113 protein-coding genes and 1 pseudogene (1 of these 114 running past the window's edge) are annotated in these 115,343 nt (G+C 35.9%); 46 read left to right on the forward strand and 68 right to left on the reverse strand.

The window, feature by feature from the left end:
• Positions 1 to 141: 141 nt before the first annotated feature.
• The 3 genes from AC4BHP_RS15315 to tsaA all read left to right on the forward strand — a co-directional run bounded on the left by AC4BHP_RS15315 (position 142) and on the right by tsaA (position 2,332).
• Positions 142 to 630 carry a tetratricopeptide repeat protein gene (locus AC4BHP_RS15315; protein WP_490553209.1) on the forward strand — a complete coding sequence of 163 codons (489 nt, stop codon included), beginning with the start codon at positions 142 to 144 and terminating at the stop codon, positions 628 to 630.
• 553 nt (positions 631 to 1,183) lie between these two features.
• A complete protein-coding gene (locus AC4BHP_RS15320; protein ID WP_490553211.1) occupies positions 1,184 to 1,693 on the forward strand; it encodes a DUF6609 family protein in 510 nt (169 codons plus the stop codon).
• 174 nt (positions 1,694 to 1,867) lie between these two features.
• Positions 1,868 to 2,332: a tRNA (N6-threonylcarbamoyladenosine(37)-N6)-methyltransferase TrmO gene (gene tsaA, locus AC4BHP_RS15325; RefSeq protein WP_139892841.1), complete on the forward strand. Its 465-nt coding sequence runs from the start codon at positions 1,868 to 1,870 to the stop codon at positions 2,330 to 2,332.
• A gap of 280 nt (positions 2,333 to 2,612) precedes the next feature.
• On the opposite strand, the gene AC4BHP_RS15330 is transcribed toward tsaA, so the two are convergent.
• Positions 2,613 to 2,897 (reverse strand): hypothetical protein, encoded by a 285-nt coding sequence (locus AC4BHP_RS15330; RefSeq protein WP_490553213.1) that lies wholly within the window; start codon positions 2,895 to 2,897, stop codon positions 2,613 to 2,615.
• Entirely contained in the window at positions 2,890 to 3,192 is a 303-nt protein-coding gene (locus AC4BHP_RS15335) for a DUF2089 family protein (RefSeq protein WP_151675531.1), read from the reverse strand. The genes AC4BHP_RS15330 and AC4BHP_RS15335 overlap by 8 nt, the downstream gene beginning before the upstream one ends.
• Positions 3,193 to 3,913: 721 nt before the next feature.
• Between AC4BHP_RS15335 and AC4BHP_RS15340 the strand changes: the two genes are divergently transcribed.
• The 7 genes from AC4BHP_RS15340 to AC4BHP_RS15370 all read left to right on the forward strand — a co-directional run bounded on the left by AC4BHP_RS15340 (position 3,914) and on the right by AC4BHP_RS15370 (position 10,135).
• Positions 3,914 to 4,135, forward strand: a complete 222-nt coding sequence (locus AC4BHP_RS15340) for a hypothetical protein (RefSeq protein ID WP_490553215.1) — start codon at positions 3,914 to 3,916, stop codon at positions 4,133 to 4,135.
• Between the two features lie 89 nt (positions 4,136 to 4,224).
• Positions 4,225 to 4,668: an NUDIX hydrolase gene (locus AC4BHP_RS15345; RefSeq protein ID WP_490553217.1), complete on the forward strand. Its 444-nt coding sequence runs from the start codon at positions 4,225 to 4,227 to the stop codon at positions 4,666 to 4,668.
• A gap of 227 nt (positions 4,669 to 4,895) precedes the next feature.
• Entirely contained in the window at positions 4,896 to 5,432 is a 537-nt protein-coding gene (locus AC4BHP_RS15350) for a GNAT family N-acetyltransferase (RefSeq protein WP_139892843.1), read from the forward strand.
• A gap of 354 nt (positions 5,433 to 5,786) precedes the next feature.
• A complete protein-coding gene (locus AC4BHP_RS15355) occupies positions 5,787 to 6,488 on the forward strand; it encodes a hypothetical protein (RefSeq protein ID WP_490553219.1) in 702 nt (233 codons plus the stop codon).
• 16 nt (positions 6,489 to 6,504) lie between these two features.
• Positions 6,505 to 6,984, forward strand: a complete 480-nt coding sequence (locus AC4BHP_RS15360) for a hypothetical protein (RefSeq protein WP_490553221.1) — start codon at positions 6,505 to 6,507, stop codon at positions 6,982 to 6,984.
• A gap of 29 nt (positions 6,985 to 7,013) precedes the next feature.
• Complete coding sequence (locus AC4BHP_RS15365) at positions 7,014 to 7,517, forward strand: hypothetical protein (protein WP_490553223.1); 504 nt, start codon at positions 7,014 to 7,016, stop codon at positions 7,515 to 7,517.
• Positions 7,518 to 8,155: 638 nt separating this feature from the next.
• Positions 8,156 to 10,135, forward strand: a complete 1,980-nt coding sequence (locus tag AC4BHP_RS15370; protein ID WP_490553225.1) for an AAA family ATPase — start codon at positions 8,156 to 8,158, stop codon at positions 10,133 to 10,135.
• A gap of 109 nt (positions 10,136 to 10,244) precedes the next feature.
• Here AC4BHP_RS15370 and AC4BHP_RS15375 read toward each other — a convergent pair whose 3' ends face one another.
• The 3 genes from AC4BHP_RS15375 to AC4BHP_RS15385 all read right to left on the reverse strand — a co-directional run bounded on the left by AC4BHP_RS15375 (position 10,245) and on the right by AC4BHP_RS15385 (position 11,555).
• A complete protein-coding gene (locus AC4BHP_RS15375) occupies positions 10,245 to 10,559 on the reverse strand; it encodes a hypothetical protein (RefSeq protein ID WP_490553227.1) in 315 nt (104 codons plus the stop codon).
• A 67-nt stretch (positions 10,560 to 10,626) separates the two neighbouring features.
• Positions 10,627 to 10,827, reverse strand: a complete 201-nt coding sequence (locus AC4BHP_RS15380; RefSeq protein WP_490553229.1) for a hypothetical protein — start codon at positions 10,825 to 10,827, stop codon at positions 10,627 to 10,629.
• The gene (locus AC4BHP_RS15385; protein WP_490553232.1) at positions 10,824 to 11,555 is read right to left on the reverse strand and encodes a hypothetical protein; all 732 of its coding nucleotides are present in this window, start codon (positions 11,553 to 11,555) and stop codon (positions 10,824 to 10,826) included. The genes AC4BHP_RS15380 and AC4BHP_RS15385 overlap by 4 nt, the downstream gene beginning before the upstream one ends.
• Positions 11,556 to 11,752: 197 nt before the next feature.
• Here AC4BHP_RS15385 and AC4BHP_RS15390 point away from each other — a divergent pair, with 197 nt between their 5' ends.
• The 11 genes from AC4BHP_RS15390 to AC4BHP_RS15440 all read left to right on the forward strand — a co-directional run bounded on the left by AC4BHP_RS15390 (position 11,753) and on the right by AC4BHP_RS15440 (position 24,675).
• Positions 11,753 to 12,049, forward strand: a complete 297-nt coding sequence (locus tag AC4BHP_RS15390) for a hypothetical protein (RefSeq protein WP_490553233.1) — start codon at positions 11,753 to 11,755, stop codon at positions 12,047 to 12,049.
• A gap of 299 nt (positions 12,050 to 12,348) precedes the next feature.
• Entirely contained in the window at positions 12,349 to 12,543 is a 195-nt protein-coding gene (locus AC4BHP_RS15395; protein ID WP_490553236.1) for a hypothetical protein, read from the forward strand.
• A 181-nt stretch (positions 12,544 to 12,724) separates the two neighbouring features.
• Positions 12,725 to 13,312, forward strand: coding sequence for a hypothetical protein (locus AC4BHP_RS15400; RefSeq protein ID WP_490553238.1), 588 nt, complete (start codon positions 12,725 to 12,727; stop codon positions 13,310 to 13,312).
• 121 nt (positions 13,313 to 13,433) lie between these two features.
• Entirely contained in the window at positions 13,434 to 14,609 is a 1,176-nt protein-coding gene (locus tag AC4BHP_RS15405) for a DUF3800 domain-containing protein (protein ID WP_490553240.1), read from the forward strand.
• Between the two features lie 253 nt (positions 14,610 to 14,862).
• Positions 14,863 to 15,528 carry a Tn7 transposase TnsA N-terminal domain-containing protein gene (locus AC4BHP_RS15410; RefSeq protein WP_490553242.1) on the forward strand — a complete coding sequence of 222 codons (666 nt, stop codon included), beginning with the start codon at positions 14,863 to 14,865 and terminating at the stop codon, positions 15,526 to 15,528.
• On the forward strand, positions 15,518 to 17,530 hold the full coding sequence (locus tag AC4BHP_RS15415) for a TnsB C-terminal domain-containing protein (protein ID WP_490553244.1): 2,013 nt from the start codon (positions 15,518 to 15,520) through the stop codon (positions 17,528 to 17,530). Before AC4BHP_RS15410 ends, AC4BHP_RS15415 begins: the two co-directional genes overlap by 11 nt.
• A 17-nt stretch (positions 17,531 to 17,547) precedes the next feature.
• Positions 17,548 to 18,555 (forward strand): ATP-binding protein, encoded by a 1,008-nt coding sequence (locus AC4BHP_RS15420; RefSeq protein WP_490553245.1) that lies wholly within the window; start codon positions 17,548 to 17,550, stop codon positions 18,553 to 18,555.
• A complete protein-coding gene (locus AC4BHP_RS15425; RefSeq protein WP_490553247.1) occupies positions 18,548 to 20,077 on the forward strand; it encodes a hypothetical protein in 1,530 nt (509 codons plus the stop codon). Before AC4BHP_RS15420 ends, AC4BHP_RS15425 begins: the two co-directional genes overlap by 8 nt.
• Before the next feature lie 59 nt (positions 20,078 to 20,136).
• A complete protein-coding gene (locus AC4BHP_RS15430) occupies positions 20,137 to 21,435 on the forward strand; it encodes a TniQ family protein (protein ID WP_490553249.1) in 1,299 nt (432 codons plus the stop codon).
• Positions 21,436 to 21,817: 382 nt separating this feature from the next.
• The gene (locus AC4BHP_RS15435; RefSeq protein ID WP_490553251.1) at positions 21,818 to 23,959 is read left to right on the forward strand and encodes a DEAD/DEAH box helicase; all 2,142 of its coding nucleotides are present in this window, start codon (positions 21,818 to 21,820) and stop codon (positions 23,957 to 23,959) included.
• The gene (locus AC4BHP_RS15440) at positions 23,956 to 24,675 is read left to right on the forward strand and encodes a DUF2290 domain-containing protein (protein WP_490553253.1); all 720 of its coding nucleotides are present in this window, start codon (positions 23,956 to 23,958) and stop codon (positions 24,673 to 24,675) included. The genes AC4BHP_RS15435 and AC4BHP_RS15440 overlap by 4 nt, the downstream gene beginning before the upstream one ends.
• 826 nt (positions 24,676 to 25,501) lie before the next feature.
• On the opposite strand, the gene AC4BHP_RS15445 is transcribed toward AC4BHP_RS15440, so the two are convergent.
• Positions 25,502 to 26,032, reverse strand: a complete 531-nt coding sequence (locus AC4BHP_RS15445) for a hypothetical protein (protein WP_139891934.1) — start codon at positions 26,030 to 26,032, stop codon at positions 25,502 to 25,504.
• Positions 26,033 to 26,383: 351 nt separating this feature from the next.
• A complete protein-coding gene (locus AC4BHP_RS15450; RefSeq protein WP_175354257.1) occupies positions 26,384 to 26,548 on the reverse strand; it encodes a hypothetical protein in 165 nt (54 codons plus the stop codon).
• A 250-nt stretch (positions 26,549 to 26,798) separates the two neighbouring features.
• Here AC4BHP_RS15450 and AC4BHP_RS15455 point away from each other — a divergent pair, with 250 nt between their 5' ends.
• Positions 26,799 to 27,185, forward strand: coding sequence for a hypothetical protein (locus tag AC4BHP_RS15455; protein ID WP_490553256.1), 387 nt, complete (start codon positions 26,799 to 26,801; stop codon positions 27,183 to 27,185).
• A gap of 117 nt (positions 27,186 to 27,302) precedes the next feature.
• Positions 27,303 to 27,551: a hypothetical protein gene (locus tag AC4BHP_RS15460; RefSeq protein WP_148629711.1), complete on the forward strand. Its 249-nt coding sequence runs from the start codon at positions 27,303 to 27,305 to the stop codon at positions 27,549 to 27,551.
• A gap of 763 nt (positions 27,552 to 28,314) precedes the next feature.
• Here AC4BHP_RS15460 and AC4BHP_RS15465 read toward each other — a convergent pair.
• The 5 genes from AC4BHP_RS15465 to AC4BHP_RS15485 all read right to left on the reverse strand — a co-directional run bounded on the left by AC4BHP_RS15465 (position 28,315) and on the right by AC4BHP_RS15485 (position 34,249).
• Positions 28,315 to 30,123, reverse strand: coding sequence for a nuclease domain-containing protein (locus AC4BHP_RS15465; protein WP_066103820.1), 1,809 nt, complete (start codon positions 30,121 to 30,123; stop codon positions 28,315 to 28,317).
• The gene (locus AC4BHP_RS15470; RefSeq protein WP_490553258.1) at positions 30,107 to 32,065 is read right to left on the reverse strand and encodes an McrB family protein; all 1,959 of its coding nucleotides are present in this window, start codon (positions 32,063 to 32,065) and stop codon (positions 30,107 to 30,109) included. The genes AC4BHP_RS15465 and AC4BHP_RS15470 overlap by 17 nt, the downstream gene beginning before the upstream one ends.
• Positions 32,043 to 33,008, reverse strand: coding sequence for a hypothetical protein (locus tag AC4BHP_RS15475; protein WP_139891938.1), 966 nt, complete (start codon positions 33,006 to 33,008; stop codon positions 32,043 to 32,045). Before AC4BHP_RS15475 ends, AC4BHP_RS15470 begins: the two co-directional genes overlap by 23 nt.
• Positions 33,009 to 33,594: 586 nt before the next feature.
• A complete protein-coding gene (locus AC4BHP_RS15480; RefSeq protein ID WP_257469042.1) occupies positions 33,595 to 33,723 on the reverse strand; it encodes a hypothetical protein in 129 nt (42 codons plus the stop codon).
• A gap of 223 nt (positions 33,724 to 33,946) precedes the next feature.
• On the reverse strand, positions 33,947 to 34,249 hold the full coding sequence (locus AC4BHP_RS15485) for a MerR family transcriptional regulator (protein WP_490553261.1): 303 nt from the start codon (positions 34,247 to 34,249) through the stop codon (positions 33,947 to 33,949).
• Between the two features lie 226 nt (positions 34,250 to 34,475).
• Here AC4BHP_RS15485 and AC4BHP_RS15490 point away from each other — a divergent pair, with 226 nt between their 5' ends.
• From AC4BHP_RS15490 to AC4BHP_RS15505, 4 genes are all read left to right on the forward strand, one after another.
• The gene (locus tag AC4BHP_RS15490) at positions 34,476 to 34,805 is read left to right on the forward strand and encodes a MerR family transcriptional regulator (RefSeq protein ID WP_066103828.1); all 330 of its coding nucleotides are present in this window, start codon (positions 34,476 to 34,478) and stop codon (positions 34,803 to 34,805) included.
• 146 nt (positions 34,806 to 34,951) lie between these two features.
• On the forward strand, positions 34,952 to 36,226 hold the full coding sequence (locus tag AC4BHP_RS15495; RefSeq protein WP_490553263.1) for an ammonium transporter: 1,275 nt from the start codon (positions 34,952 to 34,954) through the stop codon (positions 36,224 to 36,226).
• A gap of 58 nt (positions 36,227 to 36,284) precedes the next feature.
• On the forward strand, positions 36,285 to 37,277 hold the full coding sequence (locus AC4BHP_RS15500) for a DUF294 nucleotidyltransferase-like domain-containing protein (RefSeq protein WP_490553265.1): 993 nt from the start codon (positions 36,285 to 36,287) through the stop codon (positions 37,275 to 37,277).
• The gene (locus tag AC4BHP_RS15505) at positions 37,264 to 37,998 is read left to right on the forward strand and encodes an exonuclease domain-containing protein (protein WP_066103835.1); all 735 of its coding nucleotides are present in this window, start codon (positions 37,264 to 37,266) and stop codon (positions 37,996 to 37,998) included. The genes AC4BHP_RS15500 and AC4BHP_RS15505 overlap by 14 nt, the downstream gene beginning before the upstream one ends.
• 99 nt (positions 37,999 to 38,097) lie before the next feature.
• Here the strand turns inward: AC4BHP_RS15505 and AC4BHP_RS15510 are convergent, their stop codons facing one another.
• From AC4BHP_RS15510 to AC4BHP_RS15520, 3 genes are all read right to left on the reverse strand, one after another.
• A complete protein-coding gene (locus AC4BHP_RS15510; protein ID WP_490553267.1) occupies positions 38,098 to 38,322 on the reverse strand; it encodes an NINE protein in 225 nt (74 codons plus the stop codon).
• Between the two features lie 239 nt (positions 38,323 to 38,561).
• A complete protein-coding gene (locus AC4BHP_RS15515) occupies positions 38,562 to 38,753 on the reverse strand; it encodes a YkvA family protein (protein ID WP_066103840.1) in 192 nt (63 codons plus the stop codon).
• Between the two features lie 21 nt (positions 38,754 to 38,774).
• The gene (locus AC4BHP_RS15520; RefSeq protein ID WP_148629703.1) at positions 38,775 to 39,431 is read right to left on the reverse strand and encodes a hypothetical protein; all 657 of its coding nucleotides are present in this window, start codon (positions 39,429 to 39,431) and stop codon (positions 38,775 to 38,777) included.
• Between the two features lie 154 nt (positions 39,432 to 39,585).
• On the opposite strand from AC4BHP_RS15520, the gene AC4BHP_RS15525 reads away from it, so the two are divergent.
• Positions 39,586 to 40,068, forward strand: coding sequence for a glutathione peroxidase (locus AC4BHP_RS15525; protein ID WP_490553270.1), 483 nt, complete (start codon positions 39,586 to 39,588; stop codon positions 40,066 to 40,068).
• A gap of 6 nt (positions 40,069 to 40,074) precedes the next feature.
• Positions 40,075 to 40,506, forward strand: coding sequence for a MarR family winged helix-turn-helix transcriptional regulator (locus AC4BHP_RS15530; protein WP_139891943.1), 432 nt, complete (start codon positions 40,075 to 40,077; stop codon positions 40,504 to 40,506).
• 46 nt (positions 40,507 to 40,552) lie between these two features.
• Here AC4BHP_RS15530 and AC4BHP_RS15535 read toward each other — a convergent pair whose 3' ends face one another.
• On the reverse strand, positions 40,553 to 41,512 hold the full coding sequence (locus AC4BHP_RS15535; RefSeq protein WP_490553272.1) for a YsnF/AvaK domain-containing protein: 960 nt from the start codon (positions 41,510 to 41,512) through the stop codon (positions 40,553 to 40,555).
• Positions 41,513 to 41,814: 302 nt separating this feature from the next.
• On the opposite strand from AC4BHP_RS15535, the gene AC4BHP_RS15540 reads away from it, so the two are divergent.
• Complete coding sequence (locus AC4BHP_RS15540; protein ID WP_066103850.1) at positions 41,815 to 42,018, forward strand: hypothetical protein; 204 nt, start codon at positions 41,815 to 41,817, stop codon at positions 42,016 to 42,018.
• Positions 42,019 to 42,087: 69 nt separating this feature from the next.
• Here the strand turns inward: AC4BHP_RS15540 and AC4BHP_RS15545 are convergent, their stop codons facing one another.
• The 13 genes from AC4BHP_RS15545 to AC4BHP_RS15605 form a co-directional block, all read right to left on the reverse strand.
• Positions 42,088 to 43,062: a Gfo/Idh/MocA family protein gene (locus tag AC4BHP_RS15545; protein WP_066103852.1), complete on the reverse strand. Its 975-nt coding sequence runs from the start codon at positions 43,060 to 43,062 to the stop codon at positions 42,088 to 42,090.
• Between the two features lie 176 nt (positions 43,063 to 43,238).
• Positions 43,239 to 45,305: a thioredoxin domain-containing protein gene (locus tag AC4BHP_RS15550; protein ID WP_490553275.1), complete on the reverse strand. Its 2,067-nt coding sequence runs from the start codon at positions 45,303 to 45,305 to the stop codon at positions 43,239 to 43,241.
• Between the two features lie 273 nt (positions 45,306 to 45,578).
• Positions 45,579 to 46,838, reverse strand: a complete 1,260-nt coding sequence (locus AC4BHP_RS15555; RefSeq protein WP_066103855.1) for an exo-beta-N-acetylmuramidase NamZ family protein — start codon at positions 46,836 to 46,838, stop codon at positions 45,579 to 45,581.
• A gap of 22 nt (positions 46,839 to 46,860) precedes the next feature.
• Complete coding sequence (locus AC4BHP_RS15560) at positions 46,861 to 48,945, reverse strand: glycoside hydrolase family 3 protein (protein WP_262365990.1); 2,085 nt, start codon at positions 48,943 to 48,945, stop codon at positions 46,861 to 46,863.
• Positions 48,946 to 48,959: 14 nt separating this feature from the next.
• Complete coding sequence (locus AC4BHP_RS15565) at positions 48,960 to 50,612, reverse strand: serine hydrolase domain-containing protein (RefSeq protein WP_490553276.1); 1,653 nt, start codon at positions 50,610 to 50,612, stop codon at positions 48,960 to 48,962.
• A 448-nt stretch (positions 50,613 to 51,060) separates the two neighbouring features.
• Complete coding sequence (locus AC4BHP_RS15570; RefSeq protein WP_066103859.1) at positions 51,061 to 51,822, reverse strand: sporulation protein; 762 nt, start codon at positions 51,820 to 51,822, stop codon at positions 51,061 to 51,063.
• Positions 51,823 to 52,107: 285 nt separating this feature from the next.
• Positions 52,108 to 53,082, reverse strand: coding sequence for an ABC transporter ATP-binding protein (locus AC4BHP_RS15575; RefSeq protein ID WP_140461448.1), 975 nt, complete (start codon positions 53,080 to 53,082; stop codon positions 52,108 to 52,110).
• Entirely contained in the window at positions 53,069 to 54,067 is a 999-nt protein-coding gene (locus AC4BHP_RS15580) for an ABC transporter ATP-binding protein (protein WP_490553279.1), read from the reverse strand. The genes AC4BHP_RS15575 and AC4BHP_RS15580 overlap by 14 nt, the downstream gene beginning before the upstream one ends.
• A 20-nt stretch (positions 54,068 to 54,087) precedes the next feature.
• Positions 54,088 to 54,975 (reverse strand): ABC transporter permease, encoded by an 888-nt coding sequence (locus AC4BHP_RS15585; RefSeq protein WP_140461446.1) that lies wholly within the window; start codon positions 54,973 to 54,975, stop codon positions 54,088 to 54,090.
• An 18-nt stretch (positions 54,976 to 54,993) separates the two neighbouring features.
• Positions 54,994 to 55,950: an ABC transporter permease gene (locus AC4BHP_RS15590; protein ID WP_140461445.1), complete on the reverse strand. Its 957-nt coding sequence runs from the start codon at positions 55,948 to 55,950 to the stop codon at positions 54,994 to 54,996.
• 55 nt (positions 55,951 to 56,005) lie between these two features.
• Complete coding sequence (locus AC4BHP_RS15595) at positions 56,006 to 57,562, reverse strand: ABC transporter substrate-binding protein (RefSeq protein WP_490553282.1); 1,557 nt, start codon at positions 57,560 to 57,562, stop codon at positions 56,006 to 56,008.
• Between the two features lie 312 nt (positions 57,563 to 57,874).
• Positions 57,875 to 58,999, reverse strand: a complete 1,125-nt coding sequence (locus tag AC4BHP_RS15600; protein ID WP_490553284.1) for an alcohol dehydrogenase catalytic domain-containing protein — start codon at positions 58,997 to 58,999, stop codon at positions 57,875 to 57,877.
• Positions 59,000 to 59,348: 349 nt separating this feature from the next.
• Complete coding sequence (locus AC4BHP_RS15605; RefSeq protein ID WP_490553286.1) at positions 59,349 to 60,743, reverse strand: sensor histidine kinase; 1,395 nt, start codon at positions 60,741 to 60,743, stop codon at positions 59,349 to 59,351.
• A 969-nt stretch (positions 60,744 to 61,712) separates the two neighbouring features.
• Here AC4BHP_RS15605 and AC4BHP_RS15610 point away from each other — a divergent pair.
• Positions 61,713 to 62,537 (forward strand): STAS domain-containing protein, encoded by an 825-nt coding sequence (locus tag AC4BHP_RS15610; protein WP_066103872.1) that lies wholly within the window; start codon positions 61,713 to 61,715, stop codon positions 62,535 to 62,537.
• Positions 62,538 to 62,611: 74 nt separating this feature from the next.
• On the opposite strand, the gene yutH is transcribed toward AC4BHP_RS15610, so the two are convergent.
• Complete coding sequence (gene yutH / locus AC4BHP_RS15615) at positions 62,612 to 63,640, reverse strand: spore coat putative kinase YutH (protein ID WP_490553289.1); 1,029 nt, start codon at positions 63,638 to 63,640, stop codon at positions 62,612 to 62,614.
• 109 nt (positions 63,641 to 63,749) lie between these two features.
• Between yutH and AC4BHP_RS15620 the strand changes: the two genes are divergently transcribed.
• On the forward strand, positions 63,750 to 64,247 hold the full coding sequence (locus tag AC4BHP_RS15620; protein ID WP_181161997.1) for a phosphatidylglycerophosphatase A family protein: 498 nt from the start codon (positions 63,750 to 63,752) through the stop codon (positions 64,245 to 64,247).
• Positions 64,248 to 64,435: 188 nt separating this feature from the next.
• On the opposite strand, the gene AC4BHP_RS15625 is transcribed toward AC4BHP_RS15620, so the two are convergent.
• Complete coding sequence (locus AC4BHP_RS15625) at positions 64,436 to 64,609, reverse strand: hypothetical protein (protein ID WP_180349962.1); 174 nt, start codon at positions 64,607 to 64,609, stop codon at positions 64,436 to 64,438.
• Positions 64,610 to 64,959: 350 nt separating this feature from the next.
• Between AC4BHP_RS15625 and AC4BHP_RS15630 the strand changes: the two genes are divergently transcribed.
• Positions 64,960 to 66,726 (forward strand): glycoside hydrolase family 3 protein, encoded by a 1,767-nt coding sequence (locus AC4BHP_RS15630; RefSeq protein ID WP_066103876.1) that lies wholly within the window; start codon positions 64,960 to 64,962, stop codon positions 66,724 to 66,726.
• A gap of 38 nt (positions 66,727 to 66,764) precedes the next feature.
• On the opposite strand, the gene AC4BHP_RS15635 is transcribed toward AC4BHP_RS15630, so the two are convergent.
• From AC4BHP_RS15635 to AC4BHP_RS15695, 13 genes are all read right to left on the reverse strand, one after another.
• A complete protein-coding gene (locus AC4BHP_RS15635) occupies positions 66,765 to 68,429 on the reverse strand; it encodes an FAD-binding dehydrogenase (RefSeq protein ID WP_490553290.1) in 1,665 nt (554 codons plus the stop codon).
• Positions 68,430 to 68,608: 179 nt separating this feature from the next.
• Positions 68,609 to 69,016 (reverse strand): hypothetical protein, encoded by a 408-nt coding sequence (locus AC4BHP_RS15640; protein WP_066103880.1) that lies wholly within the window; start codon positions 69,014 to 69,016, stop codon positions 68,609 to 68,611.
• A 612-nt stretch (positions 69,017 to 69,628) separates the two neighbouring features.
• The gene (locus AC4BHP_RS15645; protein ID WP_066103882.1) at positions 69,629 to 70,243 is read right to left on the reverse strand and encodes a PH domain-containing protein; all 615 of its coding nucleotides are present in this window, start codon (positions 70,241 to 70,243) and stop codon (positions 69,629 to 69,631) included.
• Between the two features lie 109 nt (positions 70,244 to 70,352).
• Complete coding sequence (locus tag AC4BHP_RS15650; protein ID WP_219847586.1) at positions 70,353 to 70,487, reverse strand: DUF6254 family protein; 135 nt, start codon at positions 70,485 to 70,487, stop codon at positions 70,353 to 70,355.
• Between the two features lie 70 nt (positions 70,488 to 70,557).
• On the reverse strand, positions 70,558 to 70,704 hold the full coding sequence (locus AC4BHP_RS15655) for a hypothetical protein (RefSeq protein WP_175354260.1): 147 nt from the start codon (positions 70,702 to 70,704) through the stop codon (positions 70,558 to 70,560).
• Positions 70,705 to 70,941: 237 nt separating this feature from the next.
• The gene (gene panF / locus AC4BHP_RS15660; RefSeq protein WP_139891960.1) at positions 70,942 to 72,381 is read right to left on the reverse strand and encodes a sodium/pantothenate symporter; all 1,440 of its coding nucleotides are present in this window, start codon (positions 72,379 to 72,381) and stop codon (positions 70,942 to 70,944) included.
• The gene (locus AC4BHP_RS15665) at positions 72,378 to 72,650 is read right to left on the reverse strand and encodes a YhdT family protein (protein ID WP_139891961.1); all 273 of its coding nucleotides are present in this window, start codon (positions 72,648 to 72,650) and stop codon (positions 72,378 to 72,380) included. The genes panF and AC4BHP_RS15665 overlap by 4 nt, the downstream gene beginning before the upstream one ends.
• A gap of 209 nt (positions 72,651 to 72,859) precedes the next feature.
• Positions 72,860 to 73,111 carry a GlsB/YeaQ/YmgE family stress response membrane protein gene (locus AC4BHP_RS15670; protein ID WP_490553295.1) on the reverse strand — a complete coding sequence of 84 codons (252 nt, stop codon included), beginning with the start codon at positions 73,109 to 73,111 and terminating at the stop codon, positions 72,860 to 72,862.
• A gap of 181 nt (positions 73,112 to 73,292) precedes the next feature.
• Positions 73,293 to 74,294 carry a MupG family TIM beta-alpha barrel fold protein gene (locus AC4BHP_RS15675; RefSeq protein WP_490553297.1) on the reverse strand — a complete coding sequence of 334 codons (1,002 nt, stop codon included), beginning with the start codon at positions 74,292 to 74,294 and terminating at the stop codon, positions 73,293 to 73,295.
• On the reverse strand, positions 74,291 to 75,655 hold the full coding sequence (locus tag AC4BHP_RS15680; RefSeq protein ID WP_066103894.1) for a PTS transporter subunit EIIC: 1,365 nt from the start codon (positions 75,653 to 75,655) through the stop codon (positions 74,291 to 74,293). Before AC4BHP_RS15680 ends, AC4BHP_RS15675 begins: the two co-directional genes overlap by 4 nt.
• Positions 75,656 to 75,677: 22 nt before the next feature.
• A complete protein-coding gene (locus AC4BHP_RS15685) occupies positions 75,678 to 76,538 on the reverse strand; it encodes a MurR/RpiR family transcriptional regulator (RefSeq protein WP_148629697.1) in 861 nt (286 codons plus the stop codon).
• A 25-nt stretch (positions 76,539 to 76,563) separates the two neighbouring features.
• Positions 76,564 to 77,475, reverse strand: coding sequence for an N-acetylmuramic acid 6-phosphate etherase (gene murQ / locus AC4BHP_RS15690; protein ID WP_066103898.1), 912 nt, complete (start codon positions 77,473 to 77,475; stop codon positions 76,564 to 76,566).
• A 188-nt stretch (positions 77,476 to 77,663) separates the two neighbouring features.
• Entirely contained in the window at positions 77,664 to 78,524 is an 861-nt protein-coding gene (locus tag AC4BHP_RS15695; RefSeq protein ID WP_066103900.1) for a Cof-type HAD-IIB family hydrolase, read from the reverse strand.
• A 617-nt stretch (positions 78,525 to 79,141) separates the two neighbouring features.
• Between AC4BHP_RS15695 and AC4BHP_RS15700 the strand changes: the two genes are divergently transcribed.
• Positions 79,142 to 80,134 carry an aldo/keto reductase gene (locus AC4BHP_RS15700; RefSeq protein ID WP_139891967.1) on the forward strand — a complete coding sequence of 331 codons (993 nt, stop codon included), beginning with the start codon at positions 79,142 to 79,144 and terminating at the stop codon, positions 80,132 to 80,134.
• 158 nt (positions 80,135 to 80,292) lie between these two features.
• Here AC4BHP_RS15700 and AC4BHP_RS15705 read toward each other — a convergent pair whose 3' ends face one another.
• From AC4BHP_RS15705 to AC4BHP_RS15735, 7 genes and pseudogenes are all read right to left on the reverse strand, one after another.
• A complete protein-coding gene (locus tag AC4BHP_RS15705) occupies positions 80,293 to 81,201 on the reverse strand; it encodes a sugar ABC transporter permease (RefSeq protein ID WP_066103904.1) in 909 nt (302 codons plus the stop codon).
• Positions 81,198 to 82,319: a carbohydrate ABC transporter permease gene (locus AC4BHP_RS15710; protein ID WP_490553302.1), complete on the reverse strand. Its 1,122-nt coding sequence runs from the start codon at positions 82,317 to 82,319 to the stop codon at positions 81,198 to 81,200. The genes AC4BHP_RS15705 and AC4BHP_RS15710 overlap by 4 nt, the downstream gene beginning before the upstream one ends.
• 265 nt (positions 82,320 to 82,584) lie before the next feature.
• Entirely contained in the window at positions 82,585 to 83,898 is a 1,314-nt protein-coding gene (locus AC4BHP_RS15715) for a sugar ABC transporter substrate-binding protein (protein ID WP_490553303.1), read from the reverse strand.
• A 442-nt stretch (positions 83,899 to 84,340) separates the two neighbouring features.
• Positions 84,341 to 84,583: pseudogene (locus AC4BHP_RS15720) on the reverse strand (alpha-amylase family glycosyl hydrolase); the annotation flags it as partial.
• 75 nt (positions 84,584 to 84,658) lie between these two features.
• Positions 84,659 to 84,916: a hypothetical protein gene (locus AC4BHP_RS15725; protein ID WP_490553305.1), complete on the reverse strand. Its 258-nt coding sequence runs from the start codon at positions 84,914 to 84,916 to the stop codon at positions 84,659 to 84,661.
• A 323-nt stretch (positions 84,917 to 85,239) separates the two neighbouring features.
• The gene (locus AC4BHP_RS15730; protein ID WP_066103913.1) at positions 85,240 to 85,740 is read right to left on the reverse strand and encodes a hypothetical protein; all 501 of its coding nucleotides are present in this window, start codon (positions 85,738 to 85,740) and stop codon (positions 85,240 to 85,242) included.
• Between the two features lie 131 nt (positions 85,741 to 85,871).
• On the reverse strand, positions 85,872 to 86,423 hold the full coding sequence (locus AC4BHP_RS15735; RefSeq protein ID WP_066104338.1) for a site-specific integrase: 552 nt from the start codon (positions 86,421 to 86,423) through the stop codon (positions 85,872 to 85,874).
• A 406-nt stretch (positions 86,424 to 86,829) separates the two neighbouring features.
• On the opposite strand from AC4BHP_RS15735, the gene AC4BHP_RS15740 reads away from it, so the two are divergent.
• Together AC4BHP_RS15740 and AC4BHP_RS15745 are read left to right on the forward strand one after the other, a co-directional pair.
• Entirely contained in the window at positions 86,830 to 87,177 is a 348-nt protein-coding gene (locus AC4BHP_RS15740; RefSeq protein ID WP_066103914.1) for a PadR family transcriptional regulator, read from the forward strand.
• Positions 87,164 to 88,186, forward strand: coding sequence for an HAAS signaling domain-containing protein (locus tag AC4BHP_RS15745; RefSeq protein ID WP_490553308.1), 1,023 nt, complete (start codon positions 87,164 to 87,166; stop codon positions 88,184 to 88,186). Before AC4BHP_RS15740 ends, AC4BHP_RS15745 begins: the two co-directional genes overlap by 14 nt.
• A 48-nt stretch (positions 88,187 to 88,234) precedes the next feature.
• On the opposite strand, the gene AC4BHP_RS15750 is transcribed toward AC4BHP_RS15745, so the two are convergent.
• From AC4BHP_RS15750 to AC4BHP_RS15765, 4 genes are all read right to left on the reverse strand, one after another.
• Positions 88,235 to 88,732, reverse strand: a complete 498-nt coding sequence (locus AC4BHP_RS15750) for a metallophosphoesterase family protein (protein WP_066103917.1) — start codon at positions 88,730 to 88,732, stop codon at positions 88,235 to 88,237.
• The gene (locus tag AC4BHP_RS15755; protein ID WP_490553313.1) at positions 88,729 to 89,289 is read right to left on the reverse strand and encodes a YcxB family protein; all 561 of its coding nucleotides are present in this window, start codon (positions 89,287 to 89,289) and stop codon (positions 88,729 to 88,731) included. Before AC4BHP_RS15755 ends, AC4BHP_RS15750 begins: the two co-directional genes overlap by 4 nt.
• An 81-nt stretch (positions 89,290 to 89,370) precedes the next feature.
• Positions 89,371 to 89,820 (reverse strand): staygreen family protein, encoded by a 450-nt coding sequence (locus AC4BHP_RS15760; RefSeq protein ID WP_066103923.1) that lies wholly within the window; start codon positions 89,818 to 89,820, stop codon positions 89,371 to 89,373.
• 170 nt (positions 89,821 to 89,990) lie between these two features.
• On the reverse strand, positions 89,991 to 90,908 hold the full coding sequence (locus AC4BHP_RS15765; RefSeq protein WP_490553315.1) for a nucleoside hydrolase: 918 nt from the start codon (positions 90,906 to 90,908) through the stop codon (positions 89,991 to 89,993).
• Positions 90,909 to 91,357: 449 nt separating this feature from the next.
• Between AC4BHP_RS15765 and AC4BHP_RS15770 the strand changes: the two genes are divergently transcribed.
• Complete coding sequence (locus AC4BHP_RS15770; protein ID WP_490553317.1) at positions 91,358 to 91,777, forward strand: hypothetical protein; 420 nt, start codon at positions 91,358 to 91,360, stop codon at positions 91,775 to 91,777.
• 219 nt (positions 91,778 to 91,996) lie between these two features.
• On the opposite strand, the gene AC4BHP_RS15775 is transcribed toward AC4BHP_RS15770, so the two are convergent.
• The 4 genes from AC4BHP_RS15775 to AC4BHP_RS15790 form a co-directional block, all read right to left on the reverse strand.
• A complete protein-coding gene (locus AC4BHP_RS15775; protein ID WP_490553319.1) occupies positions 91,997 to 92,752 on the reverse strand; it encodes a YybI family spore inner coat protein in 756 nt (251 codons plus the stop codon).
• A 147-nt stretch (positions 92,753 to 92,899) separates the two neighbouring features.
• On the reverse strand, positions 92,900 to 95,335 hold the full coding sequence (gene parC, locus AC4BHP_RS15780) for a DNA topoisomerase IV subunit A (protein WP_490553380.1): 2,436 nt from the start codon (positions 95,333 to 95,335) through the stop codon (positions 92,900 to 92,902).
• The gene (gene parE / locus AC4BHP_RS15785) at positions 95,329 to 97,296 is read right to left on the reverse strand and encodes a DNA topoisomerase IV subunit B (protein WP_373925479.1); all 1,968 of its coding nucleotides are present in this window, start codon (positions 97,294 to 97,296) and stop codon (positions 95,329 to 95,331) included. The genes parC and parE overlap by 7 nt, the downstream gene beginning before the upstream one ends.
• Before the next feature lie 337 nt (positions 97,297 to 97,633).
• The gene (locus AC4BHP_RS15790; RefSeq protein WP_066103933.1) at positions 97,634 to 98,044 is read right to left on the reverse strand and encodes a CoA-binding protein; all 411 of its coding nucleotides are present in this window, start codon (positions 98,042 to 98,044) and stop codon (positions 97,634 to 97,636) included.
• A gap of 171 nt (positions 98,045 to 98,215) precedes the next feature.
• On the opposite strand from AC4BHP_RS15790, the gene plsY reads away from it, so the two are divergent.
• From plsY to AC4BHP_RS15805, 3 genes are all read left to right on the forward strand, one after another.
• A complete protein-coding gene (gene plsY / locus AC4BHP_RS15795; RefSeq protein WP_066103936.1) occupies positions 98,216 to 98,824 on the forward strand; it encodes a glycerol-3-phosphate 1-O-acyltransferase PlsY in 609 nt (202 codons plus the stop codon).
• Positions 98,825 to 99,132: 308 nt separating this feature from the next.
• Positions 99,133 to 100,272, forward strand: coding sequence for a CapA family protein (locus tag AC4BHP_RS15800; RefSeq protein ID WP_066103938.1), 1,140 nt, complete (start codon positions 99,133 to 99,135; stop codon positions 100,270 to 100,272).
• A 334-nt stretch (positions 100,273 to 100,606) separates the two neighbouring features.
• Positions 100,607 to 100,897 (forward strand): HesB/YadR/YfhF family protein, encoded by a 291-nt coding sequence (locus tag AC4BHP_RS15805; RefSeq protein WP_066103940.1) that lies wholly within the window; start codon positions 100,607 to 100,609, stop codon positions 100,895 to 100,897.
• A gap of 46 nt (positions 100,898 to 100,943) precedes the next feature.
• Here the strand turns inward: AC4BHP_RS15805 and AC4BHP_RS15810 are convergent, their stop codons facing one another.
• From AC4BHP_RS15810 to AC4BHP_RS15840, 7 genes are all read right to left on the reverse strand, one after another.
• Entirely contained in the window at positions 100,944 to 101,363 is a 420-nt protein-coding gene (locus tag AC4BHP_RS15810; RefSeq protein ID WP_066103942.1) for an acyl-CoA thioesterase, read from the reverse strand.
• 35 nt (positions 101,364 to 101,398) lie between these two features.
• Positions 101,399 to 103,705: an AAA family ATPase gene (locus AC4BHP_RS15815; RefSeq protein WP_490553324.1), complete on the reverse strand. Its 2,307-nt coding sequence runs from the start codon at positions 103,703 to 103,705 to the stop codon at positions 101,399 to 101,401.
• A gap of 347 nt (positions 103,706 to 104,052) precedes the next feature.
• Positions 104,053 to 104,196, reverse strand: a complete 144-nt coding sequence (locus AC4BHP_RS15820) for an acid-soluble spore protein N (RefSeq protein ID WP_066103946.1) — start codon at positions 104,194 to 104,196, stop codon at positions 104,053 to 104,055.
• Between the two features lie 68 nt (positions 104,197 to 104,264).
• Entirely contained in the window at positions 104,265 to 104,396 is a 132-nt protein-coding gene (locus AC4BHP_RS15825; RefSeq protein ID WP_077248025.1) for an FbpB family small basic protein, read from the reverse strand.
• Between the two features lie 126 nt (positions 104,397 to 104,522).
• Positions 104,523 to 105,017 (reverse strand): TlpA family protein disulfide reductase, encoded by a 495-nt coding sequence (locus AC4BHP_RS15830; protein WP_066103947.1) that lies wholly within the window; start codon positions 105,015 to 105,017, stop codon positions 104,523 to 104,525.
• A gap of 159 nt (positions 105,018 to 105,176) precedes the next feature.
• On the reverse strand, positions 105,177 to 107,906 hold the full coding sequence (gene acnA, locus AC4BHP_RS15835) for an aconitate hydratase AcnA (protein ID WP_066103949.1): 2,730 nt from the start codon (positions 107,904 to 107,906) through the stop codon (positions 105,177 to 105,179).
• Positions 107,907 to 108,135: 229 nt separating this feature from the next.
• Positions 108,136 to 108,411, reverse strand: coding sequence for a hypothetical protein (locus tag AC4BHP_RS15840; RefSeq protein WP_066103951.1), 276 nt, complete (start codon positions 108,409 to 108,411; stop codon positions 108,136 to 108,138).
• A gap of 146 nt (positions 108,412 to 108,557) precedes the next feature.
• On the opposite strand from AC4BHP_RS15840, the gene AC4BHP_RS15845 reads away from it, so the two are divergent.
• Both AC4BHP_RS15845 and AC4BHP_RS15850 read left to right on the forward strand, forming a co-directional pair.
• A complete protein-coding gene (locus AC4BHP_RS15845) occupies positions 108,558 to 108,698 on the forward strand; it encodes a small acid-soluble spore protein P (protein WP_077248027.1) in 141 nt (46 codons plus the stop codon).
• 420 nt (positions 108,699 to 109,118) lie between these two features.
• Positions 109,119 to 109,730: a hypothetical protein gene (locus AC4BHP_RS15850; protein WP_066103954.1), complete on the forward strand. Its 612-nt coding sequence runs from the start codon at positions 109,119 to 109,121 to the stop codon at positions 109,728 to 109,730.
• A 76-nt stretch (positions 109,731 to 109,806) separates the two neighbouring features.
• Here AC4BHP_RS15850 and AC4BHP_RS15855 read toward each other — a convergent pair whose 3' ends face one another.
• Positions 109,807 to 110,307, reverse strand: a complete 501-nt coding sequence (locus tag AC4BHP_RS15855) for an NUDIX domain-containing protein (protein WP_139891983.1) — start codon at positions 110,305 to 110,307, stop codon at positions 109,807 to 109,809.
• A 241-nt stretch (positions 110,308 to 110,548) separates the two neighbouring features.
• Here AC4BHP_RS15855 and AC4BHP_RS15860 point away from each other — a divergent pair, with 241 nt between their 5' ends.
• Entirely contained in the window at positions 110,549 to 111,118 is a 570-nt protein-coding gene (locus tag AC4BHP_RS15860) for an HD domain-containing protein (RefSeq protein WP_490553330.1), read from the forward strand.
• A gap of 100 nt (positions 111,119 to 111,218) precedes the next feature.
• Here the strand turns inward: AC4BHP_RS15860 and AC4BHP_RS15865 are convergent, their stop codons facing one another.
• On the reverse strand, positions 111,219 to 111,650 hold the full coding sequence (locus tag AC4BHP_RS15865) for a DUF2621 domain-containing protein (protein WP_066103960.1): 432 nt from the start codon (positions 111,648 to 111,650) through the stop codon (positions 111,219 to 111,221).
• Between the two features lie 468 nt (positions 111,651 to 112,118).
• Between AC4BHP_RS15865 and AC4BHP_RS15870 the strand changes: the two genes are divergently transcribed.
• The 3 genes from AC4BHP_RS15870 to AC4BHP_RS15880 form a co-directional block, all read left to right on the forward strand.
• Positions 112,119 to 112,247 (forward strand): hypothetical protein, encoded by a 129-nt coding sequence (locus AC4BHP_RS15870; protein ID WP_257469051.1) that lies wholly within the window; start codon positions 112,119 to 112,121, stop codon positions 112,245 to 112,247.
• A 300-nt stretch (positions 112,248 to 112,547) separates the two neighbouring features.
• Positions 112,548 to 113,390 carry a manganese catalase gene (locus tag AC4BHP_RS15875; protein ID WP_139891984.1) on the forward strand — a complete coding sequence of 281 codons (843 nt, stop codon included), beginning with the start codon at positions 112,548 to 112,550 and terminating at the stop codon, positions 113,388 to 113,390.
• A gap of 526 nt (positions 113,391 to 113,916) precedes the next feature.
• Positions 113,917 to 115,343, forward strand: partial view of a calcium-translocating P-type ATPase, PMCA-type gene (locus AC4BHP_RS15880; RefSeq protein ID WP_490553333.1) — the 5' portion only. It continues 1,186 nt past the right edge of the window; the window shows 1,427 of its 2,613 coding nt (coding positions 1-1,427); the start codon lies at positions 113,917 to 113,919; its stop codon lies beyond the right edge, outside the window.

The raw sequence follows: 115,343 nt of genomic DNA on the forward strand, positions 1-115,343 counted from the left end.
CCAAAAACAGTATAGCATATAAAAAAATGAAATATACAGAGAGATATTGACAACCTATTAGCTGGTTTAGTTGAAGAAGGATTTTCAAAGTGATGTGATGAACTTGTTATCAAATACATTTTGAAAAGGAGTTTATTAATATTGAATGAAGAACAATTGGTAAAAGCACTTGAATTACGAAAAGAGGATAAGAAGAAAGAATCAAATCACATACTACTAAAAATGGTAGAGGAACATCCTGATAATGCGTTTATTAACTACCAATGTGCTTGGAGCTTTGATGTTTTAGGAGAAGAGTCAAAAGCAGTTCCTTTCTATGAAAAGGCTATTAAGCAAGGGTTATCAGGTAAAGATTTAGAAGGAGCAATATTGGGACTTGGAAGTACATATAGAACTTTAGGGGAATATGAAAAATCAGAAAAGGTCTTTTTAGAAGGAATAGAATTATTCCCGACTAATAGAGCAATACAAGTGTTTTATTCAATGACCTTATATAATTTAAGCGAGCATAAAAAAGCTATGGAGTTTTTACTAAAATGCTTGATAGATACCACAACAGACTCTGAAATACTGAGTTATAAAAAAGCAATTAATTTCTATGCTGATAAATTAGATGAAATGTGGAAATAGCAAGTGAAAGGTTGTACTTAAACAAACTGGGCATTGATCCAAAAAGAAGGATTAATGCCTTTTTGTGTTGAACTTCTTATTTTAGAAACGGGGCAGGTTAGCTCTACAAAGGATTTAATTAATTTTTATAAAATGTTACAATAAAAACAAAAATAACCAAATTCATCAACTACTCCCAGGAAATATTTAAGAAAGAGGGGATATCTTGTCTTTTCTCAAAAATAATCTATTTATGTCTGCGACAGCATTAGTTATCACATTACTTGTAGTAAATGCAACTGTACAAACAACTGTTGAAGGTTGGTTTTACCAATTTATTGAATTATTTATTATCTTTGGTATTTCGTTTGGGATATTAAAATTAGTTTCGCTAGTACCAATTCCAGCATCTAAATGATGAAGGTTGAATTAAGCTAAGGCGATAACTGAAATCAAGGCTGTCAAATTGACGGTCTTTTTTATGCTACTAACGGGGCAGGTTAGTGAAAGAAGGAATGTTACATAAAGATAGAGAATATTTACTATAAGATACTAAAATAAAGGAAGGAGAAATATGGAGAATAGGGAGTATAACACACAAAGAACTTGCGGAGTATGGTTAGTTTACATTGGTGTAATTATAATAGTTTCAGCAATTAGTGGTGGCGAACTTTTAATACAACCTTTTATCTTAGGAGTTGGTTATTCACTAGGATATGTTTTAATATTTGTACTGCCGTACTTAAATCGAAAACTCGCATACGGTAATAACTCGAAGTTTCAAGATAAAATGGATAATATCACGATAATAGTTACTATTATTTTGTGTACCATTTGTGGACTTTTTATTGGTTTTGATAATTTAAGACTACTTTGGTTATCCATTTTAATTGTTATTGGTATACATTTTTTTGGTTTTTATTTTTCCCAAGGGAAACTGATGATTGTTTTAGGTGTGTTAACAATTATCAATGGATTGTTAGGCATCCTTATAGTCAACATTCCCTTTTTAGTAGTTGCATTGATTGATGGAACCCTAAAAATTGGTATAGGATTTAGAATGTTATTTAATAGGAGGCATTAAATGGTTGGTCTTTGAAAATGCCCGTTAACTGCCATTACTATATAATTAAGGAGCTGAGTTATCACGTTTACTGTTATACAGCTAAGGGCAGGTTAGTGGCAGAAGGATATTTTTGAAACCATATAGAAATATCTACTTCAAGGATTTAAAAAGGAGTTGTAGGGAGGAGTAACTTTGCAAATTTCTATTGTTCCAATAGCGAAAGTGAATAATAATCGTAAAGCTATTGAAGACGATAATTGGGGTTCAGTTATTTCAACTATTGAGTTAGCAGACAATATGAGTGAATCTTCTTTAGAAGGTATTAATGAATTCTCTCATTTAGAAATCATTTTTTTCTTTGATAAGGTTGCAGATGATAATATTCAATTTGAAGCAAGACATCCAAGAAATAATAAAGAGTATCCTAAAGTTGGTATTTTTGCACAAAGGGGTAAAAATAGACCTAATAAGTTAGGAGTTACTATTGTAGAACTTTTAGAAAGAAACAATAATAAATTGATTGTAAAAGGATTAGATGCAATAGATGGAACTCCTATAATTGATATCAAACCAGTAATGAAAGAGTTTTTGCCAAAAGGTGAAGTGAAACAACCAAATTGGTCAATATCTTTGATGGATAGATATTGGAACTCTTAAAAGAACTAACGTTCAGGTCTAAAAATAAGGTGTTTTCCTTATTGAGCTAAAGGGGGCATTGATCTAAGAAGGATTAATGCCTTTTAGTGTTGAATTCCTTATTGGAGTAACGGGGCAGGTTAGTGCAAGAAGAACAAGAGGTATCAGTAAATAATCAACTTGTTCTTCTCTTCTATTTTATATCTTTAAATATCCAAGCATAGTAATCATACTATTAGGGTTTTAAAGGTATGCATTTATTCAGTAAGGTATACCAAATTTATCCTGGACTCAGATCTAATTATATGTCATAAGCCCTCATCTTAGTTAGTTCCTTTTTGCGGTTATTATCTACTCTTCTTCTGCCAGTAACCCAATATCCTATCAGAAACAGTTCACCTACAATTGCGAAGAGGATTATTTGTATTAACGAATATTCCATTATCCCGGAAATTTGGATATATATTAACATCGCCAAATATACAATCGGTAAAATAGAACCCCAATACAATTTAATCCTAGTTGATAAAAAATATTGAATACCAAACGCTAATAAAGCTATCAATAATACATACCAATCATTCACTTATTCTCACCTCCTTTTTATATTTATCAATGATTAATTTTGCATCCTCTAAGCTAATTCGATCATCAATTGAAAGTTTCTTGATGAAACCTATAAATTCTTCACTTTCTATACTGTCATTAACCTCAATTTTTTGTATCAGTTTATCTAACCGAAGTCTAACGGTTGGATAAGAGACTTGGTAATATTTTGCTATCTCCTTTAATGAACCGGAATTTATAACAAAATTCTTAATAAACTCAATGTCTTCTTTCTCCAAAGACAAGAGCCAATTGGGCACTTCATTTTTATCCAAAATATCCCTCCTTTATAAAATTTAACTAAATATTAACATATTTATTAATAAAATCAAATAAAAATTAAATTTTATTAAAGGGTAATTAATTTTTGTTGATACCTTATTCAATTGAAGTAAGCAATAGCTTAGGATTCAGAACTGGTATAAGTCTATTCTTATCTTATGGAAGTAAAGGGGCAGGTAGCGGAAGAAGGATTTTAATATATCTAAGTGGAATTTTTACAATAGACGAGATAAAGAAAATGGGAGTTTTAAGTCCAAGGGATAAAGGGGTATCAAAATGCGGTTTTATTTTCGAACAATGAAAAACAATATATTTTTATCTTTAATTACTTTAATGGTATTGATTCTTACAGTCGGATTTTGGTATGGAATACCCTTATTCGGGTTATCAGATTTCTTTTTTGAAACGAATGTACCCATATTCGTTCAATTTGTTTTAATCTGCCTGAGTGTTGGTTTTTGTTTTTCAATAATTTGTATTCCATTTCATCTATCTTTCGCTAAAGAATATGCCATAAACAAAAAGAAAAATATGATAAATACTTTTTTTATAACTCAAGGTACTTTAATTATGTTTGTAGCATTTCTATTTGCAGTTTTTTATTTAACCGTATCACTTTTAGCATTTTAAACCTTTAACTTTAACTGACGATAGCCGAAGATCAAAGCTGTCAAATTGACGGTCTTTTCTTATGCTGCTAAAGGGGCAGTTTAGTTGAAGAGAGTTGTTGTAATTTGGATAACAATATTGTGTGGGGAAATATTCGAGATAATGGGAAGGGCTGTTATGAATAAAAAAATGGTGCTAGTAGGATTTTTAGGGTTATTGGCATTTATGTTTGGCATTTACATTTCACAATGGACAATTTGGGGCGTGATTATGGGTATTGGCGGAGGATATGCTATGGGGTTTGGTGCCTTCAAATTATTTAATTAGTTAATGAACAAAAGGGGCAGTTTAGCTCAATAAGAATAATTGATTTGGTATTACAAAGGTATTGGTATTGGTATTGGGGGATATTGTATATGGCTGTCATAACATTTGGGCAAAAAGAAGAGGATAAAGAATATATATTAAGACCTGCCGTTTATTGTCTAATGTTTAATAAACAGAAGGATAAAATCGCAATAATTGAAACAGGTGATGGTAAGTATTTTCTTCCTGGCGGAGGAATAGAAAATACTGAGACACACGAAGAGTGTATGAAAAGGGAAGCATTAGAAGAAATGGGAATGGATATAGAATTGGGACGTTTCATCGGGTGTGCTCAGAGATATTTCTTTTCAACAAATGAATGTAAATATTACCTTAGTGAAGGTCATTTTTATTTATGTGAAATGGGATTGCAAGTAAGCGAACCAACAGAAGAGGATAACTTTCTTATATGGGCTGAACCAATTCAAGCAGTAGAAAAATTATTTCACGATCATCAGATTTGGGCAGTAAACAAAGCTCTAAAAATGATATGAATTATTGAGCTATCGGGGTCATTGATCTAAGAAGGATTAATGGCCTTTTATGTTGAACTTCTTATTGAAGTAAAGGGGCAGTTTAGTGATACTCCATTTTATTATGTTATGTATAAAACTTATATAATTTGTCTTTTTTATATCATAGCCCTAATAGATTAATGTAATCGAAGTAAGTACATATACTCTAAACAATTTGAAACAAGAGAATAAAGGAGAATAATTAAATGAGATTAGAGAGCGAGAGAATTTATTTAAGACTGCTTTGCGAGTCAGATGCCCCTATTATATTAGGAAGTACGCTGGATAAAGAAATACGTTATATGACTGGGACTACTTTTAATTTTTCATTACAACAAATTAAGACACATATAAATAATATAAATAATGATTCTAGTCGTTATGATTTCGCTATTTGTTTAAAAAGTAGTGATGAAATGATTGGGGAATTATCAATATACGATATTGATGAGGAGAATAAAAAGGCAGGATTTAGAATATCAATGGCTTCTACTTCATTAACAGGAAAAGGTTTTGGAACTGAAGCAATCAATATAGTTCTAAGTTTTGTTTTTGATCAACTCAATTTAAATCGTTTACAGTTAGAAGTATTTAGTCAAAATTTACGTGGAATCAGGGCGTATGAAAAAGTTGGATTTGTAAAAGAAGGCGTCTTACGTCAGTCCTTATATTACAATAAAGCATATTCAGATGAAATTATTATGGCAATACTTAAAAGTGATTACGAAAAGTTACTATTGTAATTGTCTTTGTTTGTGAATGAATATACTTAAACTAACGGGGGCTTTAGTTGAACAATTGAGACAGTAAAAAGCTGTCTCTTTTTTATGTCCTTAGCAACAATCTTTACGAAAACAGCCATCATTAAAAATAACCAACATTAATTAATTGAATAAATAACCATGCTCAAAAAAGTCTTAATATGAGATAAATGTCTCCGAACAATAGGACAAAAAACTTAAAACGGGTCACGCAGGTTTATTGGTATTGAATATCCAAGAAATAGAGACTTTATTTTGTTTTTCAAAAGGATATTTGATTCGTTTGCCGAATACATTTAGTGAATAAGTCCTAATTTTCAAGTAAGGGGTAGCATTGTGAAGAAAACAATAGCTTTTGGAATTATTAGCATTTCAATAATGTTATGGTACTTATTCTTATATGTACCTAAACCAGATGAAGAAGCTTTAAATAAAGAGATAAAAGAAGATATATCCGATGTCATAGAAGCATCTAGTATAGGTACATATGTAGAAGAGGTCAGTTATGAAATTGGTGATCGCGAGAAAACCAAAGAATATGACTATCCAATAGACCTGGTTATATTCTTAAAAGGTAGTTTTAACAACATCCCAGACAACAACAAGCTTAAATATTTGACCGGGATTTACAAAAGTGATTTTGATGATCCCATGGACTTAGATAGAAGTGGTCGAATTTATTGCGGGAATAGTGACTGTCAAATTAGGGATATCCTCATAAAAACAGATGTAGACCAATATAGATTTTTAAAAGAAAACTATACTCTCGTTAAAAACGGGACTACTATTACCACTGGGGATGAAATAGAAGAGCAAGTTAGTAGCTCTGAAGAAAGTTTGACTCCTGTTATATCAGAAGCAGAAATCTATAATTACATGAAAAATGAATTCAATAGTATAACGAATTATGGAGAAGCCTACAATCCAGAAACACATGACCCCATGATTAGTAAAATGGCAGCTGATAAATTCGGTGTATCTGAATCGGAAGCAAATCAGATTTATATCGATTATGTAATGGATAGATGGAATAAATGAACAGTGGGAGGATTCAATGAGGAAAACGGTAATTTTTATGATGGGTTTGATGATTACTTTAGTTGGTTGTAGCCAGGAAACGAGTAAAAATGATATGCAAAAAATTGAGTATTCGAAGCAAGATGACTTAAAAGATGAATCCGATGAACTAATAAACGAAATAGTTGTGGAAGAGATCAAACCGCCTGAATATTATTTAGCCTTTTTGAAGGAAAAATATGAAGATGAGGAAACGGAAATGGAAGTCACATATGATGAAGAAACAAAAACATTTGCAATCACACCTACAGCTCATAGTTTTAATAGTGTCGTGTTAGGAACAACAAATCGCCTTCCTACAAGACTGGAACAATGGGAAAGGGTAGTAGAAGAATTTAGAGTTATGAGCTTAAATTTGGACGAAGAGTATAGCATTGGATTGTGGTATATAGCCCATAAAAAATATCTTACGTTATCCCAAGGTGGAGAAGTTGTGTATGATTTTATGAATGAATAAAGAATAACTATATTTATTGGAGGTTTCTAATGAAAAGGTCCTTGTTTTTTATTTTAATATTGATGATGGTTGTTCTAGCTGCATGTGGCAGCGACGATAAAAGCAGTGGAGGCGACAAAAGAGACACCAGCAATGTAAAGAAATCCTTGTATGGCCACTGGGAAAATAAAGCTGAGGATGTTCATTATTATGTTTCAGACGGTAGGATCATAACAAAGGACGACGAAGGAGAGATAGAAGATACTTACAAGGTAAATGAGCACGACGAAGTAAAGAATTTAATAGTCATCATACAAGAAAAGCAAGATGGAAGTGGCTATGTAAGGGAAATCACATATAAAAATGATGACAGAAAAGAGCTTGAATCTTTAACCGAGTTTTCTAATATACGGTTTACAGAGGGAGATACGGAGAATTTAGACCCAATGGCTAAAGAATATGCCGAAGCATTTATGGATAGGTTCCAAGAGGCGAATAAGGATACAGTGATATCAGAAGAATGGGTCTATGTGGATGATAAAAGCAAGCCTTAATAATCATATTTACGAGACAAAATTACACTTTTTTACGCCTTTAACTCTTTCTCCTAAAAGCCCTTTTAGCAGAAAGAGTTAACATAATATGTCATATTTGAGGTGATGAGTTATTGAAAAGAATATCTTTATTCTTTGTTATAAACACTCTATCTTCACATGTTATAGAAAGCATGGAATACGCGAATACTGTGTTATCAAAGTCTCAGATTAAAGATGACATTACTCTCAAATCGTTGATTAATCAACTTTGCTAAGTGCTTTCTTTCAATTCGGATTTGAAAAAGATGAATTAGGGATAGTATCTGATATAAGGTATGCATGAATATCATATATCTATATGTCATTAGTCAGAAGAAGAGGTAGTTGACTAATGACATAAATGTATTGACTCAAAAAAACCTACTAATTGATTATAATTTTAACCAAAGACAACACAATTGTGTCGTAAATCTACGTACATAAATGTGTTGTCTTTGTTTGTTTTTGACAAGAATGTATTTGCTTTACCTAATATTGCTTATAGGACTATGTTAATTTATCATGCACCTGTAAAATATAAGATTATTTACAATTATTTGTTATATAATGGAGGTATTAAACCAAAATTTTACATAAAAGAAGAGAGGAATATCTTAATGAAGCTACATAGTTTACGTATAGAGGGTTTAAGAAAACACCAAGATATTACAATATTTTTCGGATCAACCACATTTTTAATAGGTGCAAATAATATTGGTAAAAGTACAGTTTTTAAAGCTTTGGAATATCTTTTGAAAGATGTTAAAAAAATAGAATCGGATGATGATTTTTTTAGCATACTCAATCCCGAGGACAATAGTAATATAAGATTAACAAATAAAGTAATCTTTACTGCAGAGTTTAGAGATTGCCCGGAAGAGTCAAAGAATTGGCAGGGACTTAAAGGAAGAGTTTTTAATTACGATACTTCACTTTGTCCAGATGAAACTGGATATTGCATATTTTATAAAAAGACTTATGAAAAAGATCTTAATGTTAAAATTGAAATGAAACAAGTTAAGCGTGAACTAAAAGAATGTTTTGTATCTTGTAGAACTTTAAATCAGTACATTGAGAATGGATTAGACCCACAACTTGTCGAAGACCATTTGGGAGATTTTGATAAGGAAAAGAATCTAATGCAAGCGCAGAAAAAGGTTTTAGAAAATTTAGATGAGCTATACGAACTCGATGATTCTGGCGAAGAAGAATGGTTTCATAATCCTGGTGGAATTCCAGGGGTTGTTCTCTCCCGTTTACCTAGTTTCTTACTAATACCAGCACAGGACAAGATAGATGAATTATCAGGGAATAGTGGCGCATTATTAAAAACATTAAATAGTTTATTTGAAGATGTTCGGAATTCCTCTGTTCATTTTTTAGCAGCACAGGAACACTTAGCTCTACTAGAAACTGAATTAGATCCTAATGATGATACAAAAGAATTTGGTAAAATGATGAATGAATTAAATAGTATTTTAGAGGGCGTTTTTCCCAATACAAAGTTAAATGCTAAGGCTAACCTATCAGACGCTAATAAAAGTATTAAGCCATTATTTGAAGTAACAATGAGTAATAGTGTAAGCACACGGATAGAGAATCAAGGAACAGGCGTAATAAGATCAGCTGTCTTCGCAATGTTAAGGTACAGAAATATGAGAAATAATGCCGTTCAGAAACGTCCATTAATAATAGGATTTGAAGAACCTGAAATTTATCTTCATCCTAATGCTGCTCATCAGATGCGAGATACAATTTATGAATTAGCAAACACAGAAAACCATCAAATAATATGTACAACACATTCACCCTTTATGATAGATTTGGGTAGAAAATCAGAACAGGTATTAAATCATTTCCACACTCAGAATGCGCAGTATTCTAATGGGGATAAGGTGTACACCCTAGAAAATACACTTGTAAACCCATTTAACATAACCGATGCCTTCAAAACATTAACAGTTGATGATAAAACATTTGTTAAAATGATTGTACGTATGGATGATGATGTATCTAAAATATTCTTTGTTAAGAATATTTTAATAGTCGAGGGTGATACAGAAGATATCGTAATAAGAGAAACTATTCGAAGAATGCCTTTAAGCGTAAGAAAAGACATTTTACATAATTGGCATGTAGTTAAAGCAAGGGGTAAAGCTTCTATCATCTCATTAGTTAAGTTCCTAAATGCCATGGGTCTAAAACCTTACGTTATTCATGATAAAGATTCTGGAGTTAAAGGTGCTGAAATATTTAACAAGCCAATTTTAGACGTTGTGGGAGAAGAGCGTTTATGTATACTTGAGGATTGTATAGAAGATATCTTAGGGTATCAAGCACCATCCTCGGAAAAACCTTATAGAGCATACAGATATTTGAATTCAAACTGGGGTAGTGATTGGGATAGTGTGTCTGGCGATTGGAAAACAATTATGGAAACAATTTTTCACAACTCATTTTTATTAATTCATGAGGAAACACCAGAAACAATAGAAAATGCTCTTATTGATGTTATTAAACCAAAAAAGATTCGAAAACCAAAAAAAATAGTTCGAAAACCAAAAGAAGTTCTTAAACCAGAACCGATAATAGAGTGAAATTAAAAGAACATCCTAATTGGATGTTCTTTTTGTGTTTATCTTACAAATAGTAATAAAAACAGACCATATCCATCAAAATTACTCGTAAAACGATCTCAATTTATCACTACTTTTTGAAATATGCTCTTTTTTTAGGCTCTATCCCTAATTCCTTATGGGCTGTTTTTAGGCGTTCATCCTTTGCTATTAAAAGCAGGTCTTTATCCATGCCTTGTATAGCATGAAGAACTACAGCATAAGCGCCCATAGAAACGGACGGAGAACCTTTTTCGACAGCTCTTACGGTTGCTGTACTTACGCTTGCCCTTGCCGCTACAAGTTCTGTCGGAATGTTCCGCCGTAGTCTGGCTTCTTTGATTTGGTCGCCCATCTGCTCTAATATCTTCTTGGTATCTGGCATGATAATAATTTTCTTTCTCATATAAACCATCCTTGCATAACGTTCAACTAAATACTTATTATTTATTGGTAATAGTTGTTATTTGTTATTATTCCATCTGTTTCCTTCTCTTGATTTCATCTGTTAGTAGTTGTTCCAGTTCTTTGAAGTGTTCATGAAAAATACGATGCGGATCTCCGGCATAGCATTTATCAAATTTCAAACATTCCTGATGAAACTGGGTAATATGCTTCCCGTACCATTTTAATGAACTGTCATCCAATGTTTTAATCATATCTGCATCTATCATTTGTTTTTCTCTTTTCTATCTGCAAGCATTTTTAAATGTTCCTCTGCTAATATAAGGGTTCTTTTGTCCGGAGCATGAACCTTACCCAAACATAAACGCATAACTCCATCCCGGACATCCCAACGAAATACTCTTTCCGTGGAGTATTCCGCTAGAACGTGTTGTTTACCACCTTTTAAAAGTAGGTTCTCTGGCTTCCACATGACAAATCCACCCTCATATAAAGTCACGTTGGCATCTTCATAATAGACTTCATAAATCATATCTGTATCGTCCTGATGGGCGTATCCTAAGTGCCAAACCATTAAATAAGATGGCATACTGCGGATTTCTACAGCTTTCCCAAGCCATGATTTTAAGTCCACCATATAAGCTCCCAACCATTCTCTGGTGCCAACAATACGAATTTCCATGAATAAAGGATTGTTTATTAAAGCAGCATAACCATCCCTGCTATATAAAACGCTGTACACATCATCTTGTGGATCATATTGCAAGATGCCTCTCGTTACTGGTTCCTGTGGCAGTTTTTGAAGAATGTCTGATTCTCTTATATGCTTGTATAAGCAATTATCATGCTCCGGAACAGCAATATCATAGGACGGTTCTTCATTCTGTCCGAACGTACCGTTTGCATCCACTATCTCGATGATACCCTCTAATGGTTCATCTTTTCCATTAAACCGAAACTGGACCTTATCGCCCCAATGATAAGTAGGATTTTTCATCCTATTCACTCCCTATATTTGAATCTGTTTTTATTCCGATAATAAATCTATTATCACATTCAACCTGGTCAAAACAACTAATATTTTAATTTATCATCAAAAAGATAAATTTGCACTTTTTCATCAAAACAATACACAATTTAGACACAAGGGAAAACGCATATATTGTCGAATTCTTTCATCAAGGAGGGCTGACAATGAGAACATTCGTCACAGTAGACAAAGCTCAAGAGGAAATCAAATGGTTACACAACTATATCGATTTGGTTGAGAATTATGAGGCCGACACTATCGAAAAGCTAATCTTAAAGGAGTATGCTTATTTAGGAAGTGCTCAGAGGGTTGCTGATGCATTAAACCGAAGGAAAATTAAAATCAGTAAGCGTGATGTAATTCCTCAAGATGTGACAGGTGTAATCCGTTCTATAGCAAAAGATGATCTACATAAGATTATCAAGCGGGGATTTAATTATAAGTACAAGTCAAGAAAATGAGGTAAAATATGGTAAATTTATATAATTATCTGAATGACGATGAAATAATTAAAATGGCTAGGTAGCGCGGAATAGTGACATGGAACACCACCATAAAGACTGAGCAGCTTTAGTACTCCGTTAGCAGCAGCGCGCTGTATATTATAATGACGTGATTAAAATGAAAAAGACGGTATTATTAATTGGGATTGTAGAAGTTATACCATTCCTTTTAGGTGTAAGGACTGGGGTGTTAAGGGTGCATATCACACTTAATCTAAGCATGCTATCTTCATACTCTCTTAGGAGGCATATTTGATATGGTGAGTGGAGAACTCCTTAAGCTCGTCTTAAAAAGGGTACCGGTCAGGTGCGCGGCTATTTGGCGAAGGAAAAATGGTCTAATCACCCCAATAGAGAAAACTAGCGATAAAGGTTATACTGTTTGGTCTCATCGTGTGGGGAAAATACCAGCCCGATGGTTTGCGCCAATCGACGAAGCTGTTAAAGTTTGATTACCCTAAAATTTCTCTAAGTTAGATATGAATATAGTGTTAAAAAGATGTGGCTATCCACTTCTTTTTTTATGATCAATATTATTGTAGAAGGTGTTGTTTTGTTGCTTAAACTATTAAAAATGCAGGAAATGCACCTTTTCTGTGGAATATATTTAACTAAAAAGGAGATGATTTCTTAATGATTGAAAATCCAGAATTACTTAAAGCTAGTCTTGCTCTCGGTAAGTATTTAGCTCAAAGCAGTACTCAAGCAATAAGTGACAAAATAAGAGCCACAAAAGCAAAAAATAGCGATGAAGAAACGATTAATAATTTGGAGGAAATCATAAATAACTTGATTTCTGAGAAAAACGAACTTATATCCATTGCTCAAACTTACGATGAGCAACTTATATCACAGAAGATTTCAGAAGAGGATATTAGATATATTACAACAAACATATTACCTTTACTTGAGAAACTACTTGAAAGTGGTAATCAAGACGATGTAGAAAGTAACAGACAAAATTTAGAACTATTTAAACCCCTTCTTTCAAAAGAAATATTTAATATTCTTCAAATATTGGGATTTAATTTTAAAAAGGCAATTGGCGAACCAATAACAGAATTAATTAACGGATTAATTTCCTCACAGATTCCTTACAATTCAGTAAAAGGTCAAGAATACCAAATCATAAATGCCCAGAGAGACATAGAGTACTTTAAGATGCTTCAAGATGAAGAGGCATACCAAAGATTTTTAGATTCCAGAAGAATAGACAATTAACTAGCGGATCGGCGCATTATATTTTATGGACAGTTTATTTGAATTTATATTTAAAAATTATGTAAATACAAGAGGGATTTTGTTGTGCTTCTAGAAACCATATAATAGGAGGTGCTTTCAGATGCAAAACAAAGATATCCTTGATCAGATAAACGATGAAGTCCTTAGTGATGAAGTAGAACAGCAGGAAGATATAGAAAAAGCATTAGAGAAAAAAAGAAAAGGTGATGCTTTATGGAAAGCAGTGCAGCTAGGTGATGATAAAAATTTAACTTTGAAAGTTGCTAATATTCTTAACCGCTATCGTGACTCTAGAAATTCAGATATCAAATTACAAATACGGTATTGGCAAATATACGAGGGATTAACAGGTGACTTTATTTCTTTGAACAGACTGTTTAAATTGACAAAGCTAACTTCTCTTTCGAGAGCTAGGGCAAAAATTCAGAATGAATATAATCTTTTTTTAGCTGATGAAGAAGTAAGGAAAAAAAGACGTATGTTAGAAGAAGAACAAAAAGAATTTCAAGTTGAAAACAAACCTTCCTTTAGTAATATCAATATTTTTTGTGATGAAACTGGCAAAAATGATGATTATTTGATGGTAGGAAGTATCTGGGCATTAGATGATAAGTTAATGTCAAAAATAATGAGAAGTGTCATCCAGTGGAAAAGTGAAAAAGAAAAACATAGAATTAAAGTTCCAGATGAATTTCATTTTAAAAATTTGAATAATAAAAGTGAACAAGAACTAAATATTTATAAAGAGTTTTTCAATTTAATACTGGCTAATAGTGAAATGGTTAGTTTCAAAACTATTGCAGTAAAGAGAAGCCGAATACAAAAAGTGAAAACTCAAGAACTACTATTTAAACTTTACTATCAATTAATTCGTCTGGGAGCAGAACACGAGGTTATTACTGCTCGGATTGAATTGCCGAGACAAATTAATGTAACCAAAGACGACGATGGAGATAGTGAACTGATGATTGAGGAAATGAAACAGAATATACAAGACAAATTCAAATTACATTATAAGGAACAGCTTGTTTTAAATGAATTGAGACCAATGGATTCTCAGAATGATGTATTTCTACAATTCACAGACCTATACATTGCTGCTCTCAATAGAAAATATAATATCAATAGTACTACGGTCAATAATAAGGATAAGCTCGCAGATTACATATTAGATTCTTTACATGTTAAAGAAATAAAGTACTCAGTGGATGAGGTTGATGCACACAATAAACTAGATTTAAATTATGATCATCCAGTATTATTTATGTTTGATTAATTAATATTATTTGTCTCTAAAATACATATGGGTAAAAATAGCCTGAGCTTACACGAGGCTATTTTTTATTGAACTATTTTTAATAAAAACCTCTAATTTTTGTTTATTATGGATAAACTTTCATTAAGTTCGCCTTAATAAAACACAAATATACAGAACTTCTAAAATAACGTCTAAATTCACCAAAGGATTTGACAAACTTTATGACGAACTATTATTCAATATATCAATCTTTATTGGAGGTAATATTTATATGTATCAAACTCCAATCCCTGTCAACGGAAGAAGCCACTTTGGAAGTAATTTTTGGGATGCTTATAGTACTAAATTGAAACGTGATGTGAATTTTTATAGTGACTTGGAATATGAACATTGGGTACTTATAGAAACAGACTCTAAAGTGATTAATTTTTGCGAACAGCCTTTACAAATTGAAGGTATGTATAAGGGTAAAAAAGCAAGTTCAATATTTGATATGTGGATACTATGGAGCAATAGCGTTCAAGAATTTGTAGAGATTAAATACACAAAAGATTTGGTTTCGAGCAGTAAACAATATAATAGAGTTATGAAACAATTTGCTCTTCAAAAAGATTGGTGTGAAAAAAGAAATTTTAAATACACAGTGAAAACTGAAGTTGATATTCGATCTAACATTATTTTTTTAAATAATAAAAAAACAATCTTACCCTATCTAAATTTATGCAACGAACCGACAGTTTTTGAAATAAATATGATTAGAAAGATATTATCATCTACCCCCCAAAAAATAGAGTTGTTGGAGAAAGAGTTACCCTCTATTAACAAAAACCGACTAAAAGAAATTTTATATAACCTAATTTATCAAGAATCAATTAAATCTAATTTAACAGAAAAAATCCTAGGTTATGAAACTGAGGTGTGGATTGATGACGTATAGACGTTTCTTTGAACTAGAAGGAGTAGATAAAACATTATTAGATAGAACAAAATGGCCACAAGTGTTAATAGAAAATTTAGCGGAGAAAGACCAACAGAATTTTTTAATTAGAAAAGTAGCAATCGATCAATATTTTGACGGAAATCTCAAAGTTAAGGACATATGCCGAGATAATAATATAAGTCAGCAACACCTAATCCGGTGGGCGAAGAATTGCTTGGAATTAGATACAGATGGCCAATTATTTGGATACAGAGCATTAATTCCCAATAAAAGAATTAAACCCTTTGAAAGGCAGAAAATAATTGATGGTTTTGATACTGAAGGTAATAAAATTAATTTAAAAGGGGCCTTTTCTCTATTGTTAAAAAGGCATCCTGTAATTAAAGAAATGATTGATAACTATTACTTAAAAAGAAACAAAAGAGATATATCCGAACCAATTACACGGGTTAAATACTTACACAAAAAATTTATTAAGCTTTGTAAAGCTGCAGGAATTGATCCAAGCAAGGGAGATTATCCATTTAACACTACTGACTTAGGGAGAAGATCCTTGTATAGGTATGTTAAAGACTTAGAGAACAAATACTCGTCTGAGTCAGTAAATAGATATGGTGGCGATGCTACCACACTATATGGAAGTACAGGAATTGGAGAACAAAATGTAATTCTTGAACAAAGACCGTTTAAGCGAGTCGAATTTGATGGTCATAAAATTGACGCTATCTTCTCTATAGAATATGAGACGATAGAAGGTGACAAAATCATTGATGTTATTCACAGGATATGGATATTAACCATAATCGATACTGCAACAAGAGTTATCTTGGGATATAGTGTTTGTTTAAAACAAGAATATTCTGCATATGATGTGCTAAAATGCGTCCGTAATGCTGTAATTCCTTGGAAACCTATAGATTTTACAATCAGTGGTTTATCATATCCGACTCATGGAGGATTCCATTCAGATATTATACCTGAAACAAAATATGCTGTTTGGGAGGAAATAGCTTTTGATAACGCAAAAGCTAACTTAGCAATAAAAGTAAAAGATAAGCTTAAAAGGAATATTGGATGTTCTGTTAATACCGGTCCAGTTGGTACACCTACCAGAAGGCCATTTATTGAAAAGTTTTTTGATTTATTGGAGGAGAATGGGTTTCATAGATTACCTAATACCACTGGAAGTAATCCGAAAGACCCAAGAAGAAAGGATCCTGAAAAGGCAGCTAAACGTTATAAAATTACAGTTGATGAAATAATAGAACTGATAGAAGTTTTGATTGCTGATAGAAACGGTACTGGACAACAAGGTACAAATTATTTAACCCCCCTAGAAGTGATGAGACAAAGAATAAGAGAAAGAAAAATGGAACCACTGATCTTACCAGAGGAGATTAGAGGAGGAATACATTTTATAACATTAAGCCATGAAGTTACTGTTCGTGGAAATATCAAAAAAGGAAAACGACCTTATATATATTATATGGGTGTTGAATATCGTAGTGACTTATTAGCAAATAGCTGGCATTTAGTTATGAAAAAAATAACCATACTCATTAATCCTGACGATTTAAGATATGTACAAGCTTTTTTAGAAAACGGAGAAGAAATAGGTACATTACGTGCTAAGGGAAAGTGGTCATTAAAAAAGCATTCAATTGATATACGTAGACAAATAAATAAATTAAAGCAAAAAGGTTTAATCGCATTCACTTATCAAGATGATCCTATAGAAATTTATTTTAACCACTTACGTGTAAAAGCAAAAGATAGCAAAAAGGCTAGAAATTCTATATTAGTATTAGAAAATGAGCAAAAACAAATAGAAGAAGAAACATTAATAATACCAGAAGAATTCAATGGTAATAACGAAAGTTATTATAACCCTGATGTATCTCAAAATAGCAGCCTTCAAGAAAATCCTGTTGTAATTCCCTTGAAGAAATCTCGCACTAAATTTATAAATCATAAATCAAGGAGAATTTTTAATAATTAGGGAAGTGGGAAATCAATGTGGATAATCTTTCTGCCGAAAAGTTTGATGAAAATGTACTATCAACGAAAATCCCAAAAATAGTAGTTGAAACTCACCCAATTAATCAAGGTAAATATCTATTTGATACTATCGAAATAAACGAGCTTAAAAGTACAATTTTAGAGTGGCTTAATGGTAGGACTCCTGGCGGAATAGTATATGGGAATCCAAGAATAGGCAAAACTAATGCAATAGAATTTATTATGCGTTCTTTTGAAAATGATTATGAAGGTATTTTTAAAGTATTTAGATTCAATTGTCAGAAGTTTACACGCCCAAATGATAATACTTTTTTTGAATTTTTATTAAGAGATGTTGGCCATGCATTATTTGATAAAGGTAAGGCAAATGCTAAAAGAGACAGGTTATTCAAGTATTTATTACATTGTGCTGAAAGTTTAGATAGAAAACAAATAGTATTATTTATAGATGATGCTCAACGATTAAATGAACTTGAATATGAATGGCTAATGGATATTTTTAATGAATTGGATCGTTATGGAATCACACTAACAACTATCCTATTTGGTCAGGAAGAATTAAAATTTCGAAGATCTACTTATTCCGAAGCAGATATGAGGCAAATAGTTGGTAGGTTTATGATTAAAGAATTTAATTTCCAAGGAATTCATGATATTGATTCTTTAACATATTTTTTAGCTGCATATGATTATGCAACTGAATATCCTGAAAAAAGTGGCTGGAGCTTTACTCGTTATTTTTTCCCACAAGGATATGCACAGGGATACAGACTAGAACACTTTTCAGATAGTATTTGGGATCACTTGCGTAATTTACACAAAAGTTCTATGAAAAAACAACCTATAGAAGTACCAATATATTATCTGGTAACTGTTATAAATGATCTTTTTAAAAGGTATGGTACACATGGGGAAGAACAAGAATGGTTAAATTTCAATCAATTTAAAAAAGCTTTAATACAATCTGGTTATTATATTTATCAAGGAATTAATGATTATGAATAATAAATTGATATATAAACGAAACAAAGGTATATATAGTTATACTTGGGTAAAAGAATGGATCTCTGATTTTGAGTCGCCCTGGAGTATTTTTCATAAATTTAGGTATATGAATAGTATCTCGGGATTAGAATTTATTAGACATTTTGGCGATTCTTATATTAAAAGTAAAAAGGCTATTGGTAATGATGCATTAAGAGAAATATATCATCTAAATAACATGGATAAAGAGATCCTATTAGCTGCATTTGGTATAGAAATAATTAAATATAATAGGGATAATCTAGAGTTTATTGCCAAAACCTCTAATATAAATGAAAACTTTAAAGAACACTTAAATTTATGTCCAGTATGTATTAAAAAGGGATTTCATAGCATTTTCAATCAATATAAATTTATTCATGTATGCCCCTATCACAATATACCTTTAATTGTTCATTGTCCGAAATGCCGACAAACAAGTAAATACCTGCTCGAAACACAACTAGTAATTGAACCATTCCATTGTAAGTGTGGATATAATTATTTAGAAGATGAATCATTGATAACAAATTGGCCACATGTAAGTATGGATAAAATAAAGTCAAAAGCTTTGATAAGGTGGCTTAATTCTAATAAAGAACGAATTGGAACATTTCTATTTTCTGATATTAATTATTTTAAAAAACGCACAAAAGATTCCGAATTAGTTTTCAAACATGATTTGAGAGAAATTTTAAGAATGAATTCTATAGAATATGATGATTATATGGATGTGAATCTATATAGCTGTAGTGCAAAACATATAAAAACTAAACAACAAATTATGGATAGGAGATTTGATTATTTAGAGCCTTTGGTTTATAAGAAATACTTTAATTCCGAATGGAAAAGAAGGACCATAGTTGGCAAAGAAACAATAAATGATTATATAGCTGGAATTTCGAAAAAATTATTTACTGCCATAGCTAGAAGAATAAGAAGGAAAGTATTAAAAAATCATAAGAAATGTTTAAAGGAAATCGAATTAACTCTTAATTTTACTTCTAACAAGAATGTATGTCCTATAACTTTTGCTTATCTACTATGGAAAAAAAAGAGTCAAAGATATAGTAGTATACACGAAGTAATAAATTCAGGAAGACCAATGTACAGTTTCCAGTATAATGGCCTATATCCCTCTATAAATCACTATAATTTCATAGTAGATAAAATTTTAGAAGAATGGGAATCATGTTATAGATTCAATATTCGAGGAATAACTAAGACATACGAAGAAGATTGTGTTAAATTAGGTTGGATTATATCCAAATGTCTTGAATTAATATATATGTCAGACTTCCTTAAATGCTTAGAGACAGTGCAAGAAGCAATAATGAATAATACACCGCTAGATGATTATAACTCCTTTGATTTGAAAGTTACTTCGCTATCCCCATCTATAGCTATCTCCAAATGTAATGATAGTTTCCATAATATCTGTATTAAAGGAAAACGATATTCTATAAGTAATTTAAATGACATTAAGTGTCCTATAAATAAATAAGTATAATTATTATTTCTTTTGACCACTAATATAATAAACTTTATTAGGAGCTATATTACGTGGTCAAAAGGGAATTTAACTGGGAAAAGAACTGGATACAACCGTTTGAATCATTTTATTCAATAATAGAAAAATTCAAATTTACAAACAGTATACAAGGTAAAGATTTTGCAGAATTACTTAATTATAGTAGGTCTTATCGAATAAACCTAAACGACCTTTTGAATAATATACCAGATGACTTAATGGTATATATATTTGATGCACCTATTAAATATATCATACAAGAAAATATAGATTTAATACTAAATCCAATAAGAAGCCCTGGCAGCGACAATACGTTGTACTTATCCAAATATTTACGATATTGTCCTGAGTGTATAAGCCTTTGTTATCACAGTATTTTACATCAATTTTTACTTTTAACAAACTGCCCATTGCATAATATTCGATTGGTGGAAAAATGTCACTTTTGTAATCAAGCTATAGAATATAATATTACGAATCATAATTCATACTGTTGCCAGTGTGGACAAACATTTCTTAAAAGACCATTAAATTTCTATGATTTTACATCAATAATGCATGATAATAAAGAAACATTTAAAGATATCCACTTGAAGAATCCAGCGTTATCTCAATACTTATCCCTAAAAGATACTTACGTATACATAGATCATGAAATACTATTGAACGGAAATACGAACATAGAATTTCTTAACCATATTACCGAGCTACAATATTCACCCGAAAAACTTTCTTTAAATAATAAATTTAAAAAACACACCACATTTTTTTCTGAAGAAAGTTATACAGAAATATATTACAGTACAAAGGCTATATACAAGTCTATAGCGCGTTATATACGTAGGAAGTTATTATCTGATCACAGAAAATGCATTTATGATTATATTAAATTAAAGCCCGGTACGGTTCAATGTATTGCAGCTATATCATATGTATATTGGAGACAATCGATAGAAGATTTATATACCTATTCATTGGTCGATAATTCCATCCAAAAAGGTAACACCAGATATAAAGATGATCTAACTTTTATATCAAAAATTGATCAATACCATTTAGAAAAATTATATCGATCTTTGGCCAGGATATTACCTAATGACCATACAGATGCAGTGAAAATTATTAATAAATTTTTTTCTATATTACTGTATAAAAGGTATTTAAAAATAAAAAGTTTCCTTTTGGATAATAAAAATCTTAATATTTTTGATAATGAGTTAGATCGTGGTTTTAAATCGCATACTACTTTAATTTTTGTATACGAGCGTGCAAACACAGAAAGATATGTTAGATATAAATTTATTGAGAAAGAAGAGAATACTAAAGGGTGAAAATAAATATAGGGTGTAAATGTTATTCATAATCACATTTTAGACATATATAGCGAAATTACTCAAAATTGTAACAAGGATTCTAGACATGTAATCAAAGTCATCCGTATGAAACCGAAGGATCCCTTACATAAAATTATACAAAGAGGCTATTTGAATAAAATTAAATGTAATACAGATAGAAAAGTCCGAACCCTCTTTTAAATATGCCATCTTATAAAAAACAGCCAACAATGGATTTAAGGCTGTTTTTTTGCTCTATTTATTTGATAATAATTACATAAAATAACATTCATGGTATTATATATCACAAAAACTGTTATAATCGATATGTGATTTATAGACAAATAAATAATCACAATTAATCTAAAGGGTGAATGAAATGTTGGAAATAGTTATTCCTTTTACTGAATATAATGATGATACTACATCAATAGAGTTTGTTGATTATTTGAAAGAAAACCAGGAATCATTGTCATTAACTGACGCTACACTTTATTATAAATTTCCCATGTTTAAAGAATTTGACCAAGAAAATTTGTCACCTGATTTCTTCATTCTTAGTCCCTATCATGGAATCATTGTGATAACTAAAGATACTAGAGATCACAGAATTATTACCGAGAATGAAATGGATTTATTATTTGAGAAAACAGATTCAATATATAGTTCTATTTTATCTAAGTTAATAAAAATTCCTAACCTCAGGGAAAAACGTTCTAGAAACAAAATTATTATACCTATAAACACTATCATTTACCTACCTAATTATAATAATGGAATTGAAGAAGATGATGAAAATTATTGCGTGAAAGATTTGCAAAAAGTTGGAAAGATAATTACTGAACTTGAAATTGCTCCTTTATCAGAAGCAAGTATTACAGATGTCTTTTCTATTATAGATGGAACAAGAGGAATGCCTAGACCAGTCAAAAGAGACATTACAGAAGAAGAAGATGATACAAAAGGTGCTTTATTAGGAAAATTAGAAATGCAAATCACAAAGTTTGATAAACAACAAAAAATTGCTGCTTTAACTATAATTGATGGACCACAAAGGATTAGAGGTATGGCCGGTTCTGGGAAAACTGTAATTCTAGCTATGAAAGCTGCAATGATACATATGGATAATCCAAATGCAAAAATTTTATATGTATTTTATACAAAGAGTCTGTATGATCAAATTAAACAGTTAATAACGAGATTTTACAGAATGCAAGAGGATCATGATCCTAACTGGGATAATATTCAGATTCTTCATGCATGGGGTGGTAAAACTTTACCAGGTGTTTATTATAATGCCTGTGTAGATAATGGTGTAAATCCATTAAATTTAAGACAAGCAAATAATGGCGCAAGTAGATTAAAAATAAGTACTTTCGAATATGTATGTAAAGACCTACTTGATAATGTAAATGGAAGTATTAAAACAAAATATGATTATATACTGATGGATGAGGGACAAGATTTCCCTAAAACTTTCTATTGGTTATGCAGAAAATTAGTGAAAAATGATCGTTTAGTCTGGGCATATGATGAATTACAAAATATATTAAATATTGAAATGCAAGAGACAATGCAACTATTTGCGAACGAATATGGTGATAGGGGCATAGACTTATCCTTACTTCTAGAAAATCACCCACATCAAAATAATGATATAGTTTTGCATACAAGCTACAGGAATCCGAGAGAAATCCTATTAACTGCACATTCAATTGGTTTTGGCTTATACAATGATCAAATACTTCAGATATTAGAAAATAAAGAGCATTGGGAGGACCTTGGTTATGAGGTTATGCAAGGAGAGTGCATTGCAGGAGAAAATACTATAATAGAGCGTCCACGAAAAAATAGCCCATCAATCATATCCGATCATTATACAAAAAACGAAATTATCGATACTTATAATGCAAAAAGTATGAAAGATGAAGTCAATTGGGTTTGCGAATCTATCGTGGAAGATATACAAGATAATTTATTACCAGAAGATATAATGATTATAAGTTTGGATGATAAATGGGCGAGAGATTATTTTAATGATATAGAAAACAAATTAGATGAGTATGGTATTTCCATTAATAATATACTTAATTCTTATAGCGGAAATAACTTTATGATTCCAGGTAAAATCACTGTAACCACAGTATATCGTGCAAAAGGAAATGAAGCTGCAATGGTCTACATTATTGGAGCTGACAGTGTGAAGAATCACGAAAATTATATTGTTACACGGAATAAGTTATTTACCGCCTTCACACGAGCAAAAGGATGGTTAAGATTATCAGGTGTAGGTACAGGATTCAATTATATTATCGATGAGATTGAAAAAGCAAAAAGTAATTTTCCTAGGCTTATATTTGATTATCCAAGTATTGATGAGATTAAAACACTCCGGAGAGAGTTGGCTCTAGAAAATGCTACTTTAAATAAAAAACGTGAAAAGTTATTAGAACAATTGGAGGAGTTAGGACTTGATGCTAAAACAGCAGTCAAATTAATACAAGGTGAAGATAAAAAATGACTATTCCAGTTTCGAAAATTTATATTGGATATCGTGCAGCCAAAAGGTTATTAAAAAGATTAGATATGGGATTTATCGAAAACCTACAAAACGCTCGAACACTTCGTAAATCAGATTTATCTACAGAGTTTATTAAAGTTTCGTACAAAGGTGACTATAGAGAGACTTATAAAATAGCCAGGGATAGACATGATTATAATATTATGTTGGAAGAAGATAATGCGTTCTTCCAATTTGGATATGAACTGGACGATTTTGAAACAGTTAACGATATAAGATATTCTTATTATGAAGCGCCATCTAAACAGATAAGTTATGAGGAATTTTTAATAGAAATGGGCTTTAAAATTGAAGAGTGTGGTTATGTTTTTTTTGAAGATTATGCACAATATTTAGCAGAAGCAGATTTAAAAAGTAATATAACAAGTATAAGATATGATTTTAGTATACATCAAAGAAAAGAACTAATTCATCCAGCATCTCATATTCATATAGGTCAAGAAAATGATATTCGTATACCAATTTCATTTATTATGACACCTGAAAATTTCGTAGCATTTGTTATAAGACAAATATACTGGCAAAAATGGAAATTAATCATGGAAGATCCAGTTTTCCAGGGAGAATATTTAACAAGCTATACATCAGGAAATTCATTAAATGAAGAATTATTCTCAGTTAATGAAAAAAGAGATTTACACATTTTTTATTCCTAGCTGAAACAAGATCCTACTTTGGTTCTTGTTTTTCTTATAAATCGTTTTCTCCACACGGACAATAAGAAGAAAGGGTGATTTGTATATGTCATTAAGGAATATATCTATATGTCATTAGTCACTAGGGGAAACCTCTAATCATTGTGTATTTTTTTCTAGTTTACATAATATATATTATAGGAAGTTGTGAAAACTAATTAAACAAGCGTCTCATTAATCAAGATTACTTTAGCAATTGAGACAAAATAGAAAAATTTTCAACTATGGATTTCGGTCATTTATTTAATTTAATTATATAGTTTTATTTTTTCATTAAGTTAATCTGTATAATCCCTGGTTGTTTTAATAATTTGATCTTGAACAGATTCTCTATAGAATTTTATTTTTACTTTTGTAAATGAATTATGAAGCTTATAAATGTTTAACTTGTACGTAGATTTAGGGTTAAATTAATTGATTGGTTTTTATAGTCTTGCTGCCAAATTTACTTCTGGCTTTCTACTTTAGTTTACATAATGTTATTATGGCAACTTTACTTCTCATTTATTTATTAACTCTATAAATTAGTAGCGATCGATAAAAATAATTTTGTTAAGACTTATTCCAGGTACGGATTCGTCGCTTCATTCAATTGTATCGTTTATAACAATGCTGATAAAAAAAAGATTCATGTTTTTATGGAATCTGCAGTGTCAATCCCCATTCATCTTCTCTATTTCACAATAAAAAAACTGCCCATAAAGTATGATTCACAACTTTAAAAGACAGATTAATCTAGTGTTATAAAACTATATTTTCTTAAATTATAAATACAAATAACATGTGGTCAATTCATCATAGATTTATATAAACCATCTAAACGGATTAACATCACTTCAATTTTATGTTCATCATTTAAATTGGCTTGCCCAGTCACGATTTGATCTTTTGAACTTTCAGAACCTTCTTTTTGGAGCTGTATTTCTACTGAGAAATCATACACGCTATCTTTTTCATCTACCTTTTCGTAGTCAATCTTTTTAATTTGCAATTGGTAATCATTTTTTATTGGTTCTATCATGACTGTTGAACCGTAGCGATTAACGAATTCCGTATATGATGTTTCATTTGCAAAATAATCTTTAAATAGCTTTTCTTCATATTGCCGTAAAGCTGCAATTTTCTCTTCGCTTTCTTGATCCACTATTTGTTTTAATTCATCACTTGGACCTGTAAGACTATTCTGTAATACAGCTTCAACGGTCTGAATATTTTCATCTTGTGTTTTCGCTTCCTTTTCTTCGGTACAACCCACTAACATTAATAGAAGTAAAGTAAATAAAACAGTTGCAAAAACATCACTCAGTCGTTTTTTCACATAAACCTCTCCCTTTTGGCAAACTTCCTATATCTGATTATATCTTTAAATGTATTTATTTACCATTTTAATATGGGTGTTTCCTGTTTTCTGCCAGGTTTGATCAAGCATCAAATCAGTGTAAGAGGAACTGCTTTATGCAGAAAGGTATCGGCACGTGTTTTAACAACACCGTAAAAATCTATGGGGTGTTGTTAAGTTGTATGCGTATTTTTGATGTTGATGTGTAAATTCAATAAAACATTAATGATAGATGAAGTTTCCCTAATTAATCCGTTATTTATTTTTTTCTACCCGTTCACCGAACCCGGTGATCTCTTTCTATGTCTCTTAACAATAAAAGACGGCCATTCACAAATGCTCTGTATTAATCCGATTCTTTTCATAAGGCTGTTCTGGTGGTACTTCATATTCTAATTCAATATCAAATGAGGAATCCTGTAACGTGGGGTCTATTGAATTCACTTCTTCCTTTTCTTTTCCTACTATTTCTGCTTTACTATTTTTCTTATTCATATATGTACCTCCTATATATTATGTACATATAGGTTTACCAGGTAACCCTTTATGTATGCTTGTTTATAGCATGTCCTTTAATCTCCCGCTTCTCTTTACATAATCACTTATAATTAAATAAGTTAAAAATTTGCAGTATTCGGATCTATCTTCGATGTAGCTTTTTATTTTAGTTCTCTCTTATTCAAAGGACATAATCTCTTCTCTACCAAAATAACCTATAGTAAACAGGTTAATTTGGAGGGATCATATGAATAATACTCTTATCACTGCTGATATGATTACGAGATTTAATGAGCTCAGCAAGAAGAAAAAAGAGATTGAAATGGAAATGGAAAAACTGAAGGAAGTTTTTCATACGTATTTTGATCATCATGTAGGTGCAAATAATAAAGGTGAATTAATCGACAATGGTATAAAGCTTCAAAGGCAGATACGCAAATATGAAAAATACAGTACTGTACCAACTGTATATAAATTAGAAGAACTAAATATGAAGGAATTAATTAAAACAGTGAAAATCCCAGATGAAGAAAAGATGAATGCTGCTATTAAGCTTGGCTTCCTTAAGGAAGAGGATTTTGAAAGCTGCAAGCTAATCACTTACTCCAAGGCTATTTCAGTGAAAGAAGTATAACGGTCAGATATTAAGAAAAATGTGCGTTAGAAAGGTTAACAAGATTAGTGACAGATCTATATGAATCCTCTACACTTATAATAAACTTATGTTAATAAGGTGGAAGGATGATACAGTATGAGAATAGAGAATGAAAGGCAACTGGCTGAAATGATTATCCAATTGGATTTATTGCGTGATCAGCTCTATGAAGAGTTACAGAATAATTTTGGATCAAGAGGCCAGGATTTTCTACGTACTGTGCAAAATAGCCCATTACAGCATGATATATCCATGCATTATACAGTTGAGGATAGACGCGGTATCTCCCTTGCTTTATTGGAGATTATGTTCATTACTGCGAAACAAAAAAAGCAGATAGGATAAAACATAATTATTACTAAGACAATCCGTTATAGATCATAGATGTATTCATATGATAAGGGCATAGAAAATCCGCTATGCCCTTTTTGTTTATGATAAAATTTGCTGTTGCAGCCGCTCCAATTCTTCCTCGATTTTGACTAGTTCGATTCGATCAAATAAAGGTTTTACATGTGATAAATGTTTAAGCTATGAGTAAATTTCGCAGTATTTTAGTTATATCGCAATAGAAGCTAGGTTTGTCTTTCTTACTTTAATTAATCTACAAACGATTTATTAAGTATCGTTTTTTGATTAATCATCAGGAAGTTCCAGAAGAGGCAGTATACTGATGAAAATTAAAGGAATGAAGTGGAATTTCTATGAGGGGAACCGTACACACATTAATTCAATACAAGAGAGAACAATTAAACGGGGTCAAAGAAATTGTTAAAGTAACTCACCATTTGTTCATTAAAAACAACAATACATAAAGTCCTGGAAGAAACAGAGCACGCTTTTGTTTGTGAGGGTGTGCGTTTCCCGATATCCAAAACAATGTAGGGGTCATTAAGTCATCAACGATTTAAAATTTACCCAAAGATGTATCAAGAATAGAAAAACTCTATCACGAGGTTGAATTGGGGCAGCACCAAGGGGAATTGGAGAAGTTGCAAAGACATATGGAAGAACACCGAGCAGCTTTACAAAAATGCGTTAATTTATAAAAGTAAAAGAATAAAACCACACCATCTGAGATGTGGTTTTTTAATAGTATACTTCGTGATTATATTCCCTTTCCTCTCTCCAATTCGCGTCCTGTAGCTTCTTCAATAATGTCCAAAAATTCATTTTCGATATCCTTGAATTCTACTCCTGGTGAAAGAGAACATCTGATGATTGTGGTTGCGTCATCAGATTCAAAAAAATTAGATTTGTTCTCTTTCTGTGGAAATATGCCAAACACTCTCTTAATGGCTGGATTCGCATACTTCGTTTTACGGGTGGTGTTGTAGTAAAACGACCTCACATTTGAATAATTGACGAGTTGAGAATACACCTTATAGCCTTGGTTATTATCGCGATTACGAGTGTAAACGCCTAGAGTGCCCAGTTTGTCATAAGATCTATATTTGAAATCAGCTAAGACGCTCCCTTTAAACACTCCTTGGTCATAAATATCCATCCTAAAGTCCGGTCTGTTGCTCTTTTCCACAGTGATTAGTGGGTTATCGAATGTATCGGCTTTTTCGGGTGGTTTAGAAATAAACGAATCGTACCAAACATTCAATACGAGGCCCTCAGAATTTCTGAGAGTTATTTTCGTGTTTGGGTCTAAGAATGGATAAATCGAATCGTCATTATGATCAAATATCCAACCCGAGATTTCATTGAAATTTAAATATTTGTTGTTCTTAAGCATTAATAACAGTTTAATAAATCCCCAAATTTCATATAACTTTGATGTTTCTTTCCAATAGTAAATGTAGTGTTTGAAAGGGTTGATCGTAAACGTACTCCCTTTGTTTAATTGCAAATACAAAGAATATATGGTTCGATAATAGGGAAATCGCGTTAATTTCTCTTGATTATTCATATGTGCATCGACATTTTCAAACCAATTTTCCTCCAAAGCCAAAATAACATTGGCTTTTAGCTTCTTAAATTGTTCCAATCGTTCCTTTTCAATCACTAATTTTTTATCGATTATATCTGTTGGAGATTTATATCTTTTTTGCAATGCCAAGTCATTTTTTAAAGACACAATTTTCTTCTTCACATATTTTTCTACCAAGAAAATGCTGTCTAAAAATTCTTCTAACATCTTCTTTAAATTGCTGTTTATCGAAAGATTGTAGTCAATTATATAATCGTAGCTAGGAACCTTGTGGGTGGAAGTGTGTCTGCTCTGCTTTAATTGGGTCGTTTTCAGGTCGCTCCGCGTTGGCTGTCCTAACGATTTATACATATATTTTTTGGTTATTTTAAATCTAGGCTCTCGTAATATTAAATTGATGTTGTTAATCAAAGCCACTGAGTTTGAAATTAAGAAGTCGTATTTGCGGGTTATAGATTCATTGGTTGAATCATTTTCAAACCCAGCAAAATTTCTTCTAACTGCTGTTTCCTTAGCGAGGTCCACTAAGGTTCCTTCGATTTCTCCCCTCATTAAATTTAGTTGTTCTACGTGGATCCTTGAAGGGGTCACTTTCAAGAAAGCATAATACTCTTCATCGTGAACAGTGACTACCATTCTGTACACACCAGGTAAAAGACAGCTGAAATTAAGGTTATCCGTATTGAAATCAGATTCAAAATTTAAGTAGAGACCTCTGATTTCTTGCGAAGGATGAAAAAACACGGTTTCAGAATCTCTAAATGACTTTTCGGGCAACATATCCATTATTTCGATCCATAACTTAGCGTCCGGTTGGTTGCATTCAAATTTAACCCTTAAATCGCACAGTTCGGTGCAGGAGTAACTATACTCTTCAAGATTTTTTAAAGCTTCTTCTAAATCAGTTGAAAAACTAACAACCAAGTCTCCTACAGTGTTCTTATTCGAAAAAAAGAGCAAGTTAAATGGTATGCCCATACTCATCTAGCTCCTTAGCTAAATTGACTAGTTTTCTTTTTGCTGAATCAAAATCAGAAATACTTCGGTTGTTGTTTAACAATTTATAAAGATGCCCTTCTTCGTATTTTTCGTTTTGAATTTTACCAATCAGCGCTCCGAGCTGCTTTTGGGAACCCCTTAATTTCGGCAAAATCCTTTGTGTTAGTTGCAAATCGAATGCTTTGCTTCTAGGAAATTGCGGAGAGTTAGGGATATTCGCTATATACTCTTCAATTTGGTTAACAATCCTATATCCTACGCCAATTTGGTCTGTTGCTTCCTGCATTAAGCGGTTGATTTCCCACAAGATATCAATCTCTTCTGCAGTCAATACACTGTATTTATGGTTTTTCTGCATACTTTTTAGCTTAATGAAGGTTCTTAAAGGTTCCTCAGTCTCAACTTCCCCTTTAGGTGACTCTTTCTTTTCGTTAAGGGCAGTTGCAAGTTTTTCCCGTACATCTTTGTATGGGCATAGTCCAAGTGAAATCGTATTGGCTCTATCAAGCACCTTATCTGAAAATTGGAATGAAGATTCGTCGATGTTAACCGTACCCGCAAACAAAAGATTTTCACTAAGTTTAATTTCAGACGGATATACGTTTTGGTTATAAACACGCCCGTTTAAGTTACTGCTATATAAATTAATGTGTCTATCATCAGGCTCTCTCTCTAATACGGATAGGAACTGGGAAAAATAATGCTCCACCTTTGCTAAGTTCATTTCATCTAAACAAACGATGTAACATTCATCAGGGTTGTTGTTTGCCTCGATGATGAAATCAACTAACCCTGACTCCCCAGGTCTATATATGCCTTGAGAGCTGTCTAGGTAACCTAATAAATCCGTATCGTCCTGCCAAAATGGTCTTACAGGAACGAATAGCAACTTACTTTTATTGACGTTTGAATAATCGCTGCCCTTGCTGGAAAATTTATTAAGAGCTTCGTGATAGCACTGTACGATACGTGATTTCCCTGTTCCGCTCAATCCAGCTAAGATCACAAGGCTTTTGTTCTTCATAGCCGTATGGAAGTTATACAAATCTAAAGGTGTATAAAGTAGGTTTTTTGACAATGCAACCTCTTCGAACACTTTCAAAAATTCTAGTTCATTAATATCCTCGATTTTTGATTTGGCTTTTTGAGGACTTACTTTGCGTCCTTTTGATATCAAGGATTCTCTAATCTCATTATCCTTTTCGCCTGTAACAAACATTACTTTGCCTTTAGATAAGTAATACTCTCCTAGTTCCTTTAAACTGATTTCTCTATAATATGTATTCTCTTTATTCGTGATAAATTTAAATTGATATTCCTCCGAATACTCAATCCCTTCAATAGGACCGAACGTATATAACCTATCAAGTTTTGGCTCCGAAAATGGTTCCTTAGCAAGGCTAGATTTGTACTCACCTATCAAAACAAACGAAGGGTAGTCCTCGGATTCTTTAGATAGTGAAAAGTACGATTGGACGTATTCGTTGTTCGTTAACTTTTGGATAACATCTACTGTTTTTTTACCTGAATTAGTTCGAATAAAAGGGATTGGAAAATACGTATGATTGTTGTTTGATTCCCTTCTAACAACCTCTAAGTCGTATGCGTTATAAAAGGTTTGGTCATTTTCTTTATACTTAGCCTTAATTTTGAACATTAGATAATGTACATTTAAAAAATCGGTCAATTCCTTATATCTTTCTTCAGGTGTTAAGTCCTTATCGTCGGTAAACCCTAAGTTTTCTAACTCCCCTGAAAAACTGGTTACTCGCTTAGTTATATCATCTGTTATATTTTCTGGTGGATTAGAAATCACTTTGATTGGAAAGCGTATGATTGAATTCTCTTTCGTTAATAAGAAATGGTCCGTGTCCTGTAGTTTGCCAAGGAATTTTGTTTCAAACCATTTGGTTTCGGTCATAATAACCCTCCATTCTTCCAATGTACTGGTCAAAATTCTCTAGAGAGTCAATAAACAGTGCATTTCCTATTTCTCCAAAGTATTTAAAGATTTTTGAAGCAATTAATTTCGCTTCTTCTTTTTTGTTTAGGGTAAAAGAAAGCACGACTAACTTATGATAATTTTTATAGTCCTCTATCTCATCGATGCCTCCACTCGCATATTCATAATTTAAAAAATCTAAAGTCGTCACTTTAGAATCTATACATTTTCTATAAGAGTCATTTCCGTAAAACAAGAGCTTCAGTTTGCCTAGTTCTTCGTTTTCTATCTCGAACTGCCTCAATTCCTCTCTTAATTTCGTAAGTACATTCTCTAATCTTTGGTTTTCTTTTTTGGCTAATTTTAAATCTTTTTTTAAACCTTTGTTTTCGTGTTCTTGTGTTAAAACAGCTTTTCTTCTCTTCATCGCTATATCTTGTAATCTTTTATTCTCTTCTTCTAGTTTGGTGATAATGGATCGAAGATTTTTGACTAGTGATTCTTCTTCGTTAGTCTTCTCTTCTGTTTTTTTGAATGCTATGTTGTCATTTTGTGAATCCCCTAGATACTTTTCTAATAAGCTAACCTTATCCCCGAAAATCAACGCGAAAGCAACTTCTCCGATACTAGTATTCTCGATCTTTTCTGTTAGCATTTTTTCATCAATGGTAGATGTTAAAGCCCAAGAATAATCTCTATTTTTTTCTTTTGTATATGTCTCAGCGGCTTTTTTTAATAAAGTTATCAATTTTTCTTCAGATACTTCAGTAAGTATCCTTTTCATTGTCTTTGTCTTGGTAGGGCTTGATGGGCCGTTAATACGAAAGCCCTTAACGCGCAATTTGTTAATTCTGAATATGTCTTCTAGTTGTTTGCTATCAAGCTTATCTATTATCTTTAAAAAAAGCTCATACATCGCCATCCTCCTAACTCTGCCGCTTACTTAAATTATACTAGAAAAGTTATTTTTAATAAATTCAATATTAACAAACTATTCAGATAACTTATTATGCGGAGGTTTCAAATTCAGAGAAAGTGGTTTCATAAATATATAGAGTAGTTGCAAAGACATATAGAAGAACACCGAGCTGCCTTGCAAAAGTGTTATAGTTTATCAGGAGTGTAAAAACAAAAAACCATCATCTTAGTGATGAAGGTTTTTAAAATGAGACTTAACTTGGATATTGAGCAATAGTCAACTTAATTACTGTCTTGTTACAGTTGTGGCTGTTGATGATGATTTCACCGTTATCTATTTGAATGAAAAAGTCATTAAGATTTTCAATAATGAACTTTTCTTCTTAAGTTATTGGTTTTTCAGGCAACTTTGGTTCAGATGTAGGAAAATCATCTGTTACATCTTGCCACTCTACCTGAACATATGCTTCGTTCATTACAGGGGTGCTTGCTCCGGTAACTCGACCTTCGTTGATACATATAGAGTTTTCATTATCTACCCTTCTATGAAGTTCTCCTGAATCATCACAAGCAATTTTCACACCATATACTTATTCATAAGCAGCAATTAACGAGATCCGCGCTATCAATGCGTCCCTTGCGTCTTTGTACCATTTGCCGTTTATAATCATACTGTTGCCAATTGGGTCGCCTAAAGAAATTTGATATACTCGCTTCATTTCTCTCTTCTGTTAATTCATATTATAATATTAACAGAGTGTCCAAAGTTCAGCGGTTATATACTTCGTATAGCTGAATATATTCTTATGTTTGCGATTAACAAAACACGCATAAAAAGGTTTGTTCTAAGAGTAGTCTCTCACTTCATATACAAATACCTAGTAGTCTTTGATTTAAAAATGATGACAAATACTCCCGAATTTTGTTTATATGGAATACCATTTATTTATCTGAGTTCCTAAAACGAAAATGAGCATTTAATTGTCCCTTAATCATTTCATCCCGAATTTTTCTGCGTTGCATATCGTTTCTAATTTCTGCTGTTTGTACACCTTCTTCCATTTTTTCTGCAATCTTCATTAAGGTCTCTACATCTAGAAATGAGTATTTGCGAATTCCTTTAATTGATCTTTCGGCAAAAATCAATCCGCGTTCCTCGTAATAACGAATTTTCCGTTGGGAGATCCCTGTTAGTTCGCTGACAATGCCTATAGATATAACCTTCTTATCCTTATATGATGACATAGCTCCCTCCCCCCCTAAATAAGGCTATATGAATTGCTATATAGTTGATTATTACTTGTTTACAGTTAATCTCAAGGTGTTTGGGAGATGTTCTGACATATATTTTTTACAACTGCATAGATTATCAAGAATTTTTTAATAATGATTTTGGAATTTTCAGTATTTTTAACTCTATCTATGTGAGATAATATCAAGGTACATTTTACTATATTTAGGGGGATTGCAGGTGAGCCAGGAGACTTCATATAAAGATAAAAAAGTCATAACAATCGGTGTTGTCAAAGAATTAACTGGGTTATCGGAAAGGCAAATCCGTTATTACGAAGAACGTAAACTCATTTTTCCTGCTAGAAACAATGGCGGAAGTCGGAAATATTCTTTTACAGACATTGAATTATTAATGGATATAGCTGAAAAAATTGAAGACGGCATACAGACCTATGAGATCAGGCAAGAAATGCTTAGAGAAAAGAAAAAAGAAGATGCAGCTAAAACGCACAAAAAAATGATTCAAGGGCAATTAAATGCTCAATTTGGTGTTCAAAAATACAACTAGACCGGTTTATCTCCTTCTGCACATACACTTCCACTCCTTTCCATAAAAACCACGTTAGGTTTCCTTACATGGTTGTAGAATTCCAATCCCTGATGATGCGACAATACAGACAGTAAAGGAAAACTTACTTAGGAAGGTGTGGAATTATGGATACGATTTTTTTAATGAATAGCCTTTGGGTGATGGTGGGAGCAGTGTTAGTCATCTTGATGATTGGTGGCTTTATCCTGCTAGAGACTGGATCCACTCGAATGAAAAATGCTGGACATATCGCAGGTAAAACGATTCTTACATTCGGAATTTCTTCTATTGTCTTTTGGGCAATAGGCTTTGGATTCATATTTGGGGATGGAGCTGGTTTAAGTAAATTCATTGGTTTATCTGACTTCTTTTACTCTGGGTATGATCTCGATGGTGTTGGTTTATCTGGAGCCGTATTCTTTTTATTCCAAACAGCCTTTGCCGGAATATCGATAACTATTGCTTTTGGGGGATTTGCAGAACGAGCGAAAATGGGTGTATATGTACTCTTCGCCGTTTTATTCTCTACCCTTGTTTACCCTCCTATCGCTCACTGGATTTGGGGCGGTGGCTGGTTAGCTGATCATGGTAAACAAGATTTTGCCGGTTCCACTGTTGTTCACTTAACTGGTGCCATGGCAGCTTTGGCAGCTACGATCCTTTTGAAACCGCGTATCGGTAAATTTAATAAAGATGGCTCAGCTAATAACTTATATGGACATAACCAAGTATACACAGCATTAAGTGTTTTATTGCTTTGGGTTGGATGGTTCGGTTTCAATGCCGGCAGTACGGTAGCAGTGGATGCAGGATTCTTTGGATTTGTTGCAGTTAATACGAATCTTGCCGCGGCTGCCGGAACGATAGCTGCGATGATTATTTCTTGGATTGTCATGGGGAAAGCAGATGTATCCATGATGTTAAATGGAGCATTAGCCGGTCTGGTTGCCATTACGGCATCCTGTGCATTCGTTGAAGCATGGGCATCCGTAGTCATTGGATTTGTTGCTGGAATCCTAGTATTTTATAGTATCCGTTTCTTTGAAGCTCGAAAAATTGATGATCCAATCTATGCTCTCTCCGTTCATGGAGCTGCTGGGATATGGGGCACCTTATCCACTGGCTTTTTTGCTACAAAAGAGCTGGCCACTGTCGGAAAAGCTGGTTTATTTTACGGCGGCGGCTTTAGCCAATTAGGTGTTCAAGCTTTGGGTGTCGTTGTATGCGGAGGATTTGCTTTTCTGGTATCCTATATTCTTTTGTTAGGTATGAAAAAAGTAATGGGCGGCCTTCGAGTTACGGAGGAAGAAGAAATTATGGGATTGGATATGAGTGAGCATGGCGCATATGGTTACCCTGAATTACTTAAAAATGAAACAACTGATAAATCTATCATGTAAATGGTATCCCCTGAACTGTGCTTAGTTCAGGGGATCATTTCCATTAAGGAGCGTCTGAATGGAAACCGAGAATCAGGACTATTCAAAAATATGGGCTTATCGAAAACAGCAATTTAATTCAATGACCTTAAGCCCTGATGAACTGAATTTGCTTCATGACGAGATCATAAGGCAGACCATCACGATAGCTTTTAATAAGACAACCCAAATATTTGGGTCTCCTCCCTCCCCTTTTTGCTTTTTTGTTATGGGAAGTGCCGGTCGAAAAGAACAAGGCATCTGGAGCGATCAGGACCATGGGATCATTTTTGAACATAACCATCCCGAAGTGCGAAATTATTTCTTAACGCTGGGGAAAGAAATATCCGAGGGGTTAATGCAAGTTGGATATAGCCTTTGTGAAGGTAAAGTGATGGCAAGTAATCCTTTCTGGTGCAGATCATACGATCAGTGGATGCAACAATTAAATGATTGGATAGATGATGCTTCATGGGAATCTATCCGTTATTTGCTTACTTTTATGGATAGTCGAGCATTTCTGGGCGAGGAAAGGTTTATACGGCAATTAAAGCCGTATTCTTATCAACTAATTGATGAAAGACATTTATTAACCCGTATCCTGGATAATACGATGCATATAAAAAAAACGATTGGTGTATTCGGACAACTACTTTTAGAAACTCACGGCCCATATTCTAGCTGTTTAAATATAAAGGAATCTGCTATATACCCATATGTGAATGCCGGAAGAATTCTCGCAATCAATGAAAAATTAAATGCAACCACCACTATCGATAGGCTTAAAGGTGTACCGGATTCTGTTCTACCAAAACAAAATCGAGAAAAATATGCTAATCAGTTTGCCAAACTACAAACATATCGGCTGGTCTATGGAATTCATACAGACTATGAATCCGGACATTACTTGGCTGTGAATAAGCTATCGAAAGTAGAAAAGAAAAATGTTAAGGACATAATCAAGGATGGGATTCAACTGACTGAATATGTGAAAATGCTTGCGGCAAAGGGTGATCAGAATGGGAATGAATGATTTTATCGAATTTTTCAGAGGAATGAGCGGTAAGATCAGTTCGAACGTACTCGCCGGTGTACAGGGGCAAGCAACTCCGCAAAATATCTCTTTTATGCGACAGCTAGAAAAGGAAGCGCGTAAAAAGGACGATCTAAATTGTCCTCTTGATCAGCTTGATGTGGTTGTGTTTGACATCGAAACAACAGGATTTTTCCCTGACAAAGGTGATCAGATGATCTCTATAGGTGCTGTGAAAATGCATGGATGTGAGATATTAACTGAAGAAAGCTTCTATTCACTGATTAAGACGGACATCCCTTTATCTCCTGAAATTACTTCTCTAACGAATATTACAGGTAAAGAACTTCAAGCCGCTCCGGAGAGTTCAGATGTCCTGATGAATTTCTTTAAATTTGTCTCGACTAAAAGTCTGGTTGCCCATCATTCTCAGCATGAGCAAAGCTTTATGCACAAGTTCACTTGGGACGTGACTCGAACAAAATTCCAGCATAGAATCCTTGATACTTCTTTCTTAACACAACTATTTAATCCCGTCAGCAGCTCAAATGCCTTAGAAGACTTATGTGCTGGATGCGGGATAGAAATCAAAAATAGACATCACGCATTGGGAGATGCCTTCATGACGGCCCGCTTATGGGGCTATTATCTATCAAAAGCCCAGGAAGCAGGTTTTAAAAACCTTAGTGAAATATATAATCACATAGCCAGGTATAGGTAAGGACCATATATCTTTTAATAATCCATTAAGACTATTAAGTAAAATAAATTGAGTGTAATAACTACAAAGAGGGGGTTCTTAACCCCCTCTTGTATATATTTAAATCCCATATTTACCACGGTCGTAGTAATACTGTCTATCAATCATACCTTTCAATCTAAACAGATCAATCCATAGAATGATAGAAAATGTACACATAACCGCTAACCAATACCAAAAGATATAATGGATACGTTCATGTATATACATTCTATGAGCTCCAATGGTTCCGAGAAGAAACCATAGTAGTAACGCGATTCCAAATGATTTTCTTTGTGCTCTCAAAATAAGTCCTTCTTTCTCTATATTATGTATAATATCAAGTATTCATAGCCTTCGCCCATCATTATGAAAGAAGCAAACAGCTATGTCTACCTGCTAAATTTAACAATTATACATAATACTAGAAGGAGTAACCACTTTTACAGTACGCATCTGAAAACAACCAGTTCTCAATGCTAATTATCTTATCAGCAAGTTTTCATAAACCTCATCTGATTCGTACGAACACTGAATTGCCTTAGTTACTGATTAATAGCTTTTTTTGATTTTTTAAGATCTTCATAGATTGTCTTAAAAACATAGCCCGCTACGGCTAAATCATCCACTTGGCCGAAACCGATAATAAAGTCAGGTATTACGTCTGTAGGTAATACTAAATATAATCCGGCAGCAGCGATAGCAAATTTTGATTTCTTCGATAATTTTTTTAGCATAGGATTACCTCCATTTTTATTTTAGCTTTTATTTAAACCTAGTCCACGGACGATCGGTTTTACCAGCGTATCCAACGGATTAATAATCTCAAGACCTGTTTGTTTAGCACCATCATACATAGATAGTTGACCAACTGATAGGATATCTTGAGATTTTTGACGATATAACGTAATATCTTCCGCTATTTTTTCGTTATATTGTTCGGTCATCCCCTTCATCATTAAATCAAATGTACCTTCTATAACGATAACATTAATAGGTAATGTCTTTCCCTTTATAGCGGCATATTGATGAAGTCGGTCCATCGTTCCCTTTACAGTTCCTGGATTCGAAAAGAATATAGTCTGTGGTTCAGTAACCCCGCAGATTGCTTCAAAAAAAGGCTCGTCTATTTTAAATATTGGCAGTTTGGATGTTACATGTTCTTCCTGTAACAGAGCAATATAATTTGTACATGTCAGAAGAATCCCATCTACCTGACAGCTCTCCATCCAGTTTATTTGTTCTGCAATTTTCATACCAGCTTGTTCTTTTTGAAAAGATAAATCATGAGTTAAACGACTCATTAAACCTGGATCCACAAAGTGTATAAGGTCTACCTCATAGGGTGAGAATGCCTCGTCAATATAATGAATATTTGAATGATGTGCATGCATACACGCCAATCGTTTTCCCAAAATAATTCACCTCTATTAAGTTTATAATAGTTTACCAGCTATACTTTTCACTGTCTATTTCCTTCTATTACCTTATACGTATAGCTTTAAATTTTGTTTCACCCTACCATATATTGTATAGTTATATCGTACACGATATAAAGGGAGGAATACGATGAAAAGTGTTTACGATTTTGAAGTAAAAAAGACAAACGGCAAATTGCAATCTTTAAAAGAATATGAAGGCAAGCCTCTCCTTATCGTTAATACAGCCAGTAAATGTGGGCTGGCGCCTCAATTTAAAGGACTTCAGGAGTTATATAAAAAATTTAACAGCCAAGGCTTTGAGGTATTAGGATTCCCATGCGACCAATTTAATAGTCAGGAATATGATGATATAAATAAAACCACCGAGTTTTGCCAAATAAACTATGGAGTTACATTCCTGATTTTTGCGAAAATCGATGTAAATGGTGATCATGCTGACCCGCTTTTTCAGTATTTAACGACTGAACAGAAAGGTCTCCTTAGCAAAAAAATCAAATGGAATTTCACTAAATTTTTAATTGATAAAAAAGGTCAAGTTGTCGAGCGTTATGCTCCAACCACCGCTCCCGAAAAAATTAAAAAAGATATAGAAGAAGAATTGGAAAAGTGATAGGTTATGGAGAAGGATGTTGCATTAAACAAACAGTTATGCTTTGTTTTATACGAAACTACCAATGAATTTACGAGGCTATATTCTAATGTTTTAAAGCCATTTGGCTTAACGTATCCGCAATACTTAGTTTTATTGAGCTTATGGGAGCAAGATCAAGTTCCAATGAAAGAGCTTGGGCAAAAGCTGAATATGGGAACTGGGACGTTAAATCCCATTATTTCAAGGATGCAGCAAAGCGGATGGCTAATAAAAGAACGGTCTAAGACGGACGAACGCATGATGCTGATCTCTCTGCAAGAAAAAGCATATAAGCAAAAAAATAATATCATTGATTCCATTAAGTCGAAAATTGAGGAATGTGGATTAGAAATCGAGGAGTATCAAGCATTGATGGAATACGTAAATAAACTCAATGCAAAGTTAAAAAGTCTTTAAGCTAAAAAAAAGCTGTCTCAATGAGACAGCTTTTTTAATATTACTCTTAAAGATTATCAGTATCAATCTTATTTTTTTGATATGGCTTTGCAGTTAAACGGTCTGTATCTTCGTCTGTTAACGAAGAATCCTGTACAGAGGTACCCTCCATACGAGTAGTTGTATTATGATCATTTACAAATGGATTACCATCCTTGTCAACCTGAACATCTTCTTTTTTAACGGTATCTTGAACGGTTTTGGTATCTGTAACTTTTTCTTTACCGATCACAATCTCATCAGTTACAACTGGCTTTTTGGTCACTTCTATTTTTTCCTCTGTTACAGGGATACGAATTTCTTCATTGTCAGTGATAGCACCCAATTGATCTGTCGTATCACGATCTGTTACTTTACGTCGCTCAATATAAACTTCTTCATGGTCCACTGGTACTTCAACTTCTTTTTGTGTTTCCGTTACTTTTTTATTAACAATTACTTCTCCAGTTTTCACTTCATTTTTATCAACGTTTAATCGTTCTTCGCGAAGTTTAATTCTTCTTTCTTCGTCAGTTAGTGTATCATCATTCGCCAAACGATCAGTTGTATTAAGAGCGGCAGAAGCATTTGCTCCTACATGCACATCTTCAGTACGATCCATGTCGATTGTATCTCCAAGCTGTGCATCCTGATTAACAAGAACTAAAACTTTTCCGTTGTTCACTTCCTCTGCATAGCGTGCACTTTCTTCAGAAGTAAAACCATAGTCCGTTCTCATTGTTTCTTCAACTGGATTATTGGTATCCAATGTAAAGAATTTTGCTACTTTATCCATAAAGGAATCTTCATCATTTGATACTGTTTTAACATCTTTATCTATCGTGTAATTTCCCATCAAATCTAATTTATCTGCATTATCTGCGACTACAGTAATATCAGAACCATCATACCCTTTTGCTTTCAAACTATTAATAGCCTGTACGACTTCTGCACTTTGTGTGTAAACTCCATAAACTGTTTTATTCATGTTATATTCCTCCTAGCAATTTTTGTTCGGATAATATTTGCTTCACAGTTAAAATATACCCACACTGGAAATCAATAAACAATAAAGTGAGAATCAACACCCTGATTATGTCAAGTGTTTTTTTGCATATATGGTAGGTTCTCGTTTTTATTTTTTTAAAATTTTTTTATTATCTTTGTCTTTTTAGGGGAATCGGGCAAATAAACACCCGTTCTCAATCCTTAATTCTCATAAAGTAAACAGGATATTTATGTTAAAATAAACGAAGAAGAGTGTGAAGAATATTTCGGAGGTGAATGAATGTGGAGACTTTAGCAGTCTTAATCATTGGTATTTTTATTATGTTTATTGGTTTTTTAGTATTAAGGAATAAAGCCCTCTTCTTAGTGAATCTTGTTTTGTGGAACGGTGTTTCAGGTGACGAAGAATTGTTATCTCGTATTTTTGGGACAATTTTATTAGTGGTTGGCTTAATCGTGACCCTTCTACCCATTTTCTTGTCTTAAATTACTCATTTTCATACACCTCGTAACCAATAAATCTTCTAAAAAAAGAGAGCCTAATTGGCTCTCCTCTCATCCTTTTAAAACATTATTAGCAAATATTTGATCAACGATATCCATGACTTCAATAGAATCATGCCAAGTCATTTGTGGACTCTCAAGCACACCTTCTTGAAGGCATCGGCCTACTTCACGGATTTGATATTCAAATCCAGTTAATTCGAAAGGTTCTTCAATCGTCCATTCTTTATTTGGGGTGGTGATTGTTGCGGACTGGGCATTTGAAAAATACGGTATATAAATACTGCCGTCTGTGCCTAATAGACTTGCATCTTTTCGTGTATTTGCCCTTATCGTACAGTAAATTTGAGCAAACGATCCATTGTCATAGCTTAATTGAATAGTCCCATTTTCATCTACATCTGTTACTCCATATTGTAATGAGCTTTGAATCGATTTTGGTTTATTTCCAAGTAAATAAGCGCAATATGAGATAGGATAAATCCCGATATCTAATAATGCTCCTCCGCCAAGTTCTCGGTTAAATATGCGCCCCTTCGGATCAAATTCCCCTTTAAAACCGAGTTCCGCTCTCATGAAAGTAGGCTCTCCAATGACACCTTCCTTGACGAGGTTTCTTATTTCTTTATTAATTGGCATAAAGCGCGATTTCATCGCTTCCATAAAGAAGACCTTATTCTCTTTAGCAGCATGGATGACTTCTTGAACTTCTTCTTTATTCATTGTAACAGGCTTTTCACAAAGCACGGCTTTTCCATGGTTTAAACAACGAATCGCATTTTCTTTATGAAATGGGTGTGGAACAGCGATATAAATAGCATCAATTTGTTCATCCTGTATTAGCTCATCATATGTACCATAACAAAATTTTTCTTCAACCTCGTATTTTCGGCCAAATTCGAGCGCGTGATCCTTCGTCCTGGAGGCGACTGCTTTTAAAGTAACGCCATCCATTGCTTTCACCGTTTTCGCAAAACGTTCTGCTATGTTACCAAGTCCAATAATACCCCACTGAATTGTTTTCATAGAATCCCTCAATTTCATTTATTTAATTTATAGAATATTTACATTCATTATAATATAAATGAATCATAGATGAGATAATTAGTAGTGGAAAGACCCAAAATAAAATAGCACACCAATCATGATGTACTATTTTATCCTATATTTTATATAGCCAACGCAGCTGTTATTTATTAAATTTATGACTCTTTGTCGCCATTTATAAGCTCGATTGCTTCATTTTCACTGGTCAGTGGTCTGTAGCAAACAAAATTTTCACATACATAATAGGTTTCCTGATCATTGACCTTGGAATAACCTGCCGCAAAATCAGCAACACCAGTAAATAAAGAGGAATCCTCGTTTGCCAGATAAGTTAAGTTTGGATGAAACTCCTTGTGCAAATGTGTGATAACGTTATTCTCTGAATCCGTACTTCCCAATACAACGACTTCCTTCATTTTCATTTGGGTTGTCATATAAGCCATTAACATATAAGTATGACCCATTGGATAGTGAATCACATCATCGCCAAATGCGTCAAAAACGTTCTGTACCTTATCCTCCAATGAAAACTCACCAGTTAAACGAGCCAGCCTTAGCATTTGTAAGGTTGCGACACTATTCCCGGATGGTAATGCTCCATCATATACATCTTTTGGACGGATCAGCAATTCCTCATTATCCTCTCCATAAAAATAGAATCCACCATTTTCCCCATCCCAAAATAATTCGATCATTTGATGCGTAAGTGTTTTTGCTTTTTTGAGATAGGATAAATCAAATGTCGTTTCATAGAGTTCAATGTAAGCCCAAAGAAGATACGCATAGTCATCAATAAATCCTTCCTGCTTAACCTCACCATCTCTGTATCGGACCATGACTCTTCCATCCACGATTAAATTCTGTTCAATAAATTGGATAGCACTTTTTGCTGCAACCAGTGCTTCCTGATGATTGTAAACTCTACCAGCTTTGGCTAGAGCGGCAATCATTAATCCGTTCCAGGAAGTCAATATTTTGTCATCCTTATGCGGATGAACCCGCTCCTCGCGAACATTAAATAAGACTTTCCTTGCTTCCTCCAATTGTTTACGAACTTCTGCTGCGTCTAAATCATTATGAGCAGCAAATGAGTCAATTGGTTCACGAATTAGATTCGGAATATTTTCACCTTCAAAGTTTCCTTCAGGGGTTATATCATAAACAGCACAATATAATTCTGCTACGTCTTCATCGAGGTGATCAAAGATTTCAAAGTAGTCCCATATATAGAACTTTCCTTCGACACCCTCTGAATCTGCATCCTCTGCTGAGTAAAACCCGCCTTCAGGATGTCGCATGTCCCGTAAAACATATTCGATGATTTGTTCAGAAATCACTTTATGCGAATTTTCTCCGTTAACTTGAAAGGCTTCTGTATATGCCATTAAGAGCATGGCATTATCATAAAGCATCTTTTCAAAATGTGGGACTAAGTATAATTCATCAGTGGAATAGCGAGAAAACCCGTATCCAATATGATCATAAATCCCACCTCTTGATAGCCCTTCTAATGTCTTTAACACCATTTTCAATGCTTCTTGATCCTTCGTCATATGATAGTAACGCAGCAGGAACATTAAATTATGTGGAGTAGGAAACTTTGGAGCCGAGCCAAATCCGCCGTACTGTTCATCAAATACCCTCTTAAATTGTTGAACAGCTGCATTGATTACAGTCATCGTTAATTTCTCACTCGATGTCACCTGTTTCATTGGCATAATTGCATCTTTAATCCGCTCACCCGTCATTTCGATTTTATGCGGCTCATTAATATACGTATCGTATAACTGAGTAATCACATCTATTATTCCAGGACGGCCATACCGGCTATGCTTAGGGAAATAGGTTCCTGCATAAAAGGGGACCTGATCAGGTGTTAAAAACACATTAAGCGGCCAACCGCCTTGTCCCGTCATCACCTGGCACACGGACATATAAATCGAATCCAAATCAGGACGTTCTTCCCGATCTACCTTTATGGAAACAAACCGCTCATTTATAACCGACGCCACTTCTTCATCTTCAAAGCTTTCCCTCTCCATCACATGACACCAATGGCAGGTGGAATACCCAATACTCACAAACACAGGCTTATTCTCCTGTTTCGCTTTTTCAAATGCCTCAGGTCCCCATGGATACCAGTCAACAGGGTTATAAGCATGCTGTAAAAGGTATGGAGATTTCTCATTTATCAGTCTATTTGCCTTATGTTTCTCACTCATTTAATAATTACTCCTTTACAAATCAGGATTTTTTCATTTACAGAAACTTTTATCTTTCATCTTCACACGTTATGGATGTAAATATATCCTCTTTATACAATACACATCATTCATTAGTATAAACTTAATTGGATTATTTATTGATTTTTATTGTTTCATAAATGAAAGAGGTATCCTTTTTGGGTACCTCTATTTTTCTTCTATAGTCTTCTATAGCTTCTTTTATAAAGAAGCTCAAAAGCTCCTACATCTCAGCCTTCAAGCTTCCCTCCTTTATCTATACAGCAAATATTTAGATCTTAGTTTCATGAAGTCTTTCAAATCCTTTTCCCATTTCTGCTTGATTTGTTTTACGGATTTACCTGCTTCGATATCATCGCGAATCCAGCCGTTGCCGATAAGCAAGTCGAAATAGGAAATTCCTTTGCTGTCCTCTGTACGGAATTCGAAATCATCCGGATACATGTCATGAATGGTCTTAACGATATGAAGACCTGCCTCAAGAGGCACGAAATCATTATAGTCTGTTATATGAACCTGAACACCATGGGATAGGATTCCACTATGCTTCGAGAATGTCGGCGTGAACGAAGCTGCTCGGAATTGAACACCTTTTAAGTTTAGCTTGTTTAGCTCCTTTGCTAGCTCTGTTCCATTTATGAATGGGGCTCCGAGCAATTCAAAAGGTTTCGTTGTTCCGCGCCCTTCGGATAAATTCGTGCCTTCAATTAATCCTGTACCCGGGTATACATAAGCTGTGTCGAGTGTCGGCATGTTTGGGGATGGAAGGACCCATTCTAGTCCTGTATCTTCATAATTCATATGACGCTTCCAATTTTTCATTTTTACAACGGTTAAATCCGCCCCAATGCCAAATTCCTTGTTAAATAGTTTCGCGAGTTCTCCAACAGTCATCCCATGTCTGAGTGGGATTTCGTATTGCCCGATAAACGAAGCATATTCGGGTGCTTCAAGAATCGGTCCTTCCACCTTCAGTCCTCCTAGGGGATTCGGGCGATCAAGTACGATGAATGGGATTCCTTGTTCCTTTGCTGCTTCCATCGCTAATGCCATTGTGTAAATATACGTATAGAAGCGTGCGCCTACATCCTGAATATCAAATACAAGTACATCAATATCTTTTAACATTTCCGGTGTTGGTTTACGGGTTTTGCCGTAAAGGCTGTATACAGGAAGACCAGTAGTTTCATCAATGTAGAAATCAACATAGCTGCCGGCCTGCGCGTCTCCTCTAACTCCATGTTCCGGGCCATATAAAGCGGTGAGATTGATGTCCTCATCCTCATAGAAACGGTCAACAATGCTGTTAAGCTCTTGATCTACACCGGTCGGATTTGTGATGAGACCTACCCTTTCACCTTCCAGCAATTCTTTTTTATCACTTATAATAACGTCGACGCCTAGTTCTAAATCCTTCTTTTTATGCTTGTCCTTTTGACCTGCTTGGGCGAAAGAAATCGTTGATAAAATCAGAATCAGTGTGAATAGGACAGCGAAACCTCTCTTCTGCATATAAAGCCTCCTTAGTTATCAATTAGTAGGATAAACCATGGCCAAATGGATATAAAGTTTCCCCTTGCCCGTTCGGGATCGTGACAGGGAGTTTACCAGATGGATTTATTTCACCGAAAATGGCTGCTGCGGTTGCTTTAAAGCTTGCGGTACGAAACCCATATTGAGTGATATAAGCATCAACCTGGGGATAGGACATAATGTCATATGGATTACGAATCGCAACAGCTATAGAAGGTGCATCATAGTTGTCGATAATATCATTAATTCTCTGCATTTGAGGATGGGCAGGTAACCTCATTGCTACATTTGAAGTATGGCTACCAATAATAATATAATCCGCCTGACGAAGCTGCTCCTTCTGTGCATCGGTCAGTTGATAGCTAGAAGGAAGGGTAATTTCCTCAGTGTTGGCATGCTTTTCTTTAATAGCGTAATATAATTCTTGGTTGTAGGTCATACCGATAACGACAATCTTTCCGGATTCCTGCAAGTCATTTAAAGGCAGGAGCTGATTGTTATTTTTGACGAGGGTAATAGATTTCTCTGCAGCTGTTTTCTCAATCGCCTTATGCTCTGGTGAACCAACGGTCTCAAGCGCTTTTTCGATTCTTTCGTCAAGTGGCTCCGGTGATTCCTCCTTAAAGATGCCCCTTTTGATTTTCAGTGACAGTATCCGTTTTACGGATGCATCAATTCGCTTTTCTTTAATATCGCGATTTCTTACTGCATCAAGGAGCCCATTACGAACATCCTCTAGTCCAACGGGCATAAGTACAATGTCCGTACCTGCCTTAACAGACATGATGGCCGCATCGACAGTTCCATAATGCTCGGTGATAGCACCCATGTTCATGGCGTCTGTAACGATCAATCCATCATAGTCCATTTCCTCCCTAACCAATTCTGTCAGAAAGCGGTGGGAGAGAGTTGCTGGTATAGAGACTTCCTCACCGGTCTTTTTGGAAATCACTTTCGTGTCATCTACCTTCGGAAAGGTAATATGCGCGGTCATGATGGCATCAACACCAGCATTCATCGCTTGCTGAAACGGGTATAGTTCCACTTCCTTTAATCTCTCCATCTCATATGGAACTTCTGGAAGTCCAACATGGGAATCAACTGCCGTATCGCCATGACCTGGAAAATGCTTGGCCGTTGCAATCGTGCCTGTTTCCTGCATGCCATCAATATAAGCAGTTCCTAGTTCAGCGGTTAGTTTTGGGTCTTCACTGAAGGAACGGACACCAATGACAGGATTGTTACTATTATTGTTGACATCAAGCGATGGGGCAAAGTTTGTATTAATGCCAAGCGAACCGAGCTCCTCGCCAATGGCACGCGCAACATCTTTCGTGATTGTCACAGACCGTGTAGCTCCTAAGGCCATATTGCCGGGCATATCAGTTCCAGATTGCAGCCTGGTTACAATTCCACCCTCTTGATCAATTGAGATGAGCATCCCATATTTCTCGGAGGCGAGCTGATACGCATCCACGAGATGGGCGGTTTGCTCAGTCGTTACGACATTTTCGCGGAATAGAATAACTCCACCTAAGTCATAATCCTTAATTTGCTGTTCTATCTCCGGCAGCATTTCTGTCACATTCTTACCATCCCAGTTCCGGTAATCAGGCATGAGCATTTGTCCGATTTTCTCTTCTATCTTCATCTTGCTAACGGCATAATCAGCAAGCCGATATCGTTTATCCTTGATGGAGCGGAATGTTGCATTTCCCTTTTTATCCACCACCAAAAAGGCTGTGTCTATCTTTTTTCCCGATGTTGCAAGAATGACTGCCACTCCTGATTTCCCTGTAATTGTCAAGGTTCCATTAGAACTGATTTTCGCGATACGTTTATTTGCAACCGACCATTTTACCTTATTTGTCTTTGTAAAATGACCATCATGGTAGACGTTCACTGCCTTCATTTTGACACTGTTGCCGCTAATCGTTTTATCAACCTCATGCAGATTTTGATAGATTACAATATCTCGCACACCATCATTTGGATTAGCTGGTTTCTTAGTTTGGCTGCTGAATCCGGCCGTCAGGAATACACTCATCACAAGTATAATCAAGAACCATTTCCTATTTTTCAATATTAGCACCTCCCCATTTAATCTGTTCTACGTTCAAATCCATTGCTCTCGAATCTCAGTCGTTCCTTCTTTCCATTTGTTTTTATGCTTGCGTCTTGAACATACCAGCCGCGCCCGTTCACGCTTTCATCCGTTTTATAGGAAAAACGAATAAATTTCGTGCCGGCAGGAATGAGGACATTCTCCTTCTCCCATCCATTGCTTTTTCCTGTGAAGCTTTGAATACTTGTAAATGCTTTTCCGTCAGTCGACGTTTCCAAATATCCATAATCACTCTCCTCTTCAATCCGGAACCAGGTATCGAAACTCAAATAAGCATCTCTTTTTAGATTCACTTGAGCTGAAAGTGTGTTATCTAATTGATCTCCATAGCCCGCGAACCAAGCCATTTGTCCCTTTTTCACATTTATAGGTATGCTGTCTCCCACATCTCTAGCGAATGTTCGTCTGATTGGATTAATGGACGGTGTATTTCGGGATGGATGTACCCGGTTTGTAAGTACAATAGCAACAGTCTGATTAGATGGACTCATCACAAGAGCTGTACCGGTGTAGCCCGTATGGCCGGCGGTGAATGTGTCAGAAAGTGAATCCATGTACCAGCCCTGATTAAGCTCAAAGCCTAATCCATGGTCATTTCCTGGAAACGCAGTGTTATAGTTCTTCATAATTAAGTCAATCGTTTTCTTCTTTAGAATGCGTATCTTACCGTATTTACCATCATTTAAATATGCATGGGCGAGAATCCCTAAATCCTTGGCTGTGGAGAAGACGCCTGCATGACCAGCCACACCTTCAAGCGACCACGCATTTTCATCATGAACCTCGCCCCAGACAAGCCCTCTCCCTATCTTTGGCTGATATTCGGTTGCAGCTATACGTTTCTTTAATTTTGCCGGAGGATTATACATCGTATCCTTCATACCAAGCGGCTCTGTGATGGCTTTCTTAACAAACTCGTCCTGCCGGAGACCACTCCATTTCTCGACTAGCGCCCCAAGCGTTATCATGTTCAAATCACTGTATAAATAGGTGGTCCCAGGCTCGTTAATCAAACCATGTTGCAGTACGGACTGGATGCGGCTTTCTCGAGTGCCCTCTTGCATATAAAGAGGCATCCCAGCTGCAAAACCTGAAGTATGGGTTAAAAGTTGTCTGATTGTTATGTCTTCTTTGCTGTTTGCAGCGAATTGTGACAGATGCAACGCAACAGGGTCATCGAGTTGGAAAATTCCTTGCTCATAAAGCATCATGACCGCAGTAGTTGTAAAAAGCTTACTTATAGAAGCAATATCAAATATTGTATCCGCTTTCATTTTAAGAGGTGTTTCAATTTCCGTGAAGCCATCATCCTGATAGAGAGCCGCAAACCCATATGCAGCTTTTTGAACAATATGACCGCTTCGTGCCACAAAGGTGACCGCCCCTGGAATTAAGCCGCTTTCGATGTATTGGCCGATTGTCACATCTATGTCATCAAGTGCAGACTGCTTCATACCTGCCATTCTGGCATTTGAAGGTAGGAGTATCGGTAGCATTCGACCTGGTTCGTCCCAATATGAGGCATTGTCGGAATGTCCCTTAGCACTTGTCATCATTAGACCATCGGATGTGTTAAATGCAGACACAGTAATCATCGTGCTGAATGCAATTGAGGTGATTTTTTTCATATCGTTCCTCCTCTTTTTTTATCACAAAGCGAGTGAACAAAACGAAAGAAAGGTTGATGAAGGCTACGGAGATGGATCTTTGGGGATGTATCTAGATAGATTCCTCTCACTCGAGAATACATCCATCTTTCTTATTTTTCTATCCGGCATAAGTACTTACTTCCATTATTAACCTTAGGTCTATCTTAATGTAACAACAATTATTTCATGAAAAAATGACAAGTTTCTGCATATTCACCTCATTCTTATTGCTTAGTTTACCTATATGGATATATTCATAACTAAGAGATCATTAGTTTCATTTACTTATATCTAATTTCTCAGCTAACTATTTTTATAAAAAAATAGATTTCTATATAAAAAAAGAAACTGCCAGTAAGCAGTTTCTTTCATCACAATGTAAAAAACATGTAAAATTTTATTGAATCTGACTGGTCGAAACCATAGATCAGCAATATTTTCTAATTAAATCTCCCAATGTACGGTCTAGCGTGCCAATGTCCGACTTATCAAAAGTGAATTTAACAAACGATTCATCCATATTTAATGATTCAGCTAAGAAGCTTGAGAAACCTCTTGCTCTTCGGTCTATTTGAAGCAAAACTCTTGCTTCGTTTTCTGTCAGCTGGAATACAGCTTCTAGTTCATCTAGCTTTCTCGCAAATTCACCGGATGTAGCTTTGAATTCAAATTCCTGAACAAACGGTAAGCCGTTTCTAAAATACGAAGGAGTTTTTTCACAATCTACCTGACGTAAGCGGAATCCTAATCTTCCTGCAGCATCAATGAATTCTCTTACAAGCTGATGTGGCTTTATTTCCAAAAAGTCTTTATCTTGAGGGTCGATTGCCATTTTAATATCCAAGCCGGTTTGAATCCAAACACGGGTACTTCCCATTGTAACTGGTGATTCATAAGGAACATTCAACTGAAAGGGCACCACTTTTTCTTCATTTGGAGCGATTGTGAAGCGCTCAGTCAATAAGATTTTGTCCAAGGCAACAGAACGTCTTACCTTTTTATCATCAACTTCCACCACATAGTCAGTCATTAATGTTAAATAGATGTTATCAATATCCTGCTCGTTTTTTCCTCCCTTGATAAAAACCTCACCTTCGATTGACTCACCGACAATATAACTTTTTTTCGCAAGCCTCGTATCAACTTTGGCAGCACCAATACCTATGGATGACAGCAGTTTATCAAACATGATAATCCCTCATTTCCTTTTTATAAGTCTATTTTACTATACTTATCCGTAAAAATAACTAGTACAGAACAATTATAGATATTCAATGTAAAATATAATTAACTTATTGGGCAAAATCCCACTAGAGTTGATAGATAGACTGTATGAATACTATTGAAAGAGTTTATGCTAAGACTGTTATTTAGTTGGCCGGTGTTGATTCTAATATTTTTCAAATATCTTCTTTATTACACAATGGATCACCAACAGATTAATCTCTTTAATATTCTAGAAAAAATTCCTCTTTTAATACAAATGGCAATTTACAAAATGGGCGCTCTCTACTTCTATTCTTTTAGGCAAATGGTGTTTACAAATGTCCATCACTTTAGGACAGCGCGTATGAAATGGACATCCAAGCGGTGGATTTAATGGTGATGGAGGCTCGCCAAGAACTTCTATTCGTTCACTTTTAGTTTTCGGATCTACTGAAGGTACTGCAGAAAGCAGTGTCTGGGTATAAGGGTGTAACGGGTTATTATAAATATCATCAGTTACAGCTTCTTCTATTAAACTACCAAAATACATAACACCAACCCTGTCTGAGATGTGGCGAACTACACTTAAATCATGTGCGATAAAAATATATGTAAGCTGTAATTGCTTCTGTAATTCAATTAATAAATTTATAATTTGTGCTTGAACCGAAACATCCAATGCGGAAACAGGCTCATCACAGATGATTAACTCTGGTTCACAGATTAGTGCCCGAGCAATCCCTATGCGTTGTAATTGACCGCCAGAAAACTCGTGAGGGAATTTATATAAGCTTTCCGGTCCCATTCCTACGCTTTTCAGTACTTTAATGACCTTTTCTATTCGTTCTGATTTTGCGCCAACATTATGAATTGCAAGTGGCTCTTCTAAACTTTTTCCTATCCGTTTTCTAGGATTCAAGGATGAATATGGATCCTGAAATATCATCTGTAACATTTTACGATATTTTCGCATGTTCCTTTGGGATAGGCTTGATAAATTTATCCCCTTGAATACAACATCACCATTTGTTGGCCTTATTAAATTTAGGATGGTTCGGCCAGCTGTACTTTTACCACAACCTGATTCACCTACCAGACCATATGTTTCACCTCGTTCAATACATAGGGTGATATTATTGACTGCTTTTACAATCACTTTTTTTCCTAAGCTTTCATCTTTAAAATACTTCTCCAAATTATTCACTGTCAATAGAATATCTTTTGTATTATCATTCTGTTGCATATAATTCCCCCTCCTTTGCAAACAAACATCGGACACGATGATTTTCACTCAATACTTCAAATGGAGGATTCTTCTTTGTACACTCAGGGGTTACAATTGGACAACGAGGGGCAAATGAACAGCCGGCAGGTTTTTCAAATAAAGAAGGCACCATCCCTGGTATAATATGCAATAACTCTTTACGATTACCTTTTAAATCAGGAATTGATTTTAGTAACCCTATTGTATATGGATGCTTTGGATTAGAAAACAATGTTATGGCATCTGCCTCTTCTACTACTTGACCCATATACATAACAATCACTCTATCACAAATTTCCGCAACTACTCCTAAATCATGAGTAATCATTAAAATTGCCATATCTAATTCCTTGTTTAATTTCATTATTAGTTTAATGATTTGAGATTGAATCGTAACATCTAATGCTGTAGTAGGCTCATCTGCGATTAACAATTTAGGTTTACATGCCAGCGCGATAGCTATCATTATTCGCTGTCGCATACCTCCAGAAAATTTATGGGGATAGTCGTGTATCCGCTTTTCTGGTGAGGGGATACCGGTAAGTCGTAACAAATCAACTACTTTATTAGTGAGTTCAGACTTCGGAATATTTCGATGTAATACTAGTGCTTCCTTTATTTGATCACCTACCTTCATCAAAGGATTTAATGAGCTTATAGGATCCTGAAATATCATAGATATATCATTACCCCGTATGTCTTGCATTTTTCTCTCGTTAACTTCAAGTAAGTTTTCACCTTCTAATTCCACTTTACCTTCATAATTCACCAATCTGTCTTCATCAAATAATCTCATAATTGATTGTGCAGTCACACTTTTACCACAACCGGACTCACCTACTAAACCTACTACCTCACCCTTCTTTATCTGAAAATCTACACCCTTAACAGCACAAACATTTCCTCTTTCTGTTTTAAAACTTGTCTTTAATCCAGTAACATTTAATAAGACATTTGATGACATAATTCCCCTCCTTTGTTAAATTACTTTTTCATTTTTGGATCTAATAAATCCCGTACTCCATCTCCCATTAAATTCAGAGAAACGACGCTTAGTACCACAAATATTCCTGGAAATACGACCATCCACCATGCACTGAATATCACCAGTTTTCCATCATACAAGATATTGCCTAAGCTTGGATTGGGAGCTGGTACACCTACTCCCAAAAAACTTAATGCAGCCTCCAAAATAATAACTTCCGCAAAAATATAGGTTGCCTGTACTATAAGGGGAGATAAAGCATTAGGAAGTATATGTCCAAAAATAATACGTAAATCACTAGCACCTAATGACATCATCGCCTCAATATATGTTTGTTCGCGGATAACTATGGCCGCAGAACGGATAATTCGAGCAATATAGGGTGTGAAAACAATGGTCAAACAAATAACAACATTTTTAATATCTGGACCTAATATCGCCATAACAGCAATCGCTAATAAGATAGATGGAAAAGCCATAATTCCATCACATATCCTCATTAAAAGATTGTCTAAGAATTTGTAATAACTTGCATATAGTCCAACGAACAGACCAAAAAGAGTAGATAATATAGTAACAGAAAGCCCTATAATAAGAGAAATTCGTAAACCGTACAGTATTCTACTAAATAAGTCTCGTCCTAAATTATCCGTACCGAAGTAGTGATCGCCATTTGGTCCTACAAGCCGATTCATGGCATTTACTTCGATAGGTGTATACCTTACAATCAAGGGCGCAAGAATTACAATTACCGTAATCAACAGTAAAATTGATACTCCAGTGACAGCAGCCCTTGTTTTAAAGAAGCGGGTTAACTTTATTCTATTGCGCTTTTTCAGTTCTGCCTTTTGAACTTCTTTAATACTACTTATAACGTTTTCTTGCATTCGATATCACCCTTTCTTTTACGAACGCTTGGAGGACAATCTAACGCGAGGATCTATAATACTGTACAAGACATCAATAAATAAATTGATAAATACATAGCAAACAGTTATGAATAATACAATCCCCTGGATAACAGAATAATCTCTTCGTGTTACCGAATTGACTATAAGTTGACCTATCCCTGGTATGTTAAAAATTGTTTCCACTACAGCAGCCCCAGCTACTAAGGAGGCAAAAGATTGGCCAATGACTGTTAAAATAGGAATAAATGCGTTTCTTAAAGCATGATAATAGATAATCCTTTGCTCTTTCGCCCCCTTGGCCTTAGCTGTACGTATAAAATTTTGGCCTAAAATTTCAAGCATGGATGAGCGTGTCATTCTTGTTATTAGCGCTGCCTGAAGTAATCCCAATGATACGGCCGGTAAAGTCAAATATTTAATATGCTCGATAATACCTTGATCCAATGGTTTGTACCCAGCGACTGGCAGCCATTTTAGAAGCACACCGAAAATCATAACCAAGAACAATCCAGATAAAAAACTGGGTAATGAGATGCCAAATAACGAAGCTGATGTTAAAATTTGATCAATTATTGTTCCTTTTTTTCGGGCTGCCAATATTCCAAGTGGAATAGCAATAACAAGAGCTAAAATTTGTGCATAAATAGCTAAAGATAATGTTGCTCCGAGATATTGAAAAAGAATTTCAGACACAGGTTGGTTACTAAAATATGATGTTCCTAAATCTCCTTTGAAAATTCCAGTAATCCAAACGAAATACTGTGTAACAATGGACTTATTTAATCCCATCTCTTCCCTAAGATTCTCTATTTGCTCACCAGAAGCCTCTTGACCTAAAATTGTACGGGCAGGATCTCCTGGAATAAGGTGTATTAATGTAAAAACAATAATTGATACGATTATCAACACAGGAATGATAGAGAAGACCCTTTTCATTAGATATATCTGCATATTATTCACCTCGATATAAACCTTGCTGATATTCTACCAGCAAGGCTATCAAATTTTATTCAGTGACTTTAACATTCCAAAAAATAGGTCCTTGGAAGAATTCTAAATTACTCACTTTTTTTGAACGGCCAGTTAATGTATAAATATCCCCAAGACTCGTTATAGGTAAAGATTCCCACATATATCCTTGGAGCTCATCCCACGCAGCTTTAGCATCTTCTCTTGTCGTTTCATTATCAATCTTAACGATTAATTTTGAAATTTTTTTATCATCTGTCCACCCTGAGTACGTCGGACTTAAATATAAGTAACTCGTGGGTGTGGTTACGGGGCTATATGACATCACGTATAAATCAAATTTATCAGGGTCATTCTCAATCTCTAATTGAGTAGCCCAATCGTATACATCTATACGTACTTTTACTCCTATGCGTTCAAGCTGATCTTTAATTACGATTGTTGCGTTATAGAATTGCGGATATTCTTTATTAGTAACCATAACTAACTCTTCACCGTTGTATCCTGCTTCCTTGAGAAGTTGCTTTGCTATCTTTTCATTTTTTTGATTATAATGTTCACTCCCGCTTTCTGAAAACCAAGCTTCTTGTTCTTCAAACATATAACTTGAACCCATACGATAGAACTTTTCATTTGTCCCTGCACCCATCATAATTTCATCTATATCCAATGTGGCATTTATAGCTTGGCGCATCTTTTGGTTTGCCATTAAACCTGTTTTTTTATTGTATACAATCGTTAAATCTCCAAGCAGCTCTGATTCTGATGCTAAATCAGAGTTATTTTCAATCATATCGAAGTCATCATAGGAAAGGGAACGAGCAATATGATACTCACCAGTCTGCAAGCCAGCCAACCGAGTAGAAGCATCTGTGACAATATAGAAATAAAGATTGTTGATAAACAATTCCTTCGTACCAGCCAAACCTTGAGATGGAATATCTATAGATTGATAGTCTTTAAATTTTTTTAGATGAATGTATTGCTCAGATTTCCATTCAATAAAACTAAATGGCCCTGTTCCAATAGTTTCAGTAACACCATTAGCGGCAGCATTATTAATTACTTCTTCAGGCATGATTGATGCTAACTGTTTGGCTCCAGCAATCATAGATTGAAATTCTAAAACACCTTTAGATAACTGAATTTCTACTTTATAATCGTCAACCTTTTTAAAACGTGCATCACCAACTACTGATTGAATTGTACCGAAGTTATCTATCCAGCGATTCATGGAAGCAACTACATCATCAGCAGTTAACTCCTTACCGTTATGAAATTTAACACCTTTTCGCAAAATAAAAGTAAATTTTTTATTATCCCCCGATTGTTCCACTTTTTCTGCCAACTCCGGTACTACTTCATATTTGTCATTTAAAACAACCAGCTGCTCGTATATATTTCGCGAGATATCTCGGGTAATTCCCGCTGTTGTTATATGAGGATCTAATGTATTCGGCTGCGCGTTGATTGCAACCTTTAATTCTGTTGCTTGTTTTTTTACATTTGAATCAGTAGCTGATTCTCCGCCTGATGAACAACCACTTAGGACAAAAGCTAAAATTAATATCATAAATAATAAATTTTTCTTCATAATAAAATCTCTCCCTTATCTGAAAATTCATAAAATATAAAGCGTTTTTTTTCATAAAACTCGAATCATAATGCTATTTTAAGATGACTGAATTAAATTTAGACCGTGTCTAAGCGTTTAAATGGTCTTCCCATCTTTTTAGAATGGCCCTTCTTGACCACTAAAATTTCATTTTCAGCCAGCCTTTCTTTTTGAAGACTTCAACTGGAGTATTCAAAGAAAATTTACACCTCTCTTCTCTAGAGCGGATTTTGAACAAAGGTAGATTTAATTACTGATAATTTTAGAGAATCATCCTTCGTATGATACCATTTATAAAGCCATATCGATGACTATCCGCTTTGCCCTTCCTGATCTCAACAAATCAAAACCTTTGTTTATTTCATTTAGTGATATTCTATGGCTAATTAATTTATCAATAGGCATTAATCCTTTCTCATAAAGTTCTAAATATTTGGGAATATCCAGATACGGTAAAGAACTACCGATATAGGATCCCTTTATTATTTTTTCTTCAGTCGTTAAATTAATATATGGTATAAAAAGCTTACTTTCAAAATCCGGTAAACTGCTTGTAATATATGTAGCCCCTGGTTTTAGAAGCTTATAGGCTATATCAAATGCTTCTGATACACCTGAAGCATCAAAAACGAAATCTAACTTGCCTTCAAAATCATGCATTAATTGTCTAACAGAACTATGTTTAGAAGTATTAAATGAAAGATTTGCTCCCAATTCTTGAGCAAAAGCTAATTTTTCATCATTAATATCCATTGCAATAATTAGACTAGGTCCCATTACTTTACTGCCTAATAGCATGCTTAACCCAACACCGCCAAGCCCTACGATGCCAATATGACTTCCAGGAGGAATTTTTGCCGTGTTAATTACGGCACCTGCACCAGTAATTAATGCACATCCTGAAATAGCAACAACATCAAGTGATATTTTTTTAGGGACTTTAACGATTGAACGGGATGACATAATAGCATGTGTTGAAAAGGCAGATATACCAGCATGGTGTGAGACATGTCGGTCATCTACTATGATTTTCTTTTTGCCACTTAAAAGTGTTCCTTTTATATTTGCTTTTTTACCAAACGTACATAAAGAAGGTCTTCCCTTTTGGCAATACTCACATTGCATACAGCTCGCCAGAAAAATACATACAACATGATCACCTTTTTGGAAATTATGAACATCTTTTCCGGTTTTCATAATTATTCCGGATGCCTCATGCCCAAGGGCGATAGGATATGGTCTCGGGACTTTTCCATTAATAACAGATAAATCAGAATGACAAATTCCAGCGTATGCTATTTCAACTAGTACCTCATCATCATCAATATCATCTAGCTTTATATCCCTTACTTTTAGAGGTTTGCTTTTACTGTATGGAAATTCGATAGATGGATTATATAAAATTGCAGATTTCATCAAGACTCTCCTTTTTCTCAGCGTTTGTTACCACCCTTTATAACGGCTTTTGATACCTTGTTATATATATATTCTATAGAATAGCCAATATCCTATTTTATTAAAAAATCAGAATGGACATTTCACCTATCTTATACTAATATTCTTTATTGTATTTTTGTTCTGTAAATTCATATTACATTCTTCTCTATTAATCACCTTCAAAATACTTCAGATTGAAGATTAAATATATAGGATAATAAAAGGTATTGTTATTCTCGGTTTGTTTTATTCGTATCAAGAAATCAATTTTTGTTCTGACTGTAAAGGTTAATTAAGTTTTTAAACAAAATATATAAAGCGATCTCTTTTAAGAAGAGATCGCTTCATCCACAAGTCTTTCTTGTTCTACAATTTTATAATGCTGAAAAGCAATCGCAAATCCTGTGGTATTTGTTGAACTTTGCACATGTACGTTGGCATTATAGATGTCTGCAATACTATTAATCAGCCAAAGTCCAATACCTGCTCCACTCGTTTGCGCTTTAGCCGAATTTGTACGATAATACTTTCCAAAAATCTTTCCAAGATTATTATAATCTATACTCGAACCAGAATTTATGACTTCAATAACGATCTTTTTGGTCTGATTATACTCACGGATACCAATAAAGATGGAGGAGTCTTCTTTTGAATATTTTATGGCATTATCAAGCAAGTTTCTGATCATCAATTCGATTGAACCTTGGTCAATCCATATATGAATATTGGGGTTAATACTATACTTGAAATGAAATTCTCGATTAGGGTATTTTTTCTTATATTCCTCAAAAATAGGTTTGATTTTCTCGATTGGATTCAGCCAACTATCTGGAGGGGAACCCCCTAAATAATACATATCATAAATGATTTTTATGCTAGATAATAAGGAAGTGATATTTTCCGTTTCATTTATAACGGATTGAAGTTTCTGTTTCATTTCCTCATCTGCTTCAGGTAGCATATCCTCTATCAATTCAAGTTCATTCTTAATATTATGGGCTGGATTTTTAATTTCATGAACCATTTCATCAAGGAAGGATTTGGTCTCTTTAATCCCATCCTGCAGTTCCAACATCGTCGTATTGACTGCGTCAATCGTCTTTTCTATTTCTGGTATAACAGGCTTTTTGTATACGAAACTCTCTAAATGAAATCGTGACATTTTCATAAAATGTTCTCTCATTTTTATTAGAGGGGTATAGTAAAGATTTCTCATAATTTTATAGTTAATGAAAATTAAAAGCACTGATAGACTGATGAATAGCAAGCATTGAATAGTCACTATTTTGAACTCCTGCAAGAGAGCTTTACTAACATTACGGTAAGTAACGATCTCACCCTTAAAAGCATCTGTATTAACCTCATGGCCGATGTTGATTAAAATAGAATTACTTTCATTAAGTAATTTCAGATCCAAATTTTGTTTAATAAACACATTATAGACATCCCCTAAATCGACATGCATTAACAGTTTGTTTAACAATAATAATAAAAGACCATCGAAGCCTTCAACGTTATCGGCAAGTACTGTTGTGTCCTTATAATATAATGCCTTTGACTGAGTATCTTGATTATAAACATAGATATACTCGTTATCTTTTGGAATAGTTTGCAAAAAGTCAGTTAATTCTTCGGTATCAAGCTGATCTTCATACAGAGCATGTTCTAGCCAAATATGAGTTGGGAATAATTCAGATGCCTCTTTCCTAAAGAGAGTCGACATCCTGTTATAACCAAATAAAATAGTGGTAATAAACACCAGCGATATGATTGAAAAGTATGCAACTTGCTTAAACATTCGCTGATTATTTATCAAATTCTTTTTAAAACTAATCATTTTATATCTTAAGTGTTCCTTTCGCCTATTCAATTAAATTAACAGAGGATTTCATTATATCAAAATAATAATGCCTTTTTATATGTATTTAATTCCAGTCCTTTCGTTATGTATAAGCACCATCATTCATTAGAAAATTAGTTGAAAATGTGATTATGAAAGCAAAAATAAAACGCCGCTCCGATTGGAAAGACGTAATAAAAAAGGATATCTACCTAAAGAATATTTTTATAAATAGATAGAGCAGTCTGCAATTAAAAATTATTAATTTGATACACTATCAACAAGGAGGGCCCTTTAGTTTATACCTATACCTACAACTAATATTAATATAAAAAAGCCAACCCATATAAGGGCATTTAGAAGGATACCAAAAATCATGCTTACCATTTTTTTAGATAAAATAGCAAAGACGATTCCTGCTATAGATAAGATGGTAGCCATTAACAAATATATAATCAATTCCATTTTATTCCTTTTATTATTCAATATAATGCTGTCCAAAGTTAAGTTATTTAGTGTGTTCCTCTTTCCTCTCGTATGCTTCTGCAATTCCAATTAAAATATTTGCCTACATATTTCAATTATTTACTACCCATATACCTGGTTACTCTATCTCTAACTACGCAAATCTTAAGATAATTTGGTTAAATGTGAAGCATTTTGTAAATAGGTATTTCTTTACAGTTTTTTCTCCAACTGTTATGTTAGAGAAAATAATATACATTCTTTGTATAAGGGTTATTAGCTTATTGGATATGCGCTTAAATATTTTCAAAATTAATCCTTCTAAAGGGTTTTTTTCTTTGCAAAAAAACAATGGGTCATAAATCGCAGTAATTAGGAGCTGTTGATATGCATAGCATTGATAGTAGCATACATGTGTTTTTAGAAGGTGTTTCAACTCACATAATCTCTTCAGAAGATACTCTTGCAGATTTACGATTTAAAGACGCTACGAATACATATTCTGAGGAAATCAATAGTATGGTTAAAACTTGGCGAAAAACCCTTATAGAGATATATGGATTTTCAATTGCCCAAGAGCAAAACGAAACCTTTGCAGTTTTAAAAGAATGGGGAAAGGAAACCGTTGATTTACTCATAAACTTAAATTTATCACTTGCTGATGCAATAGAAGAAGTTAGATTTTATCGTGATAAAATTGGTGGTATCATCAAGGACCAAGCTAAAAAATATTCAGTAAGTCTGGACGTTTTCTATGAAATCATTTCTAAATTCGATTCAGTTGTTGATAAAGCGATACACTGGCTTAGTATTTCTTATTCTTCACAATACTCCAATAGAATCGTATTAGCGGAGAGGACTGCTTTTGAACTGTCTATTCCTGTTGTTAGGATTACATCCAATATCGGGATTATTCCAATCATTGGAGTATTAGACACTCAACGTGCAAGCCACTTGATGGAAAAAGCATTACAGGCTGGAAGTGAATATGATCTAAGTTATATTATTATTGATCTATCAGGAGTTCCGATTACGGACACAATGGTGGCTCATCAGATATTTAAAGTTATTGATGCATTGCGACTCATCGGTATCGAGACGCGCTTATCCGGTATCCGAATAGAAATTGCACAAACAATGGTAAACCTCGGAATTAAATTTACAGCTAAAAGCTACTCTAGCTTACATTTGGCTGTTAAAGATATCCTATGATCTCTCCCGGACATACAGTCGGGAGTATTTTTATTTAAAACAAAAAAGACACTCAAAGAATGTCTTAAAATAGACTAAATAGTTCTCCTGTTCATGATCCATTCAGGAACAACCATTTTGATATTCCCCTTTAGTATACCAGCCAGTTCATATATTTCACTTAGCATTCTTTCATACATAGTAGAGTGCTTCACGAAATTTTCTAATCTTTCCTCCAAACGAGTCTTTTCTCCTTCTGATTTTGTTACATAATACTGCTCAATAATTTCAAAATAATGAACCGGTAAGAGCAACCTTGAGAATAACATCCGTGCAGAAAATGTTGATAAAGGGGTGATTGATTGATATTGGCGCAAAAATGACTCGATACCCTGATGGTATGTATTTGGCTGTTTAAAATAATAAGCGCGTATCCACTCCGCAATATCCCTCGCACTATGGTCAAAAACCCATTCACTAAATAATTTGCCATTTGAGCCGGGTCCCCAGGTTTCTGAAGTAAAGCGATCATAACAAACGGTCCCAGCATCAACCATCTCCGGGTTTTCATCTATTTCAGTATCAACTAAATATTGGATTGCGTTTTCCGAAAGGCCTGCGTAATAAGGATAGCTGTCAATAAACAGTTTTTCAAAATCGTTTTGTGGCTTTGCTGCCAATTTATCTCTCCAAACTCGTTCAAGCTGATCGACCCGCTGCTCCCACATTTCCTTCCATTTTCCGATTCTGCTGCAAAAAACGATTCGTTGCGGAATAGACCTGCCACGATAATGAAATATTGCCAGCTCTCTGCCCACTTCATATGATTGAGGAATTTCCATTTCATTTATACAAACCACATAATCGTTACTTTCCAGTTTTGTTAATAGCTTTTGTTCATTGTTTAACAGGGGAAGCCATACTCCCTTCTCCCCTTTGTTATGCATATGGTACGCCAAACTGCTTCGTTCCTGGAGCTCTTGCTCTTCCATGTTTATGGCAAAGCTCATGAATACTCTGCCTCCACCGTTATATATGTTTATTGCCCCACTGCTTATTTCTTGATCAACTGTAATTCCATATTGTTCGTGTAATAATTGTTTGTTCATCACAATATTGTTCATCACCTCTAATTCCTTGCTTACTATGATAAGTATATGGGCAAGATAACTGTTATATGTGGTTAACATCAAGATTTATTCTTACTATATGCATGGGAGTTGGTGTCTTCGTATGAAAGGGAAACCTGTAGATATGACTGAACAAACAGCAAGAAAATGGTTGCATGATCGAGGGGTGACAGTTACAGATATTGGTGAATTAGTTTTATACCTTCAGCATCAATATCATGAAAATCTGCTATTGGATGAGTGTATTAAAAATGTGGAGCGCGTACTCTCAAAACGCGAAGTCCAAAATGCCATTTTAACTGGCATACAACTAGATATGCTTTCCGAAAAAGGGATGCTTGAAGAACCTTTACAATCCATAATCCGGACTGATGAAGGATTATATGGGGTTGATGAGATTTTAGCATTTAGCATCGTGAATGTATATGGTTCTATTGGTTTTACCAATTATGGATATATTGATAAAAAGAAACCAGGCATACTGGCAAAATTGAATGATAAATCCTCCGGTGAATGCCATACCTTCCTGGATGATATTGTTGGGGCGATTGCTGCTGCCGCTTCCAGCCGTTTAGCTCACCGAGTAGAGAATGTAGAATAAATATAAAATCCTGAATTTATACTTTGAGTTTTTCTTTTATAAGGTAATTAAACCGAGTCGGTTAATTTCCTAACAGTCTAACAAGTAAGAACGAAAGAGCATACCTGCCCTTTCGTTCTACTGTTTAGATATTTATATGAATTATGTGTAATACACATCTTTGTGAATTCATTTAATCGCTTAGGTAATCATAAGTGAACTAACTCAAATTCCACATTGTCAAACTCCATTTCAGCTGCAAGCTCTATTGTATAATAGACAAAGGCAAGAGCAATCAGTGCTGCCAATATGAGCTGCTGATCAATAAGGGTAATTGCAAAAATGATATCGAGTAAGATTAGTATTGAAAATCTTAGAATCATCGTCTATCCCCCCTTTTTCTTCTATTATCATTATTCCCGTTATCAAACACTGTACCTATAGGTATCTTGACAATTGTATGGCTTTTCTAAATATTAATCTTTATTATTTAAATCCTGAATAAGTTTGTGAAATATTGAACTTTTTATAGAAATCCTTAAACTAGTATGCTAGAATACTAGTGGTTGAGTTAAATTACTTTTTTGTAGTTTAAATGTATGGCTAATTTATTTGAAGGTTGATGCCTTCGTCTTTAATTATGAAAGCCTAAACATAAATAAAGGAAAAAACGTACATACTACATGATGATAGAAATTTTTCTCAAATATTTAGTAAGGGAGTATTACATAGGATGACTAAAGTGGATTTAAAAGCAAAACCATACCATTTATCTGATGAAGATATTAAATGGGTAACAGACACAATTAATTCTATGACAATCGAAGAAAAGATTGGCCAATTATTCGTTAATATGGGAGCTAGCCGTACTGAAGAATATTTAACAGGTATGCTAAACAACTACCATATCGGTGCTGTACGTTACAATCCTGGTAAAGCTGAAGAAGTTTACGATCAAAATAAAATTCTTCAAGAAAACAGCAAAATTCCATTGCTAATTGCTGCAAACACAGAAGCAGGCGGTAATGGAGCTTGTACAGACGGTACTGAAGTTGGTCTTGAAGTTAAAATCGGTGCAACAAAAGATGCGAAATGGGCATATGAAATGGGCCGAGTTTCTGGTGTAGAAGCGTCTGCAATCGGATGTAACTGGAGCTTTGCGCCAATCGTAGATATTCACATGAACTGGCGTAACCCAATCATCTCTAGCCGTACTTTTGGTTCTGACCCTGATCAAGTTTTAGAAATGAGCTTGGCTTACATGAAAGGTATCCAGGAAAGCGGAATTGCACCTGCTGCTAAACACTTCCCTGGTGACGGCGTAGATGAGCGTGACCAGCATTTATCCTTCGCGCCTAACAGCCTATCTTGTGATGAGTGGGATGAAACTTTCGGAAAAGTTTACAAAGGCTTAATCGATGCTGGCCTACCTTCTATCATGGCTGGTCACATCCATATGCCTGCTTATTCCAAGCACTTCAACCCTAGCCTTACAGATGAAGATTTGCTGCCAGCAACTCTTTCTAAAGAGCTAATCACAGATTTATTACGTGGTAAATTAGAATTCAATGGCGTTGTTGTTACAGATGCGAGCCACATGGTTGCGATGACTTCCGCAATGAAACGCAGCGAAATGCTTCCTACTGCTATTGCTGCTGGTTGTGACTTATTCTTATTCTTCAACGATCCAGATGAAGATTTCGGCTACATGATGGACGGATACAAAAACGGTATTATTACAGAAGAGCGTTTAGAAGCAGCTCTTACTCGTATCCTTGGTCTTAAAGCATCTTTAGGTCTTCACAAAAAAGCAAAAACGGAAATCATGATGCCGAAAGAAGAAGCGCTTAAACAAATCGGTCTTCCTGAAAACGTTAAGCTATTTAAAGAAGTTACTGATCGTGCAATCACATTGGTAAAAGACAAACAAGATATTTGGCCTGTTACTCCTGAAAAATACAAACGAGTATTACTAGTTAATGTTAAAACTGCTGAAGGTGCATTCAGTAAATTAATTAGCGGTAACAAACCTAAGCCAATTGATCTTCTGAAAGCAGAGCTTGAAGCGCAAGGCTTTGAAGTGGAAATTCACGAATCTCCAATGGATAAAATCGCGGACCTGCCACCAGAAGAACAAATGAAGAGCATTATGAACGCATATGCAGCAAAACGCCCTATTAAAGAATTAACAGATAAATATGATTTAATCATTAATATCGCTAATATCAAAATGGGTGAAGTTGTTCAACGTATGACATGGAATGCGTTAAAAGGAACACCTGATATTCCGTTCTATGTACACGAAGTACCAACAATCTTTGTTTCTGTAAACTACCCATTCCACTTAGCGGATGTTCCACAAGTGAAAACATACATCAACACGTATGACGGTAATAAAGAAACAATTGAAGTACTAGTAGAAAAAATGATGGGTAAATCACCATTCAAGGGTGACAGCCCAGTTGATGCATACTGCGGATTAAAAGACACATACATTTAATCTGTCAAAAGCAAAAAAAGGATTAAACCTTCCTCGGTTTAATCCTTTTTCTCTTTTAAGTAGGAAGCGATTGCCCTGCCTGCTACCCTGCCTGTAAATAAACAGCCTCCAAGAAATGTCCCCTCTAGCGAACGATATCCGTGAACTCCTCCCCCTCCAAATCCAGAAACCTCACCAGCTGCATAAAAGCCAGGTATTGCCTCACCCTTAGAATTGAGGACTCGTGCTGATAAATCTGTTTGTAGCCCGCCTAGAGTTTTGCGACTTACAATGTTTAAACGAACAGCAATCAATGGTCCATTTTGAGGATCAAGTATTTTATGCGGTTTGGCGACTCGGATTAATTTGTCACCTATGTAATTTCTCGCTCCCCTTAATGCCGTAATTTGCAAATCCTTTGTGAATGTATGATCCATTTCACGATCTCTCGCTTTTATTTGTCTTTCAATTTCTTCGTAATTTAATAGATTATCTTTTGTTAATTCATTCATTCCTTTAACCAGTTCCACTAAGTTATCTGCAATGACAAAATCCTCGCCATGATCCATAAATGCCTTTACCGGACCTGGAGGACCAGGGAGTACTCTGCTTAAGACCTTGCGGATACTTTTATTCGTTAAATCCGGATTTTGCTCAGAACCGGATAGCGCAAATTCTTTCTCAATCATTTTTTGTGTCAAAATAAACCATGAGTAATCAAATCCTGTTTTTTGGATAGCCTCCAGGGTGCCAAGTGTATCATACCCAGGAAAGTTGGGGGCTGGGAAGCGCTGGCCTGTTGCATTCAGCCAAATAGAGGACGGACCTGGCAAAATTCTAATACCATGGTTTTCCCATACCGAGTTCCAGTTTTTGATTCCCTCTGTGTAATGCCACATACGATCTCGATTTACAATACGCCCACCTGCCTCTTCTGATATCCCCAGCATTCTGCCATCCACATGTGCCGGGACCCCTGAAATCATGTTCTTTGGAGGCGGCCCCAGTCTTTCTGGCCAATTTGTGCGAATTAAATCATGGTTGGCTCCGATACCCCCGCTCGAAACAAGAACTGCTTTACCAGAAAACTCAAAATGAGTAATAACGTCCCTGTTACTTTTCTCACCTCTTAAAGCCGAACTGGCTGCCAATATGGAACCCTTCACCCCCTGAATTATCCCATTACTGCTCATCAGTTCATCTACACGGTGACGAGGACGATAATCAACTAATCCATTTTTAATATGCTCTCTTATCCTTTTTTCAAAAGGCGATACAATACCTGGACCTGTTCCCCAAACAATATGAAATCTTGGTACTGAGTTACCATGTCCTTCAGCCAAATAACCTCCTCTTTCAGCCCAACCAACTACAGGAAAAAAACGAACTCCTTGTTTATGAAGCCAAGCACGTTTTTCTCCAGCAGCAAAGTCAATATACGCTTCTGCCCATTTTTTGCCCCAATAATCCTCCTCATCTCGATCAAACCCTGCAGTACCCATCCAATCCTGCCAAGCCAATTCCTTAGAATCTTTAATACCCATACGACGTTGTTCAGGGGAATCCACTAAAAATAAACCACCGAATGACCACCAAGCTTGTCCGCCTAATGAAGCTTCAGGTTCTTGATCTAGCAATAATACCTTTTTCCCTGCATCTGCAATTTCTGCTGTAGCCACCAAACCGGCCAAACCAGCCCCAATAACGATCGCATCGAACTCCAATGCATTTCCCCCTTTTTGATAAACGTTTATACTCTTATATTAATCTATAGTTCCATAATTTAGGTATGTATACTGATATAAAAAGAAGAATTTACTTTGCTTAAAATTATGAGCCTAAATCAACAGTTTTATATTCCTCCCTTTTTATAAATAAAAAACCAGCCTAGTACCAGACTGGTTCAATAATCATCTTCCTCATCATCCTCTTCCTCATAATCGGAGAAATAATCCACGAATTCATATTTTACTTCATCATCTGTTCGTTCCACTTCTGTAGCTTGATATTCCCCCATGTTCTCTTCCACTATTGCTATATACATCACTCTGCGTCCAGCCTCATATTCATCATTGACTTCCATGAATCCGCTCACGACATAATAATCTTCATCCTTGTTGTACTCAACTTTGCTATGCCCAATAAATTCAAAAGTTTCATCCTTTGATGAAGCATCTTCCACTTTATTCTTGGCAACCCTAGCTATTTTGTTTTCCGCGTCTGAGTAATATTTATAACCTGCAAAGGCCGCTATCCCTAATATCAATACTGCAGCTGCTATGATAACCATCACTTTATATTTCTTAGCCATCCTCTTCCTCCCCCTTTATGTGTTATAGTAGTATTCTTCCACACCGTCGTTTCTCCTGATAGTTGCCGACATAGTACCAATTTACTTCATTCTTATAAAATTAGTATTCATCCCCCTGCCGTTCATACGATTATATGGCTCTCAACAAGATTTTATTTCGCTTATTATTGAATTGTCCCAAGAGTTTCAGATTTTATGAAAAATAAGAGGACAACCACCTCTATTTCCAATAGACCCGATTATGTATTCTATGGTGTATTTATGAGGAAATTAGTTAATTTGGAATTGGAATTTTCCTCTGGGTTGCAGAAGAAATTAAAATACGTCAGTGTATACTTCCGCAAATCGAAGCGAAAGTCGATAAGTTCGATAAGTAAGTGGACTAAACTATTTATGAGGCGAAAATGGGAAGACAGCAGATGCGAGTGCATTGGCTCAAGGATTCATCATCCCTAGTATGTTAACTTACATTTATTTATGAGCCTACTATTGGAGTAAGTTATTGAGGGTATCAGAAGAATTAGTAAAAGAGGAAGGAGCTCTAAAATAAATAGACTTTAGAACTCCCTTTTTAGTTATTTATTCATAAATTGGCACTCTATCCAGGCAAAATTAATTATTAATGTATTTTTCAAAAACTGCACCAAAATCTTTCATATGATATTCATTATAGGAGGATTTTAACCATTCAAATGTAAATTCAGTTATCCCTTTATATGTGCCTGTTAATGATGCTTCCTCAGATCTTGAGTGTTGGAGTGTTTGAACCGCTCGATCGAGTCCTTCTTTGGCATAATTCATTTGAATGGAGTTTTCATACGTGATTTCCTCAATTCGCAGTAATGCTTTATACAAATCCTTTAATTGTTCAATTTGATTTTTCTTGACGTCAATATCAAAATGAACATTTCCTACATCAAACTTTATTTCTGTATCCAAATCTAATCGCCCTGCAGTTTCAAGCATGACATTTGAAATCTTATACTGAGAATATGGGTATCGTTTTAATAAACGTTTAGATGAGACAGCATTTTCGCCATCTACATGAATTAATGCTAGATTTGTAAAGCAATATTCGTCTGCCTTCGTTTTGATAATGAAATAAATCTTCTCATTATCCTCGTGCATAACATAGTCGTCTGCATCCGTTTTGTCATAATCTTCCGGCGGAATAATAACACCTACGTCAGACAAACCCAATGCATCAGAAGCCATTTTCTTTAACATGTATATCACCCCATTGTAGTTTATACTTTTACTATATCAGAAAAGTGACTAGTATAAAATTCATTTAATGCTCAAGAAAACACATGGATGGTCCATGTGTTTTATGTCATTATTCATCATATTTTTTTGTTATTTTTGCTATTTCTTCACCAAGCTTCTTATAACTTTTTACTTCGTCATGAGGATGCTGTGAATTTTTTCTTTGCTTCCAGTGTCTTTCTTCTTCTTTTTTTGAATGTGACATATATATACCTCCAAATTAAAATAGGACTCATTGCAAAAGATTGAAGCATATCGCCCTATTTTCCTTTATTTTATATTTTCTTTGCCTTTTTAGATTTATTCTTATAAGCTTGATTTGCGCTGGCGCTTCCTAATTCCTTTGAGAATTCAGCATCCGTTTTACTAGAATCAAACCCCTGTTTACTTTTTTGAGCTGCATCATGCTTTCTTTTCGGCATACGATCCCTCCTTCTCTCATTTAGTATTAGAAAGTAAAGAGTAAATATGCACTGTCAGCTATGAATTATTGTTTTATCTTCTTTCAAGGACGACTACTCCTTTTTCTTTTCCAATGTTATTTGAATTAGCTGATCGTGGATAAAAGAAAAAGCAAAGAATGCTGATAAAGCTATGCATTCTTTGCTTGATTGATCTAAATATTGAGACCGCCCTTGACTGTGCGATTATCTTACTTGTTATTGAATAGATAACTGTTGTTTTGCATTCGTCAGTTTACTCATTAAAACATAGGTAAAAAACGATAAAACAATCGGCAGTACGACCGTATGCATCCCGAAAGGATTTGGATAAAATCGATCTATAATCATAAAGCTGCCCATTCCTACAATCATGGATGAAACCGCGCCGTATTTATTCCCGCCAGACCAATATAATCCCATAATAACTGGCCATATAAACACCGACTCCAAGCCTCCAAATGCAAACAAGTTTAACCATACAATTAAATCAGGTGGACTTAACGCAAACAATACAACTGCGATTCCAATTGCTGCTGTAATCCAAAAGCTGATTCTTTTAATCTGCTTCTCGGTAGCATCCTTTTTTATGTAATTGATATATACATCCTTTACTATAGTTGCGCTTACTAATATTAAAAGAGAATCAACTGTGGACATGATAGCAGCCATGGGAGCGGCTAAGACAATACCCGCAATAAATGGTGGCAAGACCTCCATAGTTAATGCAGGCATGACCATATCACCAATTTCTATCCCAGGTATCAATGGACGCGCGAAAACTCCGATTAAATGCATTCCCAGCATCACAGCACCTACCACAATTGTTCCTGTGATAATCGCGATGTGCATTCCCTTCGAATTTTTATAGGACATCGCTCGCATGCTGATTTGCGGTAAACCCACGACGCCCACACCAACTAAAATCCAAAAAGATGAGACATACAAAGGCGTTAAATCTCGTTCTGCACCAAAAGGAGTAATTAGGTTGGGATTTTCAGCCATTAAGTCTGACATAATGTTCGATATTCCTCCGCCAGCAATAATGGTGGCGATTAAAAGGATGACGGTTCCGGCTAACATGACTACTCCTTGGACGGTATCTGTTAAAGCGACTGCTCTAAATCCACCAATAATAACATACATTAAAACTGAAACGGCGAATATGAAAAGTGCTGTCTTATATGGAAGCCCTGTTAAGGATTCAATCAATCGCGCTCCCCCAACCCATTGGGCAGTCATCGACGCAAATAGGAATATAATGATGCTAATGGCCGATATAATGACAACCGTATTACTTTTATATCTGCCTTTTAGAAAATCAATGATCGTGATTGCTTTATACTTACGAGCCATAATCGCAAATTTTTTCCCTAAAACCATTAATACAAAATACCCGGTTGCCAGTTGAGCCATAGATAGTAAAACCCAACCGAGCCCACGTGTATAGGCAACACCCGGCCCGCCAATAAAGCTTGAAGCACTTCCGTATGTTGCCATCATAGTCATTGCAAGCACAAAACCGCCTAATTGTCTCCCGCCAAGAAAATATTCCTGCAGGAAGGAATCAGAGGATTTTAATTTTCCATTTGCCCAGAATCCTATATAAAAAATAATAACTAAAAAGATCAATAAAGGAACAATGACCTCCCACTTCATGATTGCTCCTCCTCTTCGTCATCCACATCAAAAGATACTTCTTCAAATAAAAATTTGACAATAAGAGTAACAAGGACCACCATAACAAGAAAGCCGACTACACAGCTTAGAAAAAACCAAGCTGGCAATCCTAAAATGTATGTATATTCCTTCGGATTACCTGATCCTAACCCATACGCAAATCCAAACCACCAGATAAAATTTATAATGACAAGTACGACACCTATGATTGCTTCCCTATGGGCTACTTTAAAACGTCTATCTTTCATATCTTCCTCCTTGCAATAGCACCATTAGTTTGCCCGCCATTATTTTTTGTATAATACGTAAACAAACAACATTACCATTAAACCAAGCCATACTCTTAAAATGAAGGTACAAAATTTGGTAGAATAACTTATAATGGATAGCTTAATAAAAAACTGTATAACGCAAAGAAGCCTCAAAATCAGATTTTGAGGAGGCACATTATATAATTTCACCATTTACTTGTCTTTATTAAAATAAAACTCACAATTAGGGTAAGGACAAGAGCACCTGTGAATGCTGGAAATAGATAAAACCCTCCAGTTTCAGGACCCATTTCACCGAGAATTCCTGTACCAATCCACGCACCAATTATGCCAGCCAGGAAATTCCCCACCATCCCGTTGCGAACGTTTTCATGAATAAGTAATCCCGCAATCCAACCAATAAAGCCACCAACAAACAGGATGCCAATAAAGGACATTATTTAGCTCCCTCCTTCATGGACAGTATATGCTGGTAAGGTCTAAATGGCTTTATTTAGCAGGAAAGAAGGCTACTTTTTTAGTCGATATAAATACGTCGAAGGGAAAAGCAATTCTCATGAGTCATGTCTCCCTACAAAAAAACTCCAACCCATTGATTGGGTGGAGTTTACATTATTCCTATACTAGTTCAATGACCATCCCAGGCTTCACATGATCCAAAATCAGCAAATCACTTTCTGCCACACTTCCAACGACATTGACCCGTTCATCAGCAGGCAAATCTGTCAGCGTAATCTGCATTTCACCGCGATAGCGTCCGTAAAGGTCATTATCAATGGTTATGCTCCCTTTCGGACGGAGATCATTTTGCAGTGGCGGTACAGATTCCGCAACCCTTGTATCCATAAAACGAAGAACGTCCCTGGAAGCATCCGGGCGCAAACGGTATTCACCATATTTTTCGAATCCTTGCTCTGTTTGGATGCTAATCTTTCCGTTTTCAAAGCCATCCATCCTTTTGAGTAAGTCTTCTCCAGGCTCCGGATCACCAACAAATACTTCCGTTCCATCTTTATATAGTTCAAGCGCGGCAACAAAAGGGGATATATATCGATGCTTCTCCAGAGTCGGCAGTCCTTCAAATAAAGGGCCGCGTTTCTCGCCTCCTCCCGGTACAAAAGCAAAGATCGGAATGTCATATCGCTTGTACAATGCATTTTGCTCCCGGAAAAACGATTCACTTAGTCCTGTTTCCCTCCGCGGGTAAAAGTTATGCCAACCGATTATCTGTTCAGTTTTGAGTCCGTTATTCAGCAGCAGCTGTATATCACGTTCGAACAGTATACTTGAATTAACCGCAATTTTAAATTCCCTTGCCAGACTAGCAATAAAACCATGGTCAAAGAAATCGTCCAGTCTTAGCCCGGTGACACCCAATTCCTTCAATTGATACAAACTGTCGATTCCCAAATGGCCCGGGGTTTTTAATGAAACATCCGCATATACATCGATTCCCTGTCCTTTAGCCAGATGTAGCAGCTTTTTGGCACGTACTGCAAGCTCACCTGCTTCCTCCGGGATATGAAGCGAGGTAAATCCCCGCTTCACCCCCATTTGGCCTGCTTGGATAATACGTTCCTCAGCCAGAGGATCATTCAAATAAAAGGAAATTCCGATCAATCAAATTCACCAGCCATTTCATCTTTAAACCCAAATAGGTATGTAAAGATGAAGCCAGCAACATAAGCAATTAATACCCCGACTAAGTAAAGCAGTACCTCACCGTTATTCACAAGGAATGCAAGCGGCAAACCGGATACCCCAATTGCTGTCGTTGCGATATTGAAATGTGCTTGGAAGGCTGCACCAACGCCTGCCCCCAAACATGCGGTCAAGAACGGACGGCCGAGCGGCAATGTAACTCCGAAGATCAATGGCTCGCCGATTCCAAGAATACCAGCAGGAAGTCCCCCGCCAATCGCTCTTTTCAAGCGTGTTTTCTTTGTTTTCATATAGATAGCGAACGCAGCGCCAACCTGACCTGCGCCACCCATTGCAAGAATAGGTAATAATGGGTCGTCACCGATTGTATTGAGTAATTCCAAATGGATAGGTGTGAGACCTTGATGCAGGCCTGTCACGACCAACGGCAAGAATGTCGCTCCAAGAACAAATCCTGCAATGGCTCCTCCAAAATCAAGCACTGCGGTCAATCCATCTGTAATCACATCAGAGACAAATCCCCCGACAGGCATAAATACCAGATACGTCATAATACCTGTAAGCAAAAGGGCAATAGTCGGTGTCACGATAATATCAAGCGACGCTGGAACAAACTTACGGACATTCTTCTCAATAAAAGCCATAAATATCGCAGCAAACATGACCCCGATTAAACCACCGCGTCCAGGCAGTAATTCTTCCCCGAACAAGACAATCTGGGCAGCAGCAGGGTTAATAATCAATATAGCGGCTAACCCGCCAAGTGCAGGGGACCCACCGAACTCTTTCGCTGTATTGATCCCTACAAAGATTCCTAAATAGGTGAATAAACCTCCTCCGATAACTGTTAAAATAATTGCAAGTTGTGATTCAGCCGATAACCATCCTGCTTGAATGACAGCCTTAGAAATACCATTGACCAAACCGGAAGCAACTAACGCAGGAATCAAAGGAATAAATATACTGGCAATTTTCCTCAAAAAGAGCTTAAACGGCGTGCTGTTTTTCTTTTTAAGTTCACCTTTCAGGCTGGAAGCCCGCTCATTAAGATTGATGTCTCCTGATTCCTTGACCAGCTTCTCGAATTCGTCCGTGACCTTATTGACATGTCCAGGACCCAGAATGATTTGCAGCGTTTCTTCTTCAACAAAGCCGAGAACTCCATCGATTTTTTTTATGGCTTCTTTGTTAACGAGTGATTCATCATAAGGTGTGACTCTAAGACGTGTCATACAGTTCGTAAAGGCTTTAATATTCTTCGCCCCGCCCAACTGCTCCAAGATTTTTTTAGCCAGAGTTTTGTAATCTTGACCAGCCATTTTCTTTCCCCCCAAAAACTGATTATTTGTATGTTTTGCCTTTCATAAATCTTATAGCCTCTCTCGTCTTATCGATGGCTCTGACCGTTTCTTCATATTGCTCTGTCGCCATGCTCAAAAACAAAATATCAATCATGAACAGCTGAGCTAACCTTGAAGAAGTGGCCGCACTCCGGAACGGAGCTTCCTTCGAATAGGATGTATATAAATTAATATCGGCTAATGCTGCAACCGATGAGGGCCCATATTTAGTCAAACTGATTGTTTGGATACCTTGTTCCTTTGCGAGTCTTGTAACTTCGATGACCTCGATTGTTTCACCAGAAAACGAAATGGTGAATACCACGTCATCCGGCTCGGCGTTAGCAATCAATGTTGCTACAAGATGCGCATCCGAAAATGCTGTTGCGCTTTTATTGATCCGAAGCAGTTTTTGCTGCGCATCCACGGCGATGATTGATGATGCCCCGATTCCAAAGAAATGGACATTTTTCGCTTTCAACAGCACATCGACCGCTTTTTTTAGTTCTTCGTAGTTGATTACTTCAGAGGAATCACGCAAACTTTGTATACTATTATTCAAAGTCTTTTGGACGATCATCTCGGCGGTTTCATCCCGTTCAATGTCTCTGTATCCCGGTTCCTCCGGTCTGCCGAGATCACCTGCAATACGGACCTTCAAATCCTGGAAGCCATTCAGCCCCAGTGACTTGCATAGCCTGATGACCGCTGCCCCGCTTGAACTCGTCTTTTCTGCCAATTCATTGACTTTACAATTGACAACCTCATACGGATTTTCCAGTATATATTCAGCAATTTTCCGTTCAGATGCAGGCAACTGTTCTACCCTGTTTACTACCATTTTCAATACTCCGGAAACCACTTATCATCACCTACTTGTGTTTAAATCAATCTGAGAGCTCGGCTTCAATGGCTTTTCGGACATACCCTCCAGATTGCTCCAGAATCAGAGCCGCTTCTTCTTTCTTAATATCCTTTTTAAGCATGACTAAGGCGACCTTTACTTGATGATCAGCATCCTCTAATGTTTGTCTCGCTGTTTCATAGCTTACTCCTGTGATTTTGCTAATAATGCCGATAGCTCTTTCTTTGAGCTTCTCGTTGCTGACATGGACATCAATCATTAAGTTTTCATACGCTTTGCCGAGCAAAACCATTGAAGAGGTTGAAATCATGTTTAGAATCATTTTGTGAGCGGTTGCAGATTTCAGTCTAGTAGATCCCGTAAGCACTTCCGGACCTACGACCACCTCGATGGCATGATCTGCTTCTTCACTGATTCTAGCCTGTTTATTACACGACAGTGCCACTGTTTTGGCTCCTACCGACCGTGCGTAACGAAGTGCACCAATAACATATGGTGTCCGGCCGCTTGCAGCAATACCGATAACCGTATCATTCTCAGTAAGGGTGATGTCTTTTAAATCCTTCTCGCCATCCTCCGGCCTATCCTCCGCTCCTTCAACCGCCTTTATGAATGCGCTTTCTCCGCCGGCGATAATACCCAGTACCATCTCTGGCTTGGTACTGAATGTTGGCGGGCATTCAACAGCATCGAGTACACCAAGCCTTCCGCTAGTCCCGGCTCCCATATAGATAAGGCGCCCTCCATTTTGGAAAGATGAAACAGCAAAGTGAACCGCTATTTCAACATCTGGTAAAACCTCTTGAACTGCAGCGGCTACTTTTTGGTCTTCCTCATTCATAATTCGCAGAATTTCCATCGGACTGGAAGTGTCTATCTGCATACTTCGATCATTGCGTGATTCCGTGGTTAATAGATTAAGATTTTCTTTCATTAGTAAGACCTCCAGGTAGCTCCTTTTGCGATTACCATTTACTAGTAACTCAACACTTCCAATATACTCCAACTGAAATTGATATTCAATAATTTTATTGAATATTTAAAATTTTATTTCATTCTAATCCAAAAAAAGAAGCATATTCTCATATGCAGAACTACATAGGATATGCTAAAAAAACCTTTTTACATTATATATTTTTTGATTGCATGCGCTACTCCCATTCGGTCATTAGGCTCGGTCACAGCATCAGCTGCTTCCTTAACTTCCTCCGGCGCATTTCCCATAGCTATGCCAAGTCCCGCTGAAAGCAGCATTTGTCTATCGTTAAAGTTGTCACCGATCGCAGCCACCTCAGACATATCCAAGCCAAGCCTTTTTGCCAAATATTCCAAAGCAGAAGCCTTAGTAGTCTTTGGTGGAGTAATTTCAAGGCTTGTGAAACCGAAGCTGCTGCTCACTTCAAAATGATTTTCCATGTTGAATAGCCGATCCATAAATCCTTCATAGTCTCCTTGTTCCTTCCGAAAAGCAGCCAGCTTTTGAATGGCAGGTTCGTTTTCTTTCACATATTCATCGAAAGAATGAAACAGCCTGATTTCGCACTGAGCCCGGAATCGTTCACATCCTCCCATTTCTGCACCGGTTCCTTGTAAAGGCAGGATATTATTCTCAATCCATTTTTCATTCCACTTATTTTTCTCTGGAACTAGTAAACAGTCACCCTCATACAAATGCCCATATACCCCATAGCTTTGGCACGCATCTATAAAGGCCAACAGACTTTCTTTTTTAAAGGTAGATTGCTGAATAATCTTCCCGTCCCGCCCTTGTATAACAGCTCCGTTGTAGGCAATGATTGGATCGGATAAACGGATAGCCTCCGCAATCCACCTAGTCGCCAAAGGCGTTCTTCCGCTGCAGATGATTACCTTTCCTCCCCTTGATTTAAAATCATGCAGGGCCTCTATCGTTTCTTTGTCAATATCCATCTCCGCATTCAACAAAGTTCCATCTAAATCAACAGCCAATAATTTATACTCCATCTAGTATCCCTCCCAGGTCCCTATATACTTGCAGATTATCATATTTTACCGGCAACCACACAAAAGATTCGCATTTCCAATCACTAATAATAGGAGATAACTCCAATGTACCGGTTTATTACTACTAGTTAAACTCTTCCCAAAGATAACAATGCATATTGTATCTCTTTTAGATAGTTGGATTACCGATTATAAGTATGGCTAATCACAGAGGACAATTAGAATATTCCCGACAATAGCAAAATAAAAAGGTTCCTGTGTTAATAAAGGAACTGGCTGGGCAAAAATCCAAACTGAAAATCAAGCAGCAGAAAAGGTAAATGCAGAATCGTAACATAGAACAGACAATGTTAATCTATCTTACAAAGGAGTATATTAGGAGATTTTTAATACCTCTAAAACAGTGAGATTCATTTATAGAGAAGATAGTAAAAATACCATCTACACATCAAATAGTTTATCCCGATCATTCTTCCATTCTGGGATAGACTCCCCTTCCTCCATATAAATTTAGAATATTTAAATTACTCTTAAAAAACAAAATACTACGCTTGACTTCAAGTCTACTTGAAGGCTACGCTGAGTAAAGTAAGAGTATTTAATATAGGAGGGAAAACATGTATCAGGCATCAAGACAACGTTATAAATCTATGACATATTTCCACTGTGGTGACAGTGGACTTCAATTACCAGCTATTTCATTAGGATTCTGGCACAATTTCGGCGATACAGCTTCATATGAAAATATGAAACAACTCTGTTTTACCGCTTTTGATAATGGAATTACTCACTTTGATTTAGCAAATAACTATGGACCAGAACCTGGGAGTGCAGAAAAAAATCTAGGACTTATTATGAAAGAAAACTTTGCAGCATATCGTGATGAACTTATCATCAGTACTAAAGCAGGATATGATATGTGGGATGGTCCATATGGAAACTGGGGAAGCCGAAAATATCTTATTGCAAGCCTCGACCAAAGCTTAAAGAGAATGGGATTAGAATATGTTGATATTTTTTACCATCATCGAATGGATCCCCACACACCATTGGAAGAAACGATGAATGCGCTAGCCCAAATCGTTAGAAGTGGCAAGGCATTATATGTAGGTCTCTCAAACTACGATGGAAAAACGTTAGAAAAGGCGACTGAAATTTTACAAGAATTACATTGCCCATTTATTATAAATCAGAATAGGTATTCAATTTTTGATCGAACAATTGAACAAAATGATTTGAAAGATACATCTAAAAAGTTAAAAAAAGGTATTATTGCGTTTAGTCCTTTGGAACAGGGAATGTTAACCAATCGATATTTACATGGAATTCCGGACGACAGTAGAATAAAGACGGATGGACGATTTTTAAATGCTTCTGCCTTATCCGAAGACCGATTAACTCAAATTAAAAAACTCAATGAGATAGCTGAGGAGCGAGGGCAGACACTTGCAGAGATGGCGATAAGCTGGATTTTGCGAGATGGAATTGTGACCAGTGTTCTCATAGGAGCTTCCAAACCTAGCCAGATTCTTGATAACATTGGAGCTTTAAAAAATATCACATTCACAGAAGAAGAGTTACAGCAGATTGATAACATTTCTTTAGCATAACTGAACAAACCAGTTTAGTTTCTGAATTGAATTCGGAATAAACTTATTGAATAATCAATGGCCAACCAATATTACGGCATCATGTTCTTTCGTGATTCTACTAAATGCCGAACAATTTTTGCTCTCTAAATACCTGCCATCGTAAGGGGGCTTGGGGCTTATTTATTCGCCCCAGCCTTCAACCCTTCTACCATGTATTTTTGGAACGCCATAAAGAGAATCGTGATAGGCAGTGCAACAAGCACTGCTCCAGCCGCGAATGTCGTAAATTCGGTGTTTCCTCGTCCCGTCACCATCTCAAACAACCCAATCGCTAAGGTTTTATTTTCATTGGATCGTAAAACCAGTCGAGCAAAGATAAAGTCCATCCACGGACCTATGAAGTTCGAAACCGCTACGAAGACGAGAATTGGAACGCTCAATGGCATCATCACTTTAAAGAAAATAGTGAAATGACCTGCTCCGTCAATTTTCGCAGCTTCCTCCAAACTGCGAGGCATGGAATCGAAGTATCCTTTCACAAGCCAGGCGTTAAACGGAATCGATCCGCCTGCATAAACCAATATGAGTCCCCAGTGATTGTCCAATAATCCCATTTGTAAAAGCAGGATATAAATAGCAATCATCCCCATAAATCCGGGAAACATTTGCAGAATCAACATAGCCATCAATCCTTCTTTCCGGCCTGGAAAGCGGAATCGACTAAACGCATAGGCAGCTGTGACCACTAAAAAGGTCGAAATGACCATGTTCCATAGTGCTATTTTTAAGGTGTTTTTATACCATGTCACATACTCGGTTTTCTGAATCAAATAGACAAAATGATCTAAGGATAAACGGATTCCTTTTACGGACTGGGCAATTTGAGCGAAATCAAAACTCCGAACCCCTTCCCAAAAGAGACCCCATTCCATCCCAGGAAGAAGCTGTGCACTGAATAGGGAATCCCCAGGATTCAAACTTCCCATGAGAATCCATACAACTGGATAAAGCACGAAAATGGCCACCACGAGAAGCAGAAAATGTTTCCACACGAATGAAATTCGTTCACGTGTTTTTTGTTTCATGACATCATGTCCTCCTCGTTGAATGCTTTCGTTCGTCTGAAGTTCCAAACCGAAATGATGGCAATAACAATGAAGATCAGGATGCTCACAACGCTTGCCATATTAAATTGGCTTTGGTCGAGGGTCAGTTTGTAAATCCAGCTGATTAAAATATCTGTGGAGCCTGCATAACTGTAATCCACATTCACAGGTCCTCCATTCGTCATGAGATAAATCAGGTTAAAGTTATTAAAATTCCCAGCAAACTGCATGATAAGTAAGGGGGCGGTAGAGAACATGACAATCGGCATGGTGATTTTCCAGAACTGTTGCTTCCCGTTTGCCCCATCCACCTGCGCCGCCTCATATAATTCACGATCTATGCTCGTCATGACGCCGCTCATCAAGACCATCCAGAACGGAAATCCAAACCAGACATTCACCATGATAAGCGCGAATTTCGCCCACATCGGGTCGCTAAGCCATGGGATACTGGATAGTCCAATGACTTCTAAATATTGGTTAATAGGTCCAAATTCCCCGTTGAATAGGTTCCTCATGATCAAAATGCTGACGAACGAAGGAATCGCCCATGGCAAGATATAAATGCTTCTCCAAAATTTCCGGAATTTGATTCCCTTTGAATTCAAGAGAACTGCAAATAAGATTCCGACAAAGAACGTGGTAACCGTGGCTGAAATTGCCCAAAAAATCGTCCATCCGAAGACGCCGATGAACGTTCGGTTCCAGGTTTTCAAGTTAAATAAGTCCACAAAGGTTTGAAATCCCACCCAGTCCACTAGAGAAGCAGGCGGCAAGTGGTTCGGTCCTGAATAGTTTGTGAAAGCGATTGCAATTCCAAAAATCAAAGGCAAGATGGTTAAAAAGGCCGTGAATACAATGGATGGTGTGAGCAAAAAGTAAGGAAATCCTTTATCTATTATTACACGGAGGGTTTCTTTGAATGAGTTTGGTTTTCCCCCTTGATCTCGCCATTGTCCGACTTTCCAAGCATCCTTCACATTCAAATAATACATCCATACAAAGAACAATCCACAAATTAAAAAGATGATTCCTTCGATTAACAAGAAGATGCTGTGATCCCCTTGCTGAATTTCAAATCCCACACGGGTCTGCACCGTTTCCCCTAATGTGGCCAACCCCCACATAGCATTTCGAAACGGTAATGTCCAAAACACTACAAGGTATAGCTCCATACAGATAAATAAGATCCCTTTGATGTACTGTCGATTGTACAATTGCCCAAGTCCCATAAACAGCAAAGAAAAGATCAAGCTTTTCTTGGCATGTGTTTTCATTTGTTTTTAACCTCCTTTTCACTTCTTAGAAAAAAGAACCAATATCTCACTACCTGGATATCGGCTCTTTTGATAGATGAACTCTTTATTTTTTATTCTGAGTGGCCACTGCATCTTCAATTTGTTCTTTGGCTGCGTCAAACGTTTTTTTCGAGTCGGTTCCATCATTCCAGATGGATGTGTAAGCCGTTTCCATTGGTCCCCATACCGCTTGCATTTCAGGGATATTTGGCATCGGCACAGCATTTTTCGCCTGTTCCAAGAAAGCCATGGACACTTTATCTTTTTTGATGTTTTCGTTTTCAAGGAGCGAAGTCGCTGGTGGCAATTGGCCTGTCATTTCATATCTTTTTAAGAGCATTTCTTCACTGGAAGCCATTTGAGCTAAAAGAGTTGCTGCTTTGGGATATTTGGAATAACTGTTTACATAGTACGCTTTGATGCCTGAATAGGATTTTGGCGTTTCGCCGTTATCCAATGTTGGAAGTGGAGCGATTCCAAAGTTCACACCAGCATCTTGATGGTTTTTAACATCCCATGGACCTGAAATTCGGTAGGCTAATTTACTTTCATTGAAGAAAGAGGAAATCACATCACCTGTAATGTCTTCTTTTTTCATCGGTAACAATTCTTTGTTGATTTTTTTCATAAATTCCGCCGATTTGATGGCTCCTTCATTGTTGACACCAAGATCCGTTGGATCGGTGTCTTCTTTTCCAAATACATAACCGCCATAACCAGATAGGAAAGCATGTGTGTAATAAAAGTTACCTGGTTCCATCATAAAACCATATTTCTGATTTTTTCCTTTGCTCGTTGCTTGGAATTCTTTAGCTGTTTTGAACAAGTCATCCCATGTTTTTGGTGCCTCTTTTACGATGTCTTTATTGTAGTACAAGGCATATGTTTCAATGGAGATGGGATAGCCGAACATTTTCTTTTTTCCATCTTTATCCACAAAACTTGTCCCGTTTACCGCTGCTTCCAAGAACATGTCTTGATAGTCATCGGCATAATAGTTGTCATATACCAAACCTGCTTTCACCAATTTTCCTAAATGATCATGGGCGGAGTTGAAAACATCGGCACCTAAGCCAGCTGGCCCATCTGTTTCCAATTTTCCTGCTGCGTCTGTGTGTCCCACTTCTTGTACTTCAACAGGCACATTGTATTTTTTCGTGAATTGCTCTGCGACATAGGTCGCCCACGCGCCCTCGTCCGCTCCGTTGTCCCAAATAATCAGGGTTGCTCCATCTTCAGGTTTGAGTGTTTCTTTTGTGGTTTCCTTGGGTTTTGTTTCAGTGGTTGCTTTTTTCGTCTCATCTTCCGAACATCCCGCCAATATTCCTGCCAATAGGGTGGCGGATGCCAATATACCAACTATTCTTTTCTTGATCATGTGAAACCTCCTATGTGGGAATTTTTGTACCATGTATAAAATTAATGAAACAGAAGCTGTAAGTGCTTTTGCGATACACACTTTTTTTTACTTTCGTTTCTGATAGACCATTTCCTCATACGAACAAAAGTTAATCCAGCGGCACCTTTAGAAAACGCTTTCAAAAATAACCATTAACGGGTACATTCAGTTCTTCCTGTATCACAATGGTACATTCTTGGAGAGCCAATTAGACCAGACTCGCCGCCTGCTCGTCCCCGAAGGTTCGGCATAGGTATAAATTCACAGTTGTGGTACGTGGTGGATATGTCATAGTTCTAAACACAAATAAGAGGTTGGTTTTTCGGAGTTGAATCATCTGTTTGTAGTACGTGAAAATACTTTGCGTATCCTTTTTCTGATTGAACACATTAGTATGAGAGTAGTTGGGATTGATGTCAAACTAAGCAGATTTATTCGTTGTAATTCCCGCTTGATGAGTATCATCCCATTGTACTAATGTTCGAGAATTGTCTCTTCCATTTTTCCAATGATCTGCATGATCTCCTCGTATAAATCGCCCTTGCCATATTTCAATATTGTGTAAATTTTTCATGCCCACACCGTTGTACTGCTCAATGGTCGCGAAGTGGATATTTGTCATGCTGATTTCCTGCCCGTCATAAATAAACGTGGTTCCAAAAACAAGGTGCTGAGTGCTTGGGCACTTTCTCTACGCCATGACTCGTCATTTACCCAGGTGCTGAAGCTTCTCGGCTGGTCATGATTTTCCGAAAGCAAAGCATTCGACCCGGGATCCTACAGTCCCTTTTACCATTTGCAGAGTCTGCTTCAAAGGCATATTCAGTCCTCCCCCCATCCCCTCGATTCCATAACCCCAGGCGTTCGAGCAGAAAAATGATATTGAAATATCCTCTTTTTCTCCTACCCATTTGTCTACTTCCGCCAAACACCCCATTGTCTTCCCCCAACCGTCATGATGGCAAAGCGGGCAAACGTCTCTTCCCGTAATACCCAAGAAACCCCGCTCCCATTCATTATATGAAGGAAACATGGATATCAGAAAACTATTTTTTTAACAATTTTTCATTTTACCATATCGTATATCCATAGTTTAAGAATGTTGAGAATTCACAACGTTTTTTGACGAAATTTTCATCGCTTGAGTATCAGGAACTTTATTTATGCAGTTAGAAGTCAGTAAACAAAAGGATAGACAAGCAATTATCTATGCCTGTCTATCCTTATTATCTTTAAAATGTCTACTGTATAAGTTAAGCGTTTAATCAAAAATTTATTTTCTTCTCTGTCTATTACAATATCTACATTAAATCACGAGACTTACTTACCGAGAGTCTTAGTCACCCCAAATACATCCTTCGTATCATTATACTGATTAATCGCAATATCTAGATCATGAAAATAACGATGTATTAATCGAATCTGTTCTTTGTCTGCTTTATTTTTGGTCGCCTTGGCAATTGCATGGATTTGTTTAAAATCTTCCGATACCTTTTTATTTTCTATCCCCTGGCTAATTATTTCATTCGTATCTTTTTCAAGTATGGCTGATAAACTCTTGGCTTCTGACATATCTAATTCTTCAATACTGCCATAGCCTGTTAAATCATTGTATTTAGCGTGATATTCAGCAATTAACACACTTTCTTGATTCGATATATTTTTTGGAGGGTTTTTCTTTAATTGATCCATTGCTTCTTTAGATGGATCATTCAAATGATAATAGACAGTAAGACCAATCACTCCAGCTGCTAATATACCTACTATTAATATTAAAAGAGATAGCCACTTTGATTTTTTCTTATCTTGTTTTTTAGTCATTCGTTCTCCCGCCTATCAAAAGTATTTGTCATCCTATTATTGGGATTTTATGCCTTTTAATTATGACAGGTTTGGCTTAACTGTACAAATAAACCAACCATTCTAGAGGTGGTTGGTTCGTAAATAATTGGTTAAAAGTAGAAATCCATTAAAGTTTCATCCATTAAATCCTGTGTCAATCCTATGTAAATCATCGTATCTTTTTGGTTGGAATGGTTTAAAATTTGCTGCAGCAATGCAATGTCTTTGAATTTTTGGTAGTGTAAATAACCAAATGTCTTACGTAGAGTATGTGTCCCTACATCCTGAATATCTGCCATTTCGGCTGCTTTATTTAACACACGGTAAGCCTGAACCCTCGTAATCGGTCCATTTCCTTTACGGCTTGGAAATAAATAATCGTCCTTTGAAAGTTTTTCTTTCTTGACGTATTTTTTAATTTCTTTTCGCAAGTGCGGATTAATCAGAAACCTTTTCGTTTTTTCCGTCTTCTGTTCAATAATGACAATATGCGTTCCATCCAATACATCCTTTACCCGTAGCTGCAATAAATCCCCTATCCTCAGCCCAATATTGATCCCAATTGTAAACATTATATAATCCCGATAACTGCAATAGCGTAATAATGCTTTTTTCATGGCCTCTATTTGATCAAGCCGGCGAATAGGCTGTACATTTTTAATTCGTTTTGTTGCTGTAACCACTTTTGCCAGTCCCCCTTCTTCCCATCTCTTATTGTACGTGAAGTGGCCATTCAAACACAAGATTTTTTCAATTCCACACCTTCTGTAAACCTTGATTTAATCAGTTTTCGAATGTATCAATTCAAGTCCTTTGTTACATTCGGAATTTTCTAATTATTAATGGTAAAATCCATCATAATTCTACACATTTCCCAAAAAGGCTATAAATCGCCTACATTCGACAAAAAACGTTTAGAATACAAACACCTTAGGAATTAAAAAAGAGGACCTTAAAACCCAATTATGAAGGTCGTTTTTTGACTCTTCTTGTAACAATTTTTGGATATTATTTGCTTAACAATACTGTATGCCATACACTATTATAGAATTAGGAGGTGAAGGTGTTTTGGATGAACTCATACAATCTCTCATTATCGAATTGCGAAGAGGTACACTTACTCTGGCAGTTTTAAGTCAATTACAAAAACCCGAATATGGATACTCACTCGTTCAATCCCTTGAAGAAAAAAATGTTACTATTGATCCCAGCACACTTTATCCTTTATTGAGAAGATTAGAAAAGCAAGGTTTACTGGTTAGCGATTGGAAGTTAAATGGAAATCGACAGAGAAAATACTACCAATTAAGCCAGAATGGCAAACAGATTTATGAAAAATTAAAGGAAGCATGGTCTGAAACGTCTAATCAGATGGTACAATTGTTAAGAGAGGATGAATGTGATGAGTTTAATTGATATATATATTTATGAAGTTACAAAGTGGCTACCAGAAGAGTCAAAAGAGGAGATTGCGCTGGAACTCAAAGGGAATATTGAGGATATGCTGCCACATAACTATACTGAAAATGATGTAAAGAACGTTTTGAATAGCTTGGGTGACCCCAGAATTCTTGCTGCCGATTATAGCGGAAATAACCGATATATTATAGGGCCGATTTTTTATGATAGTTATATTCGGGTCTTACTAATAGCTTTTGGTTTGATGGCGGGCTTGGTTTTATTGGGTCATATAGTCAGCGGGATTACGGATTATACCAGTTATTCCTCCGTTGTATCATTTCTAATTGACATGTTTACAGATTCTATCATAGGAATCCTCCAGGCAGCATTTCAGGTATTTACCTGGGTCACCATTACATTTATATTTATAGATAAAATTGCAAATAAAACAAATAGCATCCCCCTTGTAAAGCCAAAATGGAACACTGACCAATTGCAGAGGCGGACTGTTCAAAAGCATAAGTATCAAATATCCAAAGGGGAAGCAATCTTTGGACTCATTTGGACAATTATATGGATCCTAATTCTATTATTTTCTGAATATCTATTAGGCTGGTATGAGACCGTTAATGGCGAGCTTGTTCTGCAAGCCTCCTTGTTTAACCAAGAAGTTCTGAAAACGTATATCCCCCTTTTAATTGCCTTGGCAGTGTTAGAAATAAGTTTAGCGGGATTGAAATACATGATGGGTAAATGGACCTACCATATCGCTATATTTTATACAGTCCAAAGCGCATTTGTTATAGCAATCCTTTATAAAATGCTGTATGACACTACTTTATACAATAGCGATTTTATCGAACGCTTCAATTTATTATTTGAAAAATCTACAAACGGAACATTACCATCAGGTATTATAGCCATCACATTAGCAGTTATTATTTTAATATCTGTGTATGATTGCAGTTTTGCATTTTATAAAGCCTATAAAACTACTAAAAATCAGCAAAAAAAGAAAAAGTAAACAAGAGGGATGCAGGCTTGATAAAGCTGCATCCTTCTTGTTTTACACTTATCTCTTATTTTTATAAAACACATGCTCAACCGATAAACTCTTTTCAATCCGAATAATCCCAAATGAGTATTCAGTTTGGCGTCTTTTATCTGTCGGAGAACCCGGGTTAAATAGAATTGTCCCATTTATGTCTTTATTAACAGGGATATGAGAATGTCCAAAAATAATTAGATCCAGTTCCTCTCCGCTAAATGCTTCAATTGCTCTTCCCTCTGTAGTTCCTTTCTTACCGTGCCCATGTACCAAACCAATTCGATATCCATCTAATGTGAGAATTTTTTGATATCCAAGTTGGTCAATCAGATCCTTTCCATCGACATTGCCACAAACACCATCAACGGGTGCATAGGATTGCAGTTCATCGTATACATTCTTCGTTTGCCAATCACCAGCATGTAAAATAAGATCAGCTGTTTTCAATTCTTCCTTTAAACGCGGTGGAAGTCCTTTTGCCATTCTGGGCATATGGGTATCTGATATCACAATGATTTTCATCGACGATTCACCTCGATATTTTGCTTTGTTGATTCCTTTATATGTCTCTTCAATTCATTCAGAAAAAAGGTACAGTCTTCTAATGTACCGAACACCCTTACCGGAATAATAACAGCATGAATGGCATTCGTATAAATATAAATATAATTTTTCAGCATTTCAATTTGTTTAATATCTTTCCATTCATAGAGTACCTCATACCCACCATCAATCATCTCTGTTAATCCGCCTTTTCCGATGGATAAGCGGTATGTACCAAATAGATTAGGTTCCCTGCTGTTTTTATGAAATTTTCTAAACTTCCTTCTGATTATTCTCTCTAAATAGAATGAATAAAATAGTACCGGTAAGAGTGCAATAAATAAACTGATCAAATAGTAAATGGGTGTAGTATGTTGAAAATATAGCCATTGCAGGATTAGTGATATACATAAAGTAATCAAAAATAATCTTAGTTGTCTATTTCTCATTCTCCGATTGCTTAATTCAGATTGTTTGTTCATGTGGAGATAAAAATTGGTTACATCAGTCAGCTTAAGATCATATGTTAATTGCATTTTACTCCCTCACATCTTCTATTTCATTTCAACTTCATTGTAACAGGTAATTACAGCAAACAAAAAAGACAGCCGACATTATCATTGATAATGTCGGACCGTCCCATAATACTCAATCTTATTGTATTCCGGATAAATAGAAGAAAACTGAACATAAATGGGGCTATCGAGCAACCATGGATAGTAAGCAAACAGCGTTTGATCACCATGTATAATTGCATGTAAGGCTACAGGCATCATCTTTACAAAATGATCATAACGTGATTGGGCCTTTTGTTCATCAAATTCACCTTTACTAATATGAATGTAAACTGTTAGGACAAATTGTCCGTTTAACATACGCCAATCAGCTACAACTTCATCCCGCATCTCCCAGTTGATGTTCAGTGCATCAATCTCACAGCCAATGCTTAAAAACAACTGTCCGGTTAAGTCAGAATGTGTCAATGTATATTTTCTACCCTCTAAAGGTCCTGAAGGGGTTATCGGCGGAATATAGGTCACACTCAATTGTTCTGTCTGGAAGGACATATCTGAAACACTCCTTTAAATAAGAAGATTTTTTTTACTATTCTATGACATCAGCCTAAAAATGGTGCAAATGAAATAGATCGCTATTTTTCTCCTTACTCGTAAACTGGTATGTTAAAACCAGATGTTTACCTTCACAGTCATATAGTGCTTTACCCACTTATATAACATCAAATAATTCTATTTAAAAAATGTTCTACAAAACGTTTTTCGTCCACTTCTACACATACATGAACAAGCGGCCTTTCGTTTCCACTGGGACAGGTTTCCCCTACCCTTTCTCCTTCGAGCTCCACCGAGATGGGTTCTGTCTTCAGTGTGACGAAGCTCTTGTCAATTGCTACTCCAACAGCCAGTGGATCGTGCAGGGCACAACCTTTGATGCCAGGAGTGGCCTTCTTATAAAAGTCCATATAAAACTCTGTCATGTCTGCCAAAAAGGAACCGAGTTCATCTTCCTTCTTCCGCCAGTTTGCTAGTTCCTCCTTCTTAAGCAGGGTTTGCATGGTTACATCAAGTCCTACAAGGAAAAGCGGTAGATTAGAGCGGAAAACAAGGTCAGCTGCTTCAGGATCACAATGAATATTTGCTTCTGCATGCGGCGTTACATTTCCTTTACAGAAAACCGCTCCTCCCATGATGATGATTTCATCAAACATAGCAGTTATCTCAGGCGCTTTTTGGAGGGCAAGCGCAAGATTTGTCAGCGGTCCTACACAGATATAAGTAATTTTACCAGGGTTGTTTTTCACCTGCTCAATCAGATAATCAACTGCATGGACCTCTGGTATTTCACTGGGCTTCTCTCCATTAAGTACATTTCCAAGACCATCCTCACCATGTACATGACGAGCATATACTTTTCGCGGTCCACGCCTAAGAGATTCATACGCACCGGCATACACCGGGATATCAAAACAACCCAATTTTTCTAGAACGATTTGCGAGTTTCTTACTGCTTCTTCAACAGGAATATTGCCGAAACACGCAGTGATACCTATTATATCTAATTCCGGTGAATGAACGGCATAAGCTATAGCCAATGCGTCATCTATTCCTGTATCTACGTCTAAGATAACCGATTTCATTATGTTCTCTCCTCTGCTCCTGAAGTATACTTTTTCCCAGTATGATGATTGCTGCATGTAATGTCATGGGTTTGGCCGTCCAATCTTTATTAAACGAAAAACACCTTTTACAAAATTTCACACGAAATTAAATGAGCAAATGGTTTATAAACGTAGGGTGCGATATGTATCATTAACAAATAGTTAATTTTCCGAGTGATAAATCCGCTCATTCTAATCATATACTGTGATATCATTGGCTATTTTCACTTAGATTTACGTCTATCTACTATTTTAATTACTTTTTATATAGATTGTAATACATTATATAAAATAATAGCTAGGTAATAATTTTGCCTCGCAATAACGATTATCGCATTACAAATATATCCAATAGTGATATCCTATTAATAGAATAATTTTTTTATATAGGACTATTTTTAAAATATTTGATTGAGGTGGTACTACTGATGGAAGCTCTTTATTATTTTGTTTTAGCTGCTGTTATCGCAACATTTGGAATTAGCTGGGCTGTACGAACAGCAATCAGGGAATTGGTCAATGGCCCAGAAAGAAAAGAAAACATTCAAACTAAGATGTTTATCAAAGTAGCTGTTGTAGAGGCAATTCCCATTATTTTAATCATTTTTGGCTTTATTAACCTATCCTCTTCAAATTCTGACGTTATTTTCCCCCTTATTATAGTAGGTGCAGTTACCATTCTAAATATAATCTCCATCTATGGTACATCCTCTGAAATAACGAATGATTCGAATACCCCAGTGGACTTAAAATCAGCAGTAAAGACTCTCACCATGATGGGTGTCACTTTAGTATTAGCCATACCTACCATAGCTGTTGTAGCTTGTTTTACTGTCATGAATTCATAAAATGCTAGCTGGAGATGTTATATCCTAAAACTGGTTGTCAGCGGTATAAAAAGGCAATTTAATTTATATTAGCAATTTCCGCAATAAAAAGAGCCTCCTTAGTCGAAAACGATACGCAATCCTTACCGACAAGGAGACTTTTTTCATTGAAATATAAATGCTGTTAAACACGCTCACTCATTAAATTCAAAAGGGAATCGTAGATTGTGGGATAAGGTTTTAATTTGGCACCACTTGAACATCCTTTAGCACCCATTGTTCTCCTTTATATACCCAGCTTGATTGAACCTCAGCGATTCGATCAACCACGGATGCGCCGGAAATTTGCTGAATGCCTATCAATTCCTTATGACCATCTTTATCAATGTCTTTTACCTTTAAGGATTTGTATTCACTTACTAATGTTTCAGATGGTTCACTTAATTTCCCTTTTCGATAAACCCCGAGTTTATCATACTTCTTTTTATGATCTTTTAAATCAATTAAGTAGGATTTATTCATTTCTGGTACCATTACAGTGGCTTGATAATTATTTTTGAATGCTCCGTTGATATTTAATGTTTCGGGGAGCTCAATCAGTTCAATTTTATTATTATAGATGCAAAAGGCATAATAATCATTAACTCCTCCGCTACCCCCTGTTGGAATCTCCATCAGAACTTCCAATGTACTGTCGTCATTAAGATCGAGAAACTTAACGGCAGGCTTAAACCCTCCTTGAATCGTTTCCTTTTTAGTTCCCTTTTTTGTTTTTACTACCAACTTGAATTCCTTGTAATACTTTGTCTCCTGATCAAAAGGATTACCATATAAATATACTTGATCCTTCTTCCCGTCTCCTGTCACATCCACTTTATAAGATCCAAGTTCAACTTCCTGGCTCTTTGCATCTTTTTTTGCAGCATCTATGGATACTGGCAGAAGCAAACACCCAACTATCGAAAAAATTATAAAATGATTAATCCATTTCATCATATACTCATCAACTCCCAGGTATAGGATTATTCATTATAGATTGCCTGGAATTTAACTTAATTATGCATATAACTGATGAAAATCAAAGAAAAAAAGCCGTAAACAGATGATCCTGTTTACAGCTTTTTGGATAGAAATTCATTAAAGCTATGAATTTGAAACTTCGGGAGTCTTAACCCATGTTTCAACGATTGGTCCATTTTCTCCTTCATCCATAAAGAACGAACCATTTGAATAGCGATCACTAGGTCGTAATTGGAAGGATGCAACTTCTTCTATCATGCCTTTTTCCGACAAAATCACAATAGTATCAACATCGTTTACAAATTCTATTCCTACTACTCGATGTGGGTTTTTCTTCAACTCTCTCAACATAACAACTCCTCGTTTTGCACGGGAAGTCATTTCAAACTCGCTTCGTTTCATTTTCTTAATAGCGCCCCTCTGTGTGATCAACGCTATCATAGATGAATCAGTTTCAGCAAAAACTTTACCTGCAACTATATAATCATCGTCCTTGAGATTTATGCCTTTAACACCGGCAGCACGTGCTCCCACAGTTGGAATTTCACTTTCAGGGAACATCAATCCATACCCAATAGAAGTAGCCAGGAAGATGTTTTGATTTCCATCTGTTTGATGGATATCCACAACCTGATCATCTCCCTTAAGATTAATAGCTGTTAAAGGTTTTGAATATCTCGTTGCCTTATATAGTGCAAGTTCAGACTTCTTAACTAATCCATTTTTCGTAACAAATAATAAAAACGATCCTTTTTCAAAATCAGAAACTGGAATAGCCTTTAATAGATTCTGATTCTTATCAAGCGGTACGATATTACTGATATGCTGACCAGTATCCTTCCATCTGATATCAGGAAGTAAGTGAACCGGACAGTAAATATAACTACCTTTATCTGTAAATAACAACAAGGTATCGGTTGTATTCATATCCAGCTTATGAAGGAGCCTATCTCCTTCCTTCATTCCATAATCCTGGCCGCCTGAAGCAGTATAAGATCGTAAGCTTGTCCGTTTTATATACCCTTCTTTTGTGACCGTAACAATAACATCTTCGCTTGGAATCAGAACTTCAAGATTAATCTTAATGTCTTGAATTTCAGCTTCTATTAGAGATCTACGTGAATCTGAAAAATCCTTTTTAACTTCTTTTAGTTCTTTTTTAATAACTGCCATTAACTTCTTGTCACTGCCAAGGATAGTTGTCAGCTCTTCAATTTTTTTACGTAGTTCTTCAGCTTCGTTTTCCAATGCCGTAATATCCGTATTCGTTAATCGGTAGAGCTGAAGGGAAACAATCGCTTCTGCTTGTGCCTCTGTAAATGTATATTCCTTTATTAGGTTTTCTTTTGCATCTTTTTTATCGAGAGACGCACGGATTGTTGCGATTACTTTATCAAGAATGGAAATCATTTTGATAAGTCCCTCAACAATATGCTGACGATCACGAGCTTTTGCCAAATCAAATTCAGAGCGCCTTGTTATCACTTCACGGCGATGATCAATATAGGCATCCAGCATTGCTTTTATGCCCATAAGCTGCGGACGTTTCTTATGAATGGCAACCATATTGAAATTATATGTAATTTGCAAATCTGTATTTTTAAATAAATATTGAAGAATAACATTAGAGTCTACTTCTTTTTTTAACTCAATGACAATCCGTAAACCTGTACGGTCGGTCTCATCTCTTACTTCAGAGATACCCTCAAGTTTACGATCAAGGCGCAATTCATCAATTTTTTTAACAAGATTAGCTTTGTTTACATCAAAGGGAAGCTCAGTTATCGTAATTTGCTGTCTGCCACCGCGTAAAGTTTCAATCGCCGTTTTACTTCGAATGACAATTTTGCCTTTACCTGTTTCGTACGCCTTTTTAATTCCATCTGCCCCTTGAATGATCCCACCTGTAGGGAAATCAGGTCCTTTTACAGCAGTCATTAGCTCATCAACTGTACAATCCGGATTATCGATTCTCATGATGGTAGCATCAACAATCTCCCCAAGATTATGTGGCGGAATCTCAGTGGCGTAACCAGCTGAGATTCCAGTTGAACCATTTACAAGCAAATTTGGAAATTTAGCCGGCAGCACAATCGGCTCTTCAGCTGTATCATCAAAGTTTGGTACAAAATCGACTGTTTTCTTCTCGATATCTCGTAAAAGCTGGCCTGCAATAGAGGATAAACGTGCCTCCGTATAACGCATGGCTGCCGGAGGATCCCCATCAATACTTCCGTTATTCCCATGCATCTGAATTAATTCACGGCGAAGCTTCCAGTCCTGGCTCATTCTGACCATGGCTTCATAAACAGATGAGTCACCGTGAGGATGGAAGTTACCGATGACCAGACCGACTGTCTTGGCTGACTTTCTATATGGTTTGTCATTGGTATTACCATCCGAATGCATGGCATAAAGGATTCTTCGTTGAACCGGCTTTAATCCATCTCGTGCGTCCGGTAATGCCCTGTCTTGAATAATATATTTACTGTATCGGCCGAAGCGGTCGCCAATCACATCCTCAAGAGGGAGATCGCGGTATTTCTCTGCTGTCATAATACTTCCTCCTCACCAGCAACCGTTAAGTTCTCATTTTCTAAAATATTTCCATCTTCTTCTAAACCAAAAGCAACATTGGCTTCAATCCACTTACGCCTTGGTTCTACTTTATCACCCATTAATGTGGTAATCCGTCTCTCTGCCCGTGCCGCATCATCAATGCATACACGGATCAAGGTACGTTGTTCTGGATCCATAGTCGTCTCCCATAGCTGGTCTGCGTTCATCTCTCCAAGACCTTTGTATCGCTGAAGCATGTATCCTTTTCCAACCTTTTTAATGGTACCTTCTAATTCATCATCATCCCAAGCATATTCTATAACTTCTCTTTTACCGCTTCCTTTACTAACTTTATATAAAGGAGGTAAGGCGATGAATACTTTACCATGTTCAATTAATGGTTTCATATAACGATAAAAGAAGGTAAGCAATAATACTTGGATATGGGCGCCATCCGTATCAGCATCGGTCATAATGACGACTTTATCATAATTGATATCCTCGATGGAGAAATCGGATCCTACTCCACCACCGACAGCATGAATAATTGTGTTTATTTCTTCATTTTTAAAAATATCTTCAAGCTTAGCTTTTTCTGTATTAATAACTTTACCGCGTAAAGGCAAAACAGCCTGGAACCTTCGATCACGCCCTTGTTTGGCAGACCCTCCGGCAGAATCTCCTTCGACGAGGTATAGTTCATTCTTCAATGGATTGCGGGACTGCGCCGGTGTAAGTTTTCCTGAAAGCAACGCTTCCGATTTCTTGCGTTTTTTACCGCTGCGTGCATCTTCTCTTGCTTTTCGGGCTGCTTCTCTGGCCTGAGCCGCTTTAATCGACTTACGGACCAAGGATGTCGCAATATCGGCATTTTCCATTAAATAATAAGATAATTTTTCAGATATAACAGAATCTACCGCAGAACGGGCATCACTGGTACCAAGTTTACTTTTTGTCTGTCCTTCAAATTGTAATAATTCTTCTGGAATTCTTACAGAAATGATAGCAGCCAATCCTTCGCGGATATCTGAACCATCCAGGTTTTTGTCCTTTTCTTTCAGCAAACCGGATTTACGTGCATACTCATTAAAGGCACGTGTAACAGCAGTTTTCATTCCTACTTCATGAGTTCCGCCATCTTTTGTTCTGACATTATTGACGAATGATAAAATATTTTCCGAATATCCATCATTAAATTGAAAAGCAAAATCAACCTCAATATCAGAATGAGTCCCCTCAAAGCTTACAACAGGATGCAATGTATCTTTTTCTTCATTTAGGTAAGAAACAAATGCCTCAATCCCATTCTCATAATAATAAACATCTTTTTCATCCGTACGTAAGTCATGTAATTCAATTTTTAAACCTTTTAATAAAAAGGCAGATTCGCGTAAGCGTTCACTTAAGGTTTCACGATTGTAAACAATGGTAGAGAAAATACTCTCATCCGGTTTAAAATGAATGGTTGTTCCAGTTTGGTTGGTTTTACCAATTTTCTCTAAAGTCGTTACAGGTTTTCCGCCATTTTCAAAACGCTGTTCATAAATAAAACCATCACGCTTAATGGTAACAACAAGCCATTCTGATAAAGCATTTACGACCGATGCACCAACCCCATGTAAACCACCGCTCGTCTTATAGCCACCCTGACCAAATTTTCCTCCTGCATGAAGGATGGTTAGAATAACCTCCGGAGTCGGTTTACCCATTTTATGCATTCCAGTAGGCATCCCTCTACCTTTATCCATTACACTGATGCTATTATCTTTATGAATTTTTACAATAATTTCGTCCCCATGTCCGGCCAATACTTCGTCCACGGAGTTATCAACGATTTCATAAACGAGATGATGCAGGCCTCGTGTGTCTGTGCTTCCGATATACATTCCCGGTCGTTTACGGACAGCTTCTAATCCTTCAAGTACCTGGATGGCATCTTCGTTATAGTCAATAGGTTTTATATTTTTTGCCACTTATGTACCCCTCTCTTTACGTTACAACTTCTATTATATACATATTCTTAAACAAGAACAAATGTTCTTGATAGTATAAACAGCACACTAAAGCTCTATTGCTCTATTTTTACAGATTATTTTTCGTTTCGCAAATAAAGTTTAGATAAAGGTTATGTATACGAGACATCCCGGCTTCCAGTCCCTGTAAAAAACAAATAAAATAAGTCCCTGTATCTTAATTATGGTATCATCTTCGGTGTTTTTACAACTATTAGTTTTTATTACCTACAACATTATAAAACCACCAATGAGCTATTTACGAGCAATTGGTGGCCATTTTTTATTATTTAGTTAATGCATGCTCCACTTTTATGCAACGGTCCATAATGACGGTGTAATCCTTGTCCTTTAGCATTTGGAAGGCCTCTTCATCAATAACTCCCAGCTGTGTCCAAAATATATCGGCATCGATTTCCAAAAATTCCTTAGCCAGATCCATCACATATTCAGATCGGCGAAAAACATTGACAATATCTACATGCCCTTCAATATCCTTCAATGTCGCAACCGCCTTTACACCCAAAACACTATCCACTGAAGGATTGACCGGGATAATTTCATATCCATTATCCTGCATGGCCTTAGATACCATGTAAGATGTCCGTTCCGGATTATCAGAAAGACCAACGACAGCTATTCGTTTCGCTTTTTTTAAGAGGAGACCAATTTCATCTCTGCTTGGATTTTCTATCATGAATATAGCCCCTTTCAATAATAAAATTTATCCTTATGTATACCCATAGGCTATTATAGAATAAACGGTCAGCTCAGAATAGGGAAGTTAATAAAAATAATTTTTTTATTTTCTTTTTGCAGGTACATGTTAAAATATATTAACCAGTAGTGTAAGAAAGGAACTGTTTATATGTTATATTTTTTGTTTATATTGGCCTATTTGCTAGGTTCAATACCTTCAGGCTTAATTATAGGAAAAGTTTTTTATAACACTGATATACGTGAGCATGGCAGCGGAAACTTAGGAGGAACCAATACATTCCGGACACTTGGGAAAAAAGCCGGAATTATCGTTACAACTATAGATATCTTAAAAGGTACTTTGGCCACCTTATTGCCATACATATTTAATATACAAGCTGATCAATGGCCAAGTTGGATTGCTATTCCGTTGATATGCGGCTTATTGGCAGTTATCGGCCATATGTACCCTATATTTGCCGGATTCAGAGGCGGTAAAGCTGTAGCTACATCCGGAGGTATTTTGCTCGGATACGATCCACTTTTATTTGTGATTCTAGTTGCATGCTTTTTTGTATTCTTATACCTAACTAAAATCGTGTCCTTATCTTCTATGTTGATTGCAGTTGTGGCACTTATTTATGCCATGTTTAGCGGAGATCCTTCCATGTTAATCCTAATTATCTTCCTGGCAGGATTTATCTTCTATCGCCATCGCGCTAATATCAAACGTATTATTAATAAAACAGAACCTAAGGTTAATTTGTTTAAACGATGATATAAGACTGTTTTTGGAATCACGATTAGTGGTCCAAAAACAGTCTTTTTTATTTTTGCTAAACAGAATACAAAAGCAATATTCTCCTCCGAAAACCTCATCTCATATTCAAACAACAAAGCTCGACCTCTATCGACTGATTACCTAATAGGATTAAACGATCGGATAATTTAGTATAAAATTATCAGTCATATGAAACCAGAAAAATACCTTATTTTGCATTTTAATCTAAAAAGTGTCAATATACATGTAGGAATATATTAAAAATATGTACTCATATTTAGAAAAATTTACTAAGCAGGTGAAGAATGAAGAAAAAAATAGCCCTCCTATCATTTTTAATCATTACCGCAGCTATAGGTATACTTATATATCTAAACACTCAGGAGATTTTCAATAATTATGAAGAAAAAAACGTAGCTTTAACCCATAATAGGGAAGTTTTCTTATCTGAACGTAACTACCATTCTACTGCTGAAATTGGAGCCATCGGAGATATACTTTTGCATGATAAGGTATATGAAGATGCAGATACTGGTTCTGGTTATGATTTCTCAGATATGTTCGCACCTGTAAAAGACATGCTAAGCAACCCAGATTTTACGATTGCCAACCAGGAATCTATTGCAGCCGGAAGTGACTTGGGGTTATCGGGGTATCCGACATTTAATTCACCTTATGAAATATCGGACACCTTAAAAGACGTTGGAATAGACCTCGTAACCTTAGCAAATAACCATTCCCTCGATAAAGGTGAAAAAGGTATTCTGCGTGCAATCGAGTATTACAATAAAATTGATATGCCTTACGTAGGAATTCATAAGAATGAAGAGGATGCCAAACAAGACCGCATCATGAACGTAAATGGTATTAACATCGGCTTTCTCTCTTACACATATGGAACGAATGGGATTCCTATTCCGGATGGAAAAGATTATTTAGTCAATTACTTAGATGGTAAAAAAGTCTCACAAGATATCAAGGATTTACGCGATAAAGTGGATCTTATACTCATTAATGCTCATTGGGGACTGGAATATCAAAGAAACCCATCTGATGAACAAAGAAAAATGGCAAAATTAATGTCTAATGCAGGTGCAGATATTATTATTGGGCATCATCCGCATGTCCTCCAACCAATTGAATGGATAGAATCCAATCAGAAAAAAACATTAGTTGTCTATTCATTAGGAAACTTCATTTCCGCCCAAAAAAATAACTATAAAGATATTGGCGGTATGGTTACCATTAGCGTTCGTAAAGAATGGTCAGCTAAGGGAACTGAGACCGAAGTAACTAACGTAAACTTCTCTCCAACCTATGTAACTAATCAAAACGACCGTGACTACAGAATAAATACGTTTGGAAGTGAAGATGTATTTGGACAGGAAAAGATCGATAAAGAAAAATTGACTGATTTTATGCTTAGCCATCCATCCATAAAATAAGAATTTAAACTAACGAGCTGTTCCAAATTTGCTTAATTTGCATTGGGACAGTTTTTCTTTTTCAAGTTTAGGAGAGAAAAAGATTAAAAGAGATGGATAAGGGCTATAGAGTATTATAATAATAATCTAACAGCAACTGAGTCTTTATCAGAGATGAATTTTCCACCGAATAAAAAGTGGGAATTGAAACAGTTTAAACCACTCTAGTGATACATCCTTTTGTTTACTGAGTGTTACCAATCGTTATCTTATTAAAATTATGTCATAATGGTAGTATTCAGTAGTTAGATAGCTCACCTTTATCTGCCAATAAACATATCAGGAGGATTCAAACATGGAAATTACAATCGATGAGCAATCAGCTGCATGGTATAAAGCAGAATTGGAACTTGAAAAAGGCGACTGCCTTCGGTTCTTTCCCCGTTATGGAGGCTATAGCCCTATACAATCAGGCTTTTCTTTGGGAATCAGCAAAGAGGAAGGAAAACAAGCCACTGTTACCTTATTAAAGGATGGAATCACCTATTTTATTAATGAGGATGATATATGGTATTTTGACGGAAATAACCTCAATATAACCTTTGACGAACAGAAGGCTGAGCCCACGTTCTCCTATAGCAAATAAGAACAGAAATCCCCTGTGTACCACTGACACAGGGGATTCTCTTTATCTATTTTCGTTTGATTTCTTCGTATTTTGCATTCCATTCCGGAAATGCTTTTTTAAACTGAATCGGTCTGAAATTATCTTTTTTTACTACAATATGCGTAGTTGTTCCAGTTGCGCAAATTTGATCATGCTGATTCCGGATTTCATATCCATACAGTGTTTTTATTCCATTATTTTCTTCTACCCAAGTATGTACATAGGCCTGATCACCATATCGTAATGGTGTTTTATAGGTTACATGAATATCGTAAACAGGTGCATAATAGCCTGCTTCCTCCATATCCGTATATTTATAGCCCAAATCCTCAATAAGGGCTGTTCTGCCCAGCTCAAACCATTTAAGATAGTTTGCATGATACATAACACCCATCATATCAGTATCTGCGTAAAATAATTGGATTTCTTTTTTTGAAACAAACATTCCTTCTACACTCCTATTCTACAATAGTCCTTTTTCTATTCTAACACATCTTGAAAATCAGCCTTTGTCAGAGTAGAGTAATCAACCGCAGCCAGATCCTCTCCCGTCTGCTCGATTAATCGAACCGCCTGTACCTGTATCGCATTGTCAACCAAATTAATAGCAAATCGTCCGTTCCCATCAATCTCAATTAGGTTCAACTTTTCAACCAAGTAATCTTTTGCCGCCTGGTCCAGTATATACTGATATTTACGAGCATAATTTTCAATGATTTGCATCAATTCCTCTGTGCTATAATCCGGAAAATGCATGAACTTTTTGAACCTGGATGAAAATCCTGGATTACTGGACAGCAACGCCTTCATCTCATCAGGATATCCTGCCAAGATGATGACAAGGTTTTCATTATGTTTGGTCATCTCATCCACTAAAGTATTCACAACTTCTTTTCCATAATCTGAATTGGAAGAGCTTAGTAAGGAGTAAGCTTCGTCAATAAATAATACACCGCCCAATGCATCCTGAACCTTCTTTTTCGTTTTAATGGCTGTCTGCCCGACATAGCCAGCTACAAAATCAGCACGGCTAGCTACAACTAGATGACCTCTCTTCAACAGTCCACAATCTCGCAGTATTTCCGAGTACAGCTTTGCAACTGTTGTTTTACCAGTTCCAGGATTCCCGGTAAAAACCGCATGAAGCTGGACAGGTACCGTTTTTACTCCAGCCTGTCTCCTGGATTGCTGTATCTTTACAAATGCTGAAAGTTTATGAATTTCCTCTTTAATCATATCCAAACCAACAAGATTCTTTAGTTCTGCCTGGGGATTTCCAGTGGATACAGGAAACTGAGAAGAAAAGTCCTCTTCTTGCAGAAGAAGATAATTTAAAAAGCTTTCATTGGCTTGCTGTTCACCTGTAGAACCTTTATGGAAGATTGCATCCATAACAATTGATTTAACTGTTCTGGCATTACCGAAAGTTTGATCAACCATCTCATATTCAATTCGTTTTTTTAAAGAAGGAATCGCATCGGGAGCGATAAAATAATGATTTTTTTCTGCCGTTTGAATCGCAATTTCAATCATTTCATCCAATGAATAGTCTGGTAACTCCATATAATTAAAATTCGGGAAACGACTGCGCAAACCAGGATTGCTATCCAGAAACTGTCTCATTTCCTCAGGATATCCTGCTAAAATAACAGCGAACCTTCCAGAATACTCTGCACTATCCATAAGAGATATAAGCGTATCTATCACTGTCTGCCCGTAATCTGTTCCTTGTTGGCCCTCTCTTTTTAAGCTGTATGCCTCGTCAATAAAAAGGACGCCTCCTACTGCCTCTTCCACAGCTTTACGAACGTTTTCTTCTGTTTGTCCAACATAAGCTCCAACCAATTTAGAACGATCAACCTCTACAATTTTTTCTTTTGGCAGTATCCCTAATTCATAATAGATTTTCCCTAATAATCTGGCCAAGGTAGTCTTACCGGTTCCAGGATTACCCGTTAAAATCATGTTTAGGCTAATATCACCTGTATTACTGAATCCTAATTCTTCACGGTGTTTTTGATACTTCAAAAATTGATAAAGCTGGTTAACCCGTTTTTTTATTTCAATCAGCCCAACCATTTCGTTCAACTCTGCTAAGGCACTTACTTGATCCTTTGCATCAACAATTTCATGCTGTGATATAAACTCGTTAAATTGATGAATATGGCTATTCAGAAGATTTAATGAGGATTTTAACTCCTGATAAACAATTGCGGTATGGAAATTCCCGCTTAATGTTTCTTCATACTCTTTTGCCGTAGAGATTACCTTTTGCATACCGTCAAATATATCATTTAAGTATTTTTTTGCAGTATGGATTAAATCTGTTTCTGCCAGTTGATTGATTTGTTTTAATGCTTCAGTTGTACGGTTCATGTAATTGCTTGTTTCATTCATAATCTGCCCGACCGTGTTACGTTTTGCAGTTCTATTATCCGTTTCTCGTAAAGTTGGAGTAGAAAAGCCAGTATATAAGTCATTAAAACGATTGAGCTGCTTAGTTTCCAGCAATCGTTGTATTTCAGAGCGATTATTCAATAATCGGTTTGCTTCATCTAATAATAGATAATATAAATCATCTTGTTCCTCTTGCTTACTTCTTTCCAGGGCTAATAAATATAACAGCTTTCCTTCTAAATCTGCTGATATTCCCCACTCACCCTGGTTTTTACATATAAATTGAAGCACACTAAGTAATTCTGTTTTTATGGGGAGTGAACCTTCTTTAGTCAACGTTCTCTCCCACTCATCAATCATATTTTTATAATTGGTTATTGATAATTCCATTTACTGCTTCATCCTTTTTTCAGTCGATGTCTCCATCCTATCATACAACACGTTCCAGATTAATCATTTTAGCTTAATGTATGATTCACCAGTCAACTATTGAAATTAAACATTCTCTTATTCAGAAGTTCTGTCTTTTAGTCGTAATGGCCGCTTCATTTGTCCCTCTTTTTACGGATTATTTTTCTTGGCTACTTGGGTTTGGTTTTAAAATTCACCATGAAGATTTGGAACATAGTTTTTTTAATTCATTAATGAACGCGAAGTAAATTTCCTGGATTCTAACCAACTAAAAAATCTGCCTGTCTCCATTAGGATTCAGGCAGATTTGAGATTAAATTATTCAGCTATTCACCTTTTGTTTGAATCACGTCTGGATGCTTTCCGGATGTATCTTGCATCTGTTTGCCTTTATTTCCACCGGCAGCTCTAGGTTGAGTTCCAATGTGATTTGGTACAAATGACTTGGAATTTTTCTTCGGATTTCCCATTTTATCTTCACCCCTTCTTTCTTATCATGCTTACTTACGCATGACTTATAAGGTGTAGATATTGGATATTACTCCGCTCGTTCCATCATTCTTTTATCGATTCGATCTTCTAGAACTTCCATTGCATGTTTATCCATTATAATTTGTTTTTTATTTTCCAGTATTAAATCTGCTAAAGACATCCGCTTACGCTTTTTCATCGTCAACCACCATCCATACTTTATTTTATAATATCATTGCCTACTTTTTCTGTATTTATAACATTTTTAGAAAATAACGATAACTAATTAGTCTTTAAAATATGAAAAAACAGCCTTCAAGGCTGCTTACATGTTTGCGATATGCTCTTCCATTTGTTTATATTCCATTAACCCTACAACCTTTTTATCAATAACTCCCTCTTCATTAATGAAGAATGAAGTTGGAATGGACACAACCTTATATTTTTTGTTCACTTCACCATCTACATCCAATACAGTCCGAAACGTAAGTTTTAAATCACTCATAAATCCTTTTATATCCTGATCAGAATCTATATTTACGGCTAAAACAACTACATCAGGATGAGATTGTTTAATTTTTTCCATATCAGGCATCTCTTTTTTACACGGATTGCACCAGGTTGCCCAAAAGTTTAACAACACCTTTTTCCCCTTATAATCAGATAGTGTAATTTCCTTTCCATCTGGATCTTTTAATGTAAAGTCGACTGCTTCTTTGCCCTCATCAGCCTTGACAGGTGTATCAGGCTGATTCAACACTTGATAAAATGCTACTCCAATCAGTATCAGCAATAAAAGTGACCCGATGATTTTTTTCACACTAAACTCCCCCAGCCACAAATAGTATATTCCCCACCTGAAATTGTATCAGTATTTCCAATTTTACGAAAGCGTGAAAATCTCATCCTGATAACTTCATATTTACAATTAGTTATTCTAAACAAAAATAAAAAACTGACCGAAGTCAGTTTTTTATCGTTACTTAGTAGATGATGCTTCTTGTAATTTTCCTCGTAAAACCATTGGTAAGATACCGCCATGACGATAATAATCGATTTCCACATCAGAATCAAAACGAACTAAAACATCAAATTTCTTCTCTGTTCCGTCCTCTCCAACTGCAGTTACCTCGATGATGTCACGTGGTTTAACATTTTCATTAACTGGAACAAAGATTCTCTCTTTTCCAGTTAAACCAAGTGTTTTAGCGCTTTCGCCTTCTTTGAATTGAAGCGGAAGTACACCCATTAATACAAGGTTGGAACGGTGAATTCTTTCAAAGCTTTCCGCAATGACCGTTTTAATTCCAAGTAGGTTGGTACCTTTGGCAGCCCAGTCACGGGAGCTTCCCATTCCGTAATCTTTCCCAGCCAATACGATCAAGCCAGTATCATCTTTTTTATATTCCATACATGCATCATAGATAGACATCACTTCACCAGTTGGCCAATACGTTGTATATCCACCTTCAGTGCCTGGAGCAATCTGATTACGGATTCGGATATTAGCGAAAGTACCGCGCATCATAACTTCATGGTTTCCACGACGAGAACCGTATGAGTTAAAGTCACGGATAGCAACTCCTTTTTCACGCAAGTATTTACCTGCTGGTGTATCTTTGCCGATAGATCCAGCCGGAGATATATGGTCTGTTGTAACTGAATCTCCAAATAATCCGACAACGCGCAGTCCGTCAAGCGGTTTTACTTCTGTTGGGTTAGGATCCATATTTACAAAATAAGGTGGGTTTTGAATATAAGTTGAATCAAAATCCCAATTATATAAAGGTTCGTTGCTGGTTTGGATTTCATTCCATCTTGCATTGTCATCGAATACATGCTCATACTCTTTAAGGAAGAGATTAGATGTTACGGTATCCTGTACAAGTTTATTAACCTCTTCACTGGATGGCCAGATATCTTTGAAATAAATATCTTTTCCATCTTTACCTTTTCCAATTGGATCATTCTCAAGATCGATATCCACTGTACCTGCTAAGGCATATGCGACAACCAATGGCGGTGATGCCAAATAGTTTGCTTTTACTAACGGATGAATACGTCCTTCAAAGTTACGGTTACCGGATAAGACAGAAGTAACAAGTAAATCTGATTCAGAAACAGCTGCTTCAATCTCTTCCATTAATGGACCGGAGTTCCCGATACATGTAGCACAGCCATACCCAACAACATTGAAACCAAGTTTATCAAGGTATGTTCCCAGACCAGAATCACGCAAATAGCCTGTAACGACTTTTGATCCCGGAGCTAATGATGTTTTTACGTGATGTGGAACCTGTAATCCTAATTCCACAGCCTTCTTAGCAACTAGTCCAGCACCCAGCATAACATATGGGTTAGAAGTATTCGTACAGCTTGTAATGGCAGCAATGGCAATATCACCTGTTTTCATCGGCGCCTGACGGCCATCATTCAGCTGAACAGTGATTTTTTTATTAATTTCATCTTGACTAAGACCGAATCCTGCATTTCCAACCGGAGCTGTTAAAGCTTGATTGAAGGCAGATTTCATATTAGATAAAGGAATCAAATCCTGCGGACGTTTTGGACCGGATAGATTAGCCTCAATTTCTGAAAGGTCAATCTCAATAATTTTTGTATATCTTGGTTCATCACTGTTTTTATAGTAGAACAAACCGTTTTCTTTACAATATTGCTCAACAATTGCGATATGCTCTTCTGTACGTCCAGTCAAACGCATATAAGTAAGAGATTCTTCGTCAATTGGGAAGAAACCGCAAGTAGCGCCATATTCCGGTGCCATATTTGCGATGGTCGCACGATCTGAAAGTGAAAGAGCGCTCATCCCAGGGCCGAAAAATTCTACAAATTTATTAACCACACCACTTTTACGCAGTATTTCAGTAACTTTTAACGCCAAATCTGTAGCCATTGTTCCGTTTGGCAAGGAATTAATAAACCGTACACCGATAACTTCAGGTACTGGGAAATAAGAAGGTTGGCCAAGCATTCCAGCTTCCGCTTCAATTCCGCCTACACCCCATCCTAATACACCCAGACCATTTATCATGGTAGTATGTGAATCAGTTCCCACTAAAGAATCTGGGAAAGTCATATAATCGCCATCCGGCATTTCTACTGAATGTACAACATTAGCCAAATACTCAAGGTTCACTTGGTGAACAATCCCTGTATCTGGTGGAACCGCACGGTAATTATCAAATGCTTTTTGTGCCCAGCTTAGGAATTGGTAACGTTCCGCATTTCTTTCAAATTCTAAATCCATATTAATCTGCAACGCATCTGCAGTTCCATATTTATCAACCTGAACTGAATGGTCGATAACAAGATCAACCGGGATTTCAGGGTTAATTTTACCCGGATCTCCTCCGATATCAGCCATGGCTTTACGTAATGAAGCCAAATCGACTACAGTCGGTACACCTGTGAAATCCTGCAATATTACACGGGAAGGTTTAAAAGGTACATCAATATCGATTGACATTTCCTCTGTTCCCCATTTAGCAAGGTTTTCCACATGTTCCTTTTTAATAGCTCTCCCATCCTGTTGACGCAAAACGCTCTCCAGTAAAACTTTAATGGAATAAGGCAATTTGGAAACTTCTCCAACTCCTGCTTCTTCCAATACATTCAAATTGTAGTAATGATAGCGTTTACCGTCGATTTCAAAAAATCTCCGTGAATCGAACACATCATTTTTCCCCAATCAAATTACCCCCTCTAGGTAAAAGATATTACAGAATATAGTAATAAATTGTAGAAAAGTAAAACACTTTTCATTCAATCCTAATATTCTAACAATTTAATATTAATATAACCTTTCCATAAAGTAAAATATAAGTAATTTATTACCTGTCATAAGTTCTGCTTATTGGTAATTATTTTCCTGATAAAATAAAAGCCGGCCAGCAAAGTAATATTAGCTGGCCGGTACCTTATCGATATTTTTCAAATTTGTCTAAATCTGAAACCATTTTGTCTAATGTATTTCTATAATCATCCAGTTGGTCCTTTTGATGTTCACTTGCCACTTCATAAGCATTTTCAACCTGCTGATACGCCTCATTAATTTCTTCCCACAAATGTCCCACTTCATGGCCAAATTGAGGATCATGCTGCATAGATTCAAGATTTTCATGTGCATCCACCGCTCTTCTGACGCCATTTTGAGCGGATTGAAAGGCTTGAACTTTATTTTTGTGATAAGGCACGTACACCCCTCCTTAACAATATATCTTTTATGATGTACGGAAGTTTATTGCCTTATTCATGATGTGAATCAGCTTCTAAATACCCGTTATTATATACCTGTATAATCATTTAATAGGCTCTCATACTATAGGTAGGAGGGATGAATATGTCGAATAAAAACGCTAATCACCAAAAAGGCCCTAAAGATAAAAATCATTCTGGCCAACCGGCACCCTTAAGCGGTTCTCATAAAGTGAAAAACAGGCAGCATACACGTCAAAAAAATCATTCTCATCACGATATGTAACAGCATTATCTTTTCTTAAAAGACTGCGGGAGGAATTTTTTTCTCTCGCATTTTAATTCCGCTCATAGATAGTATTCATGAAAAGATCCTCAGACTTTCAACATAAACATTGATTATAAGGTTTTGTATTATCTTTAATGGCCTTTCCTACTGGCAGACCTAATACAACTACTAATATCCTCTATATTTTTAAATTTTCGCCTTTTAACTAAAAATATTATTATTAACTTTCCCTTTTCTCTCCCTGATTGTTTAAAATTCTTTTTCTGAAGGTTACACAGCTTACCGTTTTTGTGCGTGCTCACGATACGTTTGATTTTTCTAAGGAATTAACCTGCCTCCCGCATGTTCATGTGTAATCAATCCCTTTTGTGGTACGTATATCTATATAGAATTTTATTGAGGAGGTATTATACGACAATGGATTATGTATGGTACGCAAGTTATGGATCCAATTTATTAGAGAGCCGCTTTCGTTGTTATATAAGCGGAGGGACACCAGAGGGTTCTACAAAAAATGAACGTGGGTGTACGAATCCTGCTTATCCAGAAAAAATTGCTCCGATTTCTCTTCCTTATGAGATGTACTTCGCTGAATACTCAGGTCGTTGGGATGGCGGTGTCGCTTTTATCAATACTGATAGAGATACGAATACAAGGACATACGGTAAGAAATACCTAATTACTAGCGAACAGTTTAAACAAATTGTACAGCAGGAGAATGACAATTATAAAATGGAGATAGATCTTGAATTAGCCAAAAATGTTCATACCTATTCCTTTAACGATTCTTGGTATGGTAATATTCTCTACTTGGGTGAGACGGATGGATATCCGATTTTCACCTTTACAGATAATCGAACTATTGCTGAAAAGAACATCACTCCACCTTCTCTTCCCTATTTAAAGAATATTTATTATGGACTAGCTGATCTGTATGAAGATGATAAAAATCTAATTCAATATTTATATTCCAAAAAAGGTGTTTCTGATGCCTATTCTTTAGCTGACTTAGAAAACTATTTTAACTAAACTAAAAAAGCACTCCAATTGCAATTAAATCTCTAACAATTGGAGTGCAGCTTTTAGAGTAGTGACTGACATTATTTTAAATCAGTTCGTCAGCTTTTAATAAAAATTCCAGATCTCTTTGCTGAATAAATTGTCCTGCATAATTAGAAGGCATGTCTTGTTTTAATATTTCAATCGCTATTTTGATTGGCACCCATCTTAATACAAATCCGTCGTTAATCTCATCGTCGGTATACATCGGGTCTTTAAGTTCACCAATAGTTTTAGCAATATATCCATAAGATATCTGAAGCAGCTCTTCATTATTACGGTATTCAATAGTAAGTCCCAGTTCCTTAATATCTTCTATTAAGGTTCCTACTTCTTCTTCTACCTCTCTTTTTAATGCATCATAAATAGTTTCATTGCTTTTAATGCCTCCACCAGGCAATTTATGATAGTTTCCATTTGTAACGAATAAAAGAGCAATCTCATCACGGTCGTTAATGACTACAGCTCTGGATGCCTTTCTAATACGGTATGCATGATCCGTATACTGTTCTGACGCATCATCATAAATTTCCTTGATAAGTTCCATGGTTTATGACCCCTTTTAAATCTTTCTAATAATCCACAGTATGATTATATATAATTTTAGCTTTCTGTGTAATATATTATTATACATATTCATAAATAAAACGCATAAGACCTGCCTCAAAGCTAAATATGATATAATACCCATAATCATATGTATATTTTATATATTCTAGCTGCACAGAATTATTTATTTATAATAAGATAGTGAAATTTCAGTATATATAGATAAGGTGGCTGAATGAATGACATTAAAGGAAAAAGCAGTACAATTTGCAACGGAGGCACATGCCGGACAAGTACGTAAGCTGTCAAATGAACCCTATATTATACACCCTTTGCAGGTGGCTAAAACTCTTGAAGAGGCTGGTTTTTGTGAAGAATTGGTGATTGCAGCATTACTGCACGATACTGTGGAGGACACAGATACAACGATTGAACAGATTGAAAAGGAGTTTGGACCTAAAATCGCGCATTATGTTTCTGCTCATACAGAGGACAAAACAAAAACCTGGGAAGAACGTAAGCAGCATACACTTGAGCTTGTTAAAGAAGCGCCTCTTGAAGTAAAGGCTCTTATTGTTGCTGATAAATGGGATAACCTAAAATCCATGACTGCCGGACATGAATTATTGGGGAGTGAAATTTGGAACTGCTTTAAAAGAGGACTGGATTCTCAGGAATGGTATATCAGAGGGGTTGCAATAAATAGCTTTTATGGTTTGGACGACAAAGAGATTCCGGAGTTTTTCCATCAATACGTTAAAGACGTAAATAGCTTTTTTGATTCTATAAAAGATAGTAACAACAAATAATTTGTCAAACACAGCCATAATAACCCGGGGACCTATTAAGGTCCTATTTTCAATCAAACGCTATTTCCGTAAAAGAAAACCTCTTCATAAAAAGAAGAGGTCAAATAGAGAAGTATTTTTCAAATGGACTGACGTCTATTTTTTCAATTTCTAATTTTTTTCGAAGAAATTTGTGATCACGTTTTGGTGTTGCTAGAATATACCCTTTAATAATAAGATCCATCGTTATCTTATTAGCCTTTTCTTTAAGTGCAAGTTCACCGATTCTCCCTGCGATTTTATGCCTTGCTACATCTCGAAATAATTCAGGAACCGGGCTTACTAATTCTTCTAGAAAATCTTTTTCTTCCTGATTCCATAGATGCCTTGTCTGATTAACAAATTCAACTTCCCAGTCCATATCTGATTTTCCATCTTCTTTGGGCAGTTTTTTTAAGAACTTTCGAAACATAAAAAATCCACCGATGGCCATAAAACCAATCATAAAGACAACCCAAAACAGGATGAACCATAAAAACCATCCTTCTAACATAAATCATTCACCCCAGTTAAGTAATACACAATCCCCTAATTTAACAATCATTTTCCATGTATAATTATAACAAAGAGTTGGAAACCTTCAACTAAATTGACTAATAATTACTAAATTGTTTGTACAAAATTAGTATAAGGGAACCTCCATTCCTAACATGGATTTTGGAGAAAAATAAAAAGAATTGCAGGAAAAGGGTGTATTACGTAAATATATCAAAGATTTTGGGCTTTTCTCTATTGTTTTCCCTTGTTAATTGAGATTGTTTTTAATTGTCAGAATTATCAATCTCTGATATAACTAAAGATAACAATCTGACTGTATTAAAGAAGTAATGAATATACTGTATAGTTTCCTCATATCATTCAATCTAGATATTTCTTTAATCTAATCAGGGATTGTGGTTATTTTTGTTAAGGGTCAGATTGGTTTGTTGCATTTCCACTACTTTAAGGAGGTCTTTACTTAATGGGAAAAAAAGTACACAGACGCAGGGAAGTCAGACGATTACTTCGAGAAGAATTAAAGAAGATGGAGTCAATAACCAAGCAACAGCCTAATGAACAATTAACGCCAATCGGTGCAATGAAAAATTAATCTGGCGCTATCGCCTATCGAACTAAAGCACCCAGAATACATGTATTCTGGGTGCTCTTTTCTTATTATGACATTTTTTATGTATAGACCATAAATTTTCAACAACCAAGAAAAAATATGTAAAAATACACTTGAAAATAAAATTTATTTCTTATTCTCTATGTCAATATTACCATAGCATTTCACACCTCTATTACCTGATTTTATAAAATTTCTATGTTTCTTCCTAAAAACGCTGGGTATGTAATAGATTGTACGAGCAATCGCTCACAAAATACTATTATATACGGAGGTATGAATATGTTTTTTCATAAAAAAGAACTTCAATTCGAAGCTAAACCAACTAGACCAGATCCATTGATGGCAAAGAAAATTCAAGAACTGATTGGTGGACAATATGGTGAAATGTCCGTTATGATGCAATATTTGTTCCAAGGCTGGAGCGTACGCGGCAATGAAAAATATAAAGACCTTTTACTTGATATCGGTACAGAAGAAATCGGCCACGTTGAAATGTTAGCGACTATGGTCGCACGTCTTCTTGATGACGCACCACTTAAAGATCAGGAAAAAGCAATGGCTGACCCAGCAGTCGCTGCTGTACTAAGCGGTATGAATCCACAACATGCTATTGTTTCTGGATTAAATCCTCGTCCACAGGACAGTGTTGGTAACCCTTGGATGGGAAGCTATGTAACAGCAAGCGGCAACTTATTGGCTGACTTCCGCTCTAACCTAAACGCTGAATCACAAGGTCGATTAGCTGCAGTCCGTATTTATGAAATGACAGATGATCCAGGAATTAAAGATTTGCTTTCCGTTCTTATTGCACGTGATTCTTATCACCAAAATCTATGGGCAAAAGCAATCGCTGAATTAGAAGAACAAGAAGGATTACTTGTTCCAAGCACATTCCCTCGTGAAAAAGAACGCTTAGATATCGCATACTCTTTATATAATTTCTCTGAAGGCGAAGAAAGCAGTACTGGAACGTGGGCAAGCGGTGAAGCTCCGGATGGACAAGGTGAATTCCGCTATGAAGCTGTCGTTCCACCTGCAGAAGGCGCAAAACCAATGTTAAAACCAGCTCCACTTGAAACACATAACACATTGCCAATGGACACAGATAAATCAATCTTATAAACGCTAATGTATATTTTTGATTAGCATACAAAAGGACTTCAGAATAAGTGTTATTCTGAAGTCCTTTTTTCATAGATATTTTCCATTGATTCCCCTGCTCTTCTTGTCCTTATTTTACTATTGCATCCCCTATTGGTGAATATCGTAAAAATTCTTTCATTTCTATGTGTCATTTAAAAAGAATATCGAATCGCATTTTATTTCTGTACTGTAAAGTAATCTAAATTCCGGGGAACATTAGCCACTCATTCCATGTTCTATAAAAAACATCCCCCCTCCCCCATTAATCGATAATATTTACCTATCGTATCTAAGTAATAAAACAATGCTTATTCATTAACTATCTCACTTCTATCGGCAAGTCCAATTCGAGTGAATAGTTGTATTTCATTAATTCTTTATGATATCAAAAGAAGATATTGAGTAAGTCTACCTTTCTTTATTAATTTATTATCTTAAAAGAATCCTTCGCTCTCTTTTGGATATGCTAAAGGCATATTTAGTGAAAAAGAATGGAGGTTTCTTCATGAATAATCCACATATGAAAAAACTCGATGATATCGAAAAGGAATATCGGACAAATAGTAAGCTTGGCTTAAGCGACGCACAAGTAGCGGAACACCAAGCGAAATACGGACTTAATCAATTAAAAGGAAAGAAACAGAAGTCGCTCGTCCAACGTTTTTTTGAACAATTTAAGGATATCATGGTCTTGATTCTAATCATCGCGGCTGCGGTTTCCTTTTTCGTCGCCCTTAAAGGCCATGATACAAAGGAATATATTGAACCAGTTGTTATTTTAAGTATTGTTATATTGAATGCTGTACTTGGAGTTGTTCAGGAGAATAAGGCGGAAAGATCACTCGAGGCACTACAGAACCTTTCCTCTCCACGGGCAAAAGTCATCCGTAATGGAAAATTAACCGAGATTGAAGCAAGCCAGATTGTGCCTGGTGATCTAATCGAATTTGAAGCTGGTGATTTCATTCCGGCTGATGGAAGATTAGTTGATGCAGCTTCCTTAAAAATTGAGGAGTCAGCTTTAACTGGAGAGTCCGTTCCAGTTGAAAAGGATCAGAATGCAACAGTTAATGAGGATGCACCCCTTGGAGATCGAGTGAATATGGTTTTTTCAGGCAGCAGTGTTTCCTATGGTCGCGGAAAAGCAATTATAATTGGAACCGGAATGGATACACAAATGGGCAAGATTGCCGAATTGCTTGAATCAGCTGACCAAGGTCAGACACCTCTGCAACAAAAACTAGGCAAGCTAGGAAAGTACCTCGGCTTGCTGGCGCTTGCCATCAGTATTGTAATCTTTGCTATCGGATTCTTCTCAGGGATGCCGATACTAGAGATATTTATGACTGCAGTATCCTTAGCAGTCGCTGCTATTCCAGAAGGTTTGCCAGCAATTGTCACAGTCGTTTTAGCACTCGGCGTCCAGCGAATGGTCAAAAGAAATGCTATTATACGCAGGCTTCCAGCAGTTGAAACTTTAGGAAGTGCCTCTGTTATTTGCTCTGATAAAACAGGTACACTTACACAGAATAAAATGACAGTCATCAAAGCCTGGGTTAAAGGTGAACCAGAAGATATAACTGACCATGTTTCCGGTCCAATTAAATCCTTGCTTCGCCTTGGTTCACTTGCATCAAATGGGACCGTTGAAATCGTAGATGGAGAAGAAAAGCACATCGGCGATCCAACAGAGACTGCTATCCTTTCAGCAGCGCTTAAGAATCAAATGACAAAAGAAAGCCTTCATGAAGCAGCACCCCGTGTTGGTGAGATTCCTTTTGATTCTGACAGAAAGCTAATGACAACCATCCATGTAATAGAAGGAAAACCTTATGCATTAACAAAAGGTGCTTTTGATGTATTGATGAACCGTTGTAAAACTGGTGATTTTGAAGCTGCCAAGAGAATTAACAACCAAATGACGGATGAAGC

Source organism: Pradoshia sp. Z4_20 (assembly GCF_058216035.1).

What these genes read in the sequence shown, in the direction of transcription:
- AC4BHP_RS15345 (WP_490553217.1), top strand. Translation starts at nt 4,225, where the DNA reads ATGGCTGTCATAACATTTGGGCAAAAAGAAGAGGATAAAGAATATATA.
- plsY (WP_066103936.1), top strand. Translation starts at nt 98,216, where the DNA reads ATGTTATATTTTTTGTTTATATTGGCCTATTTGCTAGGTTCAATACCT.
- AC4BHP_RS15590 (WP_140461445.1), bottom strand. Translation starts at nt 55,950, where the DNA reads ATGCAGATATATCTAATGAAAAGGGTCTTCTCTATCATTCCTGTGTTG.
- AC4BHP_RS15395 (WP_490553236.1), top strand. Translation starts at nt 12,349, where the DNA reads ATGGTGAGTGGAGAACTCCTTAAGCTCGTCTTAAAAAGGGTACCGGTC.
- AC4BHP_RS15870 (WP_257469051.1), top strand. Translation starts at nt 112,119, where the DNA reads ATGGGAAAAAAAGTACACAGACGCAGGGAAGTCAGACGATTACTTCGA.
- AC4BHP_RS15845 (WP_077248027.1), top strand. Translation starts at nt 108,558, where the DNA reads ATGTCGAATAAAAACGCTAATCACCAAAAAGGCCCTAAAGATAAAAAT.
- AC4BHP_RS15460 (WP_148629711.1), top strand. Translation starts at nt 27,303, where the DNA reads ATGAGAATAGAGAATGAAAGGCAACTGGCTGAAATGATTATCCAATTG.
- AC4BHP_RS15400 (WP_490553238.1), top strand. Translation starts at nt 12,725, where the DNA reads ATGATTGAAAATCCAGAATTACTTAAAGCTAGTCTTGCTCTCGGTAAG.
- AC4BHP_RS15745 (WP_490553308.1), top strand. Translation starts at nt 87,164, where the DNA reads ATGAGTTTAATTGATATATATATTTATGAAGTTACAAAGTGGCTACCA.
- AC4BHP_RS15875 (WP_139891984.1), top strand. Translation starts at nt 112,548, where the DNA reads ATGTTTTTTCATAAAAAAGAACTTCAATTCGAAGCTAAACCAACTAGA.
- AC4BHP_RS15360 (WP_490553221.1), top strand. Translation starts at nt 6,505, where the DNA reads ATGAGGAAAACGGTAATTTTTATGATGGGTTTGATGATTACTTTAGTT.
- AC4BHP_RS15595 (WP_490553282.1), bottom strand. Translation starts at nt 57,562, where the DNA reads ATGAAGAAAAATTTATTATTTATGATATTAATTTTAGCTTTTGTCCTA.
- AC4BHP_RS15715 (WP_490553303.1), bottom strand. Translation starts at nt 83,898, where the DNA reads ATGATCAAGAAAAGAATAGTTGGTATATTGGCATCCGCCACCCTATTG.
- AC4BHP_RS15425 (WP_490553247.1), top strand. Translation starts at nt 18,548, where the DNA reads ATGAATAATAAATTGATATATAAACGAAACAAAGGTATATATAGTTAT.
- AC4BHP_RS15815 (WP_490553324.1), bottom strand. Translation starts at nt 103,705, where the DNA reads ATGGAATTATCAATAACCAATTATAAAAATATGATTGATGAGTGGGAG.
- AC4BHP_RS15565 (WP_490553276.1), bottom strand. Translation starts at nt 50,612, where the DNA reads ATGAAAAAAATCACCTCAATTGCATTCAGCACGATGATTACTGTGTCT.
- AC4BHP_RS15655 (WP_175354260.1), bottom strand. Translation starts at nt 70,704, where the DNA reads ATGCCGAAAAGAAAGCATGATGCAGCTCAAAAAAGTAAACAGGGGTTT.
- AC4BHP_RS15370 (WP_490553225.1), top strand. Translation starts at nt 8,156, where the DNA reads ATGAAGCTACATAGTTTACGTATAGAGGGTTTAAGAAAACACCAAGAT.
- AC4BHP_RS15810 (WP_066103942.1), bottom strand. Translation starts at nt 101,363, where the DNA reads ATGTTTGTTTCAAAAAAAGAAATCCAATTATTTTACGCAGATACTGAT.
- AC4BHP_RS15505 (WP_066103835.1), top strand. Translation starts at nt 37,264, where the DNA reads ATGGGAATGAATGATTTTATCGAATTTTTCAGAGGAATGAGCGGTAAG.
- AC4BHP_RS15695 (WP_066103900.1), bottom strand. Translation starts at nt 78,524, where the DNA reads ATGGAGTATAAATTATTGGCTGTTGATTTAGATGGAACTTTGTTGAAT.
- AC4BHP_RS15700 (WP_139891967.1), top strand. Translation starts at nt 79,142, where the DNA reads ATGTATCAGGCATCAAGACAACGTTATAAATCTATGACATATTTCCAC.
- AC4BHP_RS15440 (WP_490553253.1), top strand. Translation starts at nt 23,956, where the DNA reads ATGACTATTCCAGTTTCGAAAATTTATATTGGATATCGTGCAGCCAAA.
- AC4BHP_RS15625 (WP_180349962.1), bottom strand. Translation starts at nt 64,609, where the DNA reads ATGATTCTAAGATTTTCAATACTAATCTTACTCGATATCATTTTTGCA.
- AC4BHP_RS15435 (WP_490553251.1), top strand. Translation starts at nt 21,818, where the DNA reads ATGTTGGAAATAGTTATTCCTTTTACTGAATATAATGATGATACTACA.
- AC4BHP_RS15760 (WP_066103923.1), bottom strand. Translation starts at nt 89,820, where the DNA reads ATGTCCTTCCAGACAGAACAATTGAGTGTGACCTATATTCCGCCGATA.
- AC4BHP_RS15535 (WP_490553272.1), bottom strand. Translation starts at nt 41,512, where the DNA reads ATGAATAAAACAGTTTATGGAGTTTACACACAAAGTGCAGAAGTCGTA.
- AC4BHP_RS15385 (WP_490553232.1), bottom strand. Translation starts at nt 11,555, where the DNA reads ATGAAAAATCCTACTTATCATTGGGGCGATAAGGTCCAGTTTCGGTTT.
- AC4BHP_RS15575 (WP_140461448.1), bottom strand. Translation starts at nt 53,082, where the DNA reads ATGCAACAGAATGATAATACAAAAGATATTCTATTGACAGTGAATAAT.
- AC4BHP_RS15320 (WP_490553211.1), top strand. Translation starts at nt 1,184, where the DNA reads ATGGAGAATAGGGAGTATAACACACAAAGAACTTGCGGAGTATGGTTA.
- AC4BHP_RS15650 (WP_219847586.1), bottom strand. Translation starts at nt 70,487, where the DNA reads ATGTCACATTCAAAAAAAGAAGAAGAAAGACACTGGAAGCAAAGAAAA.
- AC4BHP_RS15755 (WP_490553313.1), bottom strand. Translation starts at nt 89,289, where the DNA reads ATGCAATTAACATATGATCTTAAGCTGACTGATGTAACCAATTTTTAT.
- AC4BHP_RS15645 (WP_066103882.1), bottom strand. Translation starts at nt 70,243, where the DNA reads ATGTTAAAGAAAATGGCTTCTGATGCATTGGGTTTGTCTGACGTAGGT.
- panF (WP_139891960.1), bottom strand. Translation starts at nt 72,381, where the DNA reads ATGAAGTGGGAGGTCATTGTTCCTTTATTGATCTTTTTAGTTATTATT.
- AC4BHP_RS15570 (WP_066103859.1), bottom strand. Translation starts at nt 51,822, where the DNA reads ATGTTTGATAAACTGCTGTCATCCATAGGTATTGGTGCTGCCAAAGTT.
- AC4BHP_RS15410 (WP_490553242.1), top strand. Translation starts at nt 14,863, where the DNA reads ATGTATCAAACTCCAATCCCTGTCAACGGAAGAAGCCACTTTGGAAGT.
- AC4BHP_RS15450 (WP_175354257.1), bottom strand. Translation starts at nt 26,548, where the DNA reads ATGAATAAGAAAAATAGTAAAGCAGAAATAGTAGGAAAAGAAAAGGAA.
- AC4BHP_RS15705 (WP_066103904.1), bottom strand. Translation starts at nt 81,201, where the DNA reads ATGAAACAAAAAACACGTGAACGAATTTCATTCGTGTGGAAACATTTT.
- AC4BHP_RS15465 (WP_066103820.1), bottom strand. Translation starts at nt 30,123, where the DNA reads ATGGGCATACCATTTAACTTGCTCTTTTTTTCGAATAAGAACACTGTA.
- AC4BHP_RS15630 (WP_066103876.1), top strand. Translation starts at nt 64,960, where the DNA reads ATGACTAAAGTGGATTTAAAAGCAAAACCATACCATTTATCTGATGAA.
- AC4BHP_RS15555 (WP_066103855.1), bottom strand. Translation starts at nt 46,838, where the DNA reads ATGCAGAAGAGAGGTTTCGCTGTCCTATTCACACTGATTCTGATTTTA.
- AC4BHP_RS15825 (WP_077248025.1), bottom strand. Translation starts at nt 104,396, where the DNA reads ATGAAAAAGCGTAAGCGGATGTCTTTAGCAGATTTAATACTGGAAAAT.
- AC4BHP_RS15680 (WP_066103894.1), bottom strand. Translation starts at nt 75,655, where the DNA reads ATGGCTGGTCAAGATTACAAAACTCTGGCTAAAAAAATCTTGGAGCAG.
- AC4BHP_RS15515 (WP_066103840.1), bottom strand. Translation starts at nt 38,753, where the DNA reads ATGCTAAAAAAATTATCGAAGAAATCAAAATTTGCTATCGCTGCTGCC.
- AC4BHP_RS15550 (WP_490553275.1), bottom strand. Translation starts at nt 45,305, where the DNA reads ATGAGTGAGAAACATAAGGCAAATAGACTGATAAATGAGAAATCTCCA.
- AC4BHP_RS15405 (WP_490553240.1), top strand. Translation starts at nt 13,434, where the DNA reads ATGCAAAACAAAGATATCCTTGATCAGATAAACGATGAAGTCCTTAGT.
- AC4BHP_RS15525 (WP_490553270.1), top strand. Translation starts at nt 39,586, where the DNA reads ATGAAAAGTGTTTACGATTTTGAAGTAAAAAAGACAAACGGCAAATTG.
- AC4BHP_RS15365 (WP_490553223.1), top strand. Translation starts at nt 7,014, where the DNA reads ATGAAAAGGTCCTTGTTTTTTATTTTAATATTGATGATGGTTGTTCTA.
- AC4BHP_RS15350 (WP_139892843.1), top strand. Translation starts at nt 4,896, where the DNA reads ATGAGATTAGAGAGCGAGAGAATTTATTTAAGACTGCTTTGCGAGTCA.
- yutH (WP_490553289.1), bottom strand. Translation starts at nt 63,640, where the DNA reads ATGAACAATATTGTGATGAACAAACAATTATTACACGAACAATATGGA.
- AC4BHP_RS15485 (WP_490553261.1), bottom strand. Translation starts at nt 34,249, where the DNA reads ATGTCATCATATAAGGATAAGAAGGTTATATCTATAGGCATTGTCAGC.
- AC4BHP_RS15600 (WP_490553284.1), bottom strand. Translation starts at nt 58,999, where the DNA reads ATGAAATCTGCAATTTTATATAATCCATCTATCGAATTTCCATACAGT.
- AC4BHP_RS15640 (WP_066103880.1), bottom strand. Translation starts at nt 69,016, where the DNA reads ATGGCTAAGAAATATAAAGTGATGGTTATCATAGCAGCTGCAGTATTG.
- AC4BHP_RS15665 (WP_139891961.1), bottom strand. Translation starts at nt 72,650, where the DNA reads ATGAAAGATAGACGTTTTAAAGTAGCCCATAGGGAAGCAATCATAGGT.
- AC4BHP_RS15805 (WP_066103940.1), top strand. Translation starts at nt 100,607, where the DNA reads ATGGAAATTACAATCGATGAGCAATCAGCTGCATGGTATAAAGCAGAA.
- AC4BHP_RS15790 (WP_066103933.1), bottom strand. Translation starts at nt 98,044, where the DNA reads ATGATAGAAAATCCAAGCAGAGATGAAATTGGTCTCCTCTTAAAAAAA.
- AC4BHP_RS15470 (WP_490553258.1), bottom strand. Translation starts at nt 32,065, where the DNA reads ATGACCGAAACCAAATGGTTTGAAACAAAATTCCTTGGCAAACTACAG.
- AC4BHP_RS15495 (WP_490553263.1), top strand. Translation starts at nt 34,952, where the DNA reads ATGGATACGATTTTTTTAATGAATAGCCTTTGGGTGATGGTGGGAGCA.
- AC4BHP_RS15500 (WP_490553265.1), top strand. Translation starts at nt 36,285, where the DNA reads ATGGAAACCGAGAATCAGGACTATTCAAAAATATGGGCTTATCGAAAA.
- AC4BHP_RS15865 (WP_066103960.1), bottom strand. Translation starts at nt 111,650, where the DNA reads ATGTTAGAAGGATGGTTTTTATGGTTCATCCTGTTTTGGGTTGTCTTT.
- AC4BHP_RS15375 (WP_490553227.1), bottom strand. Translation starts at nt 10,559, where the DNA reads ATGAGAAAGAAAATTATTATCATGCCAGATACCAAGAAGATATTAGAG.
- AC4BHP_RS15390 (WP_490553233.1), top strand. Translation starts at nt 11,753, where the DNA reads ATGAGAACATTCGTCACAGTAGACAAAGCTCAAGAGGAAATCAAATGG.
- AC4BHP_RS15475 (WP_139891938.1), bottom strand. Translation starts at nt 33,008, where the DNA reads ATGGCGATGTATGAGCTTTTTTTAAAGATAATAGATAAGCTTGATAGC.
- AC4BHP_RS15730 (WP_066103913.1), bottom strand. Translation starts at nt 85,740, where the DNA reads ATGACTAAAAAACAAGATAAGAAAAAATCAAAGTGGCTATCTCTTTTA.
- AC4BHP_RS15415 (WP_490553244.1), top strand. Translation starts at nt 15,518, where the DNA reads ATGACGTATAGACGTTTCTTTGAACTAGAAGGAGTAGATAAAACATTA.
- AC4BHP_RS15380 (WP_490553229.1), bottom strand. Translation starts at nt 10,827, where the DNA reads ATGATAGATGCAGATATGATTAAAACATTGGATGACAGTTCATTAAAA.
- AC4BHP_RS15765 (WP_490553315.1), bottom strand. Translation starts at nt 90,908, where the DNA reads ATGAAATCGGTTATCTTAGACGTAGATACAGGAATAGATGACGCATTG.
- AC4BHP_RS15770 (WP_490553317.1), top strand. Translation starts at nt 91,358, where the DNA reads ATGGAAGCTCTTTATTATTTTGTTTTAGCTGCTGTTATCGCAACATTT.
- AC4BHP_RS15530 (WP_139891943.1), top strand. Translation starts at nt 40,075, where the DNA reads ATGGAGAAGGATGTTGCATTAAACAAACAGTTATGCTTTGTTTTATAC.
- murQ (WP_066103898.1), bottom strand. Translation starts at nt 77,475, where the DNA reads ATGAAAGAAAATCTTAATCTATTAACCACGGAATCACGCAATGATCGA.
- AC4BHP_RS15850 (WP_066103954.1), top strand. Translation starts at nt 109,119, where the DNA reads ATGGATTATGTATGGTACGCAAGTTATGGATCCAATTTATTAGAGAGC.
- AC4BHP_RS15605 (WP_490553286.1), bottom strand. Translation starts at nt 60,743, where the DNA reads ATGTCGACTCTCTTTAGGAAAGAGGCATCTGAATTATTCCCAACTCAT.
- AC4BHP_RS15860 (WP_490553330.1), top strand. Translation starts at nt 110,549, where the DNA reads ATGACATTAAAGGAAAAAGCAGTACAATTTGCAACGGAGGCACATGCC.
- AC4BHP_RS15480 (WP_257469042.1), bottom strand. Translation starts at nt 33,723, where the DNA reads ATGAAGCGAGTATATCAAATTTCTTTAGGCGACCCAATTGGCAACAGT.
- AC4BHP_RS15855 (WP_139891983.1), bottom strand. Translation starts at nt 110,307, where the DNA reads ATGGAACTTATCAAGGAAATTTATGATGATGCGTCAGAACAGTATACG.
- AC4BHP_RS15610 (WP_066103872.1), top strand. Translation starts at nt 61,713, where the DNA reads ATGCATAGCATTGATAGTAGCATACATGTGTTTTTAGAAGGTGTTTCA.
- AC4BHP_RS15775 (WP_490553319.1), bottom strand. Translation starts at nt 92,752, where the DNA reads ATGATGAAATGGATTAATCATTTTATAATTTTTTCGATAGTTGGGTGT.
- AC4BHP_RS15620 (WP_181161997.1), top strand. Translation starts at nt 63,750, where the DNA reads ATGAAAGGGAAACCTGTAGATATGACTGAACAAACAGCAAGAAAATGG.
- AC4BHP_RS15545 (WP_066103852.1), bottom strand. Translation starts at nt 43,062, where the DNA reads ATGAAAACAATTCAGTGGGGTATTATTGGACTTGGTAACATAGCAGAA.
- AC4BHP_RS15455 (WP_490553256.1), top strand. Translation starts at nt 26,799, where the DNA reads ATGAATAATACTCTTATCACTGCTGATATGATTACGAGATTTAATGAG.
- AC4BHP_RS15670 (WP_490553295.1), bottom strand. Translation starts at nt 73,111, where the DNA reads ATGTCCTTTATTGGCATCCTGTTTGTTGGTGGCTTTATTGGTTGGATT.
- AC4BHP_RS15585 (WP_140461446.1), bottom strand. Translation starts at nt 54,975, where the DNA reads ATGCAAGAAAACGTTATAAGTAGTATTAAAGAAGTTCAAAAGGCAGAA.
- AC4BHP_RS15580 (WP_490553279.1), bottom strand. Translation starts at nt 54,067, where the DNA reads ATGTCATCAAATGTCTTATTAAATGTTACTGGATTAAAGACAAGTTTT.
- AC4BHP_RS15820 (WP_066103946.1), bottom strand. Translation starts at nt 104,196, where the DNA reads ATGGGAAATCCGAAGAAAAATTCCAAGTCATTTGTACCAAATCACATT.
- AC4BHP_RS15750 (WP_066103917.1), bottom strand. Translation starts at nt 88,732, where the DNA reads ATGAAAATCATTGTGATATCAGATACCCATATGCCCAGAATGGCAAAA.
- AC4BHP_RS15800 (WP_066103938.1), top strand. Translation starts at nt 99,133, where the DNA reads ATGAAGAAAAAAATAGCCCTCCTATCATTTTTAATCATTACCGCAGCT.